The organism is Pseudomonas sp. V98_8 (assembly GCF_029967975.1).
Lineage (GTDB): Bacteria > Pseudomonadota > Gammaproteobacteria > Pseudomonadales > Pseudomonadaceae > Aquipseudomonas > Aquipseudomonas umsongensis.
The window spans coordinates 1-114,790 of sequence record NZ_JASCAE010000005.1 but is presented as its reverse complement, the minus strand read 5'-3'; the positions used below and the strand labels follow the sequence as shown (position 1 = coordinate 114,790).

108 protein-coding genes (1 of these 108 cut by a window edge) are annotated in these 114,790 nt (G+C 60.0%); 38 read left to right on the top strand and 70 right to left on the bottom strand.

From position 1 onward, the window contains the following. The 6 genes from rimO to tsaA form a co-directional block, all read left to right on the top strand. Positions 1–384, top strand: the final stretch of a protein-coding gene (gene rimO, locus QLG10_RS05300; protein ID WP_020796014.1) for a 30S ribosomal protein S12 methylthiotransferase RimO. Its footprint begins 954 nt before the window's first position; the window shows 384 of its 1,338 coding nt (coding positions 955–1,338); the start codon falls outside the window, past its left edge; the stop codon is at positions 382–384. 111 nt (positions 385–495) lie between these two features. Continuing rightward, positions 496–969 (top strand): GNAT family N-acetyltransferase, encoded by a 474-nt coding sequence (locus tag QLG10_RS05295; protein ID WP_020796013.1) that lies wholly within the window; start codon positions 496–498, stop codon positions 967–969. A 183-nt stretch (positions 970–1,152) separates the two neighbouring features. After that, complete coding sequence (locus tag QLG10_RS05290) at positions 1,153–1,863, top strand: rRNA pseudouridine synthase (protein WP_020796012.1); 711 nt, start codon at positions 1,153–1,155, stop codon at positions 1,861–1,863. A gap of 75 nt (positions 1,864–1,938) precedes the next feature. Further along, positions 1,939–2,409, top strand: a complete 471-nt coding sequence (locus QLG10_RS05285) for a DUF1456 family protein (RefSeq protein ID WP_020796011.1) — start codon at positions 1,939–1,941, stop codon at positions 2,407–2,409. Between the two features lie 179 nt (positions 2,410–2,588). Beyond that, on the top strand, positions 2,589–3,359 hold the full coding sequence (locus tag QLG10_RS05280) for an SDR family oxidoreductase (RefSeq protein ID WP_020796010.1): 771 nt from the start codon (positions 2,589–2,591) through the stop codon (positions 3,357–3,359). A gap of 185 nt (positions 3,360–3,544) precedes the next feature. Then, complete coding sequence (gene tsaA / locus QLG10_RS05275) at positions 3,545–4,246, top strand: tRNA (N6-threonylcarbamoyladenosine(37)-N6)-methyltransferase TrmO (protein ID WP_248679522.1); 702 nt, start codon at positions 3,545–3,547, stop codon at positions 4,244–4,246. Between the two features lie 156 nt (positions 4,247–4,402). Here the strand turns inward: tsaA and fpr are convergent, their stop codons facing one another. Next, on the bottom strand, positions 4,403–5,182 hold the full coding sequence (gene fpr, locus QLG10_RS05270; RefSeq protein WP_008054100.1) for a ferredoxin-NADP reductase: 780 nt from the start codon (positions 5,180–5,182) through the stop codon (positions 4,403–4,405). 139 nt (positions 5,183–5,321) lie between these two features. Between fpr and QLG10_RS05265 the strand changes: the two genes are divergently transcribed. After that, positions 5,322–6,248: a LysR family transcriptional regulator gene (locus QLG10_RS05265; RefSeq protein WP_110748740.1), complete on the top strand. Its 927-nt coding sequence runs from the start codon at positions 5,322–5,324 to the stop codon at positions 6,246–6,248. Here QLG10_RS05265 and QLG10_RS05260 read toward each other — a convergent pair. From QLG10_RS05260 to QLG10_RS05250, 3 genes are all read right to left on the bottom strand, one after another. Further along, positions 6,245–6,607, bottom strand: coding sequence for a diacylglycerol kinase (locus tag QLG10_RS05260; protein ID WP_110748739.1), 363 nt, complete (start codon positions 6,605–6,607; stop codon positions 6,245–6,247). The two genes, QLG10_RS05265 and QLG10_RS05260, sit on opposite strands and share 4 nt — an antisense overlap. Before the next feature lie 74 nt (positions 6,608–6,681). Then, on the bottom strand, positions 6,682–7,332 hold the full coding sequence (gene erdR, locus QLG10_RS05255) for a response regulator transcription factor ErdR (protein WP_020796006.1): 651 nt from the start codon (positions 7,330–7,332) through the stop codon (positions 6,682–6,684). 218 nt (positions 7,333–7,550) lie between these two features. After that, entirely contained in the window at positions 7,551–8,294 is a 744-nt protein-coding gene (locus QLG10_RS05250) for a tRNA-uridine aminocarboxypropyltransferase (protein ID WP_110748737.1), read from the bottom strand. Between the two features lie 187 nt (positions 8,295–8,481). Between QLG10_RS05250 and QLG10_RS05245 the strand changes: the two genes are divergently transcribed. Continuing rightward, positions 8,482–8,904: a PA3611 family quorum-sensing-regulated virulence factor gene (locus QLG10_RS05245; RefSeq protein ID WP_110748735.1), complete on the top strand. Its 423-nt coding sequence runs from the start codon at positions 8,482–8,484 to the stop codon at positions 8,902–8,904. 1 nt (position 8,905) lies between these two features. Here the strand turns inward: QLG10_RS05245 and QLG10_RS05240 are convergent, their stop codons facing one another. Continuing rightward, positions 8,906–9,100, bottom strand: coding sequence for a hypothetical protein (locus QLG10_RS05240; RefSeq protein WP_110748733.1), 195 nt, complete (start codon positions 9,098–9,100; stop codon positions 8,906–8,908). 474 nt (positions 9,101–9,574) lie between these two features. On the opposite strand from QLG10_RS05240, the gene QLG10_RS05235 reads away from it, so the two are divergent. Beyond that, positions 9,575–10,693 (top strand): TIGR00730 family Rossman fold protein, encoded by a 1,119-nt coding sequence (locus QLG10_RS05235; RefSeq protein ID WP_110748731.1) that lies wholly within the window; start codon positions 9,575–9,577, stop codon positions 10,691–10,693. Between the two features lie 43 nt (positions 10,694–10,736). Here the strand turns inward: QLG10_RS05235 and recX are convergent, their stop codons facing one another. From recX to QLG10_RS05205, 6 genes are all read right to left on the bottom strand, one after another. Further along, a complete protein-coding gene (gene recX / locus QLG10_RS05230) occupies positions 10,737–11,204 on the bottom strand; it encodes a recombination regulator RecX (RefSeq protein WP_110748729.1) in 468 nt (155 codons plus the stop codon). Positions 11,205–11,212: 8 nt separating this feature from the next. Beyond that, positions 11,213–12,271 carry a recombinase RecA gene (gene recA, locus QLG10_RS05225; RefSeq protein WP_008060630.1) on the bottom strand — a complete coding sequence of 353 codons (1,059 nt, stop codon included), beginning with the start codon at positions 12,269–12,271 and terminating at the stop codon, positions 11,213–11,215. Positions 12,272–12,354: 83 nt separating this feature from the next. Continuing rightward, positions 12,355–12,855, bottom strand: coding sequence for a CinA family protein (locus QLG10_RS05220; protein WP_110749054.1), 501 nt, complete (start codon positions 12,853–12,855; stop codon positions 12,355–12,357). Between the two features lie 90 nt (positions 12,856–12,945). Beyond that, positions 12,946–13,512, bottom strand: coding sequence for a glycoside hydrolase family 19 protein (locus QLG10_RS05215; protein WP_282485925.1), 567 nt, complete (start codon positions 13,510–13,512; stop codon positions 12,946–12,948). A gap of 178 nt (positions 13,513–13,690) precedes the next feature. Beyond that, on the bottom strand, positions 13,691–14,038 hold the full coding sequence (locus QLG10_RS05210) for a phage holin family protein (protein WP_110748726.1): 348 nt from the start codon (positions 14,036–14,038) through the stop codon (positions 13,691–13,693). 209 nt (positions 14,039–14,247) lie between these two features. After that, a complete protein-coding gene (locus QLG10_RS05205; protein ID WP_110749052.1) occupies positions 14,248–14,982 on the bottom strand; it encodes an XRE family transcriptional regulator in 735 nt (244 codons plus the stop codon). Between the two features lie 202 nt (positions 14,983–15,184). Between QLG10_RS05205 and mutS the strand changes: the two genes are divergently transcribed. Both mutS and fdxA read left to right on the top strand, forming a co-directional pair. Further along, complete coding sequence (mutS, locus tag QLG10_RS05200; protein WP_110748724.1) at positions 15,185–17,764, top strand: DNA mismatch repair protein MutS; 2,580 nt, start codon at positions 15,185–15,187, stop codon at positions 17,762–17,764. Positions 17,765–17,906: 142 nt separating this feature from the next. After that, positions 17,907–18,230 carry a ferredoxin FdxA gene (gene fdxA / locus QLG10_RS05195; RefSeq protein WP_110748722.1) on the top strand — a complete coding sequence of 108 codons (324 nt, stop codon included), beginning with the start codon at positions 17,907–17,909 and terminating at the stop codon, positions 18,228–18,230. Between the two features lie 517 nt (positions 18,231–18,747). On the opposite strand, the gene rpoS is transcribed toward fdxA, so the two are convergent. The 8 genes from rpoS to QLG10_RS05155 all read right to left on the bottom strand — a co-directional run bounded on the left by rpoS (position 18,748) and on the right by QLG10_RS05155 (position 25,882). Beyond that, positions 18,748–19,755 carry an RNA polymerase sigma factor RpoS gene (gene rpoS / locus QLG10_RS05190; RefSeq protein WP_020795994.1) on the bottom strand — a complete coding sequence of 336 codons (1,008 nt, stop codon included), beginning with the start codon at positions 19,753–19,755 and terminating at the stop codon, positions 18,748–18,750. Positions 19,756–19,860: 105 nt separating this feature from the next. Continuing rightward, complete coding sequence (locus QLG10_RS05185; RefSeq protein ID WP_110748721.1) at positions 19,861–20,718, bottom strand: peptidoglycan DD-metalloendopeptidase family protein; 858 nt, start codon at positions 20,716–20,718, stop codon at positions 19,861–19,863. A 211-nt stretch (positions 20,719–20,929) separates the two neighbouring features. Beyond that, entirely contained in the window at positions 20,930–21,565 is a 636-nt protein-coding gene (locus QLG10_RS05180; protein ID WP_173667175.1) for a protein-L-isoaspartate(D-aspartate) O-methyltransferase, read from the bottom strand. Positions 21,566–21,603: 38 nt separating this feature from the next. Next, positions 21,604–22,356: a 5'/3'-nucleotidase SurE gene (surE, locus tag QLG10_RS05175; protein ID WP_110748719.1), complete on the bottom strand. Its 753-nt coding sequence runs from the start codon at positions 22,354–22,356 to the stop codon at positions 21,604–21,606. Further along, positions 22,344–23,402 (bottom strand): tRNA pseudouridine(13) synthase TruD, encoded by a 1,059-nt coding sequence (gene truD, locus QLG10_RS05170; protein WP_110748717.1) that lies wholly within the window; start codon positions 23,400–23,402, stop codon positions 22,344–22,346. The genes surE and truD overlap by 13 nt, the downstream gene beginning before the upstream one ends. Beyond that, complete coding sequence (gene ispF / locus QLG10_RS05165) at positions 23,399–23,872, bottom strand: 2-C-methyl-D-erythritol 2,4-cyclodiphosphate synthase (RefSeq protein ID WP_020795989.1); 474 nt, start codon at positions 23,870–23,872, stop codon at positions 23,399–23,401. The genes truD and ispF overlap by 4 nt, the downstream gene beginning before the upstream one ends. A gap of 43 nt (positions 23,873–23,915) precedes the next feature. Continuing rightward, the gene (gene fghA / locus QLG10_RS05160) at positions 23,916–24,761 is read right to left on the bottom strand and encodes an S-formylglutathione hydrolase (protein ID WP_248679512.1); all 846 of its coding nucleotides are present in this window, start codon (positions 24,759–24,761) and stop codon (positions 23,916–23,918) included. A gap of 8 nt (positions 24,762–24,769) precedes the next feature. Then, entirely contained in the window at positions 24,770–25,882 is a 1,113-nt protein-coding gene (locus tag QLG10_RS05155) for an S-(hydroxymethyl)glutathione dehydrogenase/class III alcohol dehydrogenase (RefSeq protein WP_248679514.1), read from the bottom strand. A 107-nt stretch (positions 25,883–25,989) separates the two neighbouring features. On the opposite strand from QLG10_RS05155, the gene QLG10_RS05150 reads away from it, so the two are divergent. After that, on the top strand, positions 25,990–26,886 hold the full coding sequence (locus QLG10_RS05150; RefSeq protein WP_110748713.1) for a LysR substrate-binding domain-containing protein: 897 nt from the start codon (positions 25,990–25,992) through the stop codon (positions 26,884–26,886). A gap of 77 nt (positions 26,887–26,963) precedes the next feature. On the opposite strand, the gene ispD is transcribed toward QLG10_RS05150, so the two are convergent. From ispD to rpsB, 23 genes are all read right to left on the bottom strand, one after another. Further along, entirely contained in the window at positions 26,964–27,671 is a 708-nt protein-coding gene (ispD, locus tag QLG10_RS05145; protein WP_248679518.1) for a 2-C-methyl-D-erythritol 4-phosphate cytidylyltransferase, read from the bottom strand. Next, the gene (gene ftsB, locus QLG10_RS05140) at positions 27,668–27,946 is read right to left on the bottom strand and encodes a cell division protein FtsB (RefSeq protein ID WP_008057335.1); all 279 of its coding nucleotides are present in this window, start codon (positions 27,944–27,946) and stop codon (positions 27,668–27,670) included. Before ftsB ends, ispD begins: the two co-directional genes overlap by 4 nt. 172 nt (positions 27,947–28,118) lie before the next feature. Beyond that, entirely contained in the window at positions 28,119–29,408 is a 1,290-nt protein-coding gene (gene eno, locus QLG10_RS05135; RefSeq protein WP_008057334.1) for a phosphopyruvate hydratase, read from the bottom strand. 156 nt (positions 29,409–29,564) lie between these two features. After that, positions 29,565–30,410 (bottom strand): 3-deoxy-8-phosphooctulonate synthase, encoded by an 846-nt coding sequence (gene kdsA / locus QLG10_RS05130; RefSeq protein ID WP_020795984.1) that lies wholly within the window; start codon positions 30,408–30,410, stop codon positions 29,565–29,567. A gap of 5 nt (positions 30,411–30,415) precedes the next feature. Beyond that, on the bottom strand, positions 30,416–32,047 hold the full coding sequence (locus tag QLG10_RS05125) for a CTP synthase (RefSeq protein WP_008057332.1): 1,632 nt from the start codon (positions 32,045–32,047) through the stop codon (positions 30,416–30,418). A 274-nt stretch (positions 32,048–32,321) separates the two neighbouring features. After that, positions 32,322–33,650, bottom strand: a complete 1,329-nt coding sequence (tilS, locus tag QLG10_RS05120) for a tRNA lysidine(34) synthetase TilS (RefSeq protein WP_282485906.1) — start codon at positions 33,648–33,650, stop codon at positions 32,322–32,324. 124 nt (positions 33,651–33,774) lie between these two features. Then, entirely contained in the window at positions 33,775–34,722 is a 948-nt protein-coding gene (locus QLG10_RS05115; protein WP_008057327.1) for an acetyl-CoA carboxylase carboxyltransferase subunit alpha, read from the bottom strand. A 141-nt stretch (positions 34,723–34,863) separates the two neighbouring features. After that, entirely contained in the window at positions 34,864–38,385 is a 3,522-nt protein-coding gene (gene dnaE, locus QLG10_RS05110) for a DNA polymerase III subunit alpha (protein ID WP_188264662.1), read from the bottom strand. A gap of 65 nt (positions 38,386–38,450) precedes the next feature. Then, the gene (rnhB, locus tag QLG10_RS05105; RefSeq protein ID WP_110748707.1) at positions 38,451–39,089 is read right to left on the bottom strand and encodes a ribonuclease HII; all 639 of its coding nucleotides are present in this window, start codon (positions 39,087–39,089) and stop codon (positions 38,451–38,453) included. An 11-nt stretch (positions 39,090–39,100) separates the two neighbouring features. Beyond that, positions 39,101–40,231, bottom strand: coding sequence for a lipid-A-disaccharide synthase (lpxB, locus tag QLG10_RS05100; RefSeq protein WP_110748705.1), 1,131 nt, complete (start codon positions 40,229–40,231; stop codon positions 39,101–39,103). A 2-nt stretch (positions 40,232–40,233) separates the two neighbouring features. Beyond that, on the bottom strand, positions 40,234–41,010 hold the full coding sequence (lpxA, locus tag QLG10_RS05095; protein ID WP_110748703.1) for an acyl-ACP--UDP-N-acetylglucosamine O-acyltransferase: 777 nt from the start codon (positions 41,008–41,010) through the stop codon (positions 40,234–40,236). Then, the gene (gene fabZ / locus QLG10_RS05090) at positions 41,007–41,447 is read right to left on the bottom strand and encodes a 3-hydroxyacyl-ACP dehydratase FabZ (RefSeq protein WP_007940511.1); all 441 of its coding nucleotides are present in this window, start codon (positions 41,445–41,447) and stop codon (positions 41,007–41,009) included. The genes lpxA and fabZ overlap by 4 nt, the downstream gene beginning before the upstream one ends. 108 nt (positions 41,448–41,555) lie before the next feature. Then, positions 41,556–42,611, bottom strand: a complete 1,056-nt coding sequence (lpxD, locus tag QLG10_RS05085; protein ID WP_110748701.1) for a UDP-3-O-(3-hydroxymyristoyl)glucosamine N-acyltransferase — start codon at positions 42,609–42,611, stop codon at positions 41,556–41,558. Positions 42,612–42,614: 3 nt separating this feature from the next. After that, entirely contained in the window at positions 42,615–43,118 is a 504-nt protein-coding gene (locus tag QLG10_RS05080; RefSeq protein WP_008057318.1) for an OmpH family outer membrane protein, read from the bottom strand. Between the two features lie 45 nt (positions 43,119–43,163). Next, entirely contained in the window at positions 43,164–45,539 is a 2,376-nt protein-coding gene (gene bamA, locus QLG10_RS05075; protein ID WP_110748699.1) for an outer membrane protein assembly factor BamA, read from the bottom strand. 72 nt (positions 45,540–45,611) lie between these two features. Further along, positions 45,612–46,964: an RIP metalloprotease RseP gene (gene rseP / locus QLG10_RS05070; protein WP_282485899.1), complete on the bottom strand. Its 1,353-nt coding sequence runs from the start codon at positions 46,962–46,964 to the stop codon at positions 45,612–45,614. A gap of 35 nt (positions 46,965–46,999) precedes the next feature. Next, positions 47,000–48,190 carry a 1-deoxy-D-xylulose-5-phosphate reductoisomerase gene (ispC, locus tag QLG10_RS05065; RefSeq protein WP_282485897.1) on the bottom strand — a complete coding sequence of 397 codons (1,191 nt, stop codon included), beginning with the start codon at positions 48,188–48,190 and terminating at the stop codon, positions 47,000–47,002. Continuing rightward, a complete protein-coding gene (locus QLG10_RS05060; RefSeq protein ID WP_110748693.1) occupies positions 48,187–48,993 on the bottom strand; it encodes a phosphatidate cytidylyltransferase in 807 nt (268 codons plus the stop codon). The genes ispC and QLG10_RS05060 overlap by 4 nt, the downstream gene beginning before the upstream one ends. Continuing rightward, positions 48,993–49,748 carry a polyprenyl diphosphate synthase gene (gene uppS, locus QLG10_RS05055; protein ID WP_020799865.1) on the bottom strand — a complete coding sequence of 252 codons (756 nt, stop codon included), beginning with the start codon at positions 49,746–49,748 and terminating at the stop codon, positions 48,993–48,995. The genes QLG10_RS05060 and uppS overlap by 1 nt, the downstream gene beginning before the upstream one ends. Positions 49,749–49,761: 13 nt before the next feature. Next, the gene (gene frr / locus QLG10_RS05050; protein WP_008057309.1) at positions 49,762–50,319 is read right to left on the bottom strand and encodes a ribosome recycling factor; all 558 of its coding nucleotides are present in this window, start codon (positions 50,317–50,319) and stop codon (positions 49,762–49,764) included. Next, positions 50,316–51,059 carry a UMP kinase gene (gene pyrH, locus QLG10_RS05045; RefSeq protein WP_003222124.1) on the bottom strand — a complete coding sequence of 248 codons (744 nt, stop codon included), beginning with the start codon at positions 51,057–51,059 and terminating at the stop codon, positions 50,316–50,318. Before pyrH ends, frr begins: the two co-directional genes overlap by 4 nt. Positions 51,060–51,269: 210 nt before the next feature. Beyond that, positions 51,270–52,133 carry a translation elongation factor Ts gene (gene tsf, locus QLG10_RS05040; RefSeq protein ID WP_282485891.1) on the bottom strand — a complete coding sequence of 288 codons (864 nt, stop codon included), beginning with the start codon at positions 52,131–52,133 and terminating at the stop codon, positions 51,270–51,272. 190 nt (positions 52,134–52,323) lie between these two features. Next, positions 52,324–53,061, bottom strand: a complete 738-nt coding sequence (gene rpsB / locus QLG10_RS05035; RefSeq protein WP_008057307.1) for a 30S ribosomal protein S2 — start codon at positions 53,059–53,061, stop codon at positions 52,324–52,326. Between the two features lie 372 nt (positions 53,062–53,433). Here rpsB and map point away from each other — a divergent pair, with 372 nt between their 5' ends. From map to QLG10_RS05015, 4 genes are all read left to right on the top strand, one after another. Next, positions 53,434–54,216 (top strand): type I methionyl aminopeptidase, encoded by a 783-nt coding sequence (gene map / locus QLG10_RS05030; RefSeq protein WP_020799866.1) that lies wholly within the window; start codon positions 53,434–53,436, stop codon positions 54,214–54,216. 40 nt (positions 54,217–54,256) lie between these two features. Further along, positions 54,257–56,959 (top strand): [protein-PII] uridylyltransferase, encoded by a 2,703-nt coding sequence (locus tag QLG10_RS05025; protein WP_282485885.1) that lies wholly within the window; start codon positions 54,257–54,259, stop codon positions 56,957–56,959. Positions 56,960–57,097: 138 nt separating this feature from the next. Next, positions 57,098–58,300, top strand: a complete 1,203-nt coding sequence (gene dapC / locus QLG10_RS05020) for a succinyldiaminopimelate transaminase (protein WP_188264658.1) — start codon at positions 57,098–57,100, stop codon at positions 58,298–58,300. Between the two features lie 156 nt (positions 58,301–58,456). Then, the gene (locus tag QLG10_RS05015; protein WP_110748687.1) at positions 58,457–59,209 is read left to right on the top strand and encodes a M12 family metallopeptidase; all 753 of its coding nucleotides are present in this window, start codon (positions 58,457–58,459) and stop codon (positions 59,207–59,209) included. A 25-nt stretch (positions 59,210–59,234) separates the two neighbouring features. On the opposite strand, the gene QLG10_RS05010 is transcribed toward QLG10_RS05015, so the two are convergent. After that, positions 59,235–60,866 carry a Na+/H+ antiporter gene (locus tag QLG10_RS05010; protein WP_188264656.1) on the bottom strand — a complete coding sequence of 544 codons (1,632 nt, stop codon included), beginning with the start codon at positions 60,864–60,866 and terminating at the stop codon, positions 59,235–59,237. A gap of 202 nt (positions 60,867–61,068) precedes the next feature. Between QLG10_RS05010 and QLG10_RS05005 the strand changes: the two genes are divergently transcribed. The 4 genes from QLG10_RS05005 (at position 61,069) to QLG10_RS04990 (ending at position 64,246) form a co-directional block, all read left to right on the top strand. After that, on the top strand, positions 61,069–61,431 hold the full coding sequence (locus QLG10_RS05005) for an ArsC family reductase (protein ID WP_110748684.1): 363 nt from the start codon (positions 61,069–61,071) through the stop codon (positions 61,429–61,431). 32 nt (positions 61,432–61,463) lie between these two features. Further along, positions 61,464–62,498 carry a 2,3,4,5-tetrahydropyridine-2,6-dicarboxylate N-succinyltransferase gene (dapD, locus tag QLG10_RS05000; protein ID WP_110748682.1) on the top strand — a complete coding sequence of 345 codons (1,035 nt, stop codon included), beginning with the start codon at positions 61,464–61,466 and terminating at the stop codon, positions 62,496–62,498. 141 nt (positions 62,499–62,639) lie between these two features. Continuing rightward, positions 62,640–63,845, top strand: a complete 1,206-nt coding sequence (locus QLG10_RS04995; protein ID WP_282485881.1) for a cysteine desulfurase — start codon at positions 62,640–62,642, stop codon at positions 63,843–63,845. After that, positions 63,842–64,246: a SufE family protein gene (locus tag QLG10_RS04990; protein ID WP_110748678.1), complete on the top strand. Its 405-nt coding sequence runs from the start codon at positions 63,842–63,844 to the stop codon at positions 64,244–64,246. The genes QLG10_RS04995 and QLG10_RS04990 overlap by 4 nt, the downstream gene beginning before the upstream one ends. Before the next feature lie 35 nt (positions 64,247–64,281). Here QLG10_RS04990 and tcdA read toward each other — a convergent pair whose 3' ends face one another. Further along, entirely contained in the window at positions 64,282–65,097 is an 816-nt protein-coding gene (gene tcdA, locus QLG10_RS04985; RefSeq protein ID WP_033042056.1) for a tRNA cyclic N6-threonylcarbamoyladenosine(37) synthase TcdA, read from the bottom strand. Between the two features lie 210 nt (positions 65,098–65,307). Here tcdA and QLG10_RS04980 point away from each other — a divergent pair, with 210 nt between their 5' ends. From QLG10_RS04980 to QLG10_RS04965, 4 genes are all read left to right on the top strand, one after another. Beyond that, the gene (locus QLG10_RS04980; protein WP_110748676.1) at positions 65,308–67,899 is read left to right on the top strand and encodes a glycosyltransferase; all 2,592 of its coding nucleotides are present in this window, start codon (positions 65,308–65,310) and stop codon (positions 67,897–67,899) included. Between the two features lie 229 nt (positions 67,900–68,128). Then, positions 68,129–69,280: a succinyl-diaminopimelate desuccinylase gene (gene dapE, locus QLG10_RS04975; protein WP_110748674.1), complete on the top strand. Its 1,152-nt coding sequence runs from the start codon at positions 68,129–68,131 to the stop codon at positions 69,278–69,280. After that, a complete protein-coding gene (locus QLG10_RS04970) occupies positions 69,280–70,089 on the top strand; it encodes a putative RNA methyltransferase (RefSeq protein WP_188265497.1) in 810 nt (269 codons plus the stop codon). Before dapE ends, QLG10_RS04970 begins: the two co-directional genes overlap by 1 nt. A gap of 84 nt (positions 70,090–70,173) precedes the next feature. Next, positions 70,174–70,551 carry a hypothetical protein gene (locus tag QLG10_RS04965; RefSeq protein WP_090316897.1) on the top strand — a complete coding sequence of 126 codons (378 nt, stop codon included), beginning with the start codon at positions 70,174–70,176 and terminating at the stop codon, positions 70,549–70,551. A gap of 90 nt (positions 70,552–70,641) precedes the next feature. On the opposite strand, the gene QLG10_RS04960 is transcribed toward QLG10_RS04965, so the two are convergent. Further along, positions 70,642–70,851 carry a cold-shock protein gene (locus QLG10_RS04960; protein ID WP_008035470.1) on the bottom strand — a complete coding sequence of 70 codons (210 nt, stop codon included), beginning with the start codon at positions 70,849–70,851 and terminating at the stop codon, positions 70,642–70,644. A gap of 164 nt (positions 70,852–71,015) precedes the next feature. Here QLG10_RS04960 and plsB point away from each other — a divergent pair, with 164 nt between their 5' ends. Both plsB and QLG10_RS04950 read left to right on the top strand, forming a co-directional pair. Continuing rightward, positions 71,016–73,520 (top strand): glycerol-3-phosphate 1-O-acyltransferase PlsB, encoded by a 2,505-nt coding sequence (gene plsB / locus QLG10_RS04955; protein WP_110748670.1) that lies wholly within the window; start codon positions 71,016–71,018, stop codon positions 73,518–73,520. Positions 73,521–73,696: 176 nt separating this feature from the next. Further along, the gene (locus QLG10_RS04950; protein ID WP_110748668.1) at positions 73,697–74,386 is read left to right on the top strand and encodes a DUF4197 domain-containing protein; all 690 of its coding nucleotides are present in this window, start codon (positions 73,697–73,699) and stop codon (positions 74,384–74,386) included. A 270-nt stretch (positions 74,387–74,656) separates the two neighbouring features. Here QLG10_RS04950 and QLG10_RS04945 read toward each other — a convergent pair whose 3' ends face one another. Both QLG10_RS04945 and QLG10_RS04940 read right to left on the bottom strand, forming a co-directional pair. Then, the gene (locus QLG10_RS04945) at positions 74,657–77,722 is read right to left on the bottom strand and encodes an efflux RND transporter permease subunit (protein WP_282485863.1); all 3,066 of its coding nucleotides are present in this window, start codon (positions 77,720–77,722) and stop codon (positions 74,657–74,659) included. Positions 77,723–77,728: 6 nt separating this feature from the next. Next, positions 77,729–78,829, bottom strand: coding sequence for an efflux RND transporter periplasmic adaptor subunit (locus tag QLG10_RS04940; protein ID WP_282485861.1), 1,101 nt, complete (start codon positions 78,827–78,829; stop codon positions 77,729–77,731). Between the two features lie 93 nt (positions 78,830–78,922). On the opposite strand from QLG10_RS04940, the gene QLG10_RS04935 reads away from it, so the two are divergent. Continuing rightward, the gene (locus tag QLG10_RS04935) at positions 78,923–79,558 is read left to right on the top strand and encodes a TetR/AcrR family transcriptional regulator (protein ID WP_110748662.1); all 636 of its coding nucleotides are present in this window, start codon (positions 78,923–78,925) and stop codon (positions 79,556–79,558) included. 126 nt (positions 79,559–79,684) lie between these two features. Here the strand turns inward: QLG10_RS04935 and QLG10_RS04930 are convergent, their stop codons facing one another. Next, complete coding sequence (locus tag QLG10_RS04930) at positions 79,685–80,464, bottom strand: class I SAM-dependent methyltransferase (RefSeq protein WP_188265500.1); 780 nt, start codon at positions 80,462–80,464, stop codon at positions 79,685–79,687. 96 nt (positions 80,465–80,560) lie between these two features. Here QLG10_RS04930 and QLG10_RS04925 point away from each other — a divergent pair, with 96 nt between their 5' ends. Next, complete coding sequence (locus QLG10_RS04925; RefSeq protein WP_110748659.1) at positions 80,561–81,181, top strand: energy transducer TonB; 621 nt, start codon at positions 80,561–80,563, stop codon at positions 81,179–81,181. Positions 81,182–81,184: 3 nt separating this feature from the next. Here QLG10_RS04925 and QLG10_RS04920 read toward each other — a convergent pair whose 3' ends face one another. The 7 genes from QLG10_RS04920 to ppc all read right to left on the bottom strand — a co-directional run bounded on the left by QLG10_RS04920 (position 81,185) and on the right by ppc (position 88,475). Then, the gene (locus QLG10_RS04920; protein WP_282485859.1) at positions 81,185–81,880 is read right to left on the bottom strand and encodes an extensin family protein; all 696 of its coding nucleotides are present in this window, start codon (positions 81,878–81,880) and stop codon (positions 81,185–81,187) included. A 2-nt stretch (positions 81,881–81,882) separates the two neighbouring features. After that, a complete protein-coding gene (locus QLG10_RS04915; RefSeq protein ID WP_110748654.1) occupies positions 81,883–82,704 on the bottom strand; it encodes an isocitrate lyase/phosphoenolpyruvate mutase family protein in 822 nt (273 codons plus the stop codon). A 34-nt stretch (positions 82,705–82,738) separates the two neighbouring features. Then, a complete protein-coding gene (locus tag QLG10_RS04910) occupies positions 82,739–83,599 on the bottom strand; it encodes a DUF72 domain-containing protein (RefSeq protein WP_188265499.1) in 861 nt (286 codons plus the stop codon). Then, positions 83,596–83,901 carry a hypothetical protein gene (locus QLG10_RS04905; protein WP_033043307.1) on the bottom strand — a complete coding sequence of 102 codons (306 nt, stop codon included), beginning with the start codon at positions 83,899–83,901 and terminating at the stop codon, positions 83,596–83,598. The genes QLG10_RS04910 and QLG10_RS04905 overlap by 4 nt, the downstream gene beginning before the upstream one ends. 244 nt (positions 83,902–84,145) lie before the next feature. Beyond that, the gene (gene tsaB / locus QLG10_RS04900; RefSeq protein ID WP_188265489.1) at positions 84,146–84,820 is read right to left on the bottom strand and encodes a tRNA (adenosine(37)-N6)-threonylcarbamoyltransferase complex dimerization subunit type 1 TsaB; all 675 of its coding nucleotides are present in this window, start codon (positions 84,818–84,820) and stop codon (positions 84,146–84,148) included. An 87-nt stretch (positions 84,821–84,907) separates the two neighbouring features. Beyond that, the gene (gene adk, locus QLG10_RS04895) at positions 84,908–85,555 is read right to left on the bottom strand and encodes an adenylate kinase (RefSeq protein ID WP_020799645.1); all 648 of its coding nucleotides are present in this window, start codon (positions 85,553–85,555) and stop codon (positions 84,908–84,910) included. 289 nt (positions 85,556–85,844) lie between these two features. Further along, complete coding sequence (ppc, locus tag QLG10_RS04890; protein WP_110748648.1) at positions 85,845–88,475, bottom strand: phosphoenolpyruvate carboxylase; 2,631 nt, start codon at positions 88,473–88,475, stop codon at positions 85,845–85,847. A 201-nt stretch (positions 88,476–88,676) separates the two neighbouring features. Here ppc and QLG10_RS04885 point away from each other — a divergent pair, with 201 nt between their 5' ends. The 3 genes from QLG10_RS04885 to QLG10_RS04875 all read left to right on the top strand — a co-directional run bounded on the left by QLG10_RS04885 (position 88,677) and on the right by QLG10_RS04875 (position 90,538). After that, positions 88,677–89,021, top strand: coding sequence for a hypothetical protein (locus QLG10_RS04885; RefSeq protein WP_020799647.1), 345 nt, complete (start codon positions 88,677–88,679; stop codon positions 89,019–89,021). A 270-nt stretch (positions 89,022–89,291) separates the two neighbouring features. After that, the gene (locus tag QLG10_RS04880) at positions 89,292–89,699 is read left to right on the top strand and encodes a DUF4398 domain-containing protein (protein ID WP_188265487.1); all 408 of its coding nucleotides are present in this window, start codon (positions 89,292–89,294) and stop codon (positions 89,697–89,699) included. A 47-nt stretch (positions 89,700–89,746) separates the two neighbouring features. Further along, entirely contained in the window at positions 89,747–90,538 is a 792-nt protein-coding gene (locus QLG10_RS04875) for an OmpA family protein (RefSeq protein ID WP_110748643.1), read from the top strand. Positions 90,539–90,628: 90 nt separating this feature from the next. Here QLG10_RS04875 and QLG10_RS04870 read toward each other — a convergent pair whose 3' ends face one another. The 15 genes from QLG10_RS04870 to QLG10_RS04800 all read right to left on the bottom strand — a co-directional run bounded on the left by QLG10_RS04870 (position 90,629) and on the right by QLG10_RS04800 (position 106,974). Then, positions 90,629–90,958, bottom strand: a complete 330-nt coding sequence (locus QLG10_RS04870; RefSeq protein WP_110748640.1) for a hypothetical protein — start codon at positions 90,956–90,958, stop codon at positions 90,629–90,631. Next, positions 90,955–91,869 carry an alpha/beta hydrolase gene (locus QLG10_RS04865; protein WP_110748638.1) on the bottom strand — a complete coding sequence of 305 codons (915 nt, stop codon included), beginning with the start codon at positions 91,867–91,869 and terminating at the stop codon, positions 90,955–90,957. Before QLG10_RS04865 ends, QLG10_RS04870 begins: the two co-directional genes overlap by 4 nt. Before the next feature lie 149 nt (positions 91,870–92,018). Continuing rightward, a complete protein-coding gene (locus tag QLG10_RS04860; protein WP_020799652.1) occupies positions 92,019–93,296 on the bottom strand; it encodes a flavohemoglobin expression-modulating QEGLA motif protein in 1,278 nt (425 codons plus the stop codon). Positions 93,297–93,322: 26 nt separating this feature from the next. Continuing rightward, positions 93,323–93,877 (bottom strand): hypothetical protein, encoded by a 555-nt coding sequence (locus tag QLG10_RS04855; protein WP_110748635.1) that lies wholly within the window; start codon positions 93,875–93,877, stop codon positions 93,323–93,325. 150 nt (positions 93,878–94,027) lie between these two features. Further along, positions 94,028–94,744 carry a TetR family transcriptional regulator gene (locus QLG10_RS04850; protein WP_177411577.1) on the bottom strand — a complete coding sequence of 239 codons (717 nt, stop codon included), beginning with the start codon at positions 94,742–94,744 and terminating at the stop codon, positions 94,028–94,030. Positions 94,745–94,843: 99 nt separating this feature from the next. Next, on the bottom strand, positions 94,844–96,346 hold the full coding sequence (gene lysS / locus QLG10_RS04845) for a lysine--tRNA ligase (protein ID WP_033043263.1): 1,503 nt from the start codon (positions 96,344–96,346) through the stop codon (positions 94,844–94,846). 106 nt (positions 96,347–96,452) lie between these two features. Then, a protein-coding gene (prfB, locus tag QLG10_RS04840) for a peptide chain release factor 2 (RefSeq protein ID WP_098465888.1) occupies positions 96,453–97,548 on the bottom strand; the annotation gives its coding sequence in 2 pieces (ribosomal slippage) (positions 96,453–97,475 and positions 97,477–97,548; 1,095 coding nt in all). A 92-nt stretch (positions 97,549–97,640) separates the two neighbouring features. Continuing rightward, positions 97,641–98,642 (bottom strand): PleD family two-component system response regulator, encoded by a 1,002-nt coding sequence (locus QLG10_RS04835; RefSeq protein ID WP_282485838.1) that lies wholly within the window; start codon positions 98,640–98,642, stop codon positions 97,641–97,643. A 47-nt stretch (positions 98,643–98,689) separates the two neighbouring features. Beyond that, positions 98,690–99,700, bottom strand: coding sequence for a chemotaxis response regulator protein-glutamate methylesterase (locus QLG10_RS04830; RefSeq protein ID WP_110748626.1), 1,011 nt, complete (start codon positions 99,698–99,700; stop codon positions 98,690–98,692). Then, positions 99,697–101,982: a hybrid sensor histidine kinase/response regulator gene (locus tag QLG10_RS04825; RefSeq protein WP_110748623.1), complete on the bottom strand. Its 2,286-nt coding sequence runs from the start codon at positions 101,980–101,982 to the stop codon at positions 99,697–99,699. Before QLG10_RS04825 ends, QLG10_RS04830 begins: the two co-directional genes overlap by 4 nt. Beyond that, positions 101,979–102,662: a chemotaxis protein CheW gene (locus tag QLG10_RS04820; protein WP_282485835.1), complete on the bottom strand. Its 684-nt coding sequence runs from the start codon at positions 102,660–102,662 to the stop codon at positions 101,979–101,981. Before QLG10_RS04820 ends, QLG10_RS04825 begins: the two co-directional genes overlap by 4 nt. Continuing rightward, complete coding sequence (locus QLG10_RS04815; protein WP_188265481.1) at positions 102,659–103,930, bottom strand: CheR family methyltransferase; 1,272 nt, start codon at positions 103,928–103,930, stop codon at positions 102,659–102,661. The genes QLG10_RS04820 and QLG10_RS04815 overlap by 4 nt, the downstream gene beginning before the upstream one ends. Continuing rightward, a complete protein-coding gene (locus tag QLG10_RS04810; RefSeq protein WP_110748614.1) occupies positions 103,927–104,463 on the bottom strand; it encodes a chemotaxis protein CheW in 537 nt (178 codons plus the stop codon). Before QLG10_RS04810 ends, QLG10_RS04815 begins: the two co-directional genes overlap by 4 nt. Next, a complete protein-coding gene (locus tag QLG10_RS04805) occupies positions 104,463–106,085 on the bottom strand; it encodes a methyl-accepting chemotaxis protein (RefSeq protein ID WP_188265480.1) in 1,623 nt (540 codons plus the stop codon). The genes QLG10_RS04810 and QLG10_RS04805 overlap by 1 nt, the downstream gene beginning before the upstream one ends. A 205-nt stretch (positions 106,086–106,290) precedes the next feature. Beyond that, complete coding sequence (locus tag QLG10_RS04800) at positions 106,291–106,974, bottom strand: tellurite resistance TerB family protein (RefSeq protein ID WP_282485826.1); 684 nt, start codon at positions 106,972–106,974, stop codon at positions 106,291–106,293. Between the two features lie 207 nt (positions 106,975–107,181). Between QLG10_RS04800 and QLG10_RS04795 the strand changes: the two genes are divergently transcribed. From QLG10_RS04795 to QLG10_RS04765, 7 genes are all read left to right on the top strand, one after another. Further along, positions 107,182–108,096 (top strand): LysR family transcriptional regulator, encoded by a 915-nt coding sequence (locus QLG10_RS04795; RefSeq protein WP_020799666.1) that lies wholly within the window; start codon positions 107,182–107,184, stop codon positions 108,094–108,096. 131 nt (positions 108,097–108,227) lie between these two features. Then, a complete protein-coding gene (locus QLG10_RS04790; RefSeq protein WP_110748606.1) occupies positions 108,228–109,685 on the top strand; it encodes a gamma-aminobutyraldehyde dehydrogenase in 1,458 nt (485 codons plus the stop codon). 83 nt (positions 109,686–109,768) lie between these two features. Next, on the top strand, positions 109,769–110,923 hold the full coding sequence (gene ydcS, locus QLG10_RS04785) for a putative ABC transporter substrate-binding protein YdcS (protein ID WP_110748603.1): 1,155 nt from the start codon (positions 109,769–109,771) through the stop codon (positions 110,921–110,923). Positions 110,924–111,095: 172 nt separating this feature from the next. Beyond that, the gene (locus tag QLG10_RS04780; RefSeq protein WP_110748601.1) at positions 111,096–112,133 is read left to right on the top strand and encodes an ABC transporter ATP-binding protein; all 1,038 of its coding nucleotides are present in this window, start codon (positions 111,096–111,098) and stop codon (positions 112,131–112,133) included. A gap of 1 nt (position 112,134) precedes the next feature. Beyond that, positions 112,135–113,082, top strand: a complete 948-nt coding sequence (locus tag QLG10_RS04775) for an ABC transporter permease (protein WP_110748598.1) — start codon at positions 112,135–112,137, stop codon at positions 113,080–113,082. After that, positions 113,072–113,881, top strand: a complete 810-nt coding sequence (locus QLG10_RS04770) for an ABC transporter permease (protein WP_110748595.1) — start codon at positions 113,072–113,074, stop codon at positions 113,879–113,881. The genes QLG10_RS04775 and QLG10_RS04770 overlap by 11 nt, the downstream gene beginning before the upstream one ends. A gap of 185 nt (positions 113,882–114,066) precedes the next feature. Then, a partial coding sequence (locus QLG10_RS04765; protein ID WP_282485822.1) for an aldehyde dehydrogenase family protein occupies positions 114,067–114,790 on the top strand: 724 nt, incomplete at its 3' end.

Here is a 114,790-nt window from a genome sequence, read left to right as displayed (position 1 = left end):
TTCCAGTACCTGCTGAACTGGTTGACCGAAGCCCAGCTCGACCGCGTCGGCTGCTTCCAGTACTCGCCGGTTGAAGGGGCTCCGGCCAATGACCTGGACCTGGAAGTCGTGCCGGACGACGTCAAGCAGGACCGCTGGGAGCGCTTCATGGCGCACCAGCAGGCCATCAGCTCGGCGCGCCTGCAAATGCGCATCGGCCGTGAAATCGAAGTGCTGGTCGATGAAGTCGACGAGCAAGGCGCGGTTGGCCGCTGCTTCTTCGATGCCCCGGAAATCGACGGCAACGTGTTCATCGACAATGGCAGTAACTTGAAACCGGGCGACAAAGTCTGGTGCAAAGTGACCGACGCCGACGAATACGACCTGTGGGCTGAACAGATCTAGTCGCAAAAAATATGCAAAGCCCCGCTCTCTTGACGAGATGCGGGGCTTTTTTACGGCTATCGTTTGATGAGGAACGGATTCTCATCTCCAATAACCCAAGGGCAGGCTGGCATGCGCCAACATTCGGTCATTCATACCCCGAAACAAAGCGACTACGAAGAATTGACCAGGGTCTGGGAGGCCTCGGTCCGCGCTACCCACGACTTCCTGCCGGACAGCTACATCGAACTGTTGAAGAACCTGGTGCTGACCCGTTACCTCGACGCCGTGATGCTGATTTGCACCAAAGACCCGCAGCAGCGAATCACCGGATTCGCCGGTGTCGCGGCGGGCAAGATCGAGATGCTCTTCATCGACCCGGCGCATCGCGGCCAGGGCCTTGGCAAGCGGTTACTGCGCTATGCCCTGGAGAACCTCAACGCCGATGAACTGGACGTCAACGAACAGAACCCGCAAGCCCTGGGGTTTTACTTCAAGCAGGGCTTTGAGGTGATAGGTCGTTCGGAAGTCGACGGCATGGGCCAGCCGTATCCGCTGTTACACATGCGTTTGCGCCAGGCTCAACAAAAGACACGCAATGGCTGACATACACGCACCTGTAGGAGCCGGCTTGCTGGCGATGGCATCATCTCGGTGTGTGAATGGCACCCAAGTGATGCCATCGCCAGCAAGCCGGCTCCTACAAAAAGCTGTACGGCACAAATGGTTCCGGGATTAACCGGCGCCAGGCAGGTACAATGCCCACCCCTTTTTTGTTACGGCCCTGTCATGACTGACCCGATTCGACTCTCCAAACGCCTCATCGAACTCGTCGGCTGTTCCCGTCGGGAGGCTGAGCTGTTCATCGAGGGCGGCTGGGTCACCGTCGACGGCGAAGTCGTTGACGAGCCGCAGTTCAAGGTCGCCAATCAAAAAGTCGAGCTGGATCCAGAGGCCAAGGCCACCGCACCAGAGCCCGTCACCATCCTGCTCAATGTGCCAGCCGGCATGGACGCGGACACCGCCATGGCGACCATCAGCGCCGAGACCTTGAGCGAAGAGCACCGCTACGGCAAACGTCCGCTCAAGGGCCACTTCCAGCGCCTGACCGCCAGCACTGACTTGCAAGCCAATGCCAGCGGCTTGCTGGTGTTCACCCAGGATTGGAAGATCCTGCGCAAGCTCACTGCCGACTCCAGCAAGATCGAGCAGGAGTACGTGGTCGAAGTCGAAGGTGACATGGTTGAACATGGCCTCAATCGCTTGCAACACGGCCTGACCTACAAGGGCAAGGAACTGCCACCGGTCAAAGCCAGCTGGCAGAACGAAAACCGCCTGCGTTTCGCCATGAAGAACCCGCAACCGGGCGTGATCGCCCTGTTCTGCCAGGCCGTCGGCCTGAAAGTCGTGGGCATCCGCCGTATCCGCATCGGCGGCGTGTCCATCGGCAAGGTGCCCCTGGGGCAATGGCGCTACCTGTCCGGCAAAGAGAAGTTCTGAGGCTTCTCCCGCCGCCACACATTCTGGCGCCGCTGCTTGTGCGGCGCCCACTGCTGAATATCAGGATTGCACACCATGATTCACAATGACGTACTGCGCAGCGTGCGCTACATGCTCGACATCAGCGACAAGAAAGTCATCGAGATCATCAAGCTCGGCGGCATGGACGTGGCCTTGGCCGACCTGGTGAGCTACCTCGACAAGAAAGAGGAAGACGAGGAAGGTTTCGTACGCTGCCCGGACGAAGTCATGGCGCATTTCCTCGACGGCCTGGTGATCTTCAAGCGCGGCAAGGACGAAAGCCGCCCACCGCAACCAATCGAAGTGCCGGTAACCAACAACATCATCCTGAAAAAGCTGCGCGTAGCCTTCGAGCTGAAAGAAGACGACATGCACGCGATCCTCAAGGCCGCCGAGTTCCCGGTATCCAAGCCTGAGCTGAGCGCCCTGTTCCGCAAATTCGGCCACACCAACTACCGCCCGTGCGGCGACCAGTTGCTGCGCAACTTCCTCAAGGGCCTGACCCTGCGCGTTCGCCCGCAATAAGCAGCGACGGCACTGCCTCACCTGTAGGAGCCGGCTTGCTGGCGATAGCTATCTTAGGGACGCCATCGCCAGCAAGCCGGCTCCTACAAGTATGAATCCCCATTCCGCGCAAAAATAGTGGCTCCACTGATCGGGCCTGACGACTAGGGTGTAATGACCTACAGCCCTCAGGATTCGCCATGCATCCCTATTTCTCCCTGCAAGGCCGCACCGCACTGGTGACCGGCGGCACCCGTGGTATCGGCAAAATGATCGCCAAGGCCTATGTCGAGGCTGGCGCCACCGTCTACGTATGTGCCCGCGACGTCGAAGCCTGCCGGCAAACTGCCGATGAGCTCGGTGCGTTGGGCCGCTGTCACGCGGTGGCCGCCAACCTGGCCACTGAAGAAGGCGTGCAGCAGTTGGCAACACGCCTGGGTGAGCAGATGACCCATCTCGATATCTTGGTCAACAACGCCGGCACCACTTGGGGGGCGCCATTGGAAAGCTACCCGATCAAAGGCTGGGAAAAGGTCATGCAACTGAATGTGACGTCGGTATTCAACTGCATCCAGCAATTTCTGCCACTGCTGCGCAAAGCCGGTTCCCCCGCGAACCCGGCCCGGATCATCAATATCGGTTCAGTCGCCGGGATTTCTTCCTTTGGCGAACAGGCATATGCCTACGGGCCGAGCAAAGCCGCCCTGCATCAACTCTCACGGATTCTGGCAAGGGAACTGGTGAGCCAGCACATCAACGTCAATGTGATCGCCCCGGGTCGCTTTCCGAGCAAGATGACCCAACACATCGACAGAGATGCGCAGGCATTGGCGCAGGATACGGCGCTGATTCCGATGAAGCGTTGGGGCCGGGAGGAAGAGATGGCGGCGCTGGCGATCAGCCTGGCGAGTACGGCCGGGGCGTACATGACCGGAAATATCATTCCGCTCGATGGTGGGTTCAGCCTCTGAGATCGGCGGTGCTGCCATCGCGGGCAAGCCACGCTCCCACAGGTTTTTTGGTGCTCACAAAATCTGTGGCCGGCCGGGATCCACTGTGGGAGCGAGCCTGCTCGCGAAGGGGCTGGCACAGCCACCACTGAACACAGGTCGATCGGGTTATCATGCCCGCCACCATCCCGACTCGACCCCAAACCATGACCTACAGCGTTTCCCCCATCGGCTTCGTGCGTTCCTGCTTCAAGGAGAAGTTCGCCATCCCTCGGCAGCCGCAATTGGCCCCCGCCGCGCGCGGCGTGCTCGAACTGGTGGCGCCATTCGATCAGGGTGATGCCGTGCAGGGCCTGGAACAGGTCAGCCATGTCTGGCTGTTGTTCCTGTTCCATCAGGCACTGGAAGAAAAGCCGCGCCTGAAAGTTCGTCCGCCTCGCCTGGGCGGCAACAAGTCCATGGGCGTGTTCGCCACGCGCGCGACTCACCGGCCCAATGGCATCGGCCAGTCCGTGGTCAAGCTGGACAAGGTCGAGGCCAATCGCCTGTGGATATCGGGTATCGACCTGCTCGATGGCACGCCGATCCTCGACATCAAACCCTACGTGCCTTACGCAGACATTATCGACACAGCCACCAACAGCGTCGCCAGCGCCGCGCCGCAGCTGATTGCCGTGCAATGGACGGATAGCGCCCTGCAACAGGCTCATGGGCACGCTGAACGCCTTGCAGAGCCGTTGGTTGAGTTGATCGAGCAATGCTTGGCGCAGGATCCGCGTCCGGCGTACCAGACGCCTGCCCCGGAACGCGAATATGGTGCGCAATTCTGGGACGTGGATGTGCGCTGGCATTATCCAACGCCGCAGATGATCCGCGTGCTTGAGGTCATTCCCGCATCCAACATGTAGGAGCTGCCGCAGGCTGCGATCTTCTGATCTTGAAATCGCGATAGAAGATCAAGATCAAAAGATCGCAGCCTGCGGCAGCTCCTACAGAGAACGCGTCCGGCATAAAAAAGCCCGCATTACCTGTATAGGCAATGCGGGCTTTTTTTGAGGCGGTGCTTATTTCTCGACGAACGCACGCTCGATCAGGTAATCACCCGGCTCGCGCATGCGCGGCGACACTTTCAGGCCGAAGCTGTTCAACACTTCGCTGGTCTCGTCGAGCATGCTCGGGCTGCCGCACAGCATGGCGCGGTCGTCCTGCGGGTTGATCGGTGGCAGGCCGATGTCGCTGAACAGCTTGCCGCTGCGCATCAGGTCGGTCAGGCGACCTTCGTTTTCGAATGGCTCGCGAGTCACGGTTGGGTAGTAGATCAACTTGTCACGCAATGCATCGCCAAAGAACTCGTTCTGCGGCAGGTGCTCGGTGATGAACTCGCGGTAGGCGACTTCGTTGACGTAACGTACGCCGTGGCACAGGATCACTTTTTCGAAACGCTCGTAGGTTTCCGGGTCCTGGATGACGCTCATGAACGGCGCCAGACCGGTACCGGTGCTGAGCAGGTACAAATGTTTGCCAGGCTTCAAGTCATCCAGCACCAGCGTGCCGGTGGGCTTCTTGCTGATGATGATCTCGTCGCCTTCCTTCAGATGCTGCAATTGGGAAGTCAGCGGACCATCAGGCACCTTGATGCTGAAGAACTCGAGATGCTCTTCCCAGTTCGGGCTGGCAATCGAGTAAGCGCGCATAAGCGGGCGGCCGTTGGGCTGTTGCAGGCCGATCATCACGAACTGACCGTTCTCGAAGCGCAGGCCCGGATCACGGGTGCACTTGAAGCTGAACAGAGTGTCGTTCCAGTGATGAACACTGAGGACACGCTCGTGGTTCATGTTGCTCATGTACGGGGACTCCTGGAGATTGGATCTGCGCTGGCTCATTCAGGAACAGACCTGCGGTGCGCAATTGCATCGCATTCTAATAGCGACGACAATATCTGTTAACTGGATTATTAAGATAAGGGTTATCGGTTATATCGATATGCGATTTACTCTCCGTCAACTTCAAGTGTTCGTCGCCGTCGCCCAGCAGGAAAGCGTGTCCCGTGCTGCGGGTCTGCTCAACCTCTCACAGTCGGCGGCGAGTACATCCATTACCGAACTGGAGCGCCAGTGCAGCTGCCAGCTGTTCGACCGCGCCGGCAAGCGATTGAGCCTCAACGCCCTGGGTAAACAGTTGCTGCCCCAGGCGGTTGCCTTGCTCGACCAGGCCAAGGAAATCGAAGACCTGCTCAATGGCAAGTCCGGATTTGGCTCATTGGCAGTCGGCGCGACCCTGACCATTGGCAACTATCTCGCGACCCTGCTGATCGGTGGTTTCATGCAGCGCCACCCGGAAAGCCAGGTCAAGCTGCACGTGCAGAACACTGCCAATATTGTGCAGCAGGTCGCCCACTACGAAATTGACCTGGGTCTGATCGAAGGCGATTGCAGTCACCCTGACATCGAAGTGCAAAGTTGGGTCGAAGATGAGTTGGTGGTCTTCTGCGCGCCACAGCATCCGCTGGCCCAGCGGGGCACAGCGAGCATGGAGGAACTGAGCCACGAAGCCTGGATCCTGCGTGAACAAGGCTCAGGCACACGCCTGACGTTCGATCAAGCCATGCGCCATCACCGGAGCGCGCTGAACATCCGCCTGGAACTGGAACACACCGAAGCCATCAAGCGCGCCGTAGAGTCCGGCCTGGGGATCGGCTGTATCTCGCGGCTTGCGCTACGGGACGCGTTCCGTCGCGGCAGCCTGGTAGCCGTGGAGACTCCGGACCTGGACCTGGCCCGACAGTTCTATTTCATCTGGCACAAGCAGAAATACCAGACCTCGGCGATGCGTGAATTCCTCGAACTGTGCCGCGCGTTTACCGCCGGGGTGCAGCGCAGCGACGAGATCGTCCTGCCGGCGATCGCTTAAAGCAGAATCACCGCCCAGACCAGCGCGATCATGGTCAAGGCCACCAATTGCGCGGCACTGCCCATGTCCTTGGCGTTTTTCGACAACGGGTGCAATTCAAGGGAAATGCGGTCGATGGCCGCTTCCACGGCCGAATTGAGCAGCTCGACGATCAGCGCCAACAGGCATACCGCAATCAACAACGCCTGCTCGACACGATTCACGTTCAGGAAGAACGACAGCGGGACCAGAATGACGTTGAGCAACACCAGTTGCCGAAAAGCCGCTTCGCCGGTGAATGCTGCGCGTAGGCCGTCCAGCGAGTAGCCGGAAGCATTGAGGATACGTTTCAGGCCGGTCTGGCCTTTGAAAGGTGACATAGAGTAGGACTGACCAAAAAAGGAGTGGGAAAGCTAGATTAACCAAAGTCAAAAAAACGTGAAGGCGCCAGCGCTTAATGGCTTGAAATTGACTCGAGTTGTTGCAGCAGCAACGCCGCCTGGGTGCGGGTCCGCACATTCAGTTTACGAAAAATCGCGGTGACGTGGGCCTTGATGGTCGCTTCGGAAACGCTCAGCTCGTAGGCAATCTGCTTGTTCAGCAAGCCTTCGCAGACCATGGTCAGCACCCGGAACTGTTGCGGAGTCAAGCTCGCAAGACCTTCACTGGCCGCCTTGGCCTCATCGGAAACGCTGACGGCTTCGAATGCTTGCGGTGGCCAGAAAACATCGCCATCGAGCACCGCGCGCACGGCTTTCTGGATAACACTCAGGTCGCTGGACTTGGGTATGAAACCGCTTGCACCAAATTCCCGGGACTTGACCATGATCGTCGCTTCTTCCTGGGCCGAGACCATGACCACAGGAATTTGTGGATACTGGCCGCGCAACAGCACCAACCCGGAAAAACCATACGCGCCCGGCATGTTCAGATCCAGCAGCACCAGATCCCAGTCAGCCTTTTCGCTCAGGCGAGCTTCCAGCTCGGCAATGCTCGCCACTTCCACCAAGCGGACATCCGGGCCCAGGCCCAGGGTCAGCGCTTGATGCAGGGCGGAACGAAAAAGAGGGTGGTCATCGGCAATCAGGATTTCGTATGTGGCCATTTTTCAAATGATCCTGTTTTTCATGGGATGCCCGATGCATTCGGGTATCGCCAAACAACTCGAGGTAACAGCCACGCAGCCGCACCAACGGGGCACGTTCAACGCAAAAAACGGCGTTTCAAACTCTGGCCGCACCCTAATGGGCGCCAAGCATGCCCAGCGAAACCGGGGTGGTCAAGCGACATGGCCGGTACACTTTATTGCAGCATCGGCGACAATCAGACCGTCACTGCCACTGCTGGTTGAAGATAGGCCATCAACTCGGTGTGCGCCGGGGTCGAAACATCCATTTCCAGCTGACGCTTGGCATCGAGGTAATGCTGGCTGAACACATCGAAATAAGCGTCGAGCGCCGAGGCCGCCTCTACATCGCCTGCAAGATCGAGACATAACGCCGCGACTTCCGCAGTACACAAGTGTTCGCTACGGGTGGAGCGGCGCAATTGATAGCGTGAAAGCTTCTCGGGCAACAAACTGAGGATCGGAAGCGCGTCAAAATAGGGGCTTTTACGGAAAATCTTCCTGGCTTCGGTCCACGTCGCGTCGAGCAAGATGAACAGCGGCCTCCTGCCTTGATCGACCACCACGCTATGAGTCACCCGCTCGGGCGCGACATATTCACCCGGGAACACCAGATAAGGCTGCCATTGCGGGTCGGACAGCAAGGCCAGCAACTGCTGATCGACTTCGGTCCGCGACCAGATGAAGGCATGGTTGTCACGCACCACATCGGCAATCAACCAACCGGTATTGCTGGGCTTGAACACTTCCTTGCCAGTCATGATCAGGCATACCCCGGAGCGAGTCTGAACCTGCGGACGCCAGGCGCACAGGCAGTGACTCTCGATCACGCGGCAAGCGCGGCAGCGTGTTGCCCGCCATCCACGGGCCTGAATCGGCTTGATACCTTCCTCTTCGCGCTGGTCGCGCAAACGGGCTACGGCGTTGGGGGCATGGTTCATCGCAGGCCACGCCGGCAGACAAAAGAGATCGACACGAAAAGCACTCGGCTGGGTGAAAGTGCCGGCAGTTTACCAGACCCGCTGGTGCAAACCTGTACCGTGCAGGCCTGCTCCCCTATAATTCGCCGCCACTGAACGCACAGTCATGTGATGGGTCAAACACCCATCACTGCCCCAGGAGAGTTTCATGCTGCGCCTTATCGTTCCCACCGCTGCCATTCTGCTGGCGTCGTCCTTCAACGCTCAGGCTGCGTCCTTGAGTGAGCAGAATTTGAACAGAGAGCTGCGAAACGTCGCCACACAAAGCAGCGTCGGCACGCCACGGGCGATCAATGAAGACATTCTCGATCAGGGCTACACGGTCGAAGGCAATGTGCTGATCAACCACCTGAGTGTGCAAAGCAGCCACGCCAACAAGATGCGTGCCGACCCCAAGGCCGTGTACTTCCAGCTTGGCGCCTCGGTATGCAACAACCCATCCTTCCGTAAGCTGATGGCCAAAGGGGCGGTCATGCGTTATGACTTCACCGAGGTAAAGACCAACCGCGCGGTCGGTTCTGCAAGCTACCAGGAATCGGATTGCCCGAAAGCGACCCAGAAGAAAAAGTAAGTCAGTGGGATTTTGCGCGCCGCTGCTCATCCTCGGCGCGCAATTCCGCCACCAGCGCCTGCAAATAGCGGGAACGCTGATGCGGGTCCATAAGACGCCGGCAGCACTCCTCCTCGAGACTCAAATGATTGATCTCGGCTGATGATTTCAGCAATCGATACAGTTGCGTATCGATCTCCAGAATGACCCTGGCCATGGTTTTCCGGCTCCCTGCACCTCACTCGTGATGAGCGGCAAATCCTTGAACCGCTTGTACCCTGCGCCCTGCCCTTGACGCCAAGTTGTCGTGTAATACCTGTAACTAAGTAAATCAGAGTACTGAACACTCGGGGCGGGTTCGGACGGGCGGTGAAATCACCTTGCAAATCGTCAATAACCGGTTGCCAGGAAAGACTTTGCGGCGCAATGATCAAGGCAACAATCATCGCGACGGTCTAGATTTCAGGTATCTACGTTCATTGTGTCAGGACTGGAAAGGCGCCGCCCGTTTCGTCTTGCGCTGTGCGAACGTTTCTTTCATCCAAGGGAAAAACAGAGCCGGTATGGTGACCCGACCAGGGTCAAGTGAATCGCCCAGGCATGGGCCTGGGCAAACAGCGATACATGAAGTGTCGTGGCGCCGACGCGTCAATGGTCGAAGCCGACGGCTCTGTCCAGAAGGAGAAGCTGAATGCCTTACCAACCGAATGACCTCCTAAGCCGCCATTTTGAACAAAGCGGCCATGACCTCATCAGCAAGGTCGAAGAGCAACTCAACCTGGTTTCACCCAACAGCCCGAATACCCCGATCTACCGCGACATGATCCTGACCGTGCTGCGCATGGCACAGGAAGACCACAACCGCTGGAATGCCAAGATAACCCTGCAAACCCTGCGCGAACTGGAGCACGCTTTCCGAGTGCTTGAGCAGTTCAAGGGGCGACGCAAAGTCACAGTCTTCGGCTCCGCGCGCACGCCAGTGGAACACCCCTTGTATGGTCTCGCCCGGGAACTCGGCGCCGCCCTGGCTCGCTCCGACATGATGGTCATCACGGGTGCGGGCGGCGGCATCATGGCTGCAGCCCACGAAGGTGCAGGTCTGGAACACAGCCTGGGATTCAACATCACTCTGCCCTTCGAGCAACATGCCAACCCCACCGTTCAGGGGACGACCAACCTGCTGCCCTTCCATTTTTTCTTCACACGCAAGCTGTTCTTCGTCAAGGAAGCGGATGCACTGGTGTTGTGCCCAGGCGGTTTCGGCACCCTGGACGAAGCGCTGGAAGTACTGACGTTGATCCAGACGGGCAAAAGCCCATTGGTGCCCGTAGTGCTGCTGGACGCGCCGGGCGGCAAATTCTGGCAGGGCGCACTGGACTTCATCCACCATCAACTGGAGGAGAATCGTTACATCCTGCCTACCGACATGAAGCTGGTGAAACTGGTTTACAGCGCCGAAGAAGCGGTGGAGCAGATCAACCATTTCTACAGCAATTACCACTCCAGCCGCTGGCTCAAACATCAGTTCGTGATTCGCATGAACCACAAGCTCAGTGACAGGGCACTCGAACAGATGCAGGAATTATTCGCAGACCTGTGCCTGAGCGATCGATTTCATCAACATGCCTATAACGGCGAGGAGCAGGACGAAGCACGGTTCAGCCACCTGGCGCGGCTGGCCTTCAACTTTACCGCCCGTGACCACGGCCGGCTTCGCGAGTTGGTGGATTACATCAACCTGGCGGAAAACTGGGCTCAAACCCAGCCACCGGCACAGCAGCGTACGCGAGAGCCATTAAAGGTTACGTGAGGCAAAAAAAACGGCCCGCTATCGAAATAGCGAGCCGTTTCAGTCAATCGTCCATTCCTCGGCCGCTGAACAAGCGGTTGATCATTTCCATGGAGAATCCCCGATACGCCAGGAACCTGCCTTGTTTGGCGCGCTCCCGGGCATCTATCGGTAATTGCCCGGAAAACTTGCGTCGCCAGGTGTCCTTCAATTGTTCCTGCCAGTCGATACCGCTCTCGCGCAGAGCGAGCTCGATATCACTACGCTGCAGGCCACGCTGACTTAACTCTTCACGAATGCGTAAAGGGCCATAGCCGCTGCGGGCACGATAGGAAACGAAGCTTTCAAGGTAGCGGGATTCGGACAACAAGCCCTCTTCCGTCAATCGGTCGAGTGCTGTTTCAATCATTTCGGGGAGAGCCCCGCGCTGACGCAGTTTACGCGTCAGCTCGACTCGACCATGCTCGCGTCGCGCGAGCAGGTCCATTGCGGTTCGCCGCACCGCGACGAGGGTATCGAGTACAGCGGTCATCGGATCAATCAGATATCAGCATCAGCCAGATCGTCTTCGGTCTCTTTGACCGCAGAAGCCTTGGCATCCGCTACCGAAGCCGGAGACAGCAGTTTGTCACGCAGTTGCTTCTCAAGCGTTGCGGCAATATCCGGGTTATCCGCCAGGTACTTGGCCGAGTTGGCTTTACCCTGACCGATCTTGGTGCCGTTATAGGCATACCAGGCACCGGACTTCTCGACGAAACCGTGCAGAACACCCAGGTCGATCATCTCGCCGTTGAGGTAGATGCCCTTGCCATAAAGAATCTGGAACTCGGCCTGACGGAACGGCGAGGCCACCTTGTTCTTCACAACCTTGACGCGGGTCTCGCTACCGACGACTTCATCACCTTCTTTCACCGCACCTGTGCGGCGGATATCCAGGCGAACCGACGCGTAGAACTTCAGCGCGTTACCACCGGTAGTGGTTTCCGGGCTGCCGAACATCACACCGATTTTCATGCGGATCTGGTTGATGAAGATCACCAGGCAGTTGGCGTTCTTGATGTTACCGGTGATTTTACGCAGCGCCTGGGACATCAGGCGGGCTTGCAGGCCCACGTGCATGTCACCCATTTCGCCTTCGATTTCAGCTTTCGGCACCAGCGCTGCCACGGAGTCGACGATGATCACGTCGACCGCATTGGAACGCACCAGCATGTCGGTGATTTCCAGGGCTTGCTCACCGGTATCAGGCTGGGACACCAGCAGGTCGTCGACGTTGACGCCCAGCTTGCCGGCGTACTCAGGGTCCAGGGCGTGTTCGGCATCGACGAACGCGCAGGTCGCGCCGGCTTTCTGAGCCTGGGCGATCACGGACAATGTCAGTGTGGTTTTACCGGAAGATTCAGGACCGTAGATTTCAACAATGCGGCCTTTTGGCAGACCGCCAATGCCCAAAGCGATGTCCAGACCCAGAGAGCCAGTGGAGATGGCCGGGATCGCCTGACGGTCCTGATCGCCCATACGCATTACGGCACCCTTGCCGAATTGACGTTCGATCTGACCCAGGGCCGCAGCCAAGGCTTTCTTCTTGTTGTCGTCCATTAAAGTCCTCACGTAATCAATAAGGCCTGACGGCCAACACCTGTATAAGTAGACAGTATTATTCCACAGCGTGTGCGGATCGCCTACCCCTGATTTGAGATTTCTCCCGCGGTATGGCGCAGCAGCCCCTCTAGCGCGGCCTTCACCGTTTGTCGGCGGACCTCGTCGCGGTTGCCGGCAAAATGCTGCACCTCGCTGAACACCTGGTCGTCGACGCCCCACGCCAGCCACACGGTGCCCACCGGCTTACTGGGCGAACCGCCGTCCGGCCCTGCGACACCACTGACCGCCACGGCAAAACGCGCGCGGCTTTTTTCCTGTGCGCCACGCACCATGGCCTCGACCACTTCGCGACTGACTGCGCCCACGGTTGAAAACAGTTCGGCCGGGACATTCAGTTGCAAGGTCTTCTGTCGATTGGAATAGGTGACATAACCGGCCTCGAACCATGCCGAGCTACCCGGAATTCGGGTAATCGCCTCGCTGATACCGCCGCCCGTACAGGATTCGGCGGCCGTGACATGGGCATTGAGAACCTGCAGGCGCCTGCCGAGTTCAGCGGCCAGCTGTGTGATTTCTTTCACGGTCATCTCCTGATCGAACGGAATGAGGCTTAACGTACACGAGCGAATGGTGCTTGCAAGTTACAGGGACGAGCCGCCCCGACACACATCTCACGGACTTGCAGGTGGGAGCAACACCGTCTTTGCCTGCTTCCAAAGCAGCAATCGTTCCTGCAGCCCGTTCAAACCGCCATTGATACGTCGAGTAATACTGTTGAACTCTTCGACGTCGGCCAGTTCATTAAGGCCGTTTCGCTCCCAGAACCAGGCCGCGGATTCAGCAGCCCATTGTGGCAGCTCCAACAGTTCGGGTTGCTGCAACAAACGCTCATCACCAAAAAGTGCCCGACTGCACTGCAGATAATTACTGCGACCGGTGATCTGGATCAGCCCACGACCCCGATAGCGTTGACCGTCGCCGTCGGCTTCAGGGGAGTTGCCCAAGCGCATGGCCAGGTCCCCGGTATCGTATTTTTCGAAATACTTCTCGCCGCCCAACTCTCGCACATATTGCAGTTGCCCCGACTCGTGGCCGATTTGCGCCAGGAAGGCGGCGATACGCCCGGGAGAATTGATGTTACGACGTGCCATGGCGTTATTAAGGGCAAGCAAGAACAGACCCGACCGAGTGCGGGCACCTGGAAAAATCATGAGTAACTGCTGCTCAGTGAGGCGCATCGCTCGTTCCTTTGATTGATGCATGAAATTCGCAAGATGGCGCCGGGAGAAATACGCCGGCAGCGTATTGAACGCCGCATCCCGAACGCCAGACTACACACCTCTCCCACGCAAGCCCCGCCGGTAATTGTTGCACCGTTTGTGTTGCCAGCGCAGCACGCAGAGCGCCACCCATTCACTATGGGTCGGGGCGAGAATCGCGCGGCGGTGCATCATCGATACCGATACGCCTGGCCACCCAGCGCCCGTACAATCCTACGGCCATGTCAGCCCCGGCTATCGCGGTGAGACAACCGAAGGCGCCGGCGGCCCAGATCGACATCCCGGCGGCGTACAGCAACATCATCGCCGAGACGCCGCATACCATGCACGCTCCGGAACGCAAGGCCAGGCGTCGCAGCAATGACCAGCCACGGGCGCCCTCCTTGTCGGCGCGCCACATTTCCCCGGACACCCCACTGACCACTGCAAGCGCGACGACGAGCCAGATAGGCAGGTCCAGCAACAGTTGCTGCTCGTTTGTCATGTCGGGCCTCCAGGGTGCCTGGCTTGCGATGCTAGCGGTTAAACGCAAGATTATGCATGTACGCATATACAGTCAATGCATTAATGCATTTATTTGCCGTGAAGATAGTCAGCTTCGTACGGGCGAAGAGCGATAACGCCGTATTGTAGGTACACACCGGTATCTGGCTCGCCAGCAAGCCTGGCTCCCGCGAGGCGGCAAACCGAAGGTCAACGAGCGTACATGCCCCACCAGAACACATGACCCAGGATCAGGATCTGTTCCTCCTGCATTTCCAGGAAGGTGTAGTCCTCGTCAGGATGCTCATCGCGGTTGAAGCTACGCAGGCGAATCCCTGTCGGCAGCCGATACAGCTGTTTCACTCGCAACTGGCCGTTATGATTGATGGCATAGAGATCGCCATCGACGATATCGCCAATCCCACACTTGCCGGCGTTGACGCCCACCGTGGCACCGTCGCGCAACACCGGCAGCATGCTGTTGCCGCGCACCGTCACGCATTTGGCCTGGTCGAACTGCACGCCGTTATGGCGCAAGCTACGCTTGCCGAAGCGCAGGCTGGCGCGCTCGCTCTCTTCGATGACGAATCTTCCTGATCCTGCAGCCAATTCAACCTCGCGAAGAAAGGGTACCGAGACCTCGTCATCATCAATAGGGGTATCGTCGTCCCACAGACTGATGTCGGTGAGTTGCGAGTGCGCGGCTTCACGCCGGGTACCCAACGCCTGCGCGATGAGCACCCGACCACGCAATTGATCGGTACTGACGGCGAAGTATTCGGCGATCTTCGAAATGTGTTTATCCGAAGGGTCGACAATCTTCCCGCCGAGGATGCGCGAAAGTGTGGATTGAGGCACGCCGGTGCGACGGTGAAGCTCCGTGGGGGAGATACCGTGCTGATCGAGCAGCGCTCTTAAAACGGTCGAAACGTTGCGTTTTTGCATAATGCGCATAATGCTCGAAGTTTTTTGCCACGACAAATGCTTAATTGCATAACCGATGCATGATTGATCTAGAAAGAGGTCACCCGGCCGTGATGCCTGCGTCGACCAGACTGCCCATGGTAACCTTGCGCCCATCGCGGAAAAGCCGTGCCCATGCCCGCTTTTGCCCCACACCTTTTGAATGAGTTTTCCTGGCAATCCGATGAATAAAGCCCTCTCCGACCTGTCCTCGCACACGCCGATGATGCAGCAATACTGGCGGCTGAAGAACCAGCACCCTGACCAGCTTATGTTTTACCGCATGGGCGACTTCTACGAGATCTTCTATGAAGACGCGAAGAAGGCCGCCAAGCTCCTCGACATCACCCTGACCGCTCGCGGGCAGTCAGCCGGGCAGGCGATTCCGATGTGCGGCATCCCTTACCATGCGGCGGAAGGTTACCTGGCGAAACTGGTGAAGCTCGGCGAGTCCGTAGTGATCTGCGAGCAGGTCGGTGACCCGGCCACCAGCAAAGGCCCGGTGGATCGCCAGGTAGTACGCATCATTACCCCGGGCACGGTGAGCGACGAAGCGCTGCTCGATGAGCGCCGGGACAACCTGATCGCCGCCGTCCTGGGCGACGAGCGCCTGTTCGGCCTGGCGGTGCTGGATATCACCAGCGGCAACTTCAGCGTGCTGGAAATCAAGGGCTGGGAAAACCTGCTGGCGGAACTGGAGCGCGTCAATCCAGTGGAATTGCTGATCCCGGATGACTGGCCCAAGGATCTGCCTGCCGAGAAACGTCGTGGCGTTCGTCGCCGTGCGCCGTGGGATTTCGAGCGTGATTCGGCTTTCAAGAGTCTTTGCCAGCAATTCTCGACCCAGGACCTCAAGGGTTTCGGTTGTGAAAACCTGACCCTGGCCATCGGCGCCGCCGGTTGCCTGCTGGCCTACGCGAAAGAAACCCAGCGCACCGCCCTGCCGCACTTGCGCAGCCTGCGCCACGAACGCCTGGACGATACCGTAGTGCTGGATGGGGCGAGTCGCCGCAACCTGGAACTGGACACCAACCTGGCCGGCGGTCGTGACAACACCCTGCAGTCGGTGGTCGATCGTTGCCAGACCGCCATGGGTAGCCGCCTGCTGACTCGCTGGCTGAACCGCCCGCTGCGTGACCTGAGCGTGTTGCTGGCGCGCCAGACCTCGATCACCTGCCTGCTTGACGGCTATCGTTTCGAAAAGCTGCAGCCGCAGCTCAAGGAAATCGGCGACATCGAGCGCATTCTCGCCCGGATTGGCCTGCGCAATGCCCGTCCGCGGGACCTCGCGCGCCTGCGTGATGCCCTCGGCGCGCTGCCGCAACTGCAAGTGGCGATGACCGAACTTGAAGCGCCGCACCTCAACCAACTGGCGATCACCACCAGCACTTACCCGGAACTGGCGGCCTTGCTGGAAAAAGCCATCATCGACAACCCGCCCGCGGTAATCCGTGACGGCGGGGTGTTGAAAACCGGTTACGACAGCGAACTCGATGAACTGCAATCGCTCAGCGAAAACGCCGGGCAATTCCTGATCGACCTCGAAGCCCGCGAAAAAGCCCGCACCGGCCTGTCTCACCTGAAAGTCGGCTACAACCGCATCCACGGCTATTTCATCGAACTGCCGAGCAAGCAGGCCGAGTCCGCACCCGCCGACTATATTCGCCGCCAGACCCTCAAAGGCGCCGAGCGCTTTATTACGCCGGAACTGAAGGCCTTCGAAGACAAGGCTCTGTCTGCCAAGAGCCGTGCCCTGGCGCGGGAAAAGATGCTCTACGAAGCGCTGCTCGAAGACCTGATCGCCCAGCTGCCACCGCTGCAGGATACTGCGGCTGCACTGGCTGAGCTGGACGTGCTGAGCAACCTGGCCGAGCGCGCGCTGAACCTGGATCTCAACTGCCCACGTTTCGTCAGCGAGCCGTGCATGCGGATCACCCAGGGTCGTCACCCTGTGGTGGAACAAGTATTGACCACGCCTTTCGTGGCCAACGACCTGAGCCTCGACGACAACACCCGCATGCTGGTGATCACCGGCCCGAACATGGGCGGTAAATCCACCTATATGCGGCAGACGGCGCTGATCGTGCTGCTGGCGCATATTGGCAGTTTCGTCCCGGCAGCCAGCTGCGAGCTGTCCCTGGTCGACCGCATTTTCACTCGGATCGGCTCCAGCGATGACTTGGCCGGCGGCCGCTCGACCTTCATGGTCGAAATGAGCGAAACCGCGAACATCCTGCACAACGCCACCGAACGCAGCCTGGTGCTGATGGACGAAGTCGGCCGCGGCACCAGCACCTTCGACGGCCTGTCGCTGGCGTGGGCGGCAGCGGAACGCCTGGCGCACCTGCGGGCCTACACGTTGTTCGCCACCCACTACTTTGAGTTGACGGTATTGCCGGAAGCCCAGCCATTGGTGGCCAACGTGCACCTCAATGCCACGGAGCACAACGAACGCATCGTGTTCCTGCACCATGTACTGCCAGGGCCGGCCAGCCAGAGCTATGGCCTGGCAGTCGCGCAGCTGGCTGGTGTTCCGAACGAAGTGATCGTACGTGCCCGTGAGCACTTGAGCCGGCTCGAAGACACCGCCCTGCCCCACGAGGCGCCTGCGCCAGCCAAAGGCAAACCGGCCACGCCGCAGCAGAGCGACATGTTCGCGAGCCTGCCGCATCCGGTGCTGGATGAACTGGCCAAACTTGATCTGGACAACATGACGCCACGTCGCGCACTCGAAATGCTCTATACACTAAAGACACGGGTCTAACGCATAGGCTTGCAAGCTGTTAGAATCTCGCGCGGTTTGGGATGCTGCGGGCTATTAGCCTGGCTTGCAGACTATCGCTCCCAAACCTTGCGACCCCTACGTGAAGGGGCGCTGCGAGCCGCGCCTGAGGAGAAAATTAGAAATGACCTTCGTCGTCACCGACAACTGCATCAAGTGCAAGTACACCGACTGCGTAGAAGTCTGTCCGGTGGACTGCTTTTACGAAGGCCCGAATTTCCTGGTGATTCACCCGGATGAGTGCATCGACTGCGCACTGTGCGAACCTGAATGCCCTGCAGTGGCCATCTTCTCCGAAGATGAAGTCCCTGCCGGCATGGAAAACTTTATCGCGCTGAACCTCGAATTAGCCGAGGTCTGGCCGAACGTTACCGAACGCAAGGATCCGTTGCCCGATGCCGCTGATTGGGATGGCAAGCCAGGCAAGATCGAATACCTCGAACGCTGATTATCCCCGCGTTCCTGAAAAAGGCCCCACAAGGGCCTTTTTTTTGATCAAAAGATCGCAGCCTTCGGCAGCTCCTACAGGTGCAGGCAAAAAAAAGGGGCGGTATGACCCGCCCACATTTTTCCCTATTCCCTGTGTTCCTTTTCATCATCCTGATGAATCGCTTCCTGCGATGTCCTTTCCCCTCATCCTTGAAGGGCGTGTCTATCCGTTGACACAACACCGATACTAGAGTTTTTACCGTCAAGAGCAATCACCCGATCAGGCCCGGATGGCTTGTCACATCCCGTTCATGTTCGAAAACCTGCTTGTTTATCAGTAGGATAAAAAAGACCTGCGAAAAATATGGTCGACTGCCAACCTGTAAAAATAGTGAACACTTACGTAAAGAGTAAGCGAAGACTTACACCCTGACGCTACAAAGCCGCGCTCGCGTCCCCGAGATCAAAACCGGAAATATAGATAGCAAAAAGCCCCGAACCAGTCGGGGCTTCCTGTTATTCAGCCAACGAACGGTTTATTGAAATAGCGACTCGCTCGATAGCCCGTTTTTCTCCAGGATCTCCCGCAGACGCTTCAGACCTTCTACCTGAATCTGTCTGACCCGCTCACGGGTCAGGCCAATTTCCAGGCCCACATCTTCAAGGGTGCTGCTCTCGTGACCGCGCAGGCCGAAGCGGCGTACAACCACCTCGCGCTGCTTGTCGGTCAACTCCGAGAGCCACTGGTCGATGCTTTGAGACAGGTCGTCATCCTGCAGCAGCTCGCATGGATCGGTTGGGCGATCGTCGGTAAGGGTGTCCAACAGGGTTTTATCCGAATCCGGACCCAGCGAGACGTCGACCGAAGAAACCCGCTCGTTGAGGCCCAGCATGCGCTTGACCTCCGCTACCGGTTTTTCCAGCAGGTTGGCGATCTCTTCGGGTGAGGGTTCATGATCGAGTTTTTGCGTCAGCTCCCGTGCAGCCCGCAGGTACACGTTGAGCTCCTTGACCACATGGATCGGCAACCGGATGGTCCGGGTCTGATTCATGATCGCGCGCTCGATGGTTTGACGAATCCACCAGGTTGCGTAGGTCGAGAAGCGGAAACCGCGCTCAGGGTCGAATTTCTCCACCGCCCTGATCAATCCGAGGTTGCCCTCTTCGATCAGATCGAGCAGCGAAAGGCCCCGATTGACGTAGCGTCGGGCGATTTTCACCACCAGCCGCAGGTTACTTTCGATCATGCGTTTGCGCCCGGCCGGATCACCACTTTGCGACAAGCGCGCAAAATGCACTTCTTCTTCGGGGGACAGTAGAGGGGAAAAGCCGATTTCATTGAGGTACAGCTGCGTGGCATCGAGTGCCCGCGTGTAATCGATGTACTTGTGTTGCTTCAATGTCGCGGAGTGTTTGGATTTGGCACGAACGGAAGGTGGAGCCGCCCCTTCATCATTCGACATCGAATCCGTGCCGACGTCGGCCTCCATCAGGAGAACCTCATCGTCGATGTCAAACTCCGGCACTTCTTTACTGAGAGCCATTGTTATAGTCCTTTGGTGAGTTCGACCTCAAGCTCAAGCGGCGCCTTTATCCCTGGCAACGCTGGAGCCTGTCCCCTCTACGTGACGGAACAGGCTGGAAAGCGATCAACGCCGCGGCAGGAATTGCAGCGGATCTACAGGTTTACCTTGGCGGCGAATCTCAAAATGCAGTTTCACCCGGTCTGTACCCGTTGACCCCATTTCGGCAATTGTCTGTCCGACCTTGACCTGCTGCCCCTCCCGAACCAACAGCCTGCGGTTATGTCCGTAGGCACTGACGTAGGTTTCACTGTGCTTGATGATGACTAATTCGCCGTAGCCCCTTAAGCCACTCCCGGCGTATACCACCGTCCCATCAGACGCAGCTAAAACAGGCTGTCCCAAATCCCCTGCGATATCAATTCCTTTATTCAAACTACCGTTTGAGGAGAATTTGCCGATTAAAATGCCATTAGATGGCCACCCCCAGCCGGTCGGGGCTGGACCCGGTGGAGGCAGTGGAGCGGGTGCCGGCTTGTTGGCGACGGACGGTACAGCCGCCGGCGTGGTCGTGGTCGTACCGTCCGCAGAGCGACGGATGACCGTGGTTTTACTTGAGGATGAAGGCGAGGAACTGGAGGAACTGACCACGGTTGTCGGCGTTGAACCGCTGCGACCATCGAAGCGAATCGTCTGACCCGGATGGATGGTGTACGGCGGCGCTATGTTGTTGCGCGCCGCCAGTGCCTTGTAGTCCCAGCCGTAGCGAAAGGCGATGGAAAACAGCGTGTCCTTGGGGCGAACGACGTACTGCCCGGTGGTCACGGCCGGACGCTGGGCGGCGGCATTGTTGCGGTCGACAACGCGTACGTCGCTGGATTTGTTACTGGAGCAACCGACCAGCAAGGTGCTCATGACAAGGCCAGTCACCAGGCGCTGAAAGCTCGTTGTACCCATACGCTGCGCTATGACTGTGAGACTCACCCGCCGCTCCCTTTGTGGTGGCTGAAAATGTGGTTTGCCGTGTTCCGGCACGAAGTGTCGCAAGTATAACGGGCCGTGCCGGCTTTACCCTTAATGAAGCGAAATGGCTTGGCGCACACGTTTGCTGTCCGCCGAAACAACCCGTTTAACCAATCGACCCCGCTGTAAGACAGAGGCAATTGAAGAGAATTCAGCGCGTTTAAATAAATGCTCAGGCCAGTGGACCATTGAGTAACGGGACGAAGCGTACCGACCCCAGGACACGCCTGGAAAAGCCATGTTCTTCCCGGATGATCAGCATCAATTGTTGCACCTCACCGGACCCCACCGGGATCACCAGGCGCCCACCCGGGGCCAGTTGATCGAGCAGCGCCTGAGGAACGTCTGTTGCCACCGCCGTAACGATAATGCCGTTGTAGGGCGCCAGTGCCGGCCAGCCCTCCCAGCCATCGCCCCAGCGAAATACCACGTTACGCAAGTTCAGCTCGACCAGGCGTTCCTTGGCCCGGTCTTGCAGCACCTTGATACGTTCCACGGAAAAGACCCGTTCGACCAGTTGCGACAGCACCGCCGTCTGATACCCCGACCCCGTACCGATTTCCATGACCTTGTCCAATGGCCCGGCTTCGAGCAGCAACTCGCTCATGCGAGCCACCATGTAGGGCTGGGAGATGGTCTGGTTATGGCCGATGGGTAGCGCCGTGTCTTCGTAGGCTCGGTGTGCCAGAGCCTCGTCGACGAACAGGTGACGCGGTGTACGCCGAATGACTTCCAACACCTTGGCGTTGCAAATCCCCTCCTCGTACAGGCGCTGGATCAGGCGCTCGCGGGTCCGTTGCGAGGTCATGCCGATGCCGCGACGCATCATGTCGTCTTGTCCCCGCGTCATGGTCGCAGGCCCTCCAACCAGCCGTCGAGGCTCCTGAAGGCATCATTGAAGGTGCGATCAAGCTGCAAAGGGGTGATGGAAACATAGCCTTGCATCACGGCATGGAAATCGGTGCCGGGTCCGCCATCCTCAGCGTCCCCCGCCGCAGCGATCCAGTACCCGGACTTGCCTCGCGGGTCGACCACCTTCATCGGCGCTGCCGCGCGGGCGCGATGCCCGAGGCGGGTCAACTGGATACCGCGGATGTGCTCCAGCGGCAAATTGGGAATGTTCACGTTCAGTACCGTACGCGGTGGCAGTTCGAGATCCGCATGGGCCTCGACCAGTTTGCGCGCAAAGTAGGCCGCCGTGGCCAGGTTGTCGACCTGTCGCGAGACCAGCGAAAAGGCAAACGCAGGCCGCGTCAGGAATCGTCCTTCGAGCGCCGCCGCTACCGTACCCGAGTAGAGCACGTCGTCCCCCAGGTTGGCGCCCAGGTTGATGCCGGACACCACCATGTCCGCTTCACGCTCCAACAAGCCGTTGAGGCCCAGGTGCACGCAATCGGTCGGCGTGCCATTGACGCTGATAAAGCCGTTGGCCAGCGTGTGCGGATGTAACGGACGGTCCAGCGTGAGCGAACTGCTCGCACCGCTTTTGTCCTGGTCCGGGGCAATCACCACGCACTCGGTGTAATCCGCCAGCGCAGCATGAAGCGCGGCGAGTCCGGGTGCAAATACCCCGTCGTCGTTAGAAATCAGAATACGCATGGGCTGTCCGTCTGCCCCACCGGCACCAGATCGACAAGCTCGCGCACCAATACGGTGGCGAAGCATCCGGCCGGCAGGACGAATTCCAGTTGCAGAATGTCAGGCGAGGGATAATGCCACGTCAACCCGGCAATGGGCAGCCGCAGGATGCGACGTTCATGGCTCATTCCGGCGTTGACCAACCAATCGCGAAGTTCCACTTCGCGCGCGGCTATCGCCTGCTCCAGTTCATGGACAGCGCCCATGGCCGGCGAGTCACCTTCGCCCCACTGTGGACCGGTCGGGTGCAGATCGAGAATCGCCAGTCGCGGATCACTGCATTCAGCTTCGCCGGCCGCAAAGAAGCTGCGGCTGTCGGTGAATGCCAACAGATCGCCGACCTGCGCGTGCTGCCAGGTGCCGTCGGCGACACGCGCCGCCAACACCTGGTTGAACAGAAAACTGCGAGCCGTGGAAAGCAGGCGCGAACGCACGTTGCGCTGCTCTGGCAAGGCCTTGCGCGCAGCCCAGGCACGGGCGTCGACCACGTTGCCGCCGTCATGCCCGAAGCGCTGGGCGCCGAAATAATTGGGGATGCCTTGCTTGGCAATCAGTTGCAGTCGCTCTTCGATGGCAGCCTTGTCTCCAGCGAACTGTGTCAGGCGCAAGGTGAAGCCGTTGGCCGAGTGGGCACCGCGTTGCAGCTTGCGTTTATGCCGGCTGGTCTTGAGGATTCTAAGCGTGTCGTTTTCTGCCGCGGACAGATCCGGATCGGCTTTGCCCGGCAGTTGTACGCTGAACCACTGGCGCGTCAGCGCCTGGCGATCCTTGAGCCCGGCGTAGCTGACAGTGCGCAATGACACTCCGGCTGCCTTGGCGATTCGACGTGCCGCCTCTTCAGTATTCAGGCCGCGTTTTTCCACCCAGATCCACAGGTGTTCGCCATCACCGCTCAAGGGAATATCAAGGACTTCATCGACCTGGAAATCTTCCGCGATGGCTTTCAGTACGGCGCTGCCGAGCGGTTCCCCATAGGCCCGCGGGCCGAGTAATTGCAGTTCGTTCATGCGCGCAGCAACAAGGCAACGGAATGCACGGCAATGCCCTCTTCGCGACCGACAAAGCCGAGCTTCTCGGTGGTGGTAGCTTTCACATTCACTTGATCCAACTCAACTTGAAGATCCGCAGCAATCAGCGCGCGCATCGATTCGATATGTGGGGCCATTTTCGGCGCCTGGGCAACGATGGTGTTATCGACGTTACCGACCTTCCAGCCTTTGGCGTGGATCAATGCGACGACATGACGCAACAGCGCTCGGCTGTCGGCGCCTTTGAATTGCGGGTCGGTGTCCGGGAAATGCTTGCCGATGTCACCCAGCGCGGCAGCGCCGAGCAAGGCATCGCTCAAGGCGTGCAGCAGGACGTCACCGTCGGAGTGAGCGAGCAGCCCGAAGCCGTGTGCAATGCGCACGCCGCCCAGAGTGATGAAATCGCCTTCAGCGAAACGGTGCACATCATAGCCGTGGCCAATACGCATAAAAAAACGCCCCGAATTTTGTCAGGGCGTGATTCTACCTGCATTAGGCACCTAGAGCATGCGCGTGATGCCGCAAGTGTTCATCGATGAAACTGGCGATGAAGAAATAGCTGTGGTCATAGCCCGGTTGCAGGCGCAACGTCAGCGGGTGACCGGCCAGTTTGGCCGCCTGTTGCAAGGCTTCAGGCTTCAGTTGATTGGCGAGGAAATCGTCGCGATCGCCTTGGTCAACCAACAGCGGCAGCTTTTCATCGGCCTCGGCGATTAATGCACAGGCATCCCATTCACGCCATTTCGAACGGTCTTCTCCCAGATAGCGGGAAAAGGCTTTCTGTCCCCACGGGCAATCCATTGGATTGTTGATTGGCGAGAACGCCGATACCGACAGATAACGCCCCGGATTGCGCAAGGCACAGACCAGCGCACCGTGGCCACCCATGGAGTGACCGCTGATGCCGCGCTTGTCCGACGCCGGGAAATGCGCTTCGACCAAGGCCGGCAACTCCTGCACGACATAGTCATGCATCCGGTAGTGGCGCGACCAGGGTTCCTGGGTGGCGTTCAGATAAAACCCGGCGCCAAGGCCGAAGTCCCAGGCACCGTCCGGATCGCCCGGCACGTCGGAACCTCGGGGGCTGGTGTCTGGCGCGACGATGATCAGCCCAAGCTCGGCGGCCATGCGCATGGCGCCAGCCTTCTGCATGAAGTTCTCGTCGGTGCAGGTCAGGCCGGACAACCAGTACAGCACCGGCAGCTTGCCGCCCTGCTCCGCTTGCGGCGGCAGGTACACGGCAAACACCATGTCGCAACCGAGCGTTTCCGAGCGATGGCGATAACGCTTGTGCCAACCACCGAAGCTTTTCTGGCAGGAGATATTTTCCAGGCTCATGACTGACCTCAGAAATGAATGACGGAACGGATGCTCTTGCCTTCATGCATCAGGTCAAACGCCTTGTTGATATCTTCCAGGCCCATGGTGTGGGTGATGAAGGTATCCAGCGGGATTTCACCGGTCTCGGCCATTTCCACGTAGCTTGGCAATTCAGTACGGCCGCGCACGCCGCCGAACGCCGAACCGCGCCAGACGCGACCGGTGACCAGCTGGAACGGACGGGTGGAAATTTCCTGGCCAGCACCGGCTACACCGATGATTACCGACTCGCCCCAACCCTTGTGGCAGCACTCGAGGGCGGCACGCATCAGTTGCACGTTGCCGATGCACTCGAAGGAGAAGTCGACGCCGCCATCGGTCATGTCGACGATGACTTCCTGGATTGGACGGTCGAAATCTTTCGGGTTTACACAGTCGGTTGCACCCAGCTGCTTGGCGATCTCGAATTTGGCCGGGTTGATGTCGATGGCGATGATCCGACCGGCCTTGGCTTTTACCGCGCCGATGATGGCCGAAAGCCCGATGCCGCCAAGGCCGAAAATGGCCACGGTATCACCGGGTTTCACCTTGGCGGTATTGAGCACCGCACCGATGCCGGTGGTGACACCGCAGCCCAGCAGGCAGACTTTCTCCAGTGGCGCTTCCTTGGCGATTTTCGCCACGGAAATTTCCGGCAGCACGGTGTATTCGGAGAAAGTCGAAGTCCCCATGTAGTGGAAAATCGGCTGCCCGTTGTAGGAAAAACGAGTTGTGCCATCCGGCATCAGGCCTTTGCCCTGGGTTGCGCGAATCGCCTGGCAAAGGTTGGTCTTGCCCGACAGGCAGAATTTGCACTGACGGCATTCCGGGGTATACAGCGGGATCACATGATCGCCCACCGCCACCGAGGTCACGCCTTCGCCGATGGCTTCGACGATCGCCCCACCTTCGTGACCGAGGATCGACGGGAAAATGCCTTCCGGGTCGGCGCCCGAGAGGGTGTAGGCATCGGTATGGCAGACACCGGAAGCCACCACACGCAACAACACTTCACCGGGCTTGGGCATGGCGACATCGACTTCAACGATCTCGAGGGGTTTCTTGGCCTCGAAGGCAACAGCAGCGCGCGACTTGATCATGGTGATTCTCCAGCGAATAAAACGAGACAGGAAGTGTAATGCACGGCCATACAGTGAATAATCCGGGCAAAAGCAAAACATTATTGCCACACAGGGATAATCATTGAATGCCTGACAGTCGCTGGGAAGGTATAGACGAATTCGTTGCCGTCGCTGAATGCAGCCAGTTCACCGCCGCCGCTGAACGCCTGGGTGTTTCTTCATCCCATATCAGTCGACAGATTGTACGCCTGGAAGAGCGCCTGCAAACCCGTCTTCTCTATCGCAGTACTCGCCGTGTCACGCTGACCGAGGCCGGGCATACCTTCCTGCAGCATTGTCAGCGTTTGCAGGATGGCCGCGAGGAAGCGTTGCGAGCGGTGGGCGACCTGACCAGCGAACCCAAGGGCATGCTGCGCATGACCTGTGCCGTGGCTTACGGCGAACGCTTCATCGTGCCGCTGGTGACCCGTTTCATGGGGCTGTATCCACAACTGCGGATCGACATCGAACTGAGCAATCGCCAACTCGACCTGGTGCATGAAGGCCTGGACCTGGCGATCCGACTGGGGCGCTTGCAGGACTCGCGACTGGTCGCCACCCGCCTCGCTCCGCGGCGCATGTTCCTCTGCGCGTCCCCTTCCTACCTGGAACGTTATGGTCGGCCCCACAGCTTGTCGGAATTGAGCCGGCACAATTGTCTGGTGGGCAGTTCGGACCTCTGGCAGCTGGAAGAGAACGGTCGGGAGTTTTCCCAGCGAGTCCAGGGAAACTGGCGCTGCAACAGTGGGCAAGCGGTGCTGGATGCGGCGCTGCAGGGCGTGGGGTTGTGTCAGTTGCCGGATTATTACGTGCTGGAGCATCTGAAAAGCGGCGCGTTGGTTTCGCTGCTGGAGGCGCATCAACCACCGAACACGGCCGTTTGGGCGCTGTATCCGCAACAGCGGCATTTATCGCCGAAGGTGCGCAAGCTGGTGGATTACTTGAAGGAGGGGTTGGCCGAGAGGCCGGAGTATCGAACCTAAGATCAAAAGATCGCAGCCTGCGGCAGCTCCTACATTGAATGCGGTCTACTGTAGGAGCAGCCGCAGGCTGCGATCTTTTAGCGGCGGTTGGCCCAACGTTGTCTCAACCACTCGAGGTCTTCAGGACGAGTAACCTTGAGATTGTCCGACCGCCCTTCAATCAAGCGCGGTGCCAACCCCGCCCACTCCATGGCGGAAGCTTCATCGGTTATCACGGCATCAGCCACCAGGCTGTCCGCCAATGCCCGATGCAATGCTCCAAGGCGAAACATCTGCGGCGTATAGGCCTGCCAGATCACACTGCGGTCCACGGTTTCGACCACACGACCGTGCTTGTCGACCCGCTTGAGCGTATCGCGCGCCGGAACCGCCAGCAGTCCACCGACAGGATCATCCGCCAGTTCCGCCAGCAGCTTGTCCAGATCGTTACGGCTGAGGTTTGGCCGTGCCGCATCGTGAACCAACACCCAATCCTCATCATCGGCACCTTGGGCATGCAAATGCAGCAACGCATTGAGCACCGACCCGGAACGCTCGGCGCCACCCTCGACCCGTGTTATACGCGGATCGCCGGCAAGCGTCAGGTTCGGCCAATAAGGATCATCAACAGCAAGACTGACCACCAGGCCCTTGAGGCCAGGATGATCGAGGAAACAGCCGAGGCTGTGTTCGAGAATAGTGCGCCCGCCCAGTTGCAAGTATTGCTTGGGACGGTCCGCGGCCATACGGGCACCGACGCCCGCGGCAGGAATCACGGCCCAGAAGGCCGGCAGAGACAGGTTCATTGGGCCAACTGGTAAAGGGTTTCACCGTCCTTGACCATGCCCAACTCATGGCGAGCCCGCTCTTCAACGGTCTCCATGCCCTTTTTCAACTCACTGACTTCCGCGTCCATCACCCGATTACGTTCCAGCAATGTCTGGTTCTCGGCCTGCTGATCCGCAATCTGCTGGGTCAGCTCAGCCACTTGCGCCAGACTGCCATTACCCACCCAAAGGCGGTATTGCAGGCCAGCCAGCAACAGGAGCAAGACGAGAAACAACCAATTGGGACTGCGCATCGAATATCAGGTATCCAGTGAAAAAAGACAGCCATACCAAAACATGAAGCTACTGATAGCACGAAGCCTGGAAAAACCCAGGCTTGTGCTTTCAAGGCATCAGATTAGTGGCAAAAGCGTCGCTGTTGCGATTTTTCCGACACAATCCGGTGTCTTTTTTACCAGCTAACGCTCAACCGCGGAATTCGCTGCGGCCGTTGTACTTGGCTTTACCGTTCAACTGCTCTTCGATACGCAGCAGTTGGTTGTACTTGGAAACGCGGTCGGAACGGCACAGGGAGCCCGTCTTGATCTGGCCAGCCGAAGTGCCCACGGCCAGGTCGGCAATGGTCGAATCTTCGGTTTCGCCCGAACGGTGCGAGATCACGGCGGTGTAACCGGCGGCCTTGGCCATCTGGATGGCTTCCAGGGTTTCGGTCAGGGTGCCGATCTGGTTGAACTTGATCAGGATCGAGTTGGCGATCTTCTTGTCGATGCCTTCTTTCAGGATCTTGGTGTTGGTGACGAACAGGTCGTCGCCTACCAGCTGGGTCTTCTCGCCGATCTTGTCGGTGAGGATTTTCCAGCCAGCCCAGTCGGACTCGTCCAGGCCGTCTTCGATGGAGATGATCGGGTAACGCTCGGTCAGGCCTTTCAGGTAGTCGGCGAAACCTTCAGCGGTGAACACCTGGCCTTCGCCGGACAGGTTGTACTTGCCGTCTTCATAGAATTCGCTGGCTGCACAGTCCAGGGCCAGGGTCACGTCGGTGCCCAAGGTGTAACCGGCGTTGGCCACAGCTTCGGAGATCACTTTCAAAGCGTCTTCGTTGGAAGCCAGGTTAGGTGCGAAACCACCTTCGTCGCCCACTGCAGTGCTCAGGCCACGGGCCTTCAGAACAGCCTTGAGGTGGTGGAAAATCTCGGTGCCCATGCGCAGGCCTTCCGAGAAAGACTTGGCGCCAACCGGCTGCACCATGAATTCCTGGATGTCGACGTTGTTATCGGCGTGCTCGCCACCGTTGATGATGTTCATCATCGGAACCGGCATCGAGTAAACACCCGGGGTACCGTTCAGGTTGGCGATGTGCGCGTACAGCGGCAGGTCCTGGTCCTGTGCTGCTGCCTTGGCCGCGGCCAGGGAAACGGCGAGGATCGCGTTGGCGCCCAGGGAACCTTTGTTTTCAGTACCGTCGAGCTTGATCATCGCCAGGTCGAGGGCTTTCTGGTCGCTTGGGTCCATGCCTTTCAACAGGTCTTTGATTGGACCGTTGATGTTGGCCACGGCCTTGAGTACGCCCTTGCCCAGGTAACGGCTCTTGTCGCCATCACGCAGCTCGAGCGCTTCACGCGAGCCAGTGGAAGCACCGGACGGCGCGCAAGCGCTGCCGATGATGCCGTTATCGAGAAGCACATCCGCTTCCACGGTGGGATTGCCACGGGAGTCGAGAACTTCACGACCTTTGATGTCGACGATTTTAGCCATTGTTGTAAACACTCCAAAGTTGACGAAAACGCTTTGTACCGCTCGATTTATAACTTGTGGGTCACACTGCTTTTGTAGGAGCCGGCTTGCTGGCGATGGCGGGCGCACGGGCCTCATCGCCAGCAAGCCGGCTCCTACGACAACAGGATTCCGATGTTACGCGGTTTCTACCGTCGGAAAACTCTTCACCAGTTCGTCCAGGGCTTTGAGCTGGGCCAGGAATGGCTCCAGTTTGTCCAGGCGCAAGGCGCAAGGACCGTCGCACTTGGCGTTGTCCGGATCCGGGTGGGCTTCGAGGAACAGGCCCGCCAGGGACTGGCTCATGCCGGCCTTGGCCAGGTCGGTGACCTGGGCGCGACGACCACCGGCGGAGTCGGAACGACCGCCAGGCATTTGCAGCGCGTGGGTCACGTCGAAGAACACCGGGTATTCGAACTGCTTCATGATGCCGAAGCCGAGCATGTCGACGACCAGGTTGTTGTAGCCGAAGCTCGAACCACGCTCGCAGAGGATCAACTGATCGTTACCCGCTTCCACGCACTTGCTCAGGATGTGTTTCATTTCATGAGGTGCGAGGAACTGGGCTTTCTTGATGTTGATCACCGCGCCAGTCTTGGCCATCGCGACCACGAGGTCGGTCTGGCGAGACAGGAAGGCCGGCAGCTGAATGATCTCACAGACTTCAGCGACGACCGCGGCCTGCTCCGGCTCGTGGACGTCGGTGATGATCGGCACGCCGAAGGCTTGCTTGATGTCCTGGAAAATCCGCATGCCCTCTTCCAGGCCGGGACCACGGTAAGAGGTCACGGAGGAACGGTTGGCCTTGTCGAAGCTGGCCTTGAACACGTAAGGGATACCCAGTTTCTGGGTAACCTTCACGTACTCTTCACAGACCTGCATCGCCATGTCGCGGCTTTCCAGCACGTTCATGCCACCGAACAAAACCATTGGCTTGTCGTTGGCAATCTCGATATCGCCTACGCGGATGATCTTCTGCGCCATGGGGTTCAAGCCTTCTTCTGGTGTTGAGCCAAAGCTGCTTTGACGAAACCGCTGAACAACGGGTGGCCGTCGCGAGGCGTCGAGGTGAACTCAGGGTGGAACTGGCAAGCGACGAACCATGGATGATCCGGGGCTTCAACCACTTCAACCAGAGCGCCATCGCCGGAACGGCCGGAGATTTTCAGGCCGGCTTCGATGATCTGCGGCAGCAGGTTGTTGTTCACTTCGTAGCGATGACGGTGACGCTCGACGATCACGTCCTTGCCGTAGCAGCCATGAACCAGGGAACCCGGCTCCAGCAGGCAATCCTGGGCGCCCAGGCGCATGGTGCCGCCCAGGTCCGAGGCTTCGGTACGGGTTTCAACGGCGCCGGTGGCATCTTCCCACTCGGTGATCAGGCCCACGACCGGGTGACCGCTGGCACGATCGAACTCGGTGGAGTTGGCGTCTTTCCAGCCCAGCACGTTACGAGCGAACTCGATCACGGCCACCTGCATGCCCAGGCAGATGCCCAGGTATGGAACCTTGTTTTCGCGAGCGTACTGGACGGCAGTGATCTTGCCTTCCACGCCACGCAGGCCGAAGCCGCCAGGTACCAGGATCGCGTCCACGCCTTCGAGCAGCGCGGTGCCCTGGTTCTCGATGTCTTCGGAATCGATGTAGCGCAGGTTGACCTTGGTGCGGTTGCTGATACCGGCGTGGCTCATCGCTTCGATCAGCGATTTGTACGCATCCAGCAGTTCCATGTACTTGCCGACCATGGCGATGGTGACTTCATGCTCAGGGTTGAGCTTGGCGTCGACCACGGCTTCCCATTCGGACAGGTCGGCTCCGCCGCATTGCAGGCCGAAACGCTCGACGACGAAATCGTCCAGACCCTGGGAGTGCAGGATGCCCGGGATCTTGTAGATGGTGTCGGCGTCTTCCAGCGCGATCACCGCACGTTCTTCAACGTTGGTGAACTGCGCGATCTTGCGACGGGAAGAAACATCGATCGGGTGATCGGAGCGGCATACCAGCACGTCTGGTTGCAGGCCGATGGAGCGCAGCTCCTTGACCGAGTGCTGGGTTGGCTTGGTTTTTGTTTCGCCGGCAGTGGCGATGTACGGCACCAGCGTCAGGTGCATCAGCATCGCGCGCTTGGCGCCGACTTCGAAGCGCAACTGGCGGATGGCTTCGAGGAACGGTTGCGACTCGATGTCACCCACGGTGCCACCGATCTCGACCATCGCCACGTCGGCATCGCCGGCGCCCTTGATGATGCGGCGCTTGATTTCGTCGGTGATGTGCGGGATCACCTGGATGGTCGCACCCAGGTAGTCACCACGACGCTCCTTGCGCAGCACGTGTTCGTAGACACGGCCGGTGGTGAAGTTGTTGTTCTGGGTCATGGTCGTGCGGATGAACCGCTCGTAATGGCCCAGGTCCAGGTCGGTCTCGGCGCCGTCGTGGGTGACGAACACTTCACCGTGCTGGAACGGGCTCATGGTGCCCGGGTCGACGTTGATGTACGGGTCCAGCTTCAGCATGGTGACCTTAAGTCCCCGCGCCTCCAGGATGGCCGCCAATGATGCCGATGCAATGCCTTTCCCCAATGAAGAAACAACACCGCCCGTGACGAATATGTAGCGCGTCATGAAAAACCCTAGAAGTCTGCGTTAAAGCGGTCCGAGCCGCCGGGGAAAGCGAAGGAAGGCCGAAGCCCCCGATCACCTGCATTAATCACAGTGCACCTTTCAAAAAAACCGCCGCGTTGGGACAGACCGGGAAATGAAACACCGGTTCGTTGCTCGCTACACATTTTTTGGAATCGCCCAGCAAAGACTGCTTGGTAATCGGCAACTCCTGCAATTCAGGCGAATCCACAGAAGTTGTATCAAGAAGGGAGCGTAGTCTACCGGAAAGCCCCTTTCAGCTCAAACCTTGATCTTCGCCTGGTGGTTGCCAATGTAAATGCCAGTCACCCTGGGCGTTGCCGTCCAACCCCGGCAGGTTCGCCACCGCCAGCAATTGCTCGCCCTTGTACAGCAGCGGCAATCTGCCGCGCACGAACTGCGGCACCGCGGTTTCATTGAGCAAACGCTTGAGATCGCGATGCCCACGCCCCGGCAGAGCCATCACCTCGCCCCCCTCACGATAGTGGATCTGCAGTATGCCTGCGGGGATTTGTCCACTGAGCGTGAGCACGCCATTATCGGGCAACGCCAGCGGCTGCGCGGGTTCAAGCCATGCTCCAGGCGCGGGCGCCGCGCGCAACCAGGCACCGGATAACCACCAGATACGCCCACCCGCCCGATGCAGTTGGCCATCGGCGAGGCGCCAGATCGGCCGGGCGTCGCCGGTGGCATCGCGTAAATCGACCCAACCCGACCAATGGTCACTGTCCGGCAGTCGGGTCAGGGGCTCAAGCCAGTGGCTGAGCGCATTGCGCTGGCGAGCGGCGGAGAGTTTTTCCAGGGGGGCGAGTTCCAGGGACGGCAGACCCAGCCAATCGAAATCACTTGGCGTGTTCGCCTGGCTCAAGTCGATTTGCGCAAGATCATCGAGCAATCCCTGCGCCTCACTCAGATGCGCAGCGCTGCGAGCCATGGTCGCCAGTGCCTGTGGCCACCGCGCAGTCACTGCCGGGAACACCTGATGACGCAGGTAATTGCGTGAGAACTGCCGGTCTTGATTGGAAGGATCCTCGATCCAGCTCAGCTTGTGTGCCGATGCATAGGCCTCCAGCTCAGCGCGCGTAACATCGAGCAAAGGCCGCAGTAGATGCCCTTTTCCCAAAGGACGCTGGCGTGGCATTCCCGACAGGCCCCTTACCCCGGCTCCGCGAAACAAGCGAAACAGCAAGGTTTCCGCCTGATCGTCACGGTGCTGGGCCGTCAGCAGCACTTGATCGGCTTGAGTGACCTCACTGAACGCCGCATAACGCGCATCGCGGGCGGCTCGCTCGAGGCTGGCGCCGGGTTGCACTTGCACGCGGACGACGTGCAGCGGCACGCCCAACGCACTACAGACCGACTGACAGTGATCCGGCCATGCGTCGGCCACAGCCTGAAGGCCGTGATGGACATGGATGGCACCGAGCGCAGGCAGGGACTGGGTTTTCGCGAGGTGTGCGAGAAGGTGCAGGAGGACGGTGGAATCGAGACCACCGGAGAAGGCGATGCGCCAGGTTGTGGCGTTGCGCCACGGCTTTAGATTCAGCAGGAGCCTGGCAGATAGATCGATATTTGAAGGATTCATAGAGATCGATCACTTCACTAGATCCCTGTAGGAGCTGCCGCAGGCTGCGATCTTTTGATCTTGCTTTTTTAAAATCAAAAGATCGCAGCCTGCGGCAGCTCCTACAAGGGTGCCACGAGGTCTGTTACAGACCGTAGCTCATCAGACGCTCGTAACGACGGTCCAGCAGCGCCTTGTGGTCGAGCTTCTTGAGCATCGCCAGTTGCGTGCTCAGCTCGGCGCGGATCGAGGCAGCCGCAGCAGCCGGATCACGGTGAGCGCCACCCAGGGGTTCGCCGATCACTTTATCCACGATACCCAGGCCTTTGAGGCGCTCAGCGGTAATGCCCATGGCCTCAGCGGCGTCCGGGGCTTTTTCGGCGGTTTTCCACAGGATCGATGCGCAACCTTCCGGCGAGATCACCGCGTAGGTCGAGTACTGCAGCATGTTCAACTGATCGCAAACACCGATCGCCAGCGCACCACCAGAACCACCCTCACCGATCACGGTGGCGATGATTGGGGTTTTCAGGCGCGCCATCACGCGCAGGTTCCAGGCAATCGCTTCGCTCTGGTTGCGCTCTTCGGCGTCGATGCCCGGGTAGGCGCCCGGGGTGTCGATGAAGGTCAGGATCGGCATCTTGAAACGCTCGGCCATTTCCATCAGGCGGCAAGCCTTGCGGTAGCCTTCCGGACGCGGCATGCCGAAGTTACGGCGAACTTTTTCACGTACTTCGCGGCCTTTCTGGTGACCGATGACCATCACAGGCTGGTCCTCCAGACGGGCAATACCACCGACGATGGCGGCGTCGTCGGAGAAGTGGCGGTCGCCGTGCAGCTCATCGAACTCGGTGAAGATGTGTTCGATGTAGTCCAGAGTATATGGACGCTTCGGGTGACGCGCCAGACGCGCGATCTGCCAACTGGTCAGCTTGCCGAAGATGTCTTCGGTCAACGTGCTGCTCTTGTCTTGCAGGCGGGAGATCTCATCGCCGATATTCAGCGAATTGTCATTACCGACCAAGCGCAACTCTTCGATCTTGGCTTGCAGGTCGGCGATCGGCTGTTCGAAATCCAGAAAATTCGGGTTCATAGGCGTCCGTCTTGGGTCGGCGTCCAAGGGAGCTTGGGCCGGCCGGTTGTCTATTCGCGCCCTACCATAAGGGAGAGGCGCGCTAAGGTCGAGATTAAAAAATTCTGTTCAAGTCCAGGGCTAGGTAATGTCACCCTGACCTTAACGGTATTGGAGGAAGACGTTGTCTCGCCCGAACTGGTCACGCAGGGCTTGAATCAACGCATCCGCCGGGTCGATTCGCCAGCCTTCGCCGAACTGCAGCAAGGCTTTCGCATCGGGACTGGTGTAGTCCATGGTAATCGGGCACGCACCGCGGTGACGCTTTAACAGCTCACCCAGCCAGCGTAGCTGATCGCCCTTGAGATCCTTGGCATGCAGCTTCAGGCGCAGGCTTTCGGCCAGGTTGGTGCGCGCGTCTTCCATGCTCATCACCCGCTTGACCCGTAACCGCAGGCCGCCGGAGAAGTCGTCGTTGCTGACTTCGCCTTCGACCACCACCATCGCATCGGTCTGCAACAGCGATTGCGCGGAATGGAACGCATCGGCGAACAGCGATGCTTCGATCCTCCCCGAACGGTCGTCGAGGGTGATGAAGCCCATCTTGTCGCCCTTTTTGTTCTTCATCACCCGCAGGGCGATGATCATGCCGGCAACGGTCTGGGTATCGCGCGCCGGCTTGAGGTCGATGATGCGCTGGCGGGCGAAACGGCGGATTTCGCCTTCGTATTCGTCGATCGGGTGACCGGTCAGATACAGGCCCAGGGTGTCTTTCTCGCCCTTGAGACGTTCCTTTAGGGTCAGTTCCTTGGCTTTGCGATGGTTGGCGTAGACGTCAGCGTCTTCTTCCACGAACAGCCCGCCAAACAGGTCGGCATGGCCACTGTCGTGGGTCCGGGCGGTTTGCTCGGCGGCCTTGATCGCCTCTTCCATCGCGGCCAGCAAGACCGCGCGGTTACGGTCGATATTGGCCTGGTAGGCTTTGGCTTCGTCATGGAAGTACGGCCCCAGGCGATCCAGCGCACCGCTGCGGATCAAGCCGTCGAGGGTCCGTTTGTTGATACGCTTGAGGTCAACCCGGGCGCAAAAATCGAACAGGTCCTTGAAGGGACCGTCCAGCCGCGCCTCGGTGATCGCCTCTACCGGGCCCTCGCCCACCCCCTTGATTGCGCCCAGGCCATAGATGATCCGACCTTCGTCGTTCACCGTGAACTTGAACTCGGATGTGTTCACGTCCGGCGCGTCGAGACGCAGCTTCATCGTGCGCACTTCTTCGATCAAGGTCACGACCTTGTCGGTGTTGTGCATATCCGCCGAGAGCACTGCGGCCATGAACGGAGCCGGGTAGTGCGCTTTCAGCCACGCAGTCTGGTATGACACCAGGCCATAGGCCGCGGAGTGGGATTTGTTGAAGCCATAACCGGCGAATTTTTCTACCAGGTCGAAAATGTTACCGGCAAGGTCCGCATCGATGTTGTTGGTGGCACAACCTTCAATGAAACCGCCGCGCTGCTTGGCCATTTCCTCGGGCTTTTTCTTACCCATCGCCCGACGCAGCATATCCGCACCGCCGAGGGTGTAGCCGGCCATGACCTGGGCAATCTGCATCACCTGTTCCTGATACAGGATGATGCCGTAGGTCGGGGCCAATACGGGCTTGAGACCTTCGTACTGATAGTCCGAGTGCGGGTACGCCAGCTCGGCGCGACCGTGCTTACGGTTGATGAAGTCGTCCACCATGCCCGATTGCAGCGGGCCCGGACGGAACAGGGCCACCAATGCGATAAGGTCTTCGAGGCAGTCGGGCTTGAGCTTTTTGATCAGCTCCTTCATACCGCGCGATTCAAGCTGGAACACCGCGGTGGTTTCAGCTTTTTGCAGCAGCTGATAGGTCGGTTTGTCGTCCAGCGGGATGAACGCGATGTCCAGCGGCGGTTCGTTGACCTTGGCGCGGTCGCGGTTAATCGTTTTCAGCGCCCAGTCGATGATCGTCAGGGTTCGCAGGCCGAGGAAGTCGAACTTCACCAGGCCAGCCGCCTCCACGTCGTCCTTGTCGAACTGGGTTACCAGCCCATCGCCGGCTTCGTCGCAATAGATCGGCGAGAAGTCAGTCAGCTTGGTCGGCGCGATCACCACGCCACCGGCGTGCTTGCCGACGTTTCGCACAACGCCCTCAAGCTTGCGGGCCATCTCCCAGATTTCCGCGGCTTCTTCATCGACCTTGATGAAGTCACGCAGGATCTCTTCCTGCTCGTAGGCCTTTTCCAGGGTCATGCCAACTTCGAACGGGATCATCTTCGACAGGCGATCCGCCAGGCCGTAGGACTTGCCCTGCACCCGCGCCACGTCACGGACCACCGCTTTCGCCGCCATGGAACCGAAGGTGATGATCTGGCTTACGGCGTTACGGCCGTATTTTTCAGCCACGTAGTCGATCACCCGGTCGCGACCGTCCATGCAGAAGTCGACGTCGAAGTCGGGCATGGAGACCCGTTCCGGGTTGAGGAAACGTTCGAACAGCAGGTCATATTCCAGCGGGTCGAGGTCGGTGATCTTCTGCACGTAGGCCACCAGCGAGCCGGCACCCGACCCCCGGCCAGGGCCGACCGGCACGCCGTTGTTCTTGGCCCACTGGATAAAGTCCATCACGATCAGGAAGTAACCGGGGAAGCCCATCTGGATGATGATATCCAGCTCGAAATTCAGCCGGTCGACATAGACCTGGCGCTTGGCCTCATAGTCTTCGGTGGTGTCCTTGGGCAGCAGGACGGAGAGCCGCTCTTCCAGGCCATCGAACGAAACTTTGCGGAAATACTCATCAATGGTCATGCCATCGGGGATCGGGAAGTTGGGCAGGAAGTGCGTGCCCAGCTTGACTTCGATGTTACAGCGCTTGGCGATCTCGACGGTGTTTTCCAGCGCCTCGGGAATGTCGCTGAACAGCTCGGCCATTTCCTCGGCGCTTTTGAGATACTGCTGATCGCTGTAGTTCTTCGACCGTCGCGGGTCGTCGAGGGCCCGGCCCTCGCCGATACACACGCGGGTTTCGTGGGCGGCGAAATCTTCCTGCTTGAGGAAACGCACGTCGTTGGTCGCGACCAGCGGTGCGCCGATTTTCTCGGCCAACGCCACCGCGCCATGCAGTTGTTCTTCATCGTTGGGGCGGTTGGTGCGCTGGATTTCCAGATAGAAGCGATCCGGAAACACGGCCATCCATTCACGCGCCAGGTTTTCCGCTTCTTGGGGGTTACCGCTGAGCATGGCCTGGCCGATCTCGCCCTCCTTGGCCGCAGACAGCATGATCAGGCCGTCGCTGGCCTCGGCCACCCATTCGCGCTCGATGATGATCGAGCCATTGCGCTGACCCTCGATGAACCCGCGAGAAATCAATTCGGTGAGATTGCGATAACCCGCGGCGTTCATCACCAGCAGGCTGATCCGGCTCAGGGGGTTGTCCGGATCCTTGTTCGACAGCCACAGGTCGGCGCCGCAGATCGGCTTGATCCCGGCACCCATGGCGTTTTTGTAGAATTTGACCAGGGAACACATGTTGTTCTGGTCAGTGACCGCTACGGCAGGCATGTTCATGCCGACCAGGGTCTTGACCAGCGGTTTGATCCGCACCAGACCGTCGACCAGGGAATATTCAGTGTGCAGGCGTAGGTGAACGAATGAAGCCGGCATAGTGATCCTGCGTTAAGTCATGAAAACAACAAGGCCCGGATTGTACCGGGCCTTGGTAGAAAAAATCAGCCTGGCGACTCACTCAAGATGAGTCCTTCCCGCGCTTCGTAAGCAAGCCGTACCGGAGCAAACGAGCGCCGGTGAATCGGCGTCGGGCCCAAGCGTGCCAAGGCTTCCAGATGAACGGGCGTCGGGTAGCCTTTGTGTCCGCCGATGCCGTAACCGGGATAGATCAATTCGAAAGCCGCCATTTCACGGTCACGACTGACCTTGGCCAGGATCGACGCCGCCGCAATGGCCGGAACCTTGCCATCGCCCTGGACCACGGCTTCGGCGCGCATCGGCAATTTCGGGCAACGGTTACCGTCGATCATTGCCAGTTTCGGCTGGATGTGCAGCCCGGCAACCGCGCGCTGCATGGCCAGCATGGTGGCGTGAAGGATGTTCAGCTCGTCGATCTCTTCGACTTCGGCGCGGGCAATGCACCAGCTCAGGGCTTTTTCGCAGATTTCGTCGAAGAGCTTCTCGCGGCGGGCCTCGGTGAGCTTCTTCGAGTCGTTGAGCCCGAGGATCGGACGATTCGGATCAAGGATCACCGCAGCCGTGACCACCGCACCACAGAGCGGTCCGCGACCGACTTCATCGACTCCGGCTACCAATTCTTCAACCTCCGCGACCAAGGTGAAATCCAGCCCCATCTGCATACTTTCTTTACTCATTTTACCGGGTCGATCAGGTTCAGCACTGCATCCGCTGCCTGGTTGGAAGCATCCAGACGAAGGGTCCGGTGAATTTCATCAAAACCGCGGGTTTGCTCTTCACCACCTTCGATCAGTGGCGACAAGGTTTGGGCCAGCGCTTCAACTGTCGCATCGTCCTGCAACAACTCAGGCACCAACAGGCGTTGGGCCAGCAGGTTCGGCAAGGACACGTAGGGGCTTTTCACCATGCGCTTTAGAATCCAGAACGTCAGCGGTGCCAGGCGATAGGCAACGACCATCGGTCGCTTGTACAACAAGGCTTCAAGGGTTGCTGTACCGGAGGCAATCAGCACCGCGTTACACGCCGCCAGCGCCAGATGGGACTTGCCGTCGAGCAAGGTCAGCGGCAAATCGCGACCGGCCAACAGCTCTTCAAGCTGTGCCCGGCGCTGCGGGTTGGCACAAGGCACGACAAACCGCACACCGGGGCGCAGGGCCCGCAGGCGTTGGGCCGTGTCGAGAAACAAGGCACCGAGACGGCCGACTTCGCCGCCACGACTACCGGGCATGAGCGCCACCAACGGCCCGTCAGGCAATCCCAGTTCGGCCCGCGCAGCGGCGCGGTCGGCTTCCAGCGGAATGGCATCGGCCAAGGTATGGCCGACAAACCGCACGGGCACGCCTTTCTCTTCGTAGAATTTCGCTTCGAACGGGAACAGCGTGAGCATCAGGTCGCAACCTTCGCGAATCTTCAGCACGCGCTTCTGGCGCCACGCCCAGACGGACGGGCTGACGTAATGCACGGTCTTGATCCCGGCCTGACGCAGCTTGAGTTCGATATTGAGGTTGAAGTCCGGGGCGTCGATACCGATGAAGACGTCCGGCTTCGCGGCGATCAGGTCGGCTACCAGTTTTTTGCGGCGCTTGAGTAATTCACGTAACCGACCCAGCACTTCGACCAGGCCCATGACCGACAGGCGTTCCATGGGAAAATAAGATGTCAGGCCTTCTGCCTGCATCAATGGGCCGCCGACACCGATGAATTCGACCGCCGGATGGCGCGCCTTGAGCGCACGCATCAGACCCGCACCCAGAATGTCGCCGGAAGCCTCGCCCGCCACCAGCGCAATACGCAGATTGGCCATGATTAGCGGGTGATGCCGCGGGTCGAGGACTGTATGGAGTCGCGAAACACCGCCACTTCCGGGAACTGGTCAGAGGATTCGGCCAACTCGGCGAGCGCTTGCTCAACCGTCAGCCCCTGGCGATAGACCACCTTGTAGGCACGACGCAGGGCGTGGATCGCGTCTTCGCTGAAACCGCGACGGCGCATGCCTTCAAAGTTCATGCTACGGGCTTCGGCGGGGTTGCCGAACACCGTGACATAGGCCGGGACGTCCTTGCCAATGGCGGTCCCCATGCCGGAAAAGCTGTGGGCGCCGATGTGGCAATACTGGTGAACCAGGGTGAAACCGGACAGGATCGCCCAGTCATCCACGTGCACATGGCCGGCCAGCGCGGTGTTGTTGACCAGGATGCAGTGGTTGCCGATAACACTGTCGTGACCGATGTGCGCATAGGCCATGATCAGGTTGTGATCGCCCAGGGTCGTTTCCGAACGATCCTGGATGGTTCCACGGTGAATCGTCACGCCTTCGCGGATGACGTTGTGGTCACCGATCACCAGGCGGGTTTCCTCGCCTTTGTATTTCAGATCGGGCGTGTCCTCACCTACCGAGGAAAACTGGTAAATACGGTTGTGCTTACCGATTCGGGTCGGGCCTTTGAGAATAACGTGTGGCCCGATTACCGTTCCCTCGCCGATTTCCACACCTGCGCCGACGATCGACCACGGGCCGACCTCGACACCGTCAGCCAGGATGGCTGTCGGATCGATGATTGCGCGAGGGTCGATCAAACTCATAGTTTGCGTTCCGCACAGATGATTTCAGCGGAGCAGACCGGCTTGCCATCGACCGAAGCCTGGCACTCGAACTTCCAGATCTGACGCTTGCAGCTGATGAACTTGGCCTCAAGGATCAACTGATCGCCCGGCAATACCGGCTGGCGGAAGCGCAGCTTGTCAGAGCCGACGAAGTAGTAAAGGGTGCCATCGGCCGGTTTCACGTCGAGCATTTTGAAACCAAGGATCCCGGCAGCCTGAGCCATCGCTTCGATGATCAGAACGCCCGGCATGATTGGATGCGCGGGGAAGTGACCATTGAAGAACGGTTCGTTGATGCTGACATTCTTGTAGGCGCGAATGCGCTTGCCTTCCACATCCAGATCCACGACCCGGTCCACCAGCAGGAACGGGTAACGGTGAGGCAGGTATTCGCGAATCTCGTTGATGTCCATCATTTCGGGGGGAAGCCTATGTAAAGATTGGGAGCGCGCGACTGACGCACACTCCGCTAGCAAATCAAGGACGCAGTCTAGCGGCTGTGCACACTTGATATGGAAATGGTATCAGCCATCTGATGAAGCATTACCGCCAGGGGTCACTTCCCCTGTTTGCTTTTCCAGCTGTCGCAGACGTCGCGCGATGTCATCGAGCTGACGAATACGTGCCGCGCTTTTGCGCCATTCGGCGGCTGGCTGCATCGCCGTACCGGAGGAATAGGCACCCGGCTCGGTAATCGAGTGGGTCACCATGGTCATCCCGGTGATGAAAACGTTGTCGCAAATATCGATATGCCCCACCAGCCCTACGCCACCGGCAAGCATGCAATGCTTGCCGATCTTGGTGCTGCCGGAAATCCCCACGCACGCCGCCATGGCGGTGTGATCACCTACCTGGACGTTGTGGGCAATCTGAATCTGGTTGTCGAGCTTCACGCCGTTACCGATGACGGTATCAGCCAGCGCACCACGGTCGATGGCGGTGTTAACGCCAATTTCCACGTCATCGCCGACCAGCACACCACCAATCTGGGCGATTTTTTGCCAAATGCCTTTCTCGTTGGCAAAGCCAAAGCCTTCACCACCAAGCACCGCACCGGACTGAATCACCACCCGCTTGCCGACGCGCACGTCGTGATACAGCGTGACACGCGGGGCAAGCCAGCCTCCCTCGCCAATAACGCTACGGGCACCGATGAAGCAGTGCGCCCCCACGCTCGTACCGGCAGCAATATGCGCCCCGCTTTCGATGACCGCAAATGCACCGATACTCGCCGTCGGATCGACCACCGCATCCGCCGCAATCACCGCCGTCGGATGAATTCCGGCTGCCGCCTTGGGCTTGGGATCGAACAGGTGGGAAATACGCGCGTACGCTGCGTAAGGATCAGGCACCACCAATACATCACCGGCAAAACCTTCGGCATCAGCGGTCTTGAGCAACAACGCTGCTGCCTGACTGCCTGCCAGGTATTTGCGGTATTGGGGATTTGCGAGAAAGCTCAACTGAGTTGGGCCAGCCTCCTGCAAGGTGGCTAGCCCAGTAATTGCTTTCTCCGGGTCGCCACGTAGCGTGGCGCCGAGGAACTCGGCCAGCTGGCCGAGCTTAATGGTCGCGGTCATGGATTACTTCAGCTGATTCATGCGCTCGATAACCTGGCGCGTGATGTCGTACTGAGGCTTGACATCAATCACTGCACCACGCTCGAAGACCAGGTCAAAAGCACCTTTCTTGATGACTTCTTCCACAGCACTGTCCAGTTTCGGCTTGAGCTGCTTCAGCATTTCACGGTCGGCAACGGCTTTGGCTTCGTTCAGTTCCTTGGACTGGAACTGGAAGTCACGCGCCTTTTGCTTGAACTCAAGTTCCAGACGCTCACGCTCGCCTTGCTGCATTTTGTCGCCACCGGCCATCAGGCGATCCTGGATGCCCTTGGCGCTGCTTTCCAGCGTCTTGAGCTTGCTCAGCTGAGGGCCGAATTTCTTCTCGGCATCCACGGCGTATTTCTTGGCCGCATCCGACTCCAGCAGGGCCATCTGATAGTTCAGAACAGCGATTTTCATGTCGGCAAATGCCGGGCCTGCAACCAGTACGGAAGCCAGGAGAACCAATTGAGTCAACTTACGCACGATGCACTCCTACAAAATCCATTGTCGTTATCTTGGGGCAGACGCTTAGAACGTCTGGCCGAGGGAGAATTGGAACACTTGAGTTTCAGCGTCATCCGGTTTCTTGACTGGCATGGCCAGCGCAAAACTCAGAGGACCCAGTGCGGTGACCCAGGTCACACCCACACCGACGGAACTGGCCATATTGCTCAGACTGATGTCGTTGCACTTGGTGTTGGACTTCGTGCCATCAGCGTTGGTGGTATCAGAGCACGACGAATCGAATACGTTACCCACATCCCAGAATACCGAAGTGCGCAGGGAACGCTGGTCCTTGACGAACGGCAGCGGGAACAGAACTTCCACACCACCCTGGATCAACACGTTACCACCGAACGGCAGCGGATCCTGGTCCGGGTCGAATGCAGTGCCAGGGTTCTTGCCGGTACTTGGCGTACTGCGAGGACCCAAGGTGCTGTCCTTGAAGCCACGAACCGAGTTGAAACCACCAGCATAGTAGTTTTCATAGAATGGCAAGCCATCGGTCGAACCGTAGCCATCGCCATAACCCAATTCGGTGTGCAGGCGCATGGTGTAGTTGTCGCTCAACGGCTGGAACAGCTGGCCACGGTAGTCGAGCTTGAAGAACGACAGGTCGCTGCCCGGCGTGGTGGTTTCCAGCACGAGGCTCTGGGAATGTCCACGGGTCGCCAGTACGCCCTTGTTCAAGGTGGACTCGGACCAACCGGCCGAAGCCTTGAAGTTCAGGTACTTGTCGCCTTCCTTGTTAACGAAGTCGAAAATCTCGTCAACGGTATACACACCGGTCTTGATCTCGTCCTGCTGGGCCGTCAGGCCGAAGGTCAGGCGCGAAGTCTCGCTGATCGGGTAGCCGACGCTTACGCCTGCACCCAGGCTGTCTACGGCATAGCTGGCTACATCGACGTCGAGGTCTTTGTAGTCGGTGGTGCGGTAGAAGGCGTTATAACCCAGGCTCACGCCATCGGCAGTCCAGTAGGGGTCGACATAACCGAAGTTGTAGCGGCTCTGGTATTCACTGCGGGTCAGGCCGATGCTGACCTTGTTACCGGTACCCAGGAAGTTGTTCTGGGTGATCGAACCACCGAGGATCAGGCCCGCGCTCTGGGCGAAACCGACGCTGGCGGTGATCGAACCGGATGCCTGCTCTTCAACGCTGTAGTTGACGTCAACCTGGTCATCGACACCCGGTACGGCCGGGGTTTCAACGTTGACTTCCTTGAAGAAGCCCAGGCGCTCCAGACGGGTCTTGGATTGGTCGATCAGGTAAGTCGACGCCCAGCCACCTTCCATCTGGCGCATTTCACGGCGCAGTACTTCGTCTTCCGACTTGGTGTTGCCACGGAAGTTGATGCGGTTCACGTAGGCACGCTTGCCCGGATCGACAGCGAAGGTGATGTCTACCGTGTGGTCGTCATCGTGGGGCTGAGGCACCCCGTTGACGTTGGCAAAGGTGTAGCCCTCGTTACCCAGGCGACGGGTGATCAGCTCGGACGTGGTGGTCATCAGCTTGCGCGAGAACACCTGGCCTTTCTGCACCAGAAGCAGGGACTTGACCTGGTCTTCAGGGACTTTCAGGTCACCACTGAGTTTCACGTCACGAACGGTGTACTTGTCACCTTCGTTGATGTTGACGGTGATGTAGACGTGCTTCTTGTCCGGGGTAATGGACACCTGGGTCGAAGCGATATCCATGTTGATGTAGCCACGGTCCAGGTAGTAGGAACGCAGGCGCTCCAGGTCACCGGAGAGTTTTTCACGGGCGTACTTGTCATCGTTCTTGAAGAACGACAGCCAGTTGGTGGTCTTGAGTTCGAACAGGTCGATCAGGTCTTCATCAGGGAAGACCGTGTTGCCTACCACGTTGATGTGCTGGATAGCTGCAACGGTGCCTTCGTTGATATTGACCTTCAAACCAACGCGGTTGCGCGGCTGCGGCACCACTTCGGTGTCGACGGTAGCGGAGTAGCGGCCCTGGGCGACGTACTGGCGCTGCAGTTCGTTACGTACGCCTTCGAGGGTGGCGCGCTGGAAGATCTCGCCTTCGGCCAGACCGGATTGCTTGAGGCCTTTCATCAGGTCTTCGGTGGAGATCGCCTTGTTGCCCTCGATCTCGATACTGGCAACCGACGGACGTTCGACTACCGTGATGACCAGGACGTTGCCATCGCGGCCCAGCTGGATATCTTGAAAGAACCCGGTTTTGAACAGCGCACGAGTGGATTCCACCAGGCGTCGATCATCCGCCTGTTCACCGACGTTCAACGGCAAAGCACCAAAGACGCTACCCGCGGAGACCCGCTGGAGGCCATTGACGCGAATATCAGAGATAGTGAAGGACTCGGCGTGAACTTCGGCGATCATCAATACGGTGAGAACCGCAGTTAGCAGCAGACGTTTCATGAAGTCCTTTCTTATTCCAACTGGCAATAAACAAACTGCCGCAAAATGCGGCAGATTCGCAATTCAGCGACGTTACAGACGACCCAGATCATTAACCAGAGCGAGCAACATCACTCCGATCACCAAACTGATGCCAATCTGTATCCCCCAACCTTGCACCCGATCCGACAAGGGACGACCACGCGCCCACTCGATCAGATAAAACAACAAATGCCCCCCATCCAGCACAGGAATGGGCAGCAAATTCAGAACCCCCAGGCTAATACTCAGATAAGCAAGGAAATTCAGGAAATCAGCGACGCCCGACTGGGCCGAAGCGCCCGCCACTTTAGCAATGGTTATCGGTCCACTCAAGTTTTTTACCGAGAGCTCACCGAACAACATTTTCTTCAGCGAATCCAGGGTCAGCAGGCTCATCGTCCAAGTGCGTCGAGCCCCCTCCCCCACGGCTGCCAACGGCCCGTAACTGACTTCGCGAATCATCTCTGGTGGCCAATCGACCGCTTTCACCCCCGCCCCAAGGTAACCGGTGGGTGCCTTGCTTTCGCCACGGGCAGCCAACATCACGGGAATGTCGATTTGAGCACCGTCACGCTCGACCCGCAGCATGATTTTGGTATCAGGATGCATACGGACCGTATCGACGACCTGTTGCCAGTCATCTACCGCCTTGCCATCCACTGCCAACAGTCGGTCACCGGTCTTCAGGCCAGCAGCCTGGGCCGGACCTTTGGAATCCAGCTCAGCCAGTACCGGCGGCAATGCCGGGCGCCATGGACGAACACCCAGCGAACGAATCGGGTCCGGCTCGTCAGCACCCTTGAGCCACTTGTCCAACACCAGCTCACGGGGCGAATCCACGGTGGATCCCTGCTCACGAACCAGCAGTTGCAGGGAGCCGCTTTCACCCAGGCGACGGACCAGTTGCAGATTGACTGCAGCCCAGCCTGAAGTGGGCTCGCCGTCGATGGCTATGATTTCCTGGCCTGCGCCCAGGCCCGCCTTGGCAGCAAGGCTACCGGATTCGACAGCACCGATGACCGGGCGAACCTGCTCGGTACCGAGCATCGCCAACGCCCAGAAAAACACCATCGCCAACAAAAAGTTGGCAATCGGCCCTGCCGCCACGATCGCGATGCGCTGGCGCACCGATTTACGGTTGAAGGATTGATCGAGCTGATCGGCCGGCACTTCACCCTCACGCTCGTCGAGCATTTTCACGTAGCCGCCCAGCGGAATGGCAGCCACCACGAATTCAGTGCCCTGCTTGTCGTGCCAGCGCAGCAGCGGCATGCCGAAGCCTACGGAGAAACGCAGCACCTTGACCCCACAGCGTCGTGCGACCCAGAAATGGCCGAACTCGTGGAAGGTGACCAGCACGCCCAAAGCTACCAGGGTGCCGACAATCATATAGAGCGCGCTCATCTATTTTCTCCGCATTCCTATCCAGGCCTGCAATTTTACCGCCCGTGACGACTCAACCATTGTTCGGCCAGCACACGCGCCTTGGCGTCCGCCGTGAACACCGCATCAAGATCATTCACTACAACCACCGGCTCGAGATTGAGTACTTCCTCGATGATACTCGCGATTTCCAGGTAACGAACCCGTCCGTCGAGAAAGGCCGCGACAGCGACTTCATTTGCCGCATTCAACATCGCCGGAGCGCTGTTGCCCGCCTCGGCTGCCTGACGGGCCAGGCGCAGGCACGGGAATCGATCTTCATCTGGCGCCTGGAAGTCCAGGCGCGCGACGGCAAACAGGTCCAGCGGCGGCACGCCTGAGTCAATTCGCTCAGGCCATGCCAGCGCATTGGCGATCGGGGTTCGCATGTCCGGATTACCCAACTGGGCCAATACCGAACCATCGATGTAGTCGACCAGCGAATGAATCACACTTTGGGGGTGAATCACCACTTCAACCTGGGACGGCTTGGCATCGAACAGCCAGCAGGCCTCGATCAATTCAAGCCCTTTATTCATCATGCTGGCCGAATCGACCGAGATCTTGCGCCCCATGGACCAATTAGGGTGCGCACAGGCCTGCTCGGGCGAAACATGCGCCAGCTCAGCCATGGGTGTCTGCCGGAACGGACCACCAGAGGCGGTCAGCAGGATGCGCCGCACGCCGACCGCATCCAGGCCACGGGCAATATCCCGGGGCATGCACTGGAAAATCGCGTTGTGCTCACTGTCGATCGGCAGCAATACCGATCCACTCTTGCGCACAGCCTGCATGAACAACGCGCCGGACATGACCAGCGCTTCCTTGTTGGCCAGGAGGATCTTCTTGCCAGCCTCAACGGCCGCCAGGGTCGGGCGCAAGCCCGCCGCGCCGACGATGGCCGCCATGACCGCATCGACTTCAGGGGCGGCAGCAACCTGACACAACCCCTCCTCTCCCACCAGAACCCGAGTGGACAGGCCCGCGGCGTGCAGATCATCCTGCAAACGGCGGGCAGCCGCAGCTTCAGGCACCACGGCAAACTGCGGGGCGTGACGCACACACAGCGCCAGCAGCTCGCTCAGGCGGCTGAAACCGCTCAACGCGAAGACTTGATAGCGCCCAGGGTGGCGGGCGATGACATCCAGGGTGCTCAAGCCGATCGAGCCCGTGGCCCCCAGGACGGTAATCTGTTGAGGACGGCTCACGGCGCTGCCATCCACAACAGCACCGCGAACACCGGGATCGCCGCGGTCAGGCTGTCGATGCGGTCCAGCACGCCGCCGTGCCCGGGCAACAGATTACTGCTGTCCTTGATCCCGGACTGGCGCTTGAACATGCTTTCGGTGAGATCGCCCACCACCGAGACGAACACGATCAGCGCAGCGCCGATCAAGCCCTTGAACAATTGCGCCACTGTCCAGTCACGCACCAGGGCAACCAGGGTAGTGATCACCAGGCTCAGGGCCAGGCCACCATATACACCCTCCCAGCTCTTACCCGGGCTGACCTGCGGTGCCAGCTTGCGCTTGCCGAAAGCACGTCCCGAGAAGTAAGCACCGATATCGGCACCCCAGACCAGCACCATCACCGCCATGATCAGCCAGTTACCCAACGGGTATTGCTTGATGTGTACCAGGCCTTGCCAGGCCGGCAACAGGATCAACAGGCCGATCACCAGCTTGCAGGCAGCGCTCGCCCAATGTTCGCTGGAGCGCGGGTAGGTCAGCACCAGATAGGTCGCCACCGCCCACCAGAGCACCGAAGCACCCAACACCCATGGCGCGAGGCCAGGGAGGATGTACATGACAAACAGCATCAATGCGACCACGGCGGCATAGCCGGCACGAAACGCTTGAGCAGTGAAACCGGCCAGGCGCGCCCATTCCCAGGCACCCAGGGTCACGACCAGGCCGATGAACAGCGCAAAAGCGGAACCTTCCAGCAGAAAAAAACCACAGAGGGCAATCGGCAACAGGATCAGCGCGGTGATGATTCGTTGTTTAAGCATTAAACCCGGGCTCCAGCCTCGACCTGCTCGCTCGTTTTACCGAAGCGGCGCTGGCGAGATGCGAAATCGGCCAGCGCATTGCGCATGGCATCGTGTTTGAAGTCCGGCCAGAACAGGTCGGAAAAGTACAACTCGGCGTAGGCCAGTTGCCACAGCAGGAAGTTACTGATGCGATGTTCGCCACCGGTACGGATGCACAAGTCCGGCAACGGCAGGTCGCCTGTGGCCAGACAGGTTTGCAGCAGCTGCGGCGTGATGTCTTCCGGCCGCAGGTGCCCGGCCTGAACCTCACGTGCCAGGCGCTGTGCGGCTTGTGCGATATCCCACTGACCGCCGTAATTGGCGGCGATCTGCAGGACGAAGCGATTGGCGCCGGCCGTCATGGCCTCTGCTTCACGCATGGCAGCCTGGAGTTCCGGGTGGAAGCGCGAACGGTCGCCAATGATGCGCAAGCTGATGTTGTTGTCGTTGAGGCGCTTGGCCTCGCGACGCAATGCCTTGAAGAACAGATCCATCAAGGCACTGACTTCATCGGCTGGACGCTGCCAGTTCTCACTGGAGAAGGCGAACAAGGTCAACACCTCGACCCCCGCCTCGGCACACACCTCGATGACCGCGCGCACCGCATCCACACCCGCTTTATGCCCGGCGACACCCGGCATAAAGCGTTTTTTCGCCCAGCGATTATTACCATCCATGATGATCGCGACATGGCGCGGCACCGTGGACGGTGCAACCTGCTTGGTCTTTTCCATGAAAGCGCGAACCTTATACGGCCATCAGGTCTTTTTCTTTCTGCGCCAGGTTCGCGTCGATTTGAGCCACGTACTTCTTGGTCAGGTCATCGATTTCGCCAGTTGCGCGACGTTCTTCGTCTTCGCTGATTTCCTTTTCCTTGACCAGATCCTTGAGCTGGCTGTTGGCGTCGCGACGGATGTTGCGCACGGCAACCCGGGCATCCTCAGCCACGTCACGCGCCTGCTTGGTGAAGCCCTTGCGGGTTTCCTCGGTCAGGGCTGGCATGGAGATCAGCAGCAACTCACCCAGGTTGGTCGGGTTGAGGTTCAGGCCGGCACTGCCGATGGCCTTGTCGACGGCGCCCAGCATGTTGCGCTCAAAGGCAACGACTTGCAGGGTACGCGCGTCCTTGACGGTGATGTTCGCCACTTGCTTGATCGGGGTATCGGCACCGTAGTACGGAACCATCACACCTTCCAGGATGCTTGGATGCGCCTGGCCGGTACGGATACGACCGAAGTTGTGCGCCAGCGATTCCACCGACTTCTGCATGCGCTCTTGAGCGTCTTTCTTGATTTCGTTGATCATTGTTGGCCTTCCTCGATCAGGGTCCCTTCAGCGCCACCATGCACGATATTCAGCAGGGCGCCGGGCTTGTTCATATTAAATACGCGCAACGGCATCTTGTGGTCGCGGCACAGGCAAATGGCCGTCAGATCCATCACGCCCAGCTTGCGATCCAGTACTTCATCGTAGGTCAGATGATCGAACTTCTCGGCATGCGGGTCTTTGAATGGGTCAGCGGTGTAGACGCCATCGACCTTGGTTGCCTTGAGCACGACATCGGCGTCGATTTCAATTGCACGCAGGCAGGCAGCCGAATCCGTGGTGAAGAACGGGTTGCCGGTGCCGGCCGCGAAAATCACCACATCCTTGGAATTCAAGTGGCGCATGGCCTTGCGGCGATCGTAGTGATCGGTCACGCCAACCATGGAGATGGCCGACATCACGATGGCCGAGATATTGGCACGTTCCAGCGCGTCGCGCATGGCCAAGGCGTTCATCACAGTGGCCAGCATGCCCATGTGGTCGCCCGTGACCCGGTCCATGCCCGCCTTGCTCAGCGCTTCGCCGCGGAACAGGTTGCCGCCGCCGATCACCAGGCCAACCTGGACACCGATGCCGACCAGCTGGCCGACTTCCAGCGCCATGCGATCCAGAACTTTCGGGTCGATCCCGAACTCTTCCGAGCCCATCAGGGCCTCGCCGCTAAGCTTGAGTAGAATGCGTTTATAGCGAGCCTGATAACCACTGCCCTGCTGAGCCATTGCGAATCTCTCCTGCGGCGTATTTTAAAAAATTCTTTGCGAGCTGTTTTCAGCTGGCGTTCACTCTAGCGTGGCGCTGCTTCAGCGCCATCGGAACATGGCTTTGTAAGCCAGTTCCAAACGGAAACCAATAAAAATTGGTTACCCATCTGAAAAGAGGCTGCGCGCGTGAGCGGGCAGCCTCTTCAGGGCGACAGTTAAAAAACTGTCTTATTGCTTGGCGGCAGCCAGCTGTGCGGCAACTTCTTCAGCGAAGTTGTCCACTGGCTTCTCGATGCCTTCGCCGACTTTGAAGTAGGTGAAGGAAACGATTTCAGCGCCAGCTTTCTTGGCCAGGGCACCCACGGTGAGCTCTGGGTTCATTACGAAAGCTTGCTCGACCAGGCTGGCTTCAGCCAGGAACTTGGTGATACGGCCAGCAATCATCTTCTCGACGATTTCAGCAGGCTTGCCTTTCATCTTGTCTTCGTTCAGCTGCAGGAATACAGCTTTCTCGCGCTCGATGGCTTCGGCAGAAACCTGCGATGGCAGCAGGAATTCAGGGTTGCTTGCCGCCACGTGCATGGCGATCTCTTTGGCCAGCTGAACATCGCCGCCCTTGAGAACAACAGCAACACCGATCTTGTTACCGTGCAGGTAAGTACCCACCACGTCACCTTCAACGCGAACCAGGCGACGGATGTTGACGTTTTCGCCAACTTTGGCCACCAGGGCTTCACGAGCCGATTCCTGAGCGGCGATCAGCGGAGCTGCGTCGGTCAGTTTTTCAGCGAAGGCTTTTTCTACGCTGGCAGCCACGAAGCTCTTGAAGTCGTCTTGCAGGGCCAGGAAGTCGGTCTGCGAGTTCACTTCCAGCAGTACGGCGGACTTGTCGTCGGCCTTGATGGCGATTGCGCCTTCAGCGGCAACGTTGCCCGCTTTCTTGGCAGCCTTGATGGCGCCCGAAGCACGCATGTCATCAATGGCTTTCTCGATGTCGCCGCCGGCCTTGGTCAAGGCCTTTTTGCAATCCATCATGCCTTCGCCGGTACGCTCGCGCAGTTCTTTGACCAACGCTGCAGTAATCTCTGCCATTTCAAAATTCCTCTTGGATAGGTTATCAACCATTCCACCCGATCGAACGGGCGTTCAATTCTTCCCGAACCACCCTTGTTAGCTGCCGCACGTTACAGATAGAACAGTGGGCGCCGACAAACGGTTTTCGAGGTGGCAAAAAGGGGGCCAAGCCCCCTTTTTGCTTACTGAGTCAACGCCAGGGCGTCAATTACTCAGCTGCAGCTGCCGGAGCTTCTTCAACGAAAACTTCGGTGCCGCCAGCAACGTTGTTGCGACCACGGATAACAGCGTCAGCCATCGAACCCATGTACAGCTGGATAGCGCGGATTGCGTCATCGTTGCCTGGGATGATGTAGTCAACGCCTTCCGGGCTGCTGTTGGTATCGACTACGCCGATAACCGGGATGCCCAGCTTGTTGGCTTCGGTGATCGCGATGCGCTCGTGATCAACGTCGATAACGAACAGAGCGTCTGGCAGACCGCCCATGTCCTTGATACCACCCAGGGAACGATCCAGCTTTTCCAGGTCACGGGAGCGCATCAGCGCTTCTTTCTTGGTCAGCTTGGCGAAAGTACCGTCTTCGGCTTGCACTTCAAGGTCACGCAGACGCTTGATGGAAGCACGGATGGTTTTGAAGTTGGTCAGCATGCCGCCCAACCAGCGGTGATCGACGTACGGCGAACCGCAACGTGCTGCTTCTTCAGCAACGATCTTGCCAGCGGAACGCTTGGTGCCGACGAACAGAATCTTGTTTTTGCCCTGGGCCAGACGCTCTACGAAAGTCAGAGCTTCGTTGAACATTGGCAGGGTTTTTTCAAGGTTGATAATGTGGATCTTGTTACGCGCGCCGAAAATGTATTTACCCATTTTCGGGTTCCAGTAACGGGTCTGGTGACCGAAGTGCACACCGGCCTTCAGCATATCGCGCATGTTGACTTGGGACATGATAGTTCCTTAATAAGTCGGGTTTGGCCTCCACGTATCCCAATGACCAACCACCAGCATTTCGCTTGCGGCACCCAGGTCATCGTGTCGACACGTGTGTGGATTTAAGCTTTTCGGGGCATCCCCGGAAAGCGGCGCATTTTATATCACAAGGCAGGAAAAAACGGAACCCGGATTCTGAAATCGAGGCGAATGCACAACACCATCCCTTGGAATCGGCCCAGAATGCACCATTCTATAGAGAGAAGCGATCTACAGAGCCGCGGATTCGCGTTGATCGTCTGTTAGAATCGCGTTTTTCAGGGCTGCGAAGATCGATCGCGCAACGCCCTTTTCGTCTGGAAAGCGCCATCGAGCGTAGAGAGAGCCTGTATGACCGTCACCCTCAAAACCCCAGAGGACATCGCTGGCATGCGTGTCGCCGGCAAACTGGCCGCCGACGTGCTGGAAATGATTGCCGAATATGTCAAACCGGGCGTCACCACCGATCAACTGAACCAGATCTGTCACGACTATATCGTCAACGAGCAGAAGGCCATCCCTGCCCCGCTGAACTACAAGGGCTACCCGAAGTCGATCTGCACCTCGATCAACCATGTGGTCTGCCACGGCATCCCGAACGACAAGCCGCTCAAGGATGGCGACACCTTGAACATCGACGTCACGGTCATCAAGGACGGCTACCACGGCGACACCAGCCGTATGTTCCACGTCGGCAACGTGCCGGTCTGGGCTGAGCGCCTGTCGCAAGTGACCCAGGAATGCATGTACAAGGCGATTGAAATCGTCAAGCCAGGGTGCCGCCTGGGCGACATCGGTGAAATCATCCAGAAGCACGCCGAGAAAAACGGCTTTTCGGTGGTTCGTGAGTTCTGCGGCCACGGCATCGGCAAGGTGTTCCATGAAGAGCCGCAGATCCTGCACTACGGCCGTGCCGGTACCGGCATGGAACTGAAGGCTGGCATGACCTTCACCATCGAGCCAATGATCAACCAGGGCCGCGCCGACACCAAGGTGCTGGGCGATGGCTGGACCGCGATCACCAAGGACCGCAAGCTGTCGGCACAGTGGGAACACACCTTGCTGGTAACCGAAACCGGCTACGAGATCTTCACCCTGCGCAGCGATGACACCATCCCTCGCGTTTCGGCCTGATCCCGTCACCGTATCCAGCCTATAGAAAGGAAAGCAATCGATGCCGCAGGTGGATCCAGAACTCTTCGATCGCGGCCAGTTCCAGGCTGAACTGGCCCTGAAGGCCAGCCCGATCCCGGCCTTCAAGAAGGCGATCCGCCAGGCTCGCGAGGTGCTCGACGGGCGCTTTCGCAGTGGCCGGGAGATTCGCCGCTTGATCGAGGACCGTGCCTGGTTCGTCGATAACATCCTGCAAAAGGCCTGGGAGCAATTCAGCTGGAGCGAAGACGCCGACATCGCGCTGGTCGCGGTCGGCGGCTACGGTCGTGGCGAATTGCATCCTTATTCCGATATCGACCTGCTGATCCTGCTGGACAGTGCGGACCACGAAGTTTTCCGCGAGCCCATCGAGCGCTTCCTGACCCTGCTGTGGGACATTGGCCTGGAAGTCGGCCAGAGCGTGCGCTCGGTTGACGAGTGCGCCGTCGAGGCCCGCGCTGACCTCACGGTTGTCACTAACCTGATGGAAAGCCGCACCATCTGCGGTCCCGAACACCTGCGCCAGCGCATGCTGGACGTCACCAGCACCGCACACATGTGGCCGAGCAAGGAGTTTTTCCTGGCCAAGCGCGCCGAGCAGAAAGCCCGTCACCACAAGTACAACGACACCGAGTACAACCTGGAACCCAACGTCAAGGGCTCCCCCGGCGGACTGCGGGATATCCAGACGATTCTCTGGGTGGCCCGTCGCGAGTACGGCACCCTGAACCTGCGGGCACTGGCCGGCGAAGGTTTTCTGGTCGAAAGCGAAAACGCCCTGCTGGCCTCCTCCCAGGAGTTCCTGTGGAAGGTGCGTTATGCCCTGCACATGCTCGCCGGACGCTCCGAAGACCGCCTGCTGTTCGATCACCAACGCACCATTGCCGGGCTGCTGGGATTTGAAGGGGACGACGCCAAGCAAGCCGTCGAGAACTTCATGCAGCAGTATTTCCGCGTGGTCATGAGCATTGCCCAGCTCAGCGACCTGATCATCCAGCACTTCGAGGAAGTCATCCTCGCCCCGGAGGATGCGGCACCGCCACAACCGGTCAACTCACGATTCCAGTTGCACGACGGCTACATCGAGGCGCGTAACGACAATGTGTTCCGCCGCACCCCGTTCGCCATGCTCGAAATCTTCGTGCTGATGGCCCAGCAACCGGAAATCAAGGGCGTGCGCGCCGATACCATTCGCCTGCTACGCGAGAATCGGCACCTGATCAACGACGACTTCCGCAACGACATACGCAACACCAGCCTGTTCATCGAGCTGTTCAAATGCAAGATCGGCATCCACCGCAACCTGCGCCGGATGAACCGCTACGGCATTCTCGGACGTTATCTGCCGGAATTCGGTTTCATCGTCGGCCAGATGCAGCACGACCTGTTCCACATCTATACGGTTGACGCCCACACCCTGAACCTGATCAAGCACCTGCGTAAATTGCAGTACACCCAGGTTTCGGAAAAATTCCCGTTGGCCAGCAAGCTCATGGCCAAGCTGCCCAAGCCTGAACTGATCTACCTCGCCGGTCTGTACCACGACATCGGCAAGGGCCGGCATGGCGATCACTCGGACATCGGCGCGGTGGACGCCGAGGCCTTCTGCCAGCGCCATCAGCTGCCGGTGTGGGACAGCCGCCTGATCGTCTGGCTGGTGCAAAACCATCTGATGATGTCGACCACGGCCCAGCGCAAGGATTTGTCCGATCCACAGGTGATCCATGATTTCGCCCAGACAGTGGGCGATGAAACACGCCTCGACTACCTGTACGTGCTGACGGTCGCCGACATCAACGCCACCAACCCGACCCTGTGGAACTCCTGGCGGGCCAGCCTGCTGCGCCAGCTCTACACCGAAACCAAGCGCGCCCTGCGTCGCGGCCTGGAAAACCCCGTGGACCGCGAAGAACAGATCCGCCAGACCCAGAGCGCCGCCCTGGACATCCTGGTGCGCGGCGGTACCGACCCGGACGACGTCGAGCAGTTGTGGGCGCAACTGGGGGACGACTATTTCCTGCGCCACACCGCCGGCGACGTCGCCTGGCACAGCGATGCGATCCTCCAGCAGCCGGTCGACGGCGGGCCGCTGGTACTGATCAAGGAAACCACTCAACGCGAGTTCGAGGGCGGCACGCAAATCTTCATCTACGCACCGGACCAGCACGATTTCTTCGCCGTGACCGTGGCCGCGATGGACCAGCTCAACCTGAACATCCATGACGCCCGGGTCATCACCTCCAGCAGCCAGTTCACCCTCGACACCTATATAGTGCTCGATACCGATGGCGACTCGATCGGTGATAATCCGGCACGGGTCAAGCAGATCCGTGACGGCCTGACCGAAGCCCTGCGCAATCCGGACAATTACCCGACCATCATCCAGCGCCGAGTGCCGCGCCAGCTCAAGCATTTTGCCTTCGCACCACAGGTGACGATCCACAACGACGCCCAGCGCCCGGTGACCGTACTGGAACTGACTGCCCCTGATCGCCCTGGCCTGCTGGCACGGGTCGGCACGATCTTCCTGGAGTTCGACCTGTCGCTGCAGAACGCCAAGATCGCCACCCTCGGGGAGCGTGTGGAAGACGTGTTCTTCATCACCGACGCGAACAACCAACCGTTGTCCGACCCGTTGCTGTGCAGTCGCTTGCAGGATGCAATCGTCGAACAGTTGAGCGTCAACCAGGAACCCGATATCAAACTGTCGCGCATCAGCATTTGAATTAAGTATCTCCCCTCTGTAGGAGCCGGCTTGCTGGCGATGGCATCACCTCGGTATGCCAGGTGAATCGCGGTGATGCCATCGCCAGCAAGCCGGTTCTTACGTAGTGCAGGTCTTCACATTGAACGAGATCCATCGATGAACAACGCTCTGACCCAGCTCCAGCCCTACCCGTTCGAGAAGCTCCGCGCCCTGCTCGGCAGCGTCACGCCAAACCCGGACAAACGCCCTATCGCGCTGTCGATCGGCGAACCGAAACACCGCTCGCCAAGCTTTGTCGCCGAAGCCCTGGCCAGCAACCTGGATCAGATGGCCGTGTACCCGACCACCCTCGGCATCCCGGCCCTGCGTGAAGCCATCGCCGCCTGGTGCGAGCGCCGCTTCAACGTACCGAGCGGCTGGATCGACCCGGCGCGCAACGTGCTGCCGGTCAACGGCACCCGTGAAGCGCTGTTCGCCTTCACTCAGACCGTGGTCAACCGTTGCGACGACGCGCTGGTGGTCAGCCCGAATCCGTTCTATCAGATCTACGAAGGCGCCGCGTTCCTCGCCGGGGCCAAGCCGCACTACCTGCCGTGCCTGGACGAAAATGGCTTCAACCCGGATTTCGATGCCGTTTCGCCGGACATCTGGCAACGCTGCCAGATCCTGTTCCTGTGCTCGCCGGGTAACCCGACAGGCGCGCTGATCCCGGTCGAGACCTTGAAAAAGCTGATCGCCCTGGCTGACGAATACGACTTCGTGATCGCCGCGGACGAGTGCTACAGCGAGCTGTATTTCGACGAACAGACGCCGCCACCTGGCCTGCTCAGCGCTTGCGTGGAACTGGGCCGCAAGGATTTCAAGCGCTGCGTGGTATTCCACAGCCTGTCCAAGCGCTCCAACCTGCCAGGCCTGCGTTCGGGCTTCGTGGCCGGTGACGCTGACGTCCTCAAGGGCTTTCTGCTCTATCGCACCTATCACGGCTGCGCGATGCCGGTTCAAACCCAACTGGCCAGCGTTGCCGCGTGGAACGACGAAGTGCATGTGCGCGCCAACCGTGCGCTGTATCGCGAGAAGTACGACGCGGTGCTGAAAATCCTCAGCCCGGTGATGGACGTGCAACGCCCGGACGGTGGTTTTTACCTTTGGCCGAATGTGGCCGGTGACGACGCGGCCTTCTGCCGCGACCTGTTCGAGCAGGAGCATGTGACCGTGGTGCCAGGTTCATATCTGTCCCGCGAGGTGGATGGCGTCAATCCGGGTGCCGGGCGTGTGCGCATGGCGTTGGTTGCGCCGTTGGCCGAGTGTGTAGAAGCCGCGGAGCGAATTCGAAACTTCATTGACGCACGCAGAAGCTGACAATGAGCTTTCCCTGTACCGTGCAACGCGGTGCAGGGAACTTAAACACTGTGCACTCAATAATACGCGCAACAAACTGAACAACTACCCACCTCGACAACCACCTGCCAACCTTTTACTTTGAGGACTCATTAACAAACAACTAAGTGCAACCACATGAATCAACTTAAATACTGTAAACCCATCACAGCTCCCGACCCCCTCGAATCTTATCAGGCGGCCATTAATGAAAACCCCAGTAATGGAGCAAGTCCGGGCAATCGCAAAAAACGCAGCGTCAGCGAGCACACTAAATATTGGCTACCCGGCAGAACCCTGAAGATTCTGGTTTTCGAATATAACGAGCATTCTTTTGCCGCCGTAAAAAATGGCGCAAGCAAATGGCTACCGTATATCAATCTCAAATTCGAATTCATTGAAATGGATGAGCAGGATATTTTTGCCTCGGATGAACGCCTGGGTGATATCCGTGTCGATTTTCAACACTCGTTCGACAATAGCGGAAGTTCAAGACTCGGCACCGACGCCCTTACCGGTGCCCACGACCTTCCGTCCATGACACTCGGCACCAATTTTGACTCACCCTACTTCGAATCCACGGTCATACATGAGTTTGGGCATGCACTCGGCCTGCACCATGAACATCAACATCCAGATGCCGGAATACCCTGGGACCGAGAAAAAACATATATTCACATGGCTCACAACCATAAACTTTCAAGGGCTGAAGTTGATGCCAACGTTTTCCCCTTGGAGCGCAGCGCCTTTCGGACTTACACACCCTATGACCGCCAATCAGTGATGCATTATCACGTACTCAACGAACTTACCGTGGGCGACTGGCATCAACCTGCAAACTTGAACATCAGCGAAGGCGACATCGCAGCCGTGCGCAGGATTTACCCATAACCGCGCCGGCTGCGACGATACAACCTTACTTCACCACGCCAAGCTGAGCCTCACTCAAGTCCAACTCACCCAATACTTCCCGCAATACGTCATCGGCGATCTGGTGATGACGACTGAGGCTATACAACTCCAAGCGCTGCGCTCGCAGCGCCTTTAATCGCAGGCGCCGTTCCAGCAAGTCCATCTGCAAGGCCAAGGCCTGTGCTTCTGCCGAATCGTTGAATATCTCCAGTTGCTGGCGGTACTCGGCCATGATCCGCGCCTTGAGCTCTGCGGCCAGCGCTGCCTGCGCCGCATCCTGGGGGCTGGCCTCTTCAGTTTCCAAGGCATGAATGGCCGCCTCGGCAGTTTTACGCCAGGCATCGCGCACTTCATTGCGACGTTTGTCGTCGGAGCTTTTCTCAATACCGCGCAGTAACAATGGCAAAGCGATGCAGGCGGCGATCAGCGACAACAGGATCACTCCGGCGGCGATGAAAATCAGCAGATCGCGCTCCGGGAACGCCACCGCTCCCATCAGCAGCGGCACCGACATCACACCCGCCAGCGTCACTGCTCCGCGTACGCCACCGACAGTGAGCAACCAGCAGGACCGCGTGATCGGTACCTGGGTCATTTCGCCCTTGCCGCGCAGGCGCCGCAGAACGATCGACGCCCGCCAGATGCTCTGCACCCAGACGAAACGCAATGCCAACAGCACCAGGAAAATCGCCACGACATCGAAGCAGCGATACAGCAAGGTCGGCCACAGCGAGGTTTCCTGGCTGGCCACCGCCTTGACGATGTCCGGCAGTTGCAAGCCCAGCAGCAGAAAGATCAACCCATTGAAGGCGAACTCCAGCAACGACCAGACGCTGCGATTGAGCAGGCGCGTATTGGTCTGGCGCGGCAGCAGATCGAGCCAGCTCTGCATCATTCCCGCCGCCACCGCCGACAGAATGCCCGACGCACCCACGCGCTCGGCGAGCACGTACGCGGCAAACGGCAGCAACAACATGAAGACGACGTGGGTGGCCGGGTCATCCCAGCCACGGGCAATCATCCATGCCCGCAAACGCCCCACCAACCAACTCAAGGCCACACCGACAGCCAGGCCACCGAGGGCGACCATCACGAACGTCAGGCTGGCAGTGGCCAGGGAGAATGCGCCAGTCACCGCCGCCACCAGGGCAAACTTGAACGTCACCAGGCCCGAGGCATCGTTCATCAGCGCCTCGCCCTGCAGCATGTGCATCAAGGGCGTCGGCAAACGGTTCTGCGAGATCGCCGAGACCGCCACGGCGTCGGTCGGCGACAGCACTGCCGCCAGCGCAAACGCGACTGGCAACGGTATGCTCGGTAGCAGCCAGTGGATGAAATAACCCGCACCGACCACGGTAAACAACACCAACCCCACGGCCAGGGTCAGGATCGGTCCACGCAGATGCCACAATGCACGCTTGGGCATGCGCCAACCGTCGGAAAACAGCAACGGTGGCAGGAACAGGAACAGAAACAATTCAGGGTCCAATGCCACATGCAGGCCCAGGGTCGGCCAGGCGAGCAAGGCACCCGCGGCAATTTGCACCAGTGGCAGCGGCAGCGGGATCACCCGCCCGAGCAAGCGCGAAACGCCCACCAGCATCAACAGGATCAGGACGGTGTAGGCGGTTTGCATAAAACGTGGTTCCCGGACAATCGACAGCATCGAAGTGCCATATTAGCCGCTTAGACTGTGCACTGCCCCTTGCACCAACGTCGCACGCGGTTGGCCCAGGCACCATTCCCCCTGTCGGAGCGAGCCTGCACCCACAGGATTGGCGCATCCATGGCATAATCCCAGACCTTTTATTTCCGGCACCTGTAAAGGGGGCGATTCCTTGACCGTTTCAAGTAAAACGTTGCACCTTTTCGGCATCAAGGCGTGCGACACCATGAAAAAGGCGCGCACCTGGCTTGATGAACACGCTGTCAGCTATGACTTCCATGATTACAAAGCGATCGGTATCGATCGTGAACACCTGACCCAATGGTGCAACGAGCACGGCTGGGAAGTGGTGTTAAACCGTGCAGGCACGACCTTTCGCAAGCTCGACGACGAACGCAAAGCCGATCTCGACCAGTCGAAAGCCATCGAACTGATGCTCGCACAACCTTCGATGATCAAGCGCCCGGTGCTCGATCTCGGTGACCGAACCCTGATTGGCTTCAAGCCAGATATCTACGCGGCCGCGCTCAAGTAAGCAGCCCGTTTCAATTTGCTAGAGGTATCAACATGTCCACTACCCTGTTCAGCCTGGCCTTTGGTGTCGGCACTCAAAACCGTCAAGGCGCCTGGCTGGAAGTGTTCTACGCACAGCCATTGCTCAACCCGTCTGCAGAACTGGTCGCTGCCATTGCGCCGATCCTGGGCTACACCGAAGGCAACCAGGCCATCACCTTCACCACCGCGCAAGCTTCGCAACTGGCTGAAGCCGTGAAAGGGGTCGACGCTGCCCAGGCCGCCCTGCTGACCCGCCTGGCCGAGAGCCACAAGCCGCTGGTCGCCACTGTCCTGGCCGAAGACGCACAACTGACCTCCACGCCTGAGGCCTACCTCAAGCTGCACCTGCTGTCCCATCGCCTGGTCAAGCCACACGGCCTGAACCTGGCTGGCGTGTTCCCGCTGCTGCCAAACGTAGCCTGGACCAGCCAGGGCGCCATCGACCTGTCCGAGCTGGCCGAGCATCAACTCGAAGCCCGCCTGCGCGGCGAGCTGCTGGAAGTGTTCTCGGTGGACAAGTTCCCGAAAATGACCGACTACGTCGTACCGGCCGGCGTGCGTATCGCTGACGCCGCGCGCCTGCGCCTGGGCGCCTACGTGGGCGAAGGCACCACCGTCATGCACGAAGGCTTCATCAACTTCAACGCCGGCACCGAAGGCCCGGGCATGATCGAAGGCCGCGTCTCCGCTGGCGTATTCGTCGGCAAGGGTTCGGACCTGGGCGGCGGCTGCTCGACCATGGGCACCCTCTCGGGCGGCGGCAACATCGTGATCAAGGTTGGCGAAGGCTGCCTGATCGGCGCCAACGCCGGTATCGGCATCCCGTTGGGCGATCGCAACACCGTTGAGTCTGGCCTGTACGTGACTGCCGGCACCAAGGTGGCGCTACTGGACGAGAACAACGAGCTGGTGAAAGTTGTGAAAGCCCGTGAGCTGGCCGGCCAGACCGACCTGCTGTTCCGTCGCAATTCGCAAACCGGTGCCGTGGAGTGCAAAACCCACAAATCGGCGATCGAATTGAACGAAGCGCTGCACGCTCACAACTAAGCGTCAGTCGATCCCTGCAGGAGCGAGCATGCTCGCGATGAACGTCAACGATAACGCGGGGCACCCGACACCCCGTGTCGTCCAGGCGTCGATCGTGAGCATGCTCGCTCCTACAGGGGTCAGGCGTAAAGGCCGAACACCATGATGATTCTCTCCCCCTGGCGCGCCGACTTTCCGGCCATCGCCGCCCTTCACCGGCAAGGCCAGACCTATCTGGACAACGCCGCCACCACGCAAAAACCGCAAGCCCTGATCGATGCGCTGGCACATTACTACGCCAACGGCGCGGCCAACGTGCATCGGGCACAACACTTGCCCGGCGCCCATGCGACCCAAGCATTCGAGGACAGTCGGCGCAAAGCCGCGCAATGGCTCAATGCCGGCGACAGCGGGCAAATCATCTTCACGCATGGCGCGACGTCCGCGCTGAACCTCCTGGCCTATGGCCTGGAGCATCTTTTCAATCCAGGCGATGAGATCGTCATCAGCGCCCTGGAACATCACGCCAACCTGCTGCCGTGGCAGCAACTGGCGCAGCGCCGCGAGCTGAAACTGGTGATCCTGCCACTGGACGCCGACGGTGTGATCTACCTTGACGCTGCCCGACGGTTGATCGGCCCACGCACGCGGCTGCTGGCTGTCAGCCAGTTGTCCAACGTCATCGGCGCCTGGCAACCCCTGCCCGCGCTGCTGGCGCTGGCCAAGGCGCAAAACGCCTTGACCGTGATCGACGGCGCCCAGGGCGTGGTCCATGGCCGGCATGACGTGCAAACGCTGGGGTGCGACTTCTATGTATTTTCCAGCCATAAGCTCTATGGCCCCGATGGCCTGGGCGTGTTGTTTGGGCGCCATGAAGCGCTGCAACAGCTACGCCCCTGGCAGTTCGGCGGCGAAATGGTCCTGGACGCCAACTATCACGACGCGCGCTTTCGCCCTGCGCCACTGGGATTCGAAGCCGGCACGCCGCCGATTTCCAGCGTCATTGGGCTGGGGGCAAGCCTGGATTACCTTGCCGGGCTCGATCAGCACGCCGTTTGCGCCCATGAATCGGTCCTGCATGACTATCTGCTCAAGGGACTCGCTGCGCGTAACGGCATCCGCCTGTTGGGCAAGCCGCAAGTGGCACTGGCGAGCTTCACCATCGAAGGTGTACATAACTCGGATCTGGCGCACCTTCTGACCGAACAGGGCATTGCGGTCCGCGCCGGTCATCACTGCGCCATGCCGCTGCTCAAAAGCCTGCACCTGGCCGGAGCGATTCGGGTGTCGTTGGCGCTGTACAACGACTCCGAAGACCTGGAACGGTTCTTTGAAGCGCTGGATCAAGCACTGGAGTTATTGCGATGAGCCTTCCCGCTGAAGCCGTGGACGCGCTGCAAGCCTTTCAAGATCTGCCGGGCTGGGAACAACGGGCGCGCCTGCTGATGCAGTGGGGCGAGCGCCTGCCCGTACTGAGCGAAGTAGAAATGTGTGACACCAACCGGGTGCACGGCTGCGAAAGCCAGGTATGGCTGGTGGGCGAACTGAAGGATGGCCACTGGCTGTTCAGGGCCAACAGTGATGCACGGTTGATTCGCGGGTTGGTGGCGTTGCTGCTGGCGCGGGTCAACGGGTTGTCGGCGGCTGAGTTGCGCCAGGTGGATTTGGCGGACTGGTTCAATCAGCTGGGACTGGCTCGGCAGTTGTCGCAGTCCCGAAGCAATGGCTTGAATGCGGTTTTACAACGGATGCGTGAACTCGCCGCCTGACTGATCGTTCCCACGCTCTGCGTGGGAACGATCAGTCAGGAAGGTTTGACGCGCTCCGCCGGCCGTCGCACACCCGCCACGATCTTGTCCACCGCCTTGGTCGCCGCGACCATGCCGAAGGTCGCCGTCACCATCATCACTGCGCCAAAACCACCGGCGCAGTCAAGTTTCACACCATCACCGACGAAACTCTTCTGCAGGCAAATGCTGCCATCGGGTTTCGGGTAGCGCAGTTGCTCGGTGGAGAACACACACGGCACGCTGTAATGACGGGTCACGGTGCGCGAGAAGCCATAGTCGCGGCGCAAGGTGGAGCGCACTTTCGACGCCAACGGGTCATTGAACGTACGGTTGAGGTCGCAGACCTGGATCAGCGTCGGATCGATCTGCCCGCCCGCGCCGCCGGTGGTGATGATCTGGATCTTGCGCCGCTTGCACCAGGCAATCAGCGCCGCCTTGGCGTTGACGCTGTCGATGCAGTCGATCACGCAATCGATGTTCGGCGTGATGTACTCGGCCATGGTCTCGCGGGTGACGAAATCCGGCACCGCGTGCACCGTGCAATCGGGATTGATCCCGCGCAAGCGCTCGGCCATCACTTCGACCTTGGGTTTGCCGACGGTGCTGTCCAGTGCGTGTAACTGGCGGTTGGCGTTGCTGACACAGACATCGTCCAAGTCGAACAATGAGATCTCGCCGACACCGCAACGGGCCATGGCTTCCGCCGCCCAGGAACCGACGCCACCGACGCCAACAATCGCCACATGCGCCGCGCGCAGGCGCTCAAGGCCCTCGATGCCATACAAACGGGCGATGCCTGCAAACCGCGGATCTTCTGTACTCATGACCATCACCTCAAAAACCGGCGCGCAGTATAGGGCTTCGCCGCACGAAATTTTAGGGTTCGAGCGGTAAGTGTAAGAACTTATGTGAAAGTGAATTGCCCAATGTCGAGTAATTCCCTGTCCGCTATAGGTTCAGAGAATGCCTAGTGTAGGATTCGCCCCCCTTGGCGGTCCGACCGTTCCTTCGTTCCACAGTCTTTGGAACCCGAAATAACTATGTCATCGCGTAAATTTGGACTCAACCTGGTGGTGGTGCTCGCCATCGCTGCCTTGTTTACCGGTTTCTGGGCGCTGATCAATCGCCCGGTGACCGCCCCCAACTGGCCCGAACAGATCTCCGGCTTCTCGTACTCACCTTTCCAGCAGGGTCAATTCCCACAGAAGGAGCAGTACCCGACTGACGATCAAATGCGTCGTGACCTGGAGATCATGAGCAAGCTGACGGACAACATCCGTACTTACTCGGTCGACGGTACGCTGGAAAACATTCCCAAGCTGGCGGAAGAGTTTGGCCTGCGGGTGACACTGGGGATCTGGATCAGCCCGGACCAGGAACGCAACGAGCGGGAAATCACCCGCGCCATCGAAATCGCCAATTCTTCGCGCAGCGTCGTGCGCGTCGTTGTAGGTAACGAAGCCATTTTCCGCAAGGAAATCACCGCGGCCGAACTGAGCGTGATCCTTGATCGCGTTCGCGCCGCTGTAAAGGTGCCGGTGACCACGTCCGAACAGTGGCACGTCTGGGAAGAACACCCCGAACTGGCCAAGCACGTCGACCTGATTGCCGCCCACGTGCTGCCTTACTGGGAGTTCATCCCGATGGACAAGGCCGGACAGTTCGTCCTCGACCGGGCTCGCGACCTGAAAAAGATGTTCCCGAAGAAACCGCTGCTGCTCTCCGAAGTGGGCTGGCCGAGCAACGGCCGCATGCGCGGCGGCGCCGATGCGTCGCCGGCAGACCAGGCGATCTATCTGCGAACCCTGGTCAACAAGCTCAACCGCCAGGGCTTCAACTACTTCGTGATCGAAGCGTTCGACCAGCCGTGGAAGGCCAGTGACGAAGGTTCGGTAGGCGCCTACTGGGGTGTGTTCAACGCCGCACGCCAACAGAAATTCAACTTCGAAGGTCCGGTGGTCGCGATCCCGCAATGGCGCGTGCTGGCCATCGGTTCGGTGGTATTGGCGCTGCTGTCGCTGACCCTGCTGATGATCGACGGCTCGGCCCTGCGCCAGCGTGGTCGCACCTTCCTGACCTTTATCGCGTTCCTTTGCGGTTCGGTGCTGGTGTGGATCGGTTATGACTACAGCCAGCAATACAGCACCTGGTTCAGCCTGACGGTGGGCTTCCTGCTCGCCCTTGGTGCCCTCGGGGTGTTCATCGTGTTGCTGACCGAGGCCCACGAACTGGCCGAAGCCGTGTGGATCCACAAGCGGCGCCGGGAATTCCTGCCGGTGGTCGGTGATTCGAACTATCGACCGAAAGTATCCATCCATGTGCCGTGCTACAACGAGCCTCCAGAGATGGTCAAGGAGACCCTCAACGCCCTGGCCAATCTCGACTATCCGGACTTCGAAGTCCTGATCATCGACAACAACACCAAGGACCCGGCGGTCTGGGAACCGGTGCGCGATTACTGCGAAACCCTCGGCCCGCGCTTCAAGTTCTTCCACGTCGCCCCCTTGGCCGGTTTCAAGGGCGGCGCGCTGAACTACCTGATCCCCCACACGGCCAAGGATGCCGAAGTGATCGCGGTGATCGACTCCGATTACTGCGTGCACCCCAACTGGCTCAAGCACATGGTGCCGCACTTCGCCGACCCGAAAATCGCCGTGGTGCAGTCGCCGCAGGATTACCGCGACCAGAACGAAAGCACCTTCAAGAAGCTCTGCTACGCGGAATACAAGGGCTTCTTCCACATCGGCATGGTTACCCGTAACGACCGTGACGCGATCATCCAGCACGGGACCATGACGATGACCCGGCGCTCGGTGCTCGAGGAGCTGGGCTGGGCCGACTGGTGCATCTGCGAAGACGCCGAGCTGGGCCTGCGCGTGTTCGAAAAAGGCCTGTCGGCGGCGTATTACCACGACAGCTACGGCAAGGGCCTGATGCCCGACACCTTCATCGACTTCAAGAAACAGCGGTTCCGCTGGGCCTATGGCGCGATCCAGATCATCAAGCGTCACACCCGCAGCCTGCTGCGCGGCAAGGACACCGAGCTGACCCGCGGCCAGCGCTACCACTTCCTCGCGGGCTGGTTGCCGTGGGTCGCCGATGGCATGAACATCTTCTTCACTGTCGGCGCGCTGTTGTGGTCGGCAGCGATGATCATCGTGCCGCAGCGGGTCGATCCGCCGTTGCTGATTTTCGCGATCCCGCCCCTGGCGCTGTTCGTGTTCAAGGTCGGCAAGATCATCTTCCTCTACCGACGGGCGGTGGGGGTGAACCTCAAGGATGCGTTCTGCGCGGCACTGGCGGGACTTGCGTTGTCGCACACCATCGCCAAGGCGGTGTTGTACGGGTTCTTCACCAGCAGCATCCCGTTCTTCCGCACGCCGAAGAACGCCGATAACCACGGCTTCTGGGTGGCGATTTCGGAGGCCCGGGAAGAGGTGTTCATCATGCTGTTGCTGTGGGGCGCCGCGCTGGGGATTTTCCTGGTGAACGGCATGCCGAGCAACGACATGCGCTTCTGGGTGACCATGCTGCTGGTGCAGTCGCTGCCGTACCTGGCGGCGCTGATCATGGCGTTCCTCTCCTCCCTGCCGAAGCCGACCGCCGAAACCGAAACGGCGCCAGCGGTCTAAATCTTCGCCGATGCACTAAACGGCGGCCAATGGTCGCCGTTTTGCTTTAAGATAACCGCCATTTTGCAGGGCCTACGGCCCAATGGCCGGACCTGATCCCTGTGGGAGCGAGCCTGCTCGCGAAGGCGTTGTAACAATCAACGTTTATGTTGACTGGCACGCCGCCTTCGCGAGCAGGCTCGCTCCCACAGTGGGTCCGCGCCCACATTCATGATTTCCGGAGTTTCCCATGACGGCCCACGCCGACCTTTCGCCGACCCTTCAACTCGCCATCGACCTGATCCGCCGTCCGTCCGTGACGCCGCTCGACGCCGATTGCCAGAAGCAGATGATGCAGCGCCTGGGCGATGCCGGTTTCATGCTGGAACCGATGCGCATCGAAGATGTGGATAACTTCTGGGCCACCCACGGAAAACACGATGGCCCGGTACTGTGCTTCGCCGGCCACACCGACGTGGTGCCGACAGGTCCCGTGACCGCCTGGCAAATCGATCCGTTCAACGCAGTCATCGACGAACACGGCATGCTCTGCGGCCGTGGCGCGGCAGACATGAAAGGCAGCCTGGCATCCATGACCGTGGCCGCCGAGCGTTTCGTCGCCGATTACCCGGATCACAAGGGCAAGGTCGCCTTCCTGATCACCAGCGACGAAGAAGGCCCGGCGCACCATGGCACCAAGGCCGTGATTGAACGCCTGGTCGCACGCAAGGAGCGTCTGGACTGGTGCATCGTCGGCGAACCGTCGAGCACCACCCTGGTCGGTGACGTGGTCAAGAACGGCCGTCGCGGTTCCCTCGGCGCCAAGCTGACCGTGCGTGGTGTACAGGGCCACGTGGCCTACCCGCACCTGGCCAAGAACCCGATTCACCTCGCCGCTCCAGCGCTGGCGGAACTTGCCGCCGAGCATTGGGACCACGGCAACGATTTCTTCCCGCCGACCAGTTTCCAGATTTCCAACGTCAACTCCGGCACCGGCGCGACCAACGTCATCCCGGGTGACCTGGTCGCCGTATTCAACTTCCGCTTCTCCACCGAGTCGACCGTTGAAGGCCTGCAAAAACGTGTCGCCGACATTCTCGACAAGCATGCCCTGGACTGGCACATCGACTGGGCACTGTCCGGCCTGCCGTTCCTCACCGAACCGGGCGCGCTGCTCGACGCCGTGTCCTCGAGCATCAAGGACATCACCGGTCGTGAAACCCAGGCGTCCACCAGCGGTGGCACTTCCGACGGTCGCTTCATTGCGACCATGGGCACGCAGGTGGTCGAGCTGGGGCCGGTCAACGCGACCATCCACCAGGTCAATGAGCGCGTGCTGGCGGCCGACCTCGATGTGTTGACCGAAATCTACTACCAGACCCTGATCAAGTTGCTCGCCTGATGCTCGCTTGCCCGATCTGCAGTGAACCGCTCAGCGCGGTGGACAACGGCGTGGCCTGCCCCGCCGGGCATCGTTTCGACCGTGCGCGCCAGGGTTACCTGAACCTGTTGCCGGTGCAGCACAAGAACAGCCGCGACCCTGGGGATAACCAGGCGATGGTCGAAGCCCGCCGCGACTTCCTCAACGCCGGCCATTACGCGCCGGTGGCCAAGCGCCTGGCGGAACTGGCGGCAGGTTACGCGCCACAGCGCTGGATCGATATCGGTTGTGGCGAGGGTTATTACACTGCGCAAATCGCCGACGCCTTGCCGGACGCCGACGGCTACGCCCTGGACATTTCCCGGGAAGCGGTCAAGCGCGCCTGCAAACGCAACCCCAAGCTCACCTGGTTGATCGCCAGCATGGCCCGCGTGCCGCTGGCATCGGGCAGCTGTCAGTTCCTGGCCAGCGTTTTCAGCCCGCTGGATTGGGACGAAGCCAAGCGCCTGCTCAGCCCCGGTGGCGGCCTGATGAAAGTCGGACCGACCAGCGGCCACCTGATGGAGCTGCGTGAGCGGCTGTACGACGAAGTCCGCGAGTACATCGACGACAAGCACCTGGACCTGGTGCCTGAAGGCATGGCGCTGGCTCATAGCGAAACCCTGACTTTCAAACTGACACTTGCCAGTGGTCAGGACCGGGCGAACCTGTTGGCCATGACCCCCCACGGCTGGCGCGCCAGTGCCGAGCGCCGGGCAGCGGTCATTGAGCAGGTCGAGCCTTTCGAAGTCACCGTATCGATGCGCTACGATTACTTCGTACTTCAATAACTTCAACCATTTTTGGTCTTGGGCAACGGCTCAAGACCGGCTAAATCCGCGAATGGATTTTTCAGACACGCAGTGAGGACATCCATGCGCCAGCCCGATATCGAGATTTACCTGAAAGACGCCGACGTCGACCACAAGGCCATCTCGGCCTGGCTCGGCACGGCATTGGGCCCGTGCACCGACTGGGTACAGAAAGGCCAGACCTACAAGTGCAAGGCTGGCAACGTGCCGGTGACCTGGTTGCCCAAGGCCGTAGGAAAGTGGAACAGCCTGTACCTGGAAAGCGACCAGACGCCGTGGGAAGATGACATCGCCTGCGCCCGCGCTGCCTTTGCCGCGTTGAACGTCGAAGTGCGCTGCGCACCGGGTAGCTGGGTCGAGGAAGAAGGTGAAGAGACGGCGGATCGCTGGATTCGCATCAGCGCCGATGGTGAAGAAGAGATCACCTGGAAAACTGCTTAACCGCCAAAGATCGCAGCCTGCGGCAGCTCCTACAGGGTTATGTGTACACCTGTAGGAGCTGCCGCAGGCTGCGATCTTTTGATCTCAGGATTACAGCCCCACCACATCCTCAGCCTGCAAACCCTTCTCGCCGGTTACCACCCCATACTCGACCTGCTGGCCTTCAGTCAGCGAACGGTGCCCCTCACCGCGAATCGCGCGGTAATGCACGAACACGTCCACCCCGTCCTCGCGTTGAATAAAACCGTAGCCCTTGGCGTCGTTGAACCACTTCACATTGCCGGTTTCGCGCGTTGCCATGTCAGTACCCCCTTGTTTTTATTTTGAGCGCCCGAGTATATGACAGGCGCAGAAACTCTCAACTACAGAATGGTTGAGCGCTTTTTTGCCGATTTTCGACGAATCCGGCACACTGTCTCCCGCCCGAGCAAACGCTCGGTTTTATTCACTCACGCAGAAGCCGTATGACCCGCTCCCCGTTCCGCCGTCTTGTGTTTGGCACCCTGCGCCGACTGTTGTACCTCTGGGTTCGCTCGGAGACGATCAACCAGTCGTCGTTCACCCTCAACCTCGACCGCAGTCGCCCGGTGTTCTACGTCCTGCAAAATCCTTCGTTGACCGACCTGGCCGTGGTCGACACCGAATGCACCAAGGCCGGCCTGCCGCGTCCGGTGCTGCCGGTATCGGTGGGCAACCTGCTGGAACCGGCCGCGTTCTTCTACCTGACACCGGACCCGGACTGGCTCGGGCGTCAGGACAAGCGCGGCGCACCGCCCACCCTGACCCGCCTGGTCAGTGCCTTGAGCCAGAACGCCGCCGAAGATGCGCAGATCATTCCGGTCAGCGTGTTCTGGGGGCAGTCGCCGGACAGCGAAAACAGCCCGTGGAAACTGTTGTTCGCCGACAGTTGGGCAGTCACCGGGCGCTTGCGCCGCTTGCTGAGCATCATCGTGCTGGGGCGCAAGACCCGCGTGCAGTTTTCCGCGCCGATCCACCTGCGTGAACTGATCGAGCACAACAAAGGTCACGAACGCACCGTGCGCATGGCCCAACGCATTCTGCGGGTGCACTTTCGCAACCTGAAAACCGCGGTCATCGGTCCGGATATTTCCCACCGACGCAACCTGGTCAAGGGCCTGGTCAACCAGCCGCTGGTAAAGCAGGCGATCCTCGACGAAGCCGAGCGCGAGAACATCTCGCCGGAGAAAGCCAAGGCCCAGGCCCTGCGCTACGGCAACGAGATCGCCTCGGACTACACCTACACCGCCATCCGCTTCATGGAAGTGGTGCTCAGCTGGTTCTGGAACAAAATCTACGATGGCATCAAGGTCAACAACATCGAAGGCGTGCAGAAAGTTGCCCCGGGTTACGAAGTGATCTACGTACCCTGCCATCGCAGCCACATCGACTACCTGCTGCTGTCCTACCTGCTGTTTCGCAACGGCCTGACCCCGCCGCACATCGCCGCCGGGATCAACCTCAACATGCCCGGGATCGGCGGCCTGCTGCGGCGCGGCGGTGCGTTCTTCATGCGTCGCACCTTCAAGGGCAACCCGCTGTACACCTCGGTGTTCAACGAATACCTGCACACCCTGTTCACCAAGGGCTTCCCGGTGGAGTACTTCGTCGAGGGCGGCCGTTCGCGCACCGGGCGCATGCTGCAACCGAAAACCGGCATGCTGGCGATCACCCTGCGCAGCTTCCTGCGTTCGTCACGCGTGCCCATCGTCTTCGTGCCGGTGTACATCGGCTACGAGCGCGTGCTGGAAGGCCGGACCTACCTGGGCGAGCTGCGTGGCGCGAGCAAGAAGAAAGAATCGATCTTTGACATTTTCAAGGTCATCGGCGCGCTCAAGCAGCGCTTCGGTCAAGTCGCGGTGAACTTCGGTGAGCCGATCAAACTGGCGCAATTTCTCGACAGCGAGCAGCCAAACTGGCGCGAGCAGGAACTGGCCCCCCAGTTCAAACCCGCCTGGCTCAACGAAACCACCAACCGCCTCGGTGAAAAAGTCGCGCAGCACCTGAACGAAGCGGCGGCGATCAACCCGGTCAACCTGGTTGCGCTGGCGCTGCTGTCCACCAGTCGGCTGGCCCTGGACGACCGCGCCATGGCGCGGGTCCTCGACCTGTACCTGGCGCTGTTACGAAAAGTCCCGTACTCGCCCCACACCACCCTGCCCGAAGGTGATGGCCGAGCGTTGATCGAGCATGTGAAGGACATGGACCTGCTCTCGGAGCAAAGCGATGCGTTGGGCAAGATTCTCTATCTGGACGAGCAGAACGCCGTCCTGATGACCTATTACCGCAACAACGTGCTGCACATCTTCGCGCTGCCGGCGTTACTGGCGAGCTTCTTCCAAAGTGCCTCGCGCATGAGCCGCGAACAGATCCTGCGCTACACCCGTGCGCTGTACCCCTACCTGCAAGCGGAGCTGTTCATTCGCTGGCCACTGGAAGAGCTGGACGGAGTGATCGACCAATGGCTGCAAGCGTTCGTCGAACAAGGCCTGCTGCGTTTCGAGAATGACGTCTACCTGCGCCCGGCCCCGAGCTCGCGGCATTTCGTGCTGTTGACGCTGCTGTCGAAAAGCATTGCCCAGACCTTGCAGCGCTTCTACATGACTGTGTCCCTGCTGCTCAACAGCGGCCAGAACAGCATCAGCGCCGAAGAACTGGAAGACCTGTGCACGGTCATGGCCCAGCGCCTGTCGATCCTGCATGGCCTGAACGCCCCGGAGTTCTTCGACAAGAGCCTGTTCCGCCATTTCATCCAGACTCTGCTGGACCTCGACGTGCTCAAGCGCGACGAGGCGGGCAAGCTGGGTTATCACGAACTGCTCGGCGAACTGGCAGAAGGCGCGGCCAAGCGGGTATTGCCGGCGGAGATTCGGCTGTCGATCCGCCAGGTGGCGTTGCATCGCAGTGAAGATGCGGCGGATCAACCCGCAACGCCCGAACGAACCGTCTAGATTGATCATGGCGCCAGTCAGTTCTGGCGCCGTCGATACGAAGATCTACCAATGAAAAAAACTATCCCTGATCGCAGCGGCCGCACCGCTGACAGCCTGCCAGCCTGCCAGCCTGCCAGCCTGCCAGCCCGCTAAAGCTTATTGAAATGCGTGTCTTTTTGAAAAAGGAAGTTGCCATGCTCCGCCCTACCCTCCGTTTTGCCGGCCTGTGCGCAGGCTTGATGATCTCTGCCAGCGCCCTGGCACTGTCCCTCAGCGACCTGTCGCAAAAAGACGCCACCGGCGGTCTCAAGGACGCCCTGACCCAAGGCGCGCAACTGGCGGTGAAACAACTCGGCACCCCGGGCGGCTTCAGCAACAACCCGGACGTGAAGATCGAACTACCGGGCAAGCTGGGCAAAGTGGCCAGCAAAATGAAACAGTTCGGCATGGGCGATCAGGTCGATCAACTGGAAGCCAGCATGAACAAAGCGGCGGAAACCGCCGTGGTCCAGGCCCAACCGATCCTAGTCGACGCCGTGAAGAAGATGACGGTCGATGATGCCAAGGGCATCCTCAGCGGCGGCAATGATTCGGCTACCCAGTACCTGAACAAGACCAGCCGCGAACAAATCCGCGCCAAATTCCTGCCCATCGTCAAGCAAGCCACCGACCAGGTTGGACTGGCCCAGCAGTACAACTCTTTCGCCGGGCAGGCCGCGACCATGGGCGTGATCGATGCGAAGAACGCCAACGTCGAAAACTACGTGACCGAGCAGGCGTTGAACGGTTTGTTCGAAATGATCGGCAAGCAGGAAGAAACCATCCGCCAGAACCCGGCGGCAGCGGCGACCAGTTTGGCGAAGAAGGTGTTTGGCACGCTCTAAGCCACAACCCTGATCGTTCCCCACCCGCGTGGGAATGGATCCCGTGACGCTCCGCGTCGCAGCGCGCAGGACTCAAGCCTTGCGTCGACAGCGGAACGCGGAGCGTCCCCGGCGGCATTCCCACGCAGAGCGTGGGAACGATCAATCAAGAGGCGGCCTGGGAGCCGACCTGTGTTTTGTTGACCGTGTACATATCCATTGCTGCGCTAACGGATATGTACTCGAAAAACCAGAGCTTGGTCGGCCCAAAGGCCGCCAAGTCCAACGAACTCAGGCCGATTCTTTCTTGACCCGAAACCAAGCCGCATACAACGCAGGCAAAAACAACAACGTCAACGCCGTCGCCACGATCAACCCGCCCATGATCGCTACCGCCATCGGCCCGAAAAACACACTGCGCGACAACGGAATCATCGCCAGAACAGCTGCCAGCGCCGTCAGCACAATCGGCCTGAACCGCCGCACGGTCGCCTCAATAATCGCCTGCCACGGCTTCAACCCGGCCGCGATATCCTGCTCGATCTGATCCACCAGGATCACCGAGTTGCGCATGATCATCCCCGACAACGCGATGGTCCCGAGCATGGCCACAAACCCGAACGGCTGGCGGAACACCATCAGGAACATCGTCACCCCGATCAACCCCAGGGGCGCCGTCAGGAACACCATCGCCGTGCGGGAGAAGCTGCGCAACTGCAGCATCAGCAACGTCAACACCACCACGATGAACAACGGCACGCCAGCCTTCACCGAGTTCTGCCCGCGAGCGGAATCCTCGACCGTACCGCCGACATCCAGTAGATAGCCATCCGGCAATTCGGCGCGGATCGGATCGAGGGTCGGCAGGATTTGCTGCACCAGGGTCGCCGGTTGTTCCTTGCCATAGATGTCGGCGCGAACCGTCACGTTGGGCAGGCGATTACGGTGCCAGATCACGCCTTCTTCAAAGCCGTATTCCAGTGTCGCGATCTGCGACAGCGCAACGCTGCGACCATTGTCGGTCGGCACCGCCAGGCTTGGCAGCAGCGACAGTTCGGTGCGTTCATGCACGGTGCCGCGCAACAGGATCTCGATCAACTCGTTGTCTTCGCGGTACTGGCTGACGCTGGAACCGGTCAGCGAGCTCTGCAGGAACTTCGACAGGTTTGCCGTGCTCACGCCCAGTGCCCGTGCACGGTCCTGATCGATGTTCAGATAGACGACCTTGCTGGGCTCTTCCCAGTCCAGGTGGACGTTGACCACATGGGGGTTTTCGCGAACCTTGGCCGCGACCTTGCGGGCCAGTGCGCGGACTTCCTCGATGTGCTCACCAGTCACCCGAAACTGCACCGGATAGCCAACCGGCGGACCGTTCTCCAGGCGCGTGACCCGCGAGCGCAAGGCCGGGAACTGTTCGTTGAGGGTCGTGATCAGCCAGGTGCGCAAGGGTTCGCGGTCTTCGATGGTTTTTGCCAGGACGACAAACTGCGCGAAGCTCGCCGCTGGCAATTGCTGATCAAGCGGCAGGTAAAAACGCGGTGAGCCGGTCCCGACGTAGGCCACGTAGTTGTCGATGCCGGCTTTGTCCTTGAGCAACGCTTCGAGGCGCTTGACCTCCTCGGCGGTATTGCTCAAGGACGCGCCTTCGGCCAGCTTCAGGTCGACCATCAACTCCAGTCGGCCCGAGGCCGGGAAGAACTGTTGAGGTACAAATCGAAACAGTACGATGGACGCAATGAACAGCACCACCGTCGCCGTGATCACCGTCTTGCGCCAGCGCACGCACCACTCCACCAACCGTCGGACGCGTTGATAAAACGGCGTGCCATAGGGATCGGGTTGGCCCGGGCCATGTTTGGCCGCGTGAATTTTCGCCAGGTCCGGCAGGAGCTTTTCCCCCAGATAAGGCACGAAGAGCACCGCCGCCACCCAAGATGCCAACAGTGCAATGGTCACCACTTCAAAGATCGAACGGGTGTATTCACCGGTACCCGATTGCGCGGTAGCGATCGGCAGGAAACCGGCGGCGGTGATCAGCGTGCCGGTTAGCATCGGGAACGCGGTGCTGGTCCAGGCATAACTTGCCGCCTTGATCCGGTCGAAGCCCTGCTCCATTTTGATCGCCATCATTTCCACGGCGATGATAGCGTCGTCCACCAGCAAGCCCAGCGCCAGCACCAGGGCGCCGAGGGAAATCTTGTGCAGGCCTATCCCCAGGTAATACATACAGGCGAACGTCATCGCCAGCACCAGCGGAATGGCCAGGGCCACCACCATGCCCGTGCGTACCCCGAGGGAGAAGAAGCTCACCAGCAAGACGATGGCCAGCGCTTCGACCAACACCTGGACGAACTCGCCGACGCCGGTTTTCACGGCAGCAGGTTGGTCCGAGACCTTGCGCAGCTGCATGCCGGCCGGGAGGTTCTTCTGGATACGGGCAAACTCGATTTCCAGGGCCTTGCCCAGCACCAGAATGTCGCCGCCGTCCTTCATGGCCACGGCCAGGCCGATGGCGTCTTCACCCATGAAGCGCATGCGTGGCGCTGGTGGATCGTTGAAACCGCGGCGCACGTTGGCGACATCGGCGATGCGGAACGTACGATCGCCGACGCGAATCGGGAAGTTCTTGATCTCTTCGACCGTCTGGAAATTCCCCGAGACCCGTAGCTGCAATCGCTCGCTGGTGGTTTCGAAGAAGCCGGCGGTGGACACCGCATTCTGTTCCTCAAGCGCTTGTTGCACCGCCGCCAGCGGCAGCCCAAGGGTGGCGAGCTTGACGTTGGACAGCTCGATCCAGATTTTTTCGTCCTGCAAACCGAGCAGGTCGACCTTGCCCACATCCTTGACCCGCTGCAGCTGGATCTGGATGCGGTCCGCGTAGTCCTTGAGCACGGCGTAATCGAAACCTTCGCCGGTCAGGGCGTAGATATTGCCGAACGTGGTCCCGAATTCATCGTTGAAGAACGGCCCTTGAATACCTGGCGGCAAGGTATGACGAATATCGCTGACCTTCTTGCGCACCTGATACCAGAGGTCCGGTATCTCCACCGAGTGCATGGAGTCTCGGGCGATAAACGTCACCTGTGATTCACCCGGGCGCGAGAACGACACGATGCGCTCATACTCGCCGGTTTCCATCAGCTTCTTTTCTATGCGTTCGGTGACCTGGCGCGAGACTTCCTGTGCGGTCGCCCCCGGCCAGTTGGTACGGATCACCATGGCCTTGAAGGTGAACGGCGGGTCTTCGCTTTGACCCAGCTTGGTGTAGGACAGTGCGCCGACAATCGCCAGCAGGAGCATCAGGAACAGCACGATCTGGCGATTGCGCAGCGCCCAGGCGGAAAGATTGAAACCCATCGGGGATTACTCCTTGTGCGCCAGGTTGACCACACGGTTGGAGCGATCCACCGGGCGCACGGACTGCCCGTCGAGAAGCACATGGACGCCGGCGGCCACCACCCAGTCGCTGGCATTGAGGCCTTCGAGTACCGGGACGGTTTTCTCACCGAAGGCACCGACCCGAACCGGGGTCTTCTTCAAGGTGTTGTTGGCGCTGACGACCCAGACGTAGGTCACGCCGTTCTCCGCGGTCAGCGCCGACAGTGGCACTGACAACGGTACGGATTGGGCGCTCTGAACGAAGACACGGGCGCTCTGGCCCAGTTCGACCGGGACCTTGCCCGCATTGAAGGCGATACGCGCGGCGAAGGTGCGCGACTTTGGATCGGCGGCCGGCGACAGTTCGCGGATGTGTCCGGCGAAGCGCTGGTCCGGCTGGGTCCACAGTTCTACCGAAACCGGTTGACCCACCTTGAAGCGGCCGAAGCTTGCCTCCGGCAAGCTGATCAACACTTCACGCTCACCATCGGTGGCCAGGGTAAACACCGTTTGCCCCGCCGCGACCACTTGCCCGACTTCCACCGCTCGCTTGGCCACAACGCCATCCTGCGGCGCCCGCAGCACCGCGTAACTGGCCTGATTGGTGGAGGCGTTGAACTCGGCCTTGATCTGTTTAAGCCGCGCTTCACCGGACCGGTACAGGTTTTCGTGATTGTCATACTGCGAGCGACTGACCAGTTGGCGTTCCATCAGCGTTTTATAGCGATCACGCTCGGCACGCACCATGTTCAGGTTGGCCTCGGCGGCCGCGACCTGGGCACGGGTGGCCTCCAGTTGCAGGCGCACGTCCTGGGGATCGAGTTCCGCCAGCGGCTGGTCGGCCTTGACCCGCTGCCCTTCGTCGACCAATCGTCGGCTGACTTTTCCGCCAATCCGGAACGCCAACTCCGGCTCAAAGCGGGCACGGACTTCACCGGGATAACTTTCCATCGCCTGGGTTGAAGGCTCTGGCTGGACCACCATGGCCGGTCGAACGCTGACTTGAGGCGCCTCTTCGTGACCGCACGCGGTCAATAAAAACGCCAGGGTGACTGGCAACGCGAGGGGCAAGGCATAGCGGAACATGGTGAAGGACCTTTCGCCAATGGTGCTTGGAATAATTATACTGACGAGTATGTTATTAATAGCAAACTCACCAGTCCAGTAATAAAAGCGAATATGCCGAACAATCTTTCAGCACCCAATGGCCCGGGCCGCCCCAAGGATCTGGCCAAGCGCCAGGCGATCCTCGATGCAGCGAAAACGCTGTTTCTGACCAAGGGATATGCCAACACCAGCATGGATGCTGTCGCTACGCAGGCCGGGGTGTCGAAGCTCACGGTCTACAGCCACTTCAACGACAAGGAGACGCTGTTCTCCGCTGCCGTGGTGGCCAAGTGCGAGGAACAACTGCCGTCGCTGTTCTTTGAGCTGCCCGAAGGCGTGGCAGTGGAAACCGTGCTGCTGAACATCGCCCGCGGCTTTCACCAGTTGATCAATAGCGACGAGTCGGTGAACCTGCATCGACTGATCATGGCCCTGGGCAGCCAGGACCCGAAACTTTCGCTGATCTTCTTCGAGGCCGGACCTCAACGCATGCTGCACGGCATGGAGCGGTTGCTGGGCAAGATCAATCAGAGTGGCGAGTTGAGCATCGACAAACCGCGTAATGCGGCGGAACACTTTTTTTGCCTGCTCAAGGGCGCGGCGAATTTTCGGTTGCTGTATGGCTGTGGCGAGCCGCTGACCGGAGAAGCGGCCGAGAGCCATGTGCAGGAGGTAGTGGGGTTGTTCATGCGGGCTTACAGGCCCTGACAGTGATCGTTCCCACGCTCTGCGTGGGAATGCCTCAAGGGACGCTCCGCGTTCCAGCTCTCGAATGGGACGCGGAGCGTCCCGGGCTACATTCCTTTGCGGCGCGTGGGAACAATAACCTTCAACTTAGGGCTTGAGCGCTTTCTTCGGGTAGATGTCATACCGGCTGGATTTGCCATCCAGTGCATGGCTCGGCTTGGGCCCCTCAATGCACGGCGCCTTGCGCGGACGCTTGACCACCACCCGGTGGCTGGCCAGGGCCAGGGCGGCTTCAAGCAAAGCCGGCGCATCCGGATCATCCCCAACCAGTGGCCGGAACAGGCGCATTTCCTTTTTCACCAGCGCGGTTTTCTCACGATGGGGGAACATCGGGTCGAGGTAGATCACCTGCGGCGGTTCGCCCTGCCAATTGCGCATCACCTCGATCGAGTTGCCCTTGAGCAAGCGCATGCGCGCCACGATGGGCGCCACGTCAAAATCTTCCGCGCCACGGGCCAGGCCATCTTCAAGCAAGGCACCAATCAACGGCTGACGCTCGATCAGGCTCATCTCGCAACCCAGGCTAGCCAGCACGAACGCATCCTTGCCCAGCCCCGCAGTGGCATCCAGCACACGCGGACGCACGCCTTGGGCGACGCCGACGGCCTTGGCGATCATCTGCCCGCTGCCGCCACCGTACAACCGGCGATGCGCCGCGCCACCCTCGACGAAATCCACCCGCACCGGTCCGGGCGCGTCCGGCCCCAGCTGTTGCAGCTGCAGCCCCTGGTCACCCACCTGCAACGCGAACTCGCCATCAGCCACTTGCAGCGGCAGGCCCAGACGCTCGGCCCATTGCTCGGCCTGGGGCTCGAAGGCTGCGCTCAGCGCCTCGACATGGATGCGGCAGGCCGCAGGTTGATCAATCATGGGAAAACACGCTCAAAAAATTAATGATCGGCAAAAACGGCCGATAACAAAACTATCGAGCATTTTGCCAGAGCTGAGCGTCGACCGAGAGAAATGTCAGACATTCAACCCACAATCACAGGCTTTATCTCGCCCTACGGCGATTACAACCTGCGAAATACCCAGGTACTGGGCGGCGTCAGTCACATATGGCAGGATTTCTTTGCCCGTGCACTGGCCGAACAGTCGGGTGAAGTGCTGCCACAATCGCTGAATTTTCCACCGGTCGATTTGCAAAGCCCGGTTGAACCCACCGTGGGCAGTGACCTGCTGGCGCACATCGTTGCCCAGCGCGAATGCGACGTGAAAGACAACGAAGTTCGCCCGCCCGAACCGCTGTTCCTGCCAATTGCCGAGTTCGAAATGGACCTGGCCGACAAACCATTCCCACCGTTCCCCGCCGAAGCAATCGTTGCCCAGCAGCAACAGCAAGACTTCGAGAGCGGCTGGGTGCGCCCGATCGTGCTCACCGCCGGTCAGCCGTTGCCGCAAGTCGGTCCCGCGCCGCAACCGCGTCCACTGCATTTGCCGATCGCCGAGTTCGAGCTCGATCTGCTGGACAAGCCGTTCCCGCCGTTCTCGCCTGAAGAACTGCTGGAGCAACAGAAACAACTCGATTTCGATAACGGCTGGGCACGCCCGATCATCCTGCAGAACCTGCGCCTTGCCGCCTAAGCGTCACCGACAGACCCACCAAGGCCCGACATCCAGATGAAAGTGATTGCGATGGGCGGCGTTGTAATCCGGGCTCAGCACCACGCTGAACAGGCCACAGGCGCCATCGCGCACCTGCCTTAAAAATCTTCCATCCTGATTATCCTTCGGCCAATCCCTGAGTACATCGACAGTCCGGCCATCCGCCAGTCGAAAACCGGCGATATCCAGTGCATTGGCCGACGCGTGCTGGCTGAGCCTGCCATTCTCGCGACTGTAGACATTGCGGCAGGCAAAGCTGCCAAGGTGATCGACCCGTGTGACCGCTTGCCCGTAGATCGCCTGCGCCACAGGTTGCAGCGCGTGATGCTCGAACAGGGCAAACGACACGGCGAGTCGGCAGCTGGCAAGGAAACTGCTGCTCAAGGCCACGTCCCCGCCCTGTACACGCAAGACATTGGTCAGCGGACATTTGGCGTCCGGGCTGTCGGCCTGATGGGTCACGCGCAATCCGGAGCTGCTCAATGCCTGCTCGCACAGCTGCGAATCAGCGCGCAGACGCATCAGTTTGAAGCGGGTCAGCAGGTTGGGCTCCGCCTTGACGTCCAGCGGCGCCCAGGGATTCCACTGCGGCGGCAAGGAGATCCAACCGCGCCAGACGCCCGCTCCCGCAACTGCGATGATCAACAGGATCAGCAGCAGCCACCCGCGAAACCGCACCGTCAGCCTTTGAAAAACTGATTGGCCTGGGCGTAGGGCATGGAGCGCGACGTGAAGCCGAACGTGCCCGCCGTCTTGATCTCTTCGGCCGCGCGGTAGAACTCACCCAGCGCCGCCAGGGCCAGTGCCGAGCCGACACTGATGCGCTTGACGCCCATTTCGCCCAGTTGCTCGACCGTCAGCTTCAAGCCGCCGGACATCAACACATTGACCGGTTTCGGCGCCACGGCGCGAACCACCGCCAATACCTCTTCAGCACTGCGCAACCCTGGCGCATACAACACGTCGGCACCCGCTTCGGCGAATGCCTGCAAGCGGCGAATCGTGTCGGCCAGATCCGGATTGCCATGCAGATAGTTCTCGGCCCGGGCTGTCAACGTGAACGCGAAAGGCAAGCTGCGAGCCGCAGCGACGGCGGCCTCGATGCGCGCCACGGCATGTTCGAAGCAATAAATCGGCGCGTCCGGTCGGCCCGTGAAGTCTTCGATCGAACCGCCGACGGCACCTGCGGCCGCCGCCGCCAGAATGCTTTGCGCACATTCGGCAGGATCATCGGCAAATCCGTTTTCCAGATCGACCGCGACCGGCAGGTCGGTGGCGGCGACAATCGCCCGGACGTTGGCCAGGGTGTCGTCCAGCGTCAAGCCGCCATCGGGGCGTCCCTGGGAGAAAGCGTAACCGGCGCTGGTGGTCGCCAGCGCCTCGAAACCCAGGCTGTCGAGCATCCTGGCCGAACCGGCATCCCACGGGTTGGGAATCACAAAAACCCCGTCGCGTTCGTGCAAGGCTCTGAACGCTTGGGCTCGAAGGGTTTGCGCATCCATTGGCTGGCTCCTCTGAAAGGGAAACGAGTCCGCTTCAGAGCAAGCCAAGTTGCTCCGCCGCGGGTTCTCTGTATAGCTCAGGCAGCGCCGGCAAGCCAGGCAGACGCAGCATCAGGCGCGCGTGGAAACGTTGTGCCAGTTTCGCCGCGAGCACATTGTCGGCGGTGTGCAGGAAGATGTAAGGCGTACGACCCTCTTCGATCCACAGGGCGATTTTCTCCACCCACGGCAACAGAAACGGTTCATTGGCTTCAAGCTGCGGATGACCGATGAAACGCACCTGCGGCAATTGCGTGAACGCTGCCGGGCGCGGCGGCACACGGGGTTTCTTCGATTGGGCGTGCAGCACCGAAGGGTCGGTGGAGGTACAGCTGAACAAAGCACGGGGATCAAGGCAGATGCGCTCGACCCCACGATCGAGCAACAGGCGATTGAGCATCCGCTCGTTCTCGCCCTTGGCAAAGAACTCGTCATGCCGCACTTCAACGGCCAGCGGGCGCTGCAGCGCGTCGATGAATCCGGCCAGCTCGGGCAAGCGTTGCGGCGTAAAGCCCTTGGATAATTGCAGCCACAACGGCGCTACCCGCTCGCCCAGCGGGCTGAGCAATCGGGTGAAGGTTTCGGCGGCAGTCAGTTGTTCCCGCAGGTCCCCGCCGTGACTGATCTCGCGGGGAAACTTCGCGGTGAAGCGAAAGTGTGCGGGCATGACCTCGGCCCATCGTTGCACGGTACTGGCAGAGGGACTCGCGTAGAAGGTCGTATTGCCTTCCACGGCGTTGAACACTTGGCAATAGAGACCCAGAAAATCGGCGGGCCTGGCCGCTGCCGGGTAGAGGTAATCACGCCAGGCGTTTTCGCTCCAGGACGGGCAACCGAGGTAGTAAGGCAACATCAGATGTACAGGTCGAGGCCCAGCACTTGTGCATCCCAATCGACGAAACTGGCGGTGCTCAGGTAACTGGCCAGCGCCATTGCCACGCTTTTGTTCATCGCGCGGTGATAAAGCATGTCCTGCTGGCGGGCGGGAAGATTGCTCAGCTTTTGCGCAGCGGCTTTGGCGGCACGGGCAGCCAGCTGTTCTTCAGTCGCAAATGCAAGTTCGCCTTCGATATCGACGGACTCGTCTTCCACTCGCGGGTCTTTGCGAGGCTTGCGCTTGATCGGGTAGGACTGAGAGGAAACGCCGTCTATACGCATAGGTGCATGCTCGGTATCAGTAATGGCAGTCTAGTGGCACATAACCCACATCGCAAACTGCCTAGTGATAACTAGAACACATAAAAGGCAAAAGGTTTAAAACCCGGGGTTAGAAAAACGACGATTGGCTGGCGTTTACCTTGTGGCGAGGGGATTTATCCCCGCTGGGCTACGAAGCGGCCCCAAAAAAATGGGACTGCTATGCAGTCCAACGGGGATAAATCCCCTCGCCACAGGAGAATGCTTAACGTGCTTTAGGTGTCGCCACTTTATCGCGCAGATAAACCGGCTGCGCCTCATCCGCCACGATCGCCTCGCCACGTTCCCAAGCGAAACGCGCCAGGGTCAACAAATCTTCAGCATGGGGCAACATGCCCGCATCCTGCCCGCTCAGGCTGACGCCAATGCGTTCGGCATAGCCCCAACCGGTGCCCGCGCCGAACCACTCACCGCTGGCATCGGCCGGCAATGCAGCGACTTCCGGTGGCAATACCGCTTCGGCGCCAATCAGGCGCATCTCCCCTGCCGATTCGCGGTAGCAACCCCAATACACCTCGTCCATTCGCGCATCGATGGCCGCCGCGACCTGGCTGGCACCGTGTTCGCGATAGGCGCGTTGGGCCAGCACCGCCAGGTTCGACACCGGCAATACCGGGCGATCGAGTGCGAAGGCCAGGCCTTGCACCACACCGATGGCAATCCGCACGCCGGTGAATGCACCCGGCCCGCGACCGAAGGCGATGGCATCGACCGCTTGCAGGGTAGTACCGGCATCGGCGAGCAATTGCTGGATCATCGGCAGCAGCTTCTGTGCATGCAGGCGCGGAATCACCTCGTAATGGCTCGTCACTTTGCCGTCATGCAGCAAGGCAACGGAGCAAGCTTCAGTCGCGGTGTCCAGGGCCAGCAAGGTGCTCATCGATGTTTCCACAAGAGAGGTCAGAAAAAAGTCCGTCAGTATAAACAACTACGGCCCGCAAGCGGGCCGTAGAAGATCAAGCTATTTTCAGCTCAGGGCAGCCAGCACCTTGTCGGTGATCGCTTCAACCGAGCCGACGCCTTCGATATGGCTGTACTTCGGCTTGCCGTTGGCAGCAGACAGCTTCTGGTAGAAGTCCACCAGCGGTTTGGTCTGCGAATGGTAGACGGACAGGCGATGACGCACGGTTTCTTCAGTGTCGTCCTTGCGCTGTACCAGCTCTTCGCCGGTGATGTCGTCCTTGCCAGCAATTTTCGGCGGGTTGTAGACGATGTGGTAGACACGACCGCTGGCCTCGTGAACACGGCGACCGGCGATACGCTGCACGATCTCTTCGTCTTCAACGGCGATTTCAACCACCGCGTCGAGCTCGACACCGGCAGTCACCAGGGCTTCAGCCTGGGGAATGGTGCGCGGGAAACCGTCGAACAGGAAACCGTTGGCGCAGTCGGACTGGGCGATACGGTCCTTGACCAGGGCGATGATCAAGTCATCGGACACCAGGCCACCGGCATCCATGATGCTCTTGGCCTTGATGCCCAGCTCGGTGCCAGCCTTGACCGCGGCACGCAGCATGTCGCCGGTGGAGATTTGCGGAATACCGAATTTTTCGGTGATGAACTTAGCCTGAGTACCTTTACCGGCCCCGGGAGCTCCCAGCAGAATGACGCGCATCGATGTGCTCCTCAATTTTTTATATGGATAACGTCAGATTCGCCTCGTGGGGCCAATCTCAAAAATAGGGTCGTGACCGCCCAAACGGCCAAAGGCTGATCAAGATACACAGCAGGCTTCGCCCACACAAGCCGCCAAAAGTCGGAGAAACCACTGCCTGTCGTGACCGCGCAACCCGGTTCCCCAAGTCGCAACCCCATCATTAACTGTCGCCTGGCAGCACTTTTTTACCCGCCTTTGAACCGCATCCGGCGCTCCCGCCGGATGCCCAAAAGCATGGCAAAAATCCTCAGCCGGTGTTGCGCAAACCGGCGGCAATCCCTGCTACAGACACCAGCAACGCCTGTTCTACCGGGCTGTCCTGGGCCACATCCGGTTGCCGCGATCGTGCCAGCAACTCTGCCTGCAATAGATGAAGCGGGTCGAGGTAAGTGTTGCGCAAGCGGATGAATTCCAGGGTGGCTGGGCTATGTGCCAGCAGCTGCGACTGACCGGTCAAGCCGAGAACGATGGCGCATGCCTGCGACAATAGGTCGCGTAAATGCGCGCCCAAAGGTAGCAAGTCCGGCTCGACCAGACGCTCGTCGTAGGAGCGGGCAATATCCGCATCGGCCTTGGCCAGGACCATTTCCAGCATGTCGATGCGCGTGCGGAAAAACGGCCACTGCTCGCGCATCTGCTGCAGCAGTTCGCCCTCACCGCGCTCCAGCGCTTTGCTCAGGGCCGCTTCCCAGCCCAGCCAGGCGGGCAGCATCAACCGGGTCTGGGTCCAGCCGAAGATCCACGGGATGGCCCGCAGACTTTCGATCCCGCCGGCACGGCGCTTGGCCGGGCGACTGCCCAGCGGCAGGCGCCCTAGCTCCTGTTCCGGGGTGGACTGGCGGAAATATTCCACGAACTGCGGATTTTCCCGCACCACCGCACGGTAGGCGCTGACCCCATCGGCGGCCAGTTCGTCCATCAGATGGCGCCACTCAGGTGTCGGCGGCGGCGGTGGCAGCAAGGTCGCTTCGAGCACCGCGGCCAGATACAGATTGAGGTTTTGCTCAGCAATGTCCGGCAGGCCGAATTTGAATCGAATCATCTCCCCCTGCTCGGTGGTGCGGAAGCGTCCGGCGACTGAACCCGGCGGCTGCGACAGAATCGCCGCGTGCGCCGGGCCGCCACCCCTCCCCACCGTGCCGCCACGACCATGGAACAACAGCAGTTCCACGTCGTGCGAGCGGCAGATATCCACCAGTTGTTCCTGCGCCCGGTACTGGGCCCAGGCGGCTGCCGTGGTCCCTGCGTCCTTGGCCGAGTCGGAATAACCGATCATTACTTCCTGCGGGCCTTGCAGGCGCGAGCGATAGCCCGGCAGCAACAAGAGTTTCTCGATCACTGGACCTGCGTTATCGAGGTCGGCAAGGGTTTCGAACAGCGGCACCACGCGCATCGGCCGCAATACCCCTGACTCCTTGAGCAGTAGTTGCACGGCCAGCACGTCGGAAGCAGCACCGGCCATGGAAATCACGTAGGAGCCCAGCGACGCCCCTGGCGCCGCAGCGATTTCCCGGCAAGTCGCCAGCACTTCGGCGGTATCGGCCGAAGGCTTGTAGTAGGCCGGCAACAAGGGCCGACGGTTATTCAGTTCGCGCGTCAGGAAGACGATACGCTCTTCTTCGCTCCAGTCTTCATAGCGACCCAGGCCAAGGTAGTCGGTGATTTCGGTCATGGCCGCGGTATGGCGCGACGAGTCCTGACGTACGTCGAGGCGCACCAGGAACAGGCCGAACGTCACGGCCCGGCGCAGGCAATCGAGCAAGGGACCGTCGGCGATGACGCCCATGCCGCACTCATGCAGCGAGTGGTAGCACAGCTCCAGTGGGTCGAGCAGGTCGCGATTGTCTTGCAGCACATCGGCCGGTGCAGGTGTCGGCGTCGACAACGCGGTGTGCGCCCAGCTTCGCGTGGCGCGCAGGCGTTCGCGTAGCTGCTTGAGCACAGCGCGGTAAGGTTCGGCGCTGTCGCCAGCCTTGGCCTTCAATTCTTCACTGGCCTGCTGCATCGACAACTCCGCAGCCAAATGATCGACATCGCGAAGGTACAAATCGGCCGCCATCCAGCGCGCCAGCAGCAGTACTTCACGGGTCACGGCCGCCGTCACGTTGGGGTTGCCGTCGCGGTCGCCACCCATCCACGAGGCAAAACGAATCGGCGCCGCTTCCAATGGCAAATGCAGTCCCGTGGCGGCATGCAGGGCCTGGTCCGCCTTGCGCAGGTAATTGGGGATCGCTTGCCACAGCGAATGCTCGATCACCGCGAAGCCCCATTTGGCTTCGTCAACCGGCGTCGGGCGCGTGCGGCGGATTTCTTCGGTGTGCCAGGCTTCGGCGATCAGGCGCTGCAACGTCGACTTGATCTGCTCGCGCTCAGCGCTGGTCAGGTCGCGATGGTCCTGCGCCGCCAGTTGCGCGGCGATGGCGTCGTATTTCTGGATCAGCGTGCGGCGCGCGACTTCGGTCGGGTGCGCCGTCAGCACCAGCTCGATTTCCAGCCGTCCCAACTGACGGGCCAGGGACTCGGCGCCATGACCTTCGGCGCGCAGGCGGGCGAGCAGCTCTGGCAGGACCCGCGCCTCGAAGGGCGCGGGCTGGGATTCTTCACGTCGGTGAATCAGCTGGTACTGCTCGGCAATGTTGGCCAGGTTGAGAAACTGGTTGAACGCCCGCGCCACTGGCAGCAGTTCGTCCTCCGTCAACTGGTTGAGGCTGGCGCTGAGCTCGGCGTCCATGGAACCGCGACGGTCAGCCTTGGCGCCCTTGCGGATCTGCTCGATCTTGTCGAGAAAACCGTCCCCGTACTGTTCCCGAATGGTGTTGCCCAACAACTCACCGAGCAGGTGAACGTCTTCGCGCAAGCGTGCATCAATATCGGTCATCAACAGTTCTCCAGCGAAAAATCCGGTCGACCAGGAACCTTAAGAGTGCCGCTCCAGACCGGTTCTTACAAGCAAGACGACGAAGGGCCTTTAAACCTTTGGCGTAAAAGCTAGTCTCAAGGGTAAGCCGTACAACGGCTTGTCGCCGGCATCTGCCGGACATTCCCCGCCTGCCGGGAGCAGGAGTGCAATGAGGTCATTATGAAAATCCGCGAGCTTGCCAACCACTGGGAAGAAAACGCCAAGGGTCGCCTGACCGACACAGGCTATTCGATTCATCTGGACGTGGAGGCTGCCGCACGGCTTGCGGCGATTATCGAGATGTACCCCAAGCGGCATCCTGAAGAACTGCTGGGCGAGTTGATCGGGGCTGCCCTGGAAGAACTGGAAAAAAGTTTTCCGTATGTGAAAGGTTCCACCGTAGTGGCCACTGATGAAGAGGGCGATCCGTTGTACGAAGACATCGGCCCGACCCCACGTTTCCTCGCTTTGTCCCGTCGTCATTTGCATGACCTGTCGGCCGCTGGCGACAAGCAAAAGCACTGATTTTTTTTGTATTTGTCCCTCCTGAAAATCACTGTTCGCACCCCTTTCGAGGGGTGTGATCAGCTATGTTCATCGCCACATTCCTCGATATAGAGCCCTTCGAGCTGCGTCGAAGTTTTTTCGATAGCCAGCTAAATTTCTGAACTTTCAAAAAACGCCTCGGGTCAACCCAGTAACCACGCCTGGGACGGCCGTTTCAAAAAGCCTTGTGAAATACGGTTTCGGCTCATTGCCCAGGATGGATATTCACGTTGCTCAGGAGTTAGCCCAATGGAGTTGAAAACGATGAAAACCCGAACTGGCAAATCCTCTTCCCTGCACGGACTGAAAATGGCGGCACTGGCCATCGGCACAGGCCTCGTGCTGGCCGGTTGCGCGGGTAACCCGCCCACCGAGCAATTCGCCGTCACCGAGTCAGCGGTCAACAGCGCCGTCAGTGCCGGTGGTACCGAGTTCGCGGCAGTGGAAATGAAGGCTGCACAAGACAAACTCAAGCAAGCCGAAATCGCCATGCACGACAAGCAGTTCGATCAAGCCAAGACCTTGGCCGAACAGGCTGAGTGGGACGCTCGTGTAGCCGAGCGCAAAGCCCAGGCGATGAAAGCCGAACAATCTGTGAAGGACTCTCAGAAAGGGGTTCAGGAACTGCGTCAGGAAAGCCAGCGCACCGTTCAGTAACAGCGCTGCACGACGTGTTTCTTACTCGATTGAAAAGGACTAAAACCATGAATTCAAAAAATTTGATGATCCCTGCCCTGCTGGCCGCCAGCGTTGCTTTGGCCGCATGCTCAACGCCACCGAACGCCAACCTGGAACAGGCCCGCACCAATTATTCCGGCCTGCAAGCCAACCCACAGGCGAGCAAAGTCGCGGCGCTGGAAACCAAGGACGCCAGCGATTACCTGGACAAGGCCGACAAGGCCTACCTGGACAAGGAAGACCCGGCCAAGGTTGACCAGTTGGCCTACCTGACCAACCAGCGTGTCGAAGTGGCGAAACAGACCATCGCCCTGCGCACCGCCGAAGCCAATCTGAAGAACGCTTCTGCACAACGGGCCCAGGCGCGTCTTGACGCCCGCGACCAGCAGATCAAGCAACTGCAAGACAGCCTCAATGCCAAACAGACCGATCGCGGCACGTTGGTGACCTTCGGTGATGTGCTGTTCGCCACCGACAAGGCCGAGCTGAAATCCAACGGCATGATGAACATCAACAAACTGGCGCAGTACCTTCAGGAAAATCCGGACCGCAAGGTGATTGTCGAGGGTTACACCGACAGCACCGGTACCGCCTCGCACAACCAGTCACTGTCGGAACGCCGCGCCAGCTCCGTGCGCATGGCGCTGGTGAAGATGGGTGTTGATCCAACCCGTATCGTCGCCCAGGGTTATGGCAAGGAATATCCCGTGGCGGAAAATACCAGCGTCTCGGGCCGGGCACAGAATCGTCGGGTGGAAGTGACGATTTCCAATGACAACCAGCCGGTGATTCCGCGTTCGGCGGTGAGCTCGAATTAAGCATCATGCAATAATCTAAAAGCCCCGCCTGATCTGATCAGGCGGGGCTTTTAGTTTTCAAGATCAAAAGATCGCAGCCTTCGGCAGCGCCTACTGTTCCAGCTTCTGCGGCGTTTCCTGCCCCATGCAGCGCACCGCCTTCTTCTTGTTGTTGACCAGCACGCCGGTCAGGCCTTTCTGCTCGGTGTCGAACAACACCAACACACCATCGATGCACTGCGCCACTTGCGCCGCCGGCTCCAGGGAGACTTTGTAATCTTCGCCCGGCACGGTCTTGAGCATGGTGAAATCGTTGAGCAGCAACGCATCCTCTGGCTTGGCGAAGTGCAGGTAGCCGTACCACCACAAGGCCGCGACGGTGCCGAGGATGCTGCAGATACCGGTGATGATCAGCGGGATGGCGTTACGTTCTTCACTCATTGCGGGCTCTCTGGTGGTTCATTTTCAGAATGTTCGGGTGCCGGGTAATTGGGGATTTCGCCCAAGCGGCGCAGGCCGTTGAAATGCTGCGGATCATCGAGATAACGCAACATGACCTTGCGCCAGACCGGGTCGGCGAATGTCTGCACGTGACCGCCACGGGTCAGTTGCAGCACCCTGGGCGGCGGCGCAGCTTGATACAGACGGATGCCGTTGGAAAGAGGCACGAGCGGATCGTCGATGCTGTGATAGATCAGTTTCGGCACGCCATTGAGCTGCGCCATGGAATTGATCGCACTGTCGCCATCAGGCACCAGCCAGGACAGCGGCACCTGGAACGCCCAGAACACCCATGAATTGCTCAGCGCATAACGACCGACACTGCGGTAACTGGCAGGCACACCATCGAGCACAACCGCCTTCAGTTGTTTTTGCCGCTCGGGGTGTTGCACGAGGTAGTGAACCGCCATCGAACCGCCAAGGCTCTGTCCCAGCACGATCAGCGGCTTGCCCTTGACCTCCGGGGCCTGGTCGAGCCACTTGAACGCGGCGTCGATGTCCTGATAGATCGCCGGCAAGCTCGGTTCGCCCTCGGACAAGCCGTAACCGCGATAGTCCACCAGCAACACCTGGTAACCCTCTTTAGGCAGCCACCAGCTCCCGCCCAGGTGCATGGGCAGGTTGCCACCGTTGCCGTGCAGGTGCAGAACAGTGCCTTTGACCTCGACACCTTTTTTTGCCGGCAGCCACCAGCCGTGCAGCTTGAGGCCGTCGGCGGTAGTCAGGGTGACATCGCGGTATTCGAGCTTGGCTTTTTCCGGGGTGAACAACTGGCCTGGCTCGGGGTAGAACAGCAGCGAGCTGCAACCGCTCAGGGCCAGGAGAAGGCAGAAGATGCCGAGGATTCTCATCCGGTGAAACCTCGCGAAAAAATGAGGTGGAACGTAATTCACATGTGGGAGCGGGCTTGCTCGCGAAAGCGGTGTGTCAGACAACAGAAATGTTGAATGTTAGACCGTATTCGCGAGCAAGCCCGCTCCCACATTTGGTCCGCGTCTTCCTAAAGAATGTTGGAGTAATCCGCCTCGATCCGGTCCAGGCTCAGGTGATTGAGGAAGTTGGAGAAACACATCCACGCCGACAACGCGTTCATGTCGCGAAACTGTTCAGGCAGGTACTTGGGCGGCACCACCAGGCCTTCATCCACCAGCAGGCGCAAGGTGCGCATGTCTTCCAGGGTAGTCTTGCCGCAGAACAACAGCGGTATCTGCTCCAGCTTGCCTTTACGCACGGCCAGTTGAATGTAGTTGTAAATCATGATGAAGCCCTTGAGGTAGGACAAGTCTTTGGTGAATGGCAGACCTGTCGGCACCGAGCCGCGGAAAACGCGACTGGCGTTGCTGTAGCTCTCGGGCATCTCGAAGCCTTGTTCGCGGAAGAACTCGAACACCTGCAGGAAATCCGCGCCCTCCTCGACCATGTGAATGGCCCGCGTGCGGTTGGTCAGTTTGCGCAGGCGGCTCGGGTAGGAGGCAAAGGTGATGATTTCCATCAGGATCGCCAGGCCTTCCTGGGTCACCGTCGACGAGGGCGGCCCCTTGGACAGGAAGGTACAGATCGGCTGGTTCAAACCGTTGAGGGTGGTACCGACATGCACCAGCCCTTCGTGGACCTCCAGGGCGCGCACATCGCGCTGATTGAACATCGCATCGGAGCGGATCTTGATGTAGTCAGCGCCGGCCGCCGCATCGGCGACGATGCCGTCAGACTCGAACACGCGGATGGTTTCCTCGGCTTCGCCAAATACTTTGTTCAAGCGATGTTGCAACAGGTCGACCGCTTCCTTGGCCGTCAGCGTCTTCGGTTCATCCTTGAGGTCGCCACGACCGTCGATGTTGTTCAGGTACTCGGACAACATCATGCCCAGGTCGGACAGGGTCGGGTCGCCAGCATGAAAGGCGTCCGAGGCAGCGCCATACAACTCCTGGGAAATCAGGCCGAAATCCTCGGTGCCACGCGCTTCTAGCATGCGCACCACCATCCGGTATTCCTTGCACATGCGGCGCATGATTTGCCCGACCGGGTTGAACTGGCCGAGTTGACGGGTGATGTCGCGCTCGATGTTCTGGAATTCCAGCTTGACCTTGCTGGAATCGAAGGCCAACGGACGGTTGAGATAGTAATCACGGTCCACCGCGGGCATTTCCTTGCCCTTGGCCTTGAGGAAGCCCTTGCGGATGTTGTCGTCCCATTTCACCGCATCGAGGACACGAATCGGCGTCTGTGCCAGCACAATGCGATCGGACAAAATGCGTATCGACTGCTGGTAATCGTCCACCCGGAACTCCTGTTGAAACCTGTTGGTTATTGGGCCTTGGCCTGGCGCTGGTAGCGGACCGCTTCGACGAATACATCGGAGTTGGCGGGATCGTCGAGGTAGGCCGATACCTGGTCCATCTTGCTGTCGATCAACACACCCTCGCCGTCGTCGGTCTGGAAGCCTTCGCCACTGAGAATTTTCTGCCCAAGCGCCTGCTTGATTTGCTCGAGGTCGAGGTTGTACACCACCAGTTCACGCTTGTCGGTGAGTTCGAGGCCGGCAATCGTGAAATGCCCGCCGAACCGGGCCGGCACTTTCGCCGAGAGATACCAGCGGCTACCGTGGTGAGACAGGGTAAATGGATAGGCTTCGCGTTCCTTGGGCCTGGCCTTGAAGTAGCTGACCGCCTGATAGCGATTGTCGCCGATGCGCGTCAACTCCAGATTCAGCGGTTCACCCCAGGCGTTGGTACTGGTCCATTTTCCCAGTAACCCCTTTGGCGCGGGCTCGCTCGTGGGCAGCGGCTCCTTGAAAGTCACCAGGCAGCCGCTGAGCAGCAGGAACGACAAGGCGATCACTACGGCGCGCCAAGCTTTCATTCAATACTCCCTATTTGGAACGAGCTCCATCCCAAGGTGGGAGCGGGCTTGCTCGCGAAAGCGGTACAACATTCAACATTGATATCGACTGACACACCGTCTTCGCGGGCAAGCCCGCTCCCATAGGGGTTAAGCGTACACCCCAGCGGATTAAACCGAAGCCAACACCAAATGCATATAACGCGTCAGTATGCCGAGCATCTCCTCTTCGGCATCCGGTTCGGCGTCGTTGAGCAGGCCCTGATATTCCATCCGTCCGATTATCGCCGTCAACACTTTGGCGTCCTGTTGTGGTTCGCGAGAGCCCAGCACCTGGAAAAGCTGGCAGGAGCCCTGCAACAGGATTTGCTGATGGGAGCGCACCAACTGGGCCAGGCGCGGGTTCAGCAGCGCTTCCTGGCGGAACGCCTGCTCGGCCATCAAGTGCTCACGGCGGGTGATCAGTTGCCGGTGGACATAGTCGGTCATCAACCGCGCAATGTCGTCCGCCAACTTTGATCGAGCCTGCGCACTGCCATCGCCACTGGCGATCATGTCGCGCAGCAGGCCCTCGTTGTTCACCCACAGCTTGGCCATGTAGGCCGCGCTGCGCTCCACATACTGGGCGAAGGTATCGGTGAGCAGGTCATCGATATCCTTGAAGTAGTAAGTGGTTGCCGATAACGGCACTTGCGCCTCGGCAGCCACCGCACGATGCCTTACGGCCCGTACGCCATCGCGCACGACAATGCGCATCGCGGCATCGAGAATGTCCTGTCGACGTTGCTCGCTGCCCTGCCGGCTGGCCTTGCGGCCCTGGTACTGAACACTTTCAGCAACCGCAGTGGCGATACCCGCTGCACCTTCTTGAGCCATTGCACGATTCACGACAGGTCTTTCCTCTCAGATGAAACTAACAAGTTGATACGTTTGTACCAGACAGGCAATAAAAAGCCGCCTGAAGAGGCGGCTTTTTTATTGAAACACTTACGCCTGTGGCCGCATGTGCGGGAACAGGATCACGTCGCGGATCGACGGGGAGTTGGTCAACAACATCACCAGGCGGTCGATGCCGATGCCTTCACCGGCCGTCGGTGGCATGCCGTACTCCAGCGCGCGCACGAAGTCGGCGTCGTAGTGCATGGCTTCGTCGTCGCCAGCGTCCTTGTCGGCCACCTGGGCCATGAAACGCTCGGCCTGGTCTTCCGCGTCGTTCAACTCGGAGTAGGCGTTGGCGATTTCACGACCACCGATGAACAGCTCGAAGCGGTCGGTGACATTCGGGTTCTCGTCGTTGCGGCGAGCCAGCGGCGACACTTCGAACGGGTACTGGGTAATGAAGTGCGGCTGCTCCAGCTTGTGCTCGACCAGCTCTTCGAAAATCATCACCTGCAGCTTGCCCAGGCCTTCGAAGCCCAGCACCTTGGCGCCGGCCTTCTTGGCGATGGCGCGAGCCTTGTCGATGTCGTTCAGGTCATCGGCGGTCAACTCAGGGTTGTACTTGAGGATCGAGTCGAACACCGACAGGCGCACGAACGGCTCGCCGAAGTGGAACACCTTGTCGCCGTACGGCACGTCGGTGCTGCCCAGGACCAGCTGTGCCAGCTCACGGAACAGTTCTTCGGTCAGGTCCATGTTGTCTTCGTAGTCGGCGTAGGCCTGGTAGAACTCCAACATGGTGAATTCAGGGTTGTGACGAGTCGAAACGCCTTCGTTACGGAAGTTGCGGTTGATCTCGAACACTTTTTCGAAGCCACCAACCACCAGACGCTTGAGGTACAGCTCTGGCGCGATACGCAGGAACATTTCCATGTCCAGCGCGTTGTGGTGGGTTTCGAACGGCTTGGCCGCGGCGCCACCTGGAATGGTCTGCAGCATCGGCGTTTCGACTTCGAGGAAGTCGCGCTTCATCAGGAAGCTGCGAATGTGCGCGATCACTTGCGAACGTACGCGGAACGTCTGGCGCACGTCTTCGTTGACGATCAGGTCAACGTAACGCTGGCGATAGCGCTGTTCGGTGTCGGTCAGGCCGTGGTGCTTGTCCGGCAGCGGGCGCAGGGATTTGGTCAGCAGGCGCACGTTGGTCATTTCAACGTACAGGTCACCTTTGCCGGAACGGGCCAGGGTGCCTTCGGCAGCAATGATGTCGCCCATGTCCCAGGTTTTCACCGCGGCCAAGGTGTCTTCGGACAGGGTCTTGCGGTTGACGTAGACCTGGATGCGACCAGTCATGTCCTGGATCACCATGAACGAGCCACGGTTGAGCATGATGCGACCGGCAACCTTGACCGGGATTGCAGCCTCTGCCAGCTCTTCCTTGGTCTTGTCCGCGTACTGTTTCTGCAAGTCATTGCAGTAGTTTTCGCGGCGGAAGTCGTTGGGGAAGGCATTGCCCTTGGCGCGCTCGGCAGCAAGCTTTTCCTTGCGCAGGGCGATCAGGGAGTTTTCTTCCTGTTGCAGGGCTTGCGGGTCGAGTTCTAGGTCGCTCATGTCTTTAAATATTCCATCACAGGTTCGTTGCCCCCGGGCCTGCGGCCCGGGGATCGCCAGCAAGCCGGCTCCTACAGGGATCGGGACCGATCCCGTATTGCATGTCTTACAGCCCTGATTTCAGGCTGGCTTCCAGGTATTCGTCGATATCGCCGTCGAGCACCTTGTCGCAGTCGCTGCGTTCGATGTTGGTACGTAGATCCTTGATCCGCGACGCATCGAGCACATAAGAACGGATCTGGTGACCCCAGCCGATATCCGACTTGGTGTCTTCCAGCGCCTGGGACGCGGCGTTGCGTTTCTGCATTTCCTGCTCATACAACTTGGCCCGCAGCATTTTCATGGCGGTGTCCTTGTTGGCATGCTGGGAACGTTCGTTCTGGCAGCTGACCACGGTATTGGTCGGTACGTGGGTGATACGTACGGCCGAGTCGGTGGTGTTTACGTGCTGGCCACCGGCACCGGAGGAACGATAGGTGTCGATCCGCAGGTCCGCCGGGTTGATCTCGATTTCCACCTTGTCATCGATCTCTGGCGAGACGAAAACCGCCGAGAACGAAGTGTGGCGACGGTTGCCGGAGTCGAACGGGCTCTTGCGAACCAGGCGATGTACGCCGATCTCGGTACGCAGCCAGCCAAAGGCGTATTCACCCTTGATGTGCACGGTCGCGCCCTTGATGCCCGCGACTTCACCGGCCGACAGTTCCATGATGGTGGCGTCGAAACCGCGTTTGTCAGCCCAGCGCAGGTACATGCGCAGCAGGATGTTGGCCCAGTCCTGGGCCTCGGTGCCACCGGAGCCGGCCTGGATATCCAGGTAGGCGTTGTTCGGGTCCATTTCATGGCTGAACATGCGGCGGAATTCAAGCTTGGCGAGGTTTTCCTCAAGACGGGCCAGCTCGGCGACGACATCGCCCACTGCGCCTTCGTCGTTTTCTTCGACAGCCATGTCCAGCAGGTCGCGGCAATCGGCCAGACCCGTGTTCAGTTCGTCGAGGGTATCGACGATCTGCGCCAGCGCAGCGCGCTCGCGGCCCAGTTCCTGGGCGTATTCAGGTTTGTTCCAGACACTCGGATCTTCAAGCTCGCGATTGACCTCGGTCAGGCGCTCATGCTTTTGATCGTAGTCAAAGATACCCCCGAATAGTTTCGGAGCGCTCGGACAGGTCCTTGATGGTGTTAAGGATCGGGTTGATTTCCATGGCGGGCAGCACTCGTTGGCGAACTTTTGAAAGCCGGCGAGTATACCGGCAAACGGCCGGAAACGGCAGTCCGCTTGGCCGAAAAGGCCTGCCTACGCAATCCCCACCTGATTACGCCCGTTGTTCTTCGCCTGGTACAGCCCCTTGTCCGCCGCCGAGATCAATTCACGACAATTGCTGCCAGATGTCGGGATCATGGTCGACAGGCCGATGCTGATGGTCAGGCTCGATCCTTCGGTCGGGGCTATATGCGGGATCTTCAGCGCGGCCACGGTCATGCGCAGTTTTTCCGCCACCAGCCGCGCGCCGCCCTGCGAGGTGTTGGGCAGTACCAGGGCGAATTCTTCGCCGCCATAGCGGGCCGGGAGGTCGGAAGGCCGGGAGCTGGCGTCGCGGATCGCCGCGGCGACCTGGCGCAAGGCTTCGTCGCCTTCCAGGTGACCGAAGGTGTCGTTGTAGGTCTTGAAATAGTCCACATCGATCATCAGCAACGACAATTGGCTCTGCTCACGCAGCGAGCGGCGCCATTCGAGTTCCAGGTATTCATCGAAATGCCGACGGTTCGACAGCCCGGTCAGGCCGTCGGAGTTCATCAGGCGTTGCAGCACCAGGTTGGTGTCGAGCAACTGTTGCTGGCTGACCCGCAAGGCGCGGTAGGCCGCATCACGCTGCAGCAGCGTCATGTAGGAGCGCGAGTGATAGCGAATGCGCGCCACCAGCTCGATGTTGTCCGGCAGCTTGACCAGATAGTCATTGGCCCCGGCCGCGAATGCCGCGCTCTTGATCAGCGGGTCTTCCTTGGTCGACAGGACGATGATCGGAATGTCCCTGGTCGCCGGGTGGTTGCGGTATTCGCGCACCAGGCTCAGGCCATCGAGGCCGGGCATGACCAGGTCCTGCAGGATCACCGTCGGCTTGATGCGCACGGCATGGGCGATGGCCTGGTGCGGGTCGGCGCAAAAGTGGAAGTCGATGTTTTCTTCGTTCGACAAACCGCGTCGTACGGCCTCGCCGATCATCGCCTGATCGTCCACCAACAGCACCATGGCGGCATTTTCGTCAGTCTTGAAGTCGTCGAGCTGTAAATCATTCATGTGCGTTCACCTGAATACTACTTGGGCCAGGAATGCGGTTGAAAGGGTCACTTGGGGAATATCTCCAGCAATCGCGGCGCTATCTGTTCCAGCGGGCGTATTTCCACGGCGGCATCGATGGCGGCAGCCGCCTTCGGCATACCGTACACCGCACTGCTTTGTTGATCCTGTGCGATGGTCAGGTAGCCATGCTGGCGCATGAGTTTAAGCCCTTGCGCCCCATCACGCCCCATGCCGGTCAACAAAACGCCAACCGCATCGCCATTCCAGTAACTGGCCACGCTCTCGAAAAACACATCGATAGAGGGCCGGTAGATCTCGTTGACCGGTTCGGCCGTGTAGGCCAGCTTGCCGTTTTTCAACAAACGAATATGGTGGTTGGTGCCCGCCAGCAGCACGGTGCCGCTTTGCGGCGGTTCGCCCTCCTGGGCCAGGCGCACGTTCAGGCCGCTGGCGCTGCCGAGCCATTCGGCCATGCCAGCGGCAAATACCTGGTCAACGTGTTGGACCAATACGATGGCCGGGGAAAAATCCCGTGGCAATCCCTTGAGCAGGAGTTCCAAAGCCGCCGGCCCGCCAGCGGATGAACCGATGGCGATCAGGCTCTGGCGTGGGCCCGAACTGCGCGTCGGATTCGGTGCCGATCGTTCCCGATTGCCCTTGTCGCCGATCAGCCAGCTGATATTCATGATCTTGCGTAGCAGCGGTGCCGCCGCTTCCTGGGCATTGCCCGCGCCGAGGGCCGGCGTGTCGACCACATCCAGGGCGCCATGGCCCATGGCCTCGAACACCCGATGCACGTTCTGCTGGCGATCGACAGTGACGATGACGATCGCGCAGGGCGTTTCAGCCATGATGCGCCGGGTGGCCTCCACTCCGTCCATCACCGGCATGATCAAATCCATCAGGATCAGGTCTGGCGTCTGTTCGGCACACTTTTGCACCGCCTCGCGGCCATTGCCCGCCACCCAGATCACCTGGTGGGCCGGCTCGAAAGCCAACGCCCGGCGCAAGGCTTCCACGGCCATTGGCATGTCATTGACGATTGCGATCTTCATGCCCGTGCTCCTCCTATGAGCTCAACCACTGCATCGAGCAGGGCATCGTCGTGAAAACTGGCTTTGGCTAGATAATAGTCGGCCCCGGCGTCCAGTCCACGACGACGGTCTTCTTCACGATCCTTGTAGGACACCACCATCACCGGCAGCGATTGCAGACGATTGTCCCGGCGCAACAACGACACCAGCTCGATGCCGTCCATGCGCGGCATGTCGATGTCGGTGATCAGCAGGTCGAAATCTTCGGAACGCAAGGCATTCCAGCCATCCATGCCGTCGACCGCCACGGCCACGTCATAACCTCGATTGAGCAACAGTTTGCGCTGCAGCTCACGCACGGTCAGGGAGTCATCGACGACCAGGACTCGCTTGCGGGCCGCTGCGACGACCTGGTTGCTGTGGCGCGCAATGCGCTCCAGACGCCCGGTGTTGAGCAACTTGTCCACCGAACGCAGCATGTCCTCGACATCGACGATCAACACCACCGAACCGTCGTCGAGCAGAGCGCCGGCGGAGATATCCTGGACCTTGCCGAGGCGCTCATCCAGGGGCAATACAACCAATGTCCGCTCGCCGATAAAGCGCTCTACCGCAATGCCATAAATCGCATCACGCTCACGGATCACCACGACTTTCAGGGTTTGCTGGCTACCTTGACTGGCCGGACGCTGCAACAACTGACTGGCCGCGACGAGGCCGACATGCCGGCCTTCATGCCAGAAATGCTGGCGGCCCTCGACCTGAACGATATCCGCCGGTTCCAGATCACACATGCGTTCAATGTGCGCCAGCGGGAATGCATAAGCCTCTTCACCGACTTCCACCACCAGGCTGCGCACCACGGACAGGGTCAGGGGCACCTCGAGATGGAAACGACTGCCCTCGCCCGCCGTCTGCTCCAGCACCACCGCACCGCGCAACTGGCGAACCATGTGCTGCACCGCATCCAGGCCAACGCCGCGCCCGGAGACTTCGGTGACAGTGTCGCGCAGACTGAAGCCGGGCAGGAAAAGGAAGGTCAGCAGTTCCTCTTCACTCAATTGCGCGGCGGTATCGGCCGGGGATAACTGGCGTTCGACGATGCTGCGACGGACCTTTTCCAGATCGACCCCGTTACCGTCATCGCTCAGCTGCAGCACCAGCAATCCGGCCTGATGGGACGCGCGCAGACGAATCAGGCCCTCTGCCGGCTTACCCGCCAACAGCCTTTGTTCCGGACTTTCGATACCGTGATCGACGGCATTGCGCAGCAAGTGAGTCAGTGGCGCTTCGAGTTTTTCCAGGACGTCGCGATCGACCTGGGTCTTTTCGCCCTCGATCTCCAGCCGCACTTGCTTGCCGAGGCTACGACCGAGGTCGCGGACCATCCGCACCTGCCCCGTCAAGACATCGGCGAACGGCCGCATGCGACAAGCCAGCGCGGTGTCGTACAACACCTGCGCGCGCTGGCTGGCCTGCCAGGCAAACTCATCCAGTTCGGCGTTTTTTTCCACCAGCAATTGCTGGGACTCCGCCAGGAGCCGGCGTGCATCGTCAAGGGCTTCCCGGGCTTCGAGGCTCAGGACTTGCTCCTTGAGATGGACGTTCAGATTTTCCAGCGCCCGCTGACTGTTGCTCTGCATGCGCTTGAGCCGCTGCATGGTGGCCAGGTGCGGTTTGAGCCGCAGGGTTTCCACCAGGGATTTACTCGACAGATCGAGCAGGCTGTTCAAGCGCTCGGCAGTGACGCGCAGTACGCGCTCGCCGTTTTCGGTGGTACGCCTGGCCAGCTTGGGCGATACCGCCAGCGATTCGACGGGCACCGCCGGCTCTTCGATCGCGGGTGCGGGCGCTTCAACTTGCAGTTCGGCCATCACCGGCGAGGCGGGGGCCATGCTCGCGATCGCAGCAGCCATCGGATCGAGCAGGCGCCCCATCAATGCGACATATGCATCGATGTCCGCAGCGCCCGGCGCATTGTTCGGTGTCGCAATGCGCATCAGCAGGTCGGTGCCTTGCAGCAACGCATCAATGTGTTCCGGGCGCAGGTACAAGCGCCCTTCCTGGGCACTGACCAGGCAATCTTCCATGACATGGGCAACGCTGACGCCAGCATCGACGCCGACGATCCGGGCCGCGCCTTTTAGCGAATGGGCCGCACGCATGCACGATTCGAGATGATCAGCCTGGGTCGGATCACGTTCCAGCGCCAACAATCCTGTGCTCAGCACCTGGGTCTGGGCCTCGGCCTCCAGGCTGAACAGCTCCAGCAACGAAGAGTCGCGCATTTGCTCGGGGGTCATGTGAGGCTCCGGGTCACGGCGGACATCAGCTGATCTTCATCCAGCCAGCGCAGGCTGCGACCTTTGAATTGCATCACGCCACGGGTGTACTTGGCACTGGCCTGCGCGCCAGAGCGGGACGCCGCTTCAAGGATGCGTTCGTCGATGGCATGAATCCCGTCCACTTCGTCTACCGGCACCACCACGGGACCGCCGTGGGCGGCGATGATCAGCATGCGCGGCACGACTCGCGCGCCACTGGTCAGGCTGCTGGTGCTATCGAGCCCCAGCAACTCGACCAGGGAGAGGCACGCCACCAACGCACCCCGTACATTCGCCACCCCTAGCAAGGCCCGGGAGCGTTGATGGGGCAATGAATGAATGGTTTGCAACGGCGCCACTTCGACCAGGCTGCGAGTGGCCAGCGCCAGCCATTCTTCGCCGAGGCGGAACATCAGCAGCGAACGGGTCTTCACCTCGCTTTCGACGGCAGTGGACGCTGACGCGCGTTCCTCCTGCTGCAACGCGTAGCGATCCAGCAGGCGCGTGGCGGCCGCCGAATACACGGCGCAATTACGGCAGTGAACGTGTTCGCTCAGCAGCGGGCAGGACTTGTCGCCGTGAATACCAATGCGATTCCAGCAGTCGTCGATGGACTGGGCATCTTCATGGGTGACGTTCAAGGAGTCGGAGGCGATCATCGTTTACGCTCACTGTCGGCGGCGCGCTCGCTGCGGGCGGCGCGATCCTGCAATCGTCTGGCTCCCGCGGTATCACCCTGGGATTGCAGCAAGGCAGCCAAGTGCATCAATGCGTCGGCATGTTGCGGGTCGAGGTACAACGCCTTGCGATAAAAGCCCTGGGCTTCGAGGACGCTGCCGGCGACATCGCTGAGCAGCCCCAGCCAATAAAACACCTGGGCCACCGGTTCGTGGTGGCGTAGATAGTTATCACAAGCGGCACGGGCTTCGGCGCTTTTGCCTTCGTTGGCCAGCGCGGCGACGTTCGCCAGCAGCGCGGCGGCGTCGGATGTGCTTGGAGCGATTGGGTGCGATACCTGCTTGACGCTGGCGAACGGGCGCCGTTGAGTCGGTACCGGCGCCACCCTGCGCACGGTTTGCGGCACCGGCAACGGTGTGGGTACGAATGCCGGCAGAGGCTCGGGCTCCGGAGCGCTATGGCGGCTGAAGGCAAAGGATTGTGGGATACCAATCGAACGCATGCCCAGGCGCCCCAGCAGGCTGCCCTCCGCCGGGCCGATAAACAGTACCCCATCAATATGGGTCAAGCGCTTGAGTACCTCGAAAACCTGTTTCTGTGTGGGCAGATCGAAGTAGATCAGCAGATTGCGGCAGAACACGAAGTCATAGGGTGGCTCGTTGGCGAGCAAGGTCGGATCGAGCAGATTGCCGACCTGCAGGCGCACTTGCTCCAGCACCCGGGCGCTGAGTCGATAGCCATCATTTTCGGGGATGAAATGGCGGTCACGGAACGCAATATCCTGACCGCGAAACGAATTCTTGCCGTATAGCGCTCGTCGGGCTTTTTCCACCGACAACGGGCTGACGTCCATGCCATCGACCTTGAACTGGTGCGGCTTGAACCCGGCATCCAGCAGCGCCATGGCAATGGAATAAGGCTCTTCGCCGGTGGAGCATGGCAGGCTGAGAATCCGCAGGGCGCGCATGTTGTTGAGCTCGGCCAGGCGCCTGGTCGCCAGTTTCGCCAAGGTGGTGAAAGATTCCGGGTAACGGAAAAACCAGGTTTCAGGGACGATCACCGCTTCGATCAACGCCTGCTGCTCGTCGCTTGAACACTGCAAGGTGCGCCAATATTCGTCGGCGGTCTGCGCTTGGGACGCGGCACTGCGCTGGCGTACCGCACGCTCGATGATCGCCGGGCCGACCGACGTCACGTCGAGGCCGATACGCTCCTTGAGAAAATCGAAAAACCGCTGGTCGCTGCTCATTGCCACTGCTCCAGCAATGCCGGGTCCAGGGGTGGCGTCGGGTACAACAGCGCACGCACCTGATCGTCCAGCAGGTCGGCCACCCGCACCCATTGCAACAAACCCTGGGCATCTTCACGCACGGGCCCCAGGTATGGCGCCTGCGGATTGTCCAGGCCATAGGGCTGAAATTGCGCCGGGTTGCAACGCACGGTGTCGGTGGCCCGTTCCAGAATCAGACCGAGCAATTGCGCCTGGGCGGTTGCATCCGGCCGGTAATGCACCAGCACCAGGCGCGTGCTGGTACGCGCCTGCGCGGGCGTACCGAAGGTCAATGCACTGAGGTCGATGACCGGCACCACCGCGCCGCGATAGGCCAATACCCCGGCGACCCAGTGCGGCGCCTGGGCAATCGGCTTCAATGGCAGGCGCGGCAGCACTTCCGCCACCTCGATCGCCTGCAAGGCATACCGCTCGTGACCGATGCGAAACACCAGGAATAACGCGTGCGCCGCCTGTTTCACGGCAGAGCGCTTGGCCGTCAGCTCGCTCATCAGACTTTGAATCGCGAGACGCCGCTACGCAGCCCTACCGCCACCTGGCTCAGCTCGTCGATGGCGAAACTGGCCTGGCGCAGGGATTCGACGGTCTGGCTGCTGGCATCACCCAATTGCACCAGCGCGTGGTTGATCTGCTCGGCGCCGGTGGCCTGGGCCTGCATGCCTTCATTGACCATCAACACCCGCGGCGCCAGCGCCTGGACCTGATGGATGATCTGCGACAACTGCTCGCCCACCTGCTGCACCTCGAACATGCCGCGGCGCACTTCCTCGGAGAATTTGTCCATGCCCATCACACCGGCCGATACCGCCGATTGAATCTCGCGCACCATCTGTTCGATGTCGTAGGTGGCAACGGCAGTCTGGTCCGCCAGACGCCGGACTTCCGTCGCAACCACGGCAAAACCTCGACCGTATTCGCCGGCCTTCTCGGCTTCGATAGCCGCGTTGAGCGACAACAGGTTGGTCTGATCGGCGACCTTGACGATGGTCACCACCACCTGGTTAATGTTGCCGGCCTTCTCGTTGAGGATCGCCAGCTTGGCGTTGACCAGGTCAGCCGCGCCCATCACCGAATGCATGGTCTCCTCCATGCGCGCCAGGCCCTGTTGCCCGGAACCGGCGGCCACCGATGCCTGGTCGGCGGCGGTGGACACTTCGGTCATGGTGCGCACCAGGTCACGAGACGTAGCGGCGATTTCCCGGGAGGTCGCGCCGATTTCAGTGGTGGTCGCGGCCGTTTCGGTGGCGGTGGCCTGCTGTTGCTTGGACGTCGCGGCGATCTCGGTGACCGATGTGGTCACTTGCACCGAAGAACGCTGGGCCTGGGATACCAGGGCGGTCAGCTCGGTCATCATGTCGTTGAAGCCGGTTTCCACGGCACCGAACTCATCCTTGCGCTCAAGATTGAGACGCGAGCTCAGGTCGCCCGTGCGCATGATTTCGAGGATTTGCACGATACGATTCATCGGCGCCATGATGGCGCGCATCAACAGCAGGCCGCAAAGGCCGGCGGCCAGCACGGCCAGCACCAGGGAAATGCCCATGATCCCCTTGGCGGTGAGTACCGCATCGTCGATGGCCGCCACATCCTGGTCTGCCACCGCTTTGTTATGGCGCAAAATATCACTGAGCTTCATTCGGCCGGCGGTCCAGGCGGGGGTCAGCTCTTCGTTGAACACCCTCATGGCTTCGGCGTCCTGGTTGCGTTTATGCAGCTCGGTAACGGCAAGCAGGATGCGGTGATACTCGGCATGGAGTTTTTCGAACGCGGCATACTCGACCTTGTCTTCATCGGTCGTGACCGTCTCGCGATACAGCTCCATCTGCTCTTGCAGACGCGCGGAGAAGTTCTGGAAGTCCGCCGCATCCTTGGCGGTGAAGCCCTTCCCCTGCTCCAGCCCGAGCATCTCCAGCATCCGCAAGTAACTGTCGGACCAGGCGCCGCGAACCATCGAGCTGTAATACAAGCCCGGCAACGCATCCTCACGAACGCTCGCTTCGCTGGTCTCGATCTTCAACAACCGCGAATACGAGACGACCACCATCAGCAGCATGATGGCGATAATTACCGCAAAGCTCGCCAAAATGCGTTGGCGCAACGTCCAGTTCTTCACAGTCAATCCTCGGGGGCATTTTGAAATGCGGGGAGTATAGCCGAGGGCGCTGTTTCATTTATAAGACGGTTGCGCCACTTCTCATCTCTTGGCAAAAAAAATCGAAGTGGTCGGTTTATAGTCAAAAGATCGCAGCCTGCGGCAGCTCCTACAGGTGCACCCCGATCCCTTGTAGGAGCTGCCGCAGGCTGCGATCTTTGAAGGCTTACATCGAAGCCTGGCGCACCTGCTTCTCCAGTTCGGCCTTCAACCCTGGCGCCAGCTTGAGTTGCCGCGCCAGCTCATCGAGGTAGGACTTCTCCATGAAGCTCTCCTCATCCACCAGCATCACACTGGCGATGTACATCTCGGCGGCCATTTCCGGGGTGCTGGCGGCGCGGGCGACATCGCCCGGATCCAGTGGTTTGTTCAGTTCCGCGTGCAGCCAGTGCTGCAGCTCCTGATCGTTGTCGAGCTTGCTGAACTCACCTTCGATCAGCTCGCGTTCGCGCGCGTCAATATGACCGTCTGCCTTGGCCGCGGCCACCAGGGCCTTGAGAATCGCCTGGCTGTGCTGCTCGGCTTGGGCCATTGGCAGGCGATCCAGGGTTTGCGGTTCGGTCTTCGGGGCGGTGCCCTGCTGGGCTTGCCAGTTGCCGTAGGCCTTGTAGGCCAGCACACCCAATGCGGCGAGGCCGCCATAAATCGCGACCTTGCCTCCGACCTTGCGCGCCTTCTTGTTACCCAGCAGCAGGCCCATGGCCCCGGCGGCCAGAGCCCCGCCGCCGGCACCGGAGAGCAAGCTGCCGATGCCACTGCTCGCCCCCTTGTTCTGCGCCGCACCGGTATTTTTTTGCAACAGATCCTGGCCAGACTTGAGCAGTTGGTCGAGCAATCCACGGGTGATCATTTTCCGCCTCCACAAAAGGTTTAACCGGACACTAAGGCCATCAGCCTAATTCGAAAGTGCCCGGCGACTTCGGTGGGTTTGCTTCCAGATGTTGCTGGGAAAAGGCTCCTGCCAGTGGCTTGCCGCAAATTACTGCCCGGACGCCCATCGAAAAAAAAGATATACACTGCCTAAAATCTATAAAAACCGCTTACCTGGTACGGCCTCATGATGACCCTGCGTCAAATCCGGCACTTCATTGCAGTGGCCGAGACCGGCTCGATCTCCGCCGCCGCGCAAACCGCGTTCATTTCCCAATCCACCCTGACCCTGGCGATCCAGCAGCTCGAGCAGGAGATCGGCGTCGGCCTGTTCAACCGCCACGCCAAGGGCATGACCCTGACCCATCAGGGGCATCAGTTCCTGCGCCAGGCGCATTTGATCCTGGCCACCGTGGACAATGCCAAGCGCAGCCTGCAACAAAGCACCGACCAGGTGGCCGGGCAATTGATCGTCGGGGTGACCAGCCTGGTGGCCGGTTACTACCTGGCGGACCTGCTCACCCGTTTCCAGCGCGCCTACCCCAACGTCGAAATCCGCGTAATGGAAGACGAACGCCCCTACATCGAACATTTGCTGGTCAGCGGCGAGATCGATGTCGGGGTGCTGATCCTTTCCAACCTTGAAGACCGTCACGCCTTGCAGACCGAAGTGCTGACCCACTCACCCCATCGACTGTGGTTGCCGGCCCAGCATCCGCTGCTGGAACACGACAGCATCAACCTCGCCGACGTGGCCCGCGAGCCGCTGATTCAATTGAACGTCGATGAGATGGATCGCAATGCCCAGCGCATGTGGACAGCCGCCTCCCTGCAACCACGCATCACCCTGCGCACGGCCTCGACCGAAGCGGTGCGTAGCCTGGTGGCGGCCGGACTGGGGGTTTCGATCCAGCCCGACATGACGTATCGCCCGTGGTCGCTGGAGGGCGACATCATCGAAGCGCGGCCGATTGCCGACCTGAGCCAGACCCTCGATGTCGGCCTGGCCTGGCGTCGCGGCACTGCGCGCCCGGCCCTGGTGGACCCGTTCCTGACTGTCGCCCGCGAACAGCCCCATGGCGGGCGCAAGCCATCTATTTAATCGAATGCCACCTTCAGTATTTAGAATTTGTCGACCTCGGGTCTGCGCACTAGTCTTGATGCATCCATATAAGACGGCCAGCCCCAGTCACAGGGAGCAACATGGCCACACAAGAAAAGAGCACCCGAAAAATGGCTGGCCCACAGACTCCGTTGTTCACCGCATTGTTGATCGAGGGTGAATTAGTCGCAGGGCAAGGCCGTGTCGAAGCGATTCTCAACCCGGCCACCGGCGAAGTGTTGACGCACATCGCCGAAGCCAGCACCGAACAAGTCGAAGCCGCCATCCTCGCCGCGCACCGCGCCTTCGCCGGCTGGTCGCGGACCACGCCGCAGCAGCGCTCGAGCCTGTTGCTGGACATCGCCAACGCCATCGAAAAAAACGCCGACCTGCTCGCCCGCCTCGAGTCGATGAACTGCGGCAAGCCGTTGCACCTGGCCCGCCAGGACGACTTGAGCGCCACGGTCGATGTGTTCCGCTTTTTCGCCGGAGCCGTGCGCTGCCAGACCGGCCAGCTCAGCGGCGAGTACCTGCCGGGCTACACCAGCATGGTGCGGCGCGATCCTATCGGGGTCGTTGCGTCCATCGCGCCGTGGAATTACCCGATCATGATGGCGGCGTGGAAAATCGCCCCGGCCCTGGCCGCCGGCAATACCCTGGTGTTCAAGCCCTCGGAACACACGCCCCTGTCGATCCTGGCGTTGGCCCCGGCGCTGGCCGAGATCCTGCCGCCTGGCGTGATCAACATTGTTTGCGGTGGCGGCGAAGGCGTCGGCAGTCATCTGGTCAGCCATCCGAAGGTGCGCATGGTGTCGCTGACCGGCGATATCGTCACCGGGCAGAAAATCCTCCAGGCCGCGGCAAAGACCCTCAAGCGCACGCACCTCGAACTGGGCGGCAAAGCGCCCGTGATCGTCTGCAACGATGCCGATATCCAGGCGGTGGTCGAAGGCGTGCGCACCTACGGCTATTACAACGCCGGCCAGGACTGCACCGCCGCTTGCCGGGTGTATGCCCAGGCCGGCATTCACGATCGCCTGGTGGCCGAACTCGGCGCAGCGGTCAGCAGCCTGCGTTTCGCCGGTAAACGCGATGCCGACAACGAAATCGGCCCGTTGATCAGCACTCGCCAGCGCGACCGCGTGGCCAGTTTCGTCGAGCGCGCCCTCGGCCAGCCGCATATCGAACGGGTAACCGGTGCGGCGGTGCATTCCGGCGCCGGCTTCTATTACCAACCGACGTTGCTCGCCGGTTGCAAGCAAGGCGATGAAATCGTCCAGCGCGAAGTGTTCGGGCCGGTGGTCACCGTGACCCGATTCGATCAGCTGGAACAGGCGGTGGACTGGGCCAACGACTCGGAATACGGCCTGGCCTCGTCGGTCTGGACGCAGAACCTGGACAAGGCGATGCAGGTTGCCGCGCGGTTGCAGTATGGCTGCACCTGGATCAACAGCCATTTCATGCTGGTCAGCGAGATGCCCCACGGCGGGCTCAAGCGTTCGGGTTATGGCAAGGACCTGTCCAGCGATTCACTTCAGGACTACAGCGTGGTGCGGCACATCATGGCACGCCACGGGCAGCATCTCTGACTACGCTAATAACAAGCCGTTAACGGCATGCTTCACCACGTTCACCACTGCCCCGACCATAATTTGAAGAAGAGGGAAATCCCATGTTCGTGCACAAGACCGCACTGCTCAGTGCCATCACCCCCTTACTGCTGGCCAGTGGCGTGTTTGTCCACGCCGCCGAGCCACTGAAGGCCGTCGGTGCCGGCGAAGGCCAGCTGGATATCGTCGCGTGGCCTGGCTACATCGAACGTGGCGAAAGCGACAAGGCCTACGACTGGGTGACCGGTTTCGAGAAAGAAACCGGCTGCAAGGTCAACGTGAAAACCGCTGCGACCTCCGATGAGATGGTCAGCCTGATGGCCAAGGGTGGTTATGACCTGGTGACCGCGTCGGGGGATGCCTCGCTGCGCCTGATCGTCGGCAAACGCGTGCAGCCGATCAACACGGCGTTGATCCCGAACTGGAAGAACCTCGACCCGCGCCTGAAGGATGCGCCGTGGTACGTGGTCAACAAGCAGACCTACGGTACCCCGTACCAGTGGGGTCCGAACGTATTGATGTACAACACCAATGTCTTCAAGACCGCGCCCGACAGCTGGGGCGTGCTGTTCAATGCCGAAGACCTGCCGGACGGCAAGCCGAACAAGGGCCGCGTGCAGGCCTATGACGGTCCGATCTACATCGCCGACGCGGCGCTGTACCTGAAATCCGCCAAGCCGGAACTGGGCATCCAGAACCCCTACGAACTGACCGAAGCACAATACAAGGCCGTGCTCGATCTGTTGCGCGCCCAGCAGCCGTTGATCCACCGCTACTGGCACGACACCACCGTACAGATGAGTGACTTCAAGAATGAGGGCGTAGTGGCGTCCGGGGCCTGGCCCTATCAGGTCAACGGCCTGATCAACGAGAAACAACCGATCGCCTCGACCATCCCCAAGGAAGGCGCCACCGGGTGGGCCGACACCACCATGATGCACACCGATGCCAAGCACCCCAACTGTGCCTACAAGTGGATGGACTGGTCGTTGCAACCGAAAGTCCAGGGTGACGTGGCGGCCTGGTTCGGTTCGTTGCCAGCGGTACCGGCGGCGTGCAAAGAGAGCGAACTGCTTGGCGCCGAAGGCTGCAAGACCAACGGCTTCGACAACTTCGACAAGATCGCCTTCTGGAAAACCCCGCAGGCCGAGGGCGGTAAATTCGTGCCGTACAGCCGCTGGACCCAGGACTACATCGCGATCATGGGCGGCAGGTAAGCCCTCTTAAGATCAAAAGATCGCAGCCTGCGGCAGCTCCTACCGCGACCGCAGGCACCGCAGATTCGGTGCCTTCTGCAAATCCTGTAGGAGCTGCCGAAGGCTGCGATCTTTTCGACGCCACAACCGATTCAGATTTTTTAGAAAGCGCGCCTTTTTGGAGCACCGCACCATGACGCTTGCAGTCCAGTTCACCAACGTTTCCCGTCAGTTCGGCGAAGTGAAAGCCGTTGACCGGGTTTCCATCGACATCCAGGACGGCGAGTTTTTCTCCATGCTGGGGCCTTCCGGCTCAGGCAAAACCACCTGCCTGCGCCTGATCGCCGGTTTTGAGCAACCGAGCGCGGGTTCCATTCGTATTCATGGCGAGGAAGCCGCCGGCCTTCCGCCTTACCAGCGTGATGTGAACACCGTGTTCCAGGATTACGCGCTGTTCCCCCACATGAACGTTCGCGATAACGTCGCCTACGGCTTGAAAGTCAAAGGCGTCCCAAAGGCCGAGCGCCTCAAACGCGCCGAGGAAGCCCTCGACATGGTCGCCCTTGGCGGCTATGGCGAGCGCAAGCCGGTGCAACTTTCCGGTGGCCAGCGCCAGCGTGTGGCCCTGGCCCGTGCCCTGGTCAATCGCCCACGAGTGTTGCTGCTCGACGAACCGCTCGGCGCGCTGGACCTCAAGCTGCGCGAGCAGATGCAAGGCGAATTGAAGAAGCTGCAACGCCAGCTGGGCATCACCTTCATCTTCGTCACCCACGACCAGACCGAAGCGCTGTCGATGTCCGATCGCGTCGCCGTGTTCAACAAGGGTCGCATTGAACAGGTCGATTCGCCGCGCAACCTGTACATGAAGCCTTCGACCACCTTCGTCGCCGAGTTTGTCGGCACCTCCAATGTGATTCGCGGCGACCTGGCACGGCAGTTGAGCGGCAATCCCCAGCCGTTCTCGATACGCCCGGAACACGTGCGCTTCGCCGAAGGCCCGTTGGCCAGCCATGAGATCGAAGTCAGCGGCCTGCTGCACGATATCCAATACCAGGGCAGCGCCACCCGCTACGAATTGAAGTTGGAAAACGGCCAGACCTTGAACATCAGCCAGGCCAACAATCAATGGCTCGACACCAGTGCCCAGCACCAGACCGGGCAACGCCTGAGCGCACGCTGGGCCCGTGAAGCGATGATCCCGCTGCACGACACCCTGACAGGCGGGGTGTGACATGAGCACCCTGGCTGTTCCTCATTCCTCGTCGGGCGGCTCGGCGTTGCGCAGGTTTTCCAACCTGCTGTACCGCCGGCCGAACCTGTACCTGTCGATGCTGCTGGTGCCGCCGCTGCTGTGGTTCGGTGCCATTTACCTGGGTTCGTTGCTGACGTTGCTGTGGCAAGGTTTCTACACCTTCGACGACTTCACCATGGCGGTCACCCCTGACCTGACCTTGGCGAACTTCGCCGCGCTGTTCCAGCCATCGAACTTCGACATCATCCTGCGCACCCTGAGCATGGCGATTGTCGTGTCCATCGCCAGCGCCATTGTCGCCTTCCCGATTGCCTACTACATGGCGCGCTACACCACGGGTAAAACCAAGGCATTTTTCTACATCGCCGTCATGATGCCGATGTGGGCCAGTTACATCGTCAAGGCCTACGCCTGGACGCTGCTGCTGGCCAAAGGCGGCGTAGCACAGTGGTTCGTGCAGAACCTGGGGCTGGAATCGTTGTTGCAGTTTGTACTGGGCATCCCGGGGGTCGGGGGCAGTACCTTGTCGACCTCGCACCTGGGGCGCTTCATGGTGTTCGTCTACATCTGGCTGCCCTTCATGATCCTGCCGATCCAGGCCTCGCTGGAACGCCTGCCACCCTCACTGCTGCAAGCGTCCGCCGACCTTGGCGCCAAGCCGCGCCAGACTTTCATGCAGGTGATCCTGCCGCTGTCGGTGCCGGGTATTGCGGCAGGTTCCATCTTCACGTTCTCCCTGACCCTGGGCGATTTCATCGTGCCACAACTGGTCGGCCCACCCGGCTACTTCGTCGGCAGCATGGTGTATGCCCAACAAGGTGCGATCGGCAACATGCCAATGGCGGCAGCCTTCACCCTGGTGCCGATCGTGCTGATCGCCATCTACCTGTCCATCGTCAAACGACTGGGGGCCTTCGATGCACTCTGACAAAGCATCCCTGGGCTTGCGTATCGCCGCCTGGGGCGGGCTGGTGTTCCTGCACTTCCCGATCCTGATCATCTTCCTGTATGCCTTCAACACCGAAGACGCGGCGTTCAGCTTCCCGCCCAAGGGCTTCACCCTGAAGTGGATCGGCGTGGCCTTCTCACGGCCCGACGTACTGGAAGCGATCAAGTTGTCGCTGCAGATCGCGACCATTGCCACGTTGATTGCCATGGTGCTTGGCACATTGGCGTCGGCGGCGCTGTACCGACGGGACTTTTTCGGCAAGCAAGGTATCTCGCTGATGCTGATCCTGCCGATTGCCCTGCCGGGGATCATCACCGGTATCGCATTGCTGGCGACGTTCAAGACGCTGGGCATCGAGCCGGGGATGTTCACCATCATCGTCGGCCACGCGACCTTCTGCGTGGTGATCGTCTACAACAACGTCATCGCCCGCTTGCGCCGTACCTCCCACAGCCTGATCGAAGCCTCGATGGACCTCGGCGCCGATGGCTGGCAGACCTTCCGCTACATCATCCTGCCGAACCTCGGCTCGGCGTTGCTGGCCGGCGGCATGTTGGCGTTCGCGCTGTCATTCGACGAGATCATCGTCACCACCTTCACCGCCGGCCATGAACGCACCCTGCCGCTATGGCTGCTCAACCAGCTCAGCCGCCCACGGGACGTGCCGGTGACCAACGTCGTGGCGATGCTGGTGATGATGGTGACGATGCTGCCGATCCTCGGTGCCTATTACCTGACCCGGGGTGGCGAGAGCGTGGCGGGGAGCGGCGGCAAATAAATCCATAACAACTCAGCTCCCATTGAAGGAACCGAATCCAATGTGGGAGCGGGCTTGCTCGCGAAAGCGGTGTATCAGCCAACATCAATATTGAATGTGATGGCCTCTTCGCGAGCAAGCCCGCTCCCACAGTTTGAATCGGTTTCTTCAGGGGAAATAACAACAGTTCTGACGAGGACGATGCCATGCAAACCCAACTCCTGATCAACGGCCAACTGCTCACCGGCGAAGGCCCCGCCCAACCGGTGTTCAACCCGGCGCTGGGTCGCGTGCTGGTGGAAATCAACGAGGCCAGCGAGGCCCAGGTCGATGCCGCCGTACGCGCCGCCGATGCCGCCTTCGACAGCTGGTCGCAGACCCCGCCCAAGGAACGTTCGCTGCTGCTGCTCAAACTCGCCGACGCCATCGAGGCCCACGGCGAAGAGCTGGCCAAGCTCGAATCGGACAACTGCGGCAAGCCCTACAGCGCTGCGCTCAACGACGAGATCCCGGCGATTGCCGACGTGTTCCGTTTCTTCGCCGGCGCCAGCCGTTGCATGAGCGGCTCGGCCGGCGGCGAATACCTGCCCGGCCACACCTCGATGATCCGCCGCGACCCGGTCGGGGTGATCGCCTCCATCGCGCCGTGGAACTACCCGCTGATGATGGTCGCCTGGAAAATCGCCCCGGCCCTGGCCGCCGGCAATACCGTGGTGCTCAAGCCCTCGGAACAGACGCCGTTGACCGCATTGCGCCTAGCGCAACTGGCGGCGGAGATTTTCCCGGCCGGCGTGCTCAACCTGGTCTTCGGCCGCGGCCCCACCGTCGGCAGCCCGCTGGTCACCCACCCGAAAGTGCGCATGGTGTCGCTGACCGGTTCCATCGCCACTGGCGCGAACATCATTTCCAGCACCGCCGACAGCGTCAAGC

What these genes read in the sequence shown, in the direction of transcription:
- map (WP_020799866.1), top strand. Translation starts at nt 53,434, where the DNA reads ATGACCGTCACCCTCAAAACCCCAGAGGACATCGCTGGCATGCGTGTC.
- recX (WP_110748729.1), bottom strand. Translation starts at nt 11,204, where the DNA reads ATGACCGCTGTACTCGATACCCTCGTCGCGGTGCGGCGAACCGCAATG.
- fghA (WP_248679512.1), bottom strand. Translation starts at nt 24,761, where the DNA reads ATGAGCCTGGAAAATATCTCCTGCCAGAAAAGCTTCGGTGGTTGGCAC.
- lpxA (WP_110748703.1), bottom strand. Translation starts at nt 41,010, where the DNA reads ATGAGTTTGATCGACCCTCGCGCAATCATCGATCCGACAGCCATCCTG.
- QLG10_RS04995 (WP_282485881.1), top strand. Translation starts at nt 62,640, where the DNA reads ATGATGATTCTCTCCCCCTGGCGCGCCGACTTTCCGGCCATCGCCGCC.
- QLG10_RS05240 (WP_110748733.1), bottom strand. Translation starts at nt 9,100, where the DNA reads ATGGCCAGGGTCATTCTGGAGATCGATACGCAACTGTATCGATTGCTG.
- QLG10_RS05015 (WP_110748687.1), top strand. Translation starts at nt 58,457, where the DNA reads ATGAATCAACTTAAATACTGTAAACCCATCACAGCTCCCGACCCCCTC.
- QLG10_RS04800 (WP_282485826.1), bottom strand. Translation starts at nt 106,974, where the DNA reads ATGATCACCCGTGGATTGCTCGACCAACTGCTCAAGTCTGGCCAGGAT.
- QLG10_RS05265 (WP_110748740.1), top strand. Translation starts at nt 5,322, where the DNA reads ATGCGATTTACTCTCCGTCAACTTCAAGTGTTCGTCGCCGTCGCCCAG.
- QLG10_RS04825 (WP_110748623.1), bottom strand. Translation starts at nt 101,982, where the DNA reads ATGACCCCCGAGCAAATGCGCGACTCTTCGTTGCTGGAGCTGTTCAGC.
- QLG10_RS04875 (WP_110748643.1), top strand. Translation starts at nt 89,747, where the DNA reads ATGAATTCAAAAAATTTGATGATCCCTGCCCTGCTGGCCGCCAGCGTT.
- QLG10_RS04865 (WP_110748638.1), bottom strand. Translation starts at nt 91,869, where the DNA reads ATGAGAATCCTCGGCATCTTCTGCCTTCTCCTGGCCCTGAGCGGTTGC.
- dapE (WP_110748674.1), top strand. Translation starts at nt 68,129, where the DNA reads ATGACGGCCCACGCCGACCTTTCGCCGACCCTTCAACTCGCCATCGAC.
- QLG10_RS05150 (WP_110748713.1), top strand. Translation starts at nt 25,990, where the DNA reads ATGCCTGACAGTCGCTGGGAAGGTATAGACGAATTCGTTGCCGTCGCT.
- fpr (WP_008054100.1), bottom strand. Translation starts at nt 5,182, where the DNA reads ATGAGCAACATGAACCACGAGCGTGTCCTCAGTGTTCATCACTGGAAC.
- QLG10_RS04925 (WP_110748659.1), top strand. Translation starts at nt 80,561, where the DNA reads ATGTCAGACATTCAACCCACAATCACAGGCTTTATCTCGCCCTACGGC.
- QLG10_RS05060 (WP_110748693.1), bottom strand. Translation starts at nt 48,993, where the DNA reads ATGCTTAAACAACGAATCATCACCGCGCTGATCCTGTTGCCGATTGCC.
- ispD (WP_248679518.1), bottom strand. Translation starts at nt 27,671, where the DNA reads ATGAACCTGTCTCTGCCGGCCTTCTGGGCCGTGATTCCTGCCGCGGGC.
- tsaA (WP_248679522.1), top strand. Translation starts at nt 3,545, where the DNA reads ATGACCTACAGCGTTTCCCCCATCGGCTTCGTGCGTTCCTGCTTCAAG.
- QLG10_RS05025 (WP_282485885.1), top strand. Translation starts at nt 54,257, where the DNA reads ATGCCGCAGGTGGATCCAGAACTCTTCGATCGCGGCCAGTTCCAGGCT.
- QLG10_RS04855 (WP_110748635.1), bottom strand. Translation starts at nt 93,877, where the DNA reads ATGAAAGCTTGGCGCGCCGTAGTGATCGCCTTGTCGTTCCTGCTGCTC.
- QLG10_RS05250 (WP_110748737.1), bottom strand. Translation starts at nt 8,294, where the DNA reads ATGAACCATGCCCCCAACGCCGTAGCCCGTTTGCGCGACCAGCGCGAA.
- QLG10_RS05010 (WP_188264656.1), bottom strand. Translation starts at nt 60,866, where the DNA reads ATGCAAACCGCCTACACCGTCCTGATCCTGTTGATGCTGGTGGGCGTT.
- QLG10_RS04820 (WP_282485835.1), bottom strand. Translation starts at nt 102,662, where the DNA reads ATGATCGCCTCCGACTCCTTGAACGTCACCCATGAAGATGCCCAGTCC.
- QLG10_RS04830 (WP_110748626.1), bottom strand. Translation starts at nt 99,700, where the DNA reads ATGAAGATCGCAATCGTCAATGACATGCCAATGGCCGTGGAAGCCTTG.
- bamA (WP_110748699.1), bottom strand. Translation starts at nt 45,539, where the DNA reads ATGAAACGTCTGCTGCTAACTGCGGTTCTCACCGTATTGATGATCGCC.
- QLG10_RS04905 (WP_033043307.1), bottom strand. Translation starts at nt 83,901, where the DNA reads ATGCGTATAGACGGCGTTTCCTCTCAGTCCTACCCGATCAAGCGCAAG.
- tcdA (WP_033042056.1), bottom strand. Translation starts at nt 65,097, where the DNA reads ATGGTCATGAGTACAGAAGATCCGCGGTTTGCAGGCATCGCCCGTTTG.
- QLG10_RS05280 (WP_020796010.1), top strand. Translation starts at nt 2,589, where the DNA reads ATGCATCCCTATTTCTCCCTGCAAGGCCGCACCGCACTGGTGACCGGC.
- tsf (WP_282485891.1), bottom strand. Translation starts at nt 52,133, where the DNA reads ATGGCAGAGATTACTGCAGCGTTGGTCAAAGAACTGCGCGAGCGTACC.
- kdsA (WP_020795984.1), bottom strand. Translation starts at nt 30,410, where the DNA reads ATGGCGCAGAAGATCATCCGCGTAGGCGATATCGAGATTGCCAACGAC.
- tsaB (WP_188265489.1), bottom strand. Translation starts at nt 84,820, where the DNA reads ATGAGCACCTTGCTGGCCCTGGACACCGCGACTGAAGCTTGCTCCGTT.
- QLG10_RS04935 (WP_110748662.1), top strand. Translation starts at nt 78,923, where the DNA reads ATGCCGAACAATCTTTCAGCACCCAATGGCCCGGGCCGCCCCAAGGAT.
- lysS (WP_033043263.1), bottom strand. Translation starts at nt 96,346, where the DNA reads ATGAGCGACCTAGAACTCGACCCGCAAGCCCTGCAACAGGAAGAAAAC.
- QLG10_RS04970 (WP_188265497.1), top strand. Translation starts at nt 69,280, where the DNA reads ATGCTCGCTTGCCCGATCTGCAGTGAACCGCTCAGCGCGGTGGACAAC.
- QLG10_RS05215 (WP_282485925.1), bottom strand. Translation starts at nt 13,512, where the DNA reads ATGCGCCTCACTGAGCAGCAGTTACTCATGATTTTTCCAGGTGCCCGC.
- QLG10_RS05295 (WP_020796013.1), top strand. Translation starts at nt 496, where the DNA reads ATGCGCCAACATTCGGTCATTCATACCCCGAAACAAAGCGACTACGAA.
- QLG10_RS05245 (WP_110748735.1), top strand. Translation starts at nt 8,482, where the DNA reads ATGCTGCGCCTTATCGTTCCCACCGCTGCCATTCTGCTGGCGTCGTCC.
- plsB (WP_110748670.1), top strand. Translation starts at nt 71,016, where the DNA reads ATGACCCGCTCCCCGTTCCGCCGTCTTGTGTTTGGCACCCTGCGCCGA.
- rpoS (WP_020795994.1), bottom strand. Translation starts at nt 19,755, where the DNA reads ATGGCTCTCAGTAAAGAAGTGCCGGAGTTTGACATCGACGATGAGGTT.
- QLG10_RS05260 (WP_110748739.1), bottom strand. Translation starts at nt 6,607, where the DNA reads ATGTCACCTTTCAAAGGCCAGACCGGCCTGAAACGTATCCTCAATGCT.
- QLG10_RS04965 (WP_090316897.1), top strand. Translation starts at nt 70,174, where the DNA reads ATGCGCCAGCCCGATATCGAGATTTACCTGAAAGACGCCGACGTCGAC.
- dnaE (WP_188264662.1), bottom strand. Translation starts at nt 38,385, where the DNA reads ATGCCGGCTTCATTCGTTCACCTACGCCTGCACACTGAATATTCCCTG.
- ispF (WP_020795989.1), bottom strand. Translation starts at nt 23,872, where the DNA reads ATGCGTATTGGCCACGGCTATGATGTGCACCGTTTCGCTGAAGGCGAT.
- tilS (WP_282485906.1), bottom strand. Translation starts at nt 33,650, where the DNA reads ATGAATCCTTCAAATATCGATCTATCTGCCAGGCTCCTGCTGAATCTA.
- fdxA (WP_110748722.1), top strand. Translation starts at nt 17,907, where the DNA reads ATGACCTTCGTCGTCACCGACAACTGCATCAAGTGCAAGTACACCGAC.
- QLG10_RS04780 (WP_110748601.1), top strand. Translation starts at nt 111,096, where the DNA reads ATGACGCTTGCAGTCCAGTTCACCAACGTTTCCCGTCAGTTCGGCGAA.
- QLG10_RS04815 (WP_188265481.1), bottom strand. Translation starts at nt 103,930, where the DNA reads ATGAGCAGCGACCAGCGGTTTTTCGATTTTCTCAAGGAGCGTATCGGC.
- QLG10_RS04940 (WP_282485861.1), bottom strand. Translation starts at nt 78,829, where the DNA reads ATGTTCCGCTATGCCTTGCCCCTCGCGTTGCCAGTCACCCTGGCGTTT.
- frr (WP_008057309.1), bottom strand. Translation starts at nt 50,319, where the DNA reads ATGATCAACGAAATCAAGAAAGACGCTCAAGAGCGCATGCAGAAGTCG.
- QLG10_RS04915 (WP_110748654.1), bottom strand. Translation starts at nt 82,704, where the DNA reads ATGGATGCGCAAACCCTTCGAGCCCAAGCGTTCAGAGCCTTGCACGAA.
- QLG10_RS04810 (WP_110748614.1), bottom strand. Translation starts at nt 104,463, where the DNA reads ATGAGCGAGCTGACGGCCAAGCGCTCTGCCGTGAAACAGGCGGCGCAC.
- QLG10_RS04795 (WP_020799666.1), top strand. Translation starts at nt 107,182, where the DNA reads ATGATGACCCTGCGTCAAATCCGGCACTTCATTGCAGTGGCCGAGACC.
- rnhB (WP_110748707.1), bottom strand. Translation starts at nt 39,089, where the DNA reads ATGCAGATGGGGCTGGATTTCACCTTGGTCGCGGAGGTTGAAGAATTG.
- surE (WP_110748719.1), bottom strand. Translation starts at nt 22,356, where the DNA reads ATGCGTATTCTGATTTCTAACGACGACGGGGTATTTGCACCCGGACTC.
- QLG10_RS04990 (WP_110748678.1), top strand. Translation starts at nt 63,842, where the DNA reads ATGAGCCTTCCCGCTGAAGCCGTGGACGCGCTGCAAGCCTTTCAAGAT.
- erdR (WP_020796006.1), bottom strand. Translation starts at nt 7,332, where the DNA reads ATGGCCACATACGAAATCCTGATTGCCGATGACCACCCTCTTTTTCGT.
- QLG10_RS04980 (WP_110748676.1), top strand. Translation starts at nt 65,308, where the DNA reads ATGTCATCGCGTAAATTTGGACTCAACCTGGTGGTGGTGCTCGCCATC.
- QLG10_RS04870 (WP_110748640.1), bottom strand. Translation starts at nt 90,958, where the DNA reads ATGAGTGAAGAACGTAACGCCATCCCGCTGATCATCACCGGTATCTGC.
- fabZ (WP_007940511.1), bottom strand. Translation starts at nt 41,447, where the DNA reads ATGATGGACATCAACGAGATTCGCGAATACCTGCCTCACCGTTACCCG.
- QLG10_RS05205 (WP_110749052.1), bottom strand. Translation starts at nt 14,982, where the DNA reads ATGCAAAAACGCAACGTTTCGACCGTTTTAAGAGCGCTGCTCGATCAG.
- dapC (WP_188264658.1), top strand. Translation starts at nt 57,098, where the DNA reads ATGAACAACGCTCTGACCCAGCTCCAGCCCTACCCGTTCGAGAAGCTC.
- pyrH (WP_003222124.1), bottom strand. Translation starts at nt 51,059, where the DNA reads ATGGCTCAGCAGGGCAGTGGTTATCAGGCTCGCTATAAACGCATTCTA.
- QLG10_RS04950 (WP_110748668.1), top strand. Translation starts at nt 73,697, where the DNA reads ATGCTCCGCCCTACCCTCCGTTTTGCCGGCCTGTGCGCAGGCTTGATG.
- QLG10_RS05285 (WP_020796011.1), top strand. Translation starts at nt 1,939, where the DNA reads ATGATTCACAATGACGTACTGCGCAGCGTGCGCTACATGCTCGACATC.
- QLG10_RS04885 (WP_020799647.1), top strand. Translation starts at nt 88,677, where the DNA reads ATGAAAATCCGCGAGCTTGCCAACCACTGGGAAGAAAACGCCAAGGGT.
- QLG10_RS04775 (WP_110748598.1), top strand. Translation starts at nt 112,135, where the DNA reads ATGAGCACCCTGGCTGTTCCTCATTCCTCGTCGGGCGGCTCGGCGTTG.
- truD (WP_110748717.1), bottom strand. Translation starts at nt 23,402, where the DNA reads ATGAACGAACTGCAATTACTCGGCCCGCGGGCCTATGGGGAACCGCTC.
- QLG10_RS05235 (WP_110748731.1), top strand. Translation starts at nt 9,575, where the DNA reads ATGCCTTACCAACCGAATGACCTCCTAAGCCGCCATTTTGAACAAAGC.
- QLG10_RS04835 (WP_282485838.1), bottom strand. Translation starts at nt 98,642, where the DNA reads ATGAATGATTTACAGCTCGACGACTTCAAGACTGACGAAAATGCCGCC.
- dapD (WP_110748682.1), top strand. Translation starts at nt 61,464, where the DNA reads ATGTCCACTACCCTGTTCAGCCTGGCCTTTGGTGTCGGCACTCAAAAC.
- adk (WP_020799645.1), bottom strand. Translation starts at nt 85,555, where the DNA reads ATGCGCGTCATTCTGCTGGGAGCTCCCGGGGCCGGTAAAGGTACTCAG.
- QLG10_RS05155 (WP_248679514.1), bottom strand. Translation starts at nt 25,882, where the DNA reads ATGATCAAGTCGCGCGCTGCTGTTGCCTTCGAGGCCAAGAAACCCCTC.
- lpxB (WP_110748705.1), bottom strand. Translation starts at nt 40,231, where the DNA reads ATGGCCAATCTGCGTATTGCGCTGGTGGCGGGCGAGGCTTCCGGCGAC.
- QLG10_RS04960 (WP_008035470.1), bottom strand. Translation starts at nt 70,851, where the DNA reads ATGGCAACGCGCGAAACCGGCAATGTGAAGTGGTTCAACGACGCCAAG.
- ydcS (WP_110748603.1), top strand. Translation starts at nt 109,769, where the DNA reads ATGTTCGTGCACAAGACCGCACTGCTCAGTGCCATCACCCCCTTACTG.
- QLG10_RS05290 (WP_020796012.1), top strand. Translation starts at nt 1,153, where the DNA reads ATGACTGACCCGATTCGACTCTCCAAACGCCTCATCGAACTCGTCGGC.
- recA (WP_008060630.1), bottom strand. Translation starts at nt 12,271, where the DNA reads ATGGACGACAACAAGAAGAAAGCCTTGGCTGCGGCCCTGGGTCAGATC.
- QLG10_RS05125 (WP_008057332.1), bottom strand. Translation starts at nt 32,047, where the DNA reads ATGACGCGCTACATATTCGTCACGGGCGGTGTTGTTTCTTCATTGGGG.
- mutS (WP_110748724.1), top strand. Translation starts at nt 15,185, where the DNA reads ATGAATAAAGCCCTCTCCGACCTGTCCTCGCACACGCCGATGATGCAG.
- QLG10_RS04790 (WP_110748606.1), top strand. Translation starts at nt 108,228, where the DNA reads ATGGCTGGCCCACAGACTCCGTTGTTCACCGCATTGTTGATCGAGGGT.
- QLG10_RS05210 (WP_110748726.1), bottom strand. Translation starts at nt 14,038, where the DNA reads ATGACAAACGAGCAGCAACTGTTGCTGGACCTGCCTATCTGGCTCGTC.
- QLG10_RS04880 (WP_188265487.1), top strand. Translation starts at nt 89,292, where the DNA reads ATGGAGTTGAAAACGATGAAAACCCGAACTGGCAAATCCTCTTCCCTG.
- QLG10_RS04945 (WP_282485863.1), bottom strand. Translation starts at nt 77,722, where the DNA reads ATGGGTTTCAATCTTTCCGCCTGGGCGCTGCGCAATCGCCAGATCGTG.
- rpsB (WP_008057307.1), bottom strand. Translation starts at nt 53,061, where the DNA reads ATGTCCCAAGTCAACATGCGCGATATGCTGAAGGCCGGTGTGCACTTC.
- uppS (WP_020799865.1), bottom strand. Translation starts at nt 49,748, where the DNA reads ATGGAAAAGACCAAGCAGGTTGCACCGTCCACGGTGCCGCGCCATGTC.
- QLG10_RS04770 (WP_110748595.1), top strand. Translation starts at nt 113,072, where the DNA reads ATGCACTCTGACAAAGCATCCCTGGGCTTGCGTATCGCCGCCTGGGGC.
- rseP (WP_282485899.1), bottom strand. Translation starts at nt 46,964, where the DNA reads ATGAGCGCGCTCTATATGATTGTCGGCACCCTGGTAGCTTTGGGCGTG.
- ppc (WP_110748648.1), bottom strand. Translation starts at nt 88,475, where the DNA reads ATGACCGATATTGATGCACGCTTGCGCGAAGACGTTCACCTGCTCGGT.
- QLG10_RS05115 (WP_008057327.1), bottom strand. Translation starts at nt 34,722, where the DNA reads ATGAACCCGAATTTTCTGGATTTCGAACAGCCGATCGCCGACCTGCAA.
- ftsB (WP_008057335.1), bottom strand. Translation starts at nt 27,946, where the DNA reads ATGCGCAGTCCCAATTGGTTGTTTCTCGTCTTGCTCCTGTTGCTGGCT.
- QLG10_RS05180 (WP_173667175.1), bottom strand. Translation starts at nt 21,565, where the DNA reads ATGACCTCGCAACGGACCCGCGAGCGCCTGATCCAGCGCCTGTACGAG.
- eno (WP_008057334.1), bottom strand. Translation starts at nt 29,408, where the DNA reads ATGGCTAAAATCGTCGACATCAAAGGTCGTGAAGTTCTCGACTCCCGT.
- lpxD (WP_110748701.1), bottom strand. Translation starts at nt 42,611, where the DNA reads ATGACCGCGACCATTAAGCTCGGCCAGCTGGCCGAGTTCCTCGGCGCC.